Below are 94,443 nucleotides of genomic sequence, written 5' to 3'. Positions count from 1 at the left end.
GCGGATGTATCGGACCGGGGATCTGGCGCGGTGGACGGCCGGTGGGCAATTGGTGTTCGCGGGCCGGGTGGATGAGCAGGTGAAGATCCGCGGGTTCCGCGTCGAGCCCGGCGAGGTCCAGGCCGTAATCGCCGTACATCCGCAGGTGACGCAGGCTGCGGTGGTCGCTCGTGAGGACACTCCCGGCGACAGGCGGCTCGTGGCGTACGTCGTCCCGGCGGACGTCGATGCCGCCGTGATCAGGGAGTTCGCCGCCGGGCGTCTGCCGGAGTACATGGTGCCCTCGGCCGTCGTCGCCCTGGACGCGCTGCCCCTGGCGAGCAACGGCAAGCTCGACCGTAAAGCCCTCCCCGCCCCCGACCACGCCGCCGCGACGGCCGGCGGCCGGGCCCCGGCCACGGTCGAGGAGGAGATCCTCTGCCAGGCCTTCGCCGACGTGCTCGGCCTGGACGCGGTCGGCGTCGAGGACGACTTCTTCGCTCTCGGCGGCCACTCGCTGCTCGCGGTCTCGCTGGTCGAGCGGCTGCGGGCCCGCGGCGTGGCGATCTCCGTACGGGCGCTGTTCCAGACCCCGACCCCCGAGGGCCTGGCCGCGGTGGCCGCCCCCGAGACGGTCGACGTACCGCCGAACCGCATCCCGGCCGGCGCCACCGAGCTCACCCCCGACATGCTCCCCCTGGTCGACCTGACGCCCGAGCAGATCGGCCGGCTCGTCGCGGCCGTCGACGGCGGGGCCGCCAACGTCGCCGACGTCTACCCGCTCGCCCCCCTGCAGGAGGGCATCTACTTCCACCACCTGATGGCCGCGCAGGAGAGCCGCGACGCGTACGTCCTGCCGATCGTGCTCGGGTTCGACACGCGTACGCGGCTGGACGCGTTCGTGGCCGCGCTCCAGCGGGTGGTCGACCGGCACGACATCTACCGCACGCTGATCGTCGCCGAGGGCCTGCCCGAGCCGGTCCAGGTCGTGCTCAGACGCGCCGCGCTGCGGGTCGAGGAGACCGTGGTCGACTCCGCGGCGGACCCGGTCGAGCGACTGGTCGCGGCGGCCGGGTCGCGGATGGACCTGGGCCGCGCCCCGCTCGTCGACGTGCGCGTCGCCGCCGAACCCGGCACCGGCCGATGGCTCGGTCTGCTCCGCATCCACCAGCTCGTCCGGGACCACACGACCCAGGAGGCGCTGCTGCGCGAGCTGGGCGCGATCCTGTCCGGGCGGGAGGCGTCGCTGCCCGCGCCGCTGCCGTTCCGCGACTTCGTCGCCCAGGCGCGCCTCGGCGTCCCGCGCGCGGAACACGAGCGCTACTTCGCCGGCCTGCTCGGCGACGTCCGGGAGACCACCGCGCCGTACGGGCTGCTCGACGTCCACCGCGACGGCAGCGACGTGGTGCGGGCGCGGCTGGCCGTCGGCGAGGACGCCGGCGACCGGGTACGGGCGGTGGCCCGCAGGCTCGGGGTGAGCCCGGCGACCCTCTTCCACCTGGCCTGGGCGCGCGTGCTGGCCACGGTCAGCGGCCGGGACGACGTCGTCTTCGGGACCGTCCTGTTCGGGCGGATGAACGCCGGGGCCGGCGCCGACCGGGTCCAGGGACCGTTCATCAACACCCTGCCGGTACGGGTCGGCGTCGACGGGACGGGCGTCGGCGCGGCCCTGGACGGCCTGCGGGACCAGCTGGCCGAACTCCTCACCCACGAGCACGCGCCGCTGGCCGTGGTCCAGCGCGCCGGCGGCGTGCCGGGCGGCGGCCCGCTGTTCACCTCGCTGTTCAACTACCGGCACAACCTTACGGCCGGTCAGAGCACCGGCACCGGGCTCGACGGCGTCCGCGCCGTGCTCACCCGCGAGCGCACCAACTACCCGCTCGTCGTCGCCGTGGACGACTCCGGGGCCGGCTTCCGCATCGCCGTCGACGCGGTGTCGGCCGTCGACGCCGAAGAGGTCTGCGGCTTCCTCCGCACCTGCCTCGGCGACCTGGTGACCGCGCTGGAGGACGACCCGGACCGCCCGCTGTCGGCCGTCGGCGTCCTCGACGCGACCGTACGGGACCGGCTCGTACGGGAGTGGAACGACACCGCCACCGAACCGCCGCGGGCGTCGGGAGCCGGCCTCTTCGCCGCCCAGGTGGCACGTACGCCCGGCGCGGTCGCACTGGCGTACGGCGGGCTGGAGGTCTCGTACGCCGAACTCGACGCGCGCGCGAACCGGCTCGCCCACCACCTGCGAAGTCAGGGCGTCGGCGCCGAGACCGTGGTGGCGGTCTGCCTGCCGCGAGGGATCGACCTCATCGTGGCCCTCCTCGGCGTGTGGAAGGCGGGCGCGGCGTACCTGCCGCTGGACCCGGAGCACCCGGCGGAACGGACCGCCTTCGTCCTGGAGGACAGCGGCGCGGGGCTGGTCATCGGTCGTGGCGCGGCCGCCGGCGTACGCGTGCTGGACTTGGAGGATCCGCAGGTCACGGCCATGATCGCGGAGCTGCCCGAAGACGCTCCGCAGCTGCCGGCCGCGCCGGACCGGCTCGCGTACGTGATCTACACGTCGGGATCGACCGGCCGTCCCAAGGGCGTCGCGGTCTCACACGCCGGGCTGGCGAGCCTGGTGGCCGCCCAGGCGGAGCGCTTCGCGGTGGATGACACCGCCCGCGTCCTGCAGTTCGCGTCGGTGAGCTTCGACGCGGCGGTGTCGGAGGTGCTGGTCACGCTGGCGCGCGGAGCACGGCTCGTGCTGGCCGACGCCCAGGACCTGCTGCCCGGACCGGGCCTGGCCGGCGTGGTCGCCCGGCACGGGGTGACGCACGTGACGCTGTCGCCGGCCGTGCTGGCGGCGCTGGCGCCGGAGGACCTGGCCTCGGTACGGACGCTCGTCGCGGCCGGCGACGCCCTCGGCGGCGACGTCGTCGCGGGATGGGCGCCCGGCCGGCGGTTCGTCAACGCGTACGGGCCGACCGAGACCACGGTCTGCGCCACGATGTCGCGGCCGCTGACCGCGGCCGACGCCGTGGGCATCGGCGGCCCGATCGCGGGCACGCGTGTGTTCGTCCTGGACGGACGGCTGGAACCGGCGCCGGTCGGCGTCGTGGGCGAGCTGTACGTCGCGGGCGCGGGCCTGGCCCGCGGCTACGCGGGCCGCCCGGGGCTGACCGCCGAACGGTTCGTGGCCTGCCCGTACGGCGGCCGCATGTACCGCACCGGGGACCTGGCGCGGTGGACGGCCGGCGGCGGCCTGGTGTTCGCCGGCCGGGCGGACGAACAGGTCAAGATCCGCGGATTCCGGATCGAGCCGGGCGAAATCCAGGCGGTCCTGACCGCCCACCCGCAGGTCGCCCAGGCCGCCGTGGTCGCCCGCCGCGACGACGACGGCGACCCGCGCCTGACCGCCTACGTCGTCCCGGCCGGCCCGGGCCCGGCGAGCACGCTGCCCGGCGCGCTCCACGACTTCGCCGCCGAGCGGCTGCCGCACTACATGCTGCCCTCCTCCACGGTCGTCCTGGACGCGTTGCCGCTGAACGCCAACGGCAAGCTCGACCACGCCGCCCTTCCCGTCCCGGACGCCGCCGCCCTCGCCGGCCGGGGCCGGACCCCCGGCACCGCGGACGAGAAGGCGCTGTGCGAGGCGTTCGCGCAGGTGCTCGGCCTGCCGTCGGTCAGCCTGGACGATGACTTCTTCGTGCTGGGCGGCCACTCGCTGCTGGCCACCCGGCTGGTCAGCCGCGTACGGACGACGCTCGGCGCCGAACTGCCGATGCGGCGCCTCTTCGCCACCCCGACACCGGCCGCCCTGGCCGCCTGGCTCGCGGATCGGGGCGGGCCCCCGCAGCAGGCCCGGCCCGCGCTGCGCCCGATGCGCCGACAGGAAGAGGTCCGATGACTCCCCTCTCGTTCGCCCAGCGGCGGCTGTGGTTCCTGGCACAGCTCGAGGGCCCCGGCGCCACGTACAACCTCCCGATGGCCGTACGGCTCACCGGCGAGCTGGACCGGCCCGCGCTGGAGGAGGCACTGCGGGACGTGCTGGGCCGCCACGAGGTGCTGCGGACGGTCTTCCCGGCCACCGACGGCGAGCCGTACCAGCGGATCCTCACGGTCGAGGACACCGCCTTCGCGCTGTCACCGGTGGCGGTGAGCGCGGAGGGACTGCCCGCGGCGGTCGCCGAACTCGCCGGCCACACCTTCGACCTGGCCACCGAGATCCCCGTACGGGCCTGGCTGCTCGCCGTCCATGCGCAAGAACACGTGCTGCTCCTCGTCGTGCACCACATCGCGAGCGACGGCTGGTCGAACGGCCCGCTCGCCCGCGACCTGACCACCGCCTACACGGCGCGGCGCGAGGGGCGGGCACCCGCGTGGAAGCCGCTGCCGGTCCAGTACGCGGACTACGCGCTGTGGCAGCGGGAGCTGCTCGGCGAGGGCTCCGACCCGGGCAGCGTGCTGGCGCGGCAGGTCGCGTACTGGCGCAACACCCTCGCGGACGTCCCCGAGGAGCCGGCGCTGCCCTACGACCGGCCGCGCCCGGCGGTCGCCTCACACGAGGGGCACCGCGTCTCGTTCGAACTGCCCGCCGAGGTGCACGCGCGGCTGCGAGAGGTGGCCCGCGCCGAGGGCGTGACCGTCTTCATGGCCCTGCAGGCGGCGCTCCTGGTGACACTGTCGCGCCTCGGCGCCGGCATCGACCTCCCGATCGGCGTGGCGACCGCCGGCCGGCTGGACGAGGCGCTGGACGATCTGGTCGGTTTCTTCGTGAACACGCTGGTCGTCCGTGCCGATGTGTCGGGTGATCCGTCGTTCGCGGAGTTGCTGGGCCGGGTGCGGGAGGCGAGTCTGGGGGCGTACGCGCATCAGGACGTGCCGTTCGAGCGGCTGGTCGAGGAGCTCGCGCCGGTCCGGTCGATGGCGCGGCATCCGCTGTTCCAGGTCATGCTGACCCTGCAGAACACCAGTGCCGCGGAACTCGCCCTGCCGGGTCTCATGATCGAGGCGGTCTCGGCGGCGGCGCTCACGGAGTCGCGGGCGACACGGTTCGACCTCGACGTCTCCATGGAGGAGACGTTCGACGCCCACGGCGCTCCGGCCGGGCTGCGCGGCCGCCTCGTCGTGTCCGCCGACGTGTTCGACGCCGGGACGGCCGGGCGGTTCGCCGGCCGGCTGAGCCGCGTGATCGCGGTCGTGTCGGCGGAGCCGGGCATCCGGGTCGGCGAGGTCGAGGTGATGGATGAGGCCGAGCGGCAACGCGTGCTGGTGGAGTGGCACGGGCCGGCCGTCCCGTCCGCGGATCTGGTGCCGGACCTGTTCGCCGCGCAGGTGGCGCGGACTCCGGACGCGGTGGCGGTGGTCTGCGAGGACGAGCAGGTCTCGTACGCGGAGCTCGATGCGCGGGCGAACCGGCTGGCGCACTGGCTGCGGGGTCAGGGTGTGGGCGCGGAGTCGCTCGTGGGGCTGTGCCTGCCGCGTGGCGTCGAGATGGTGGCGGCGATTCTGGGGGTCTGGAAGGCCGGCGGGGCCTACGTGCCGCTGGACCCGGATCATCCGGCGGAGCGGCTGGAGTTCATGCGCGCCGACAGCGGCGCCCAGGTGGTCCTGGGGCGCTCCGGGCTCGGGCCGGCGGACCTGCCCGAGGACGCCCCCCGCGTACGGATCGCGCCCGGACAGCTCGCGTACGTGATCTACACCTCCGGGTCGACCGGCCGGCCCAAGGGCGTCGCGGTGTCCTACGCCGCCCTGGCGAACCTCGTGGCGGCGCTGGTCCCGGTGATGGGCGCCGGGCCCGGTGTACGGGTGCTGCAGTTCGCCTCGTTCAGCTTCGACGCGTCGGTGCTCGACCTCGCGGTGACGTTGGCGGCGGGCGGGACTCTCGTCGTGGCGTCGTCCGCCGAACGGGCCGACATGGCCGCGCTCACCCGGCTCGTCCGCGAGACCGGCGTCGAGGCCATGAGCGTCGTGCCGTCCCTGCTGGAGGTCCTCGACCCGGCCGAGCTCCCGGGGCCGTCACGGCTGCTGGTGGGGGCCGAGCCGATCAGCCTGGCGCAGGCCCGCGCCTGGTCACGAGGCCGCTGTCTGGTCAACACCTACGGCCCGACCGAGGCCACGGTCATGGTGACGACCGGCCCCGTGGACGGCTCGGGCCCGGTCGTGCCGATGGGGTCGCCGGTCGCCGGCATGAGGGTGTTCGTGCTGGACGCCTTTCTCAAGCCGGCGCCCGTGGGCGTGACCGGTGAGGTGTACATCGCCGGTGCGCAGCTCGCCCGGGGCTACGTGGGTCGCCCAGAGTGGACGGCCGAGCGGTTCGTCGCGTGCCCGTTCGGCGGGCGGATGTACCGGACGGGGGATCTGGCGCGCTGGACTGCCGAGGGCCGGTTGGTGTTCGCGGGCCGGGCCGATGAGCAGGTCAAGATCCGCGGGTTCCGCATCGAACCCGGCGAGGTCCAGTCCGCGCTGGCCGCCCACCCGCAGGTCGCCCAGGCCGCCGTCGTCGTCCGCGAGGACACCCCCGGCGACAGGCGGCTGGTCGGGTACGTCGTGCCGGCCGGTCCCGAGGAGGAGACGCGCGCGCTGACCGCCGGCGTACGCGCGTTCGTCGCCGGGCGGCTGCCCGACTACATGGTGCCCGCGGCGGTCATCGCCCTGGACACGCTGCCGGTCACCGCGAACGGCAAGCTCGACCGCCGCGCCCTGCCCGCGCCCGAGTACGACGAGGGCGCGGGGCGCGAGCCCGTCACGGTGCAAGAGGAGCTCCTGTGTCAGGTGTTCGCGCAGGTTCTCGGGCTGTCCGGCGTGGGGGTGGACGACGATTTCTTCCTGCTGGGCGGGCATTCGCTGCTGGCGACGCGGCTGGTGAGCCGGGTCCGCGCGGTGCTGGGCGTCGAACTGCCGCTGCGGGAGTTCTTCGAGGCACCGACGGTGGCCGGGCTGGCGGCCCGCCTCGGCGACGCGGACCAGGGGCGTACCGCCCTGACGCCGGTCGCGCGTCCGGAGCGGGTGCCGCTGTCGTACGCGCAGCGGCGCCTCTGGTTCATCGACCAGCTGGACGGGCCGAGCCCCACGTACAACGTCTGCATGGGGCTGCGGCTGTCCGGCGCGCTGGACCGGGGCGCGCTGGCCGAGGCGTTCCTCGACGTGCTGGACCGGCACGAGGTGTTGCGAACGGTCTTCCCCAGCGTCGACGGCGAGCCGTACCAGCACGTCGTGGAGCCGGACGGGCTGTCGTGGGAGCCGGAGTTCGTCCAGATCGCCCCGGACGAGCTGGCGGAGACGATGGCCGAGGCCAGCAGGCACGCGTTCGACCTCTCGGCGGAGATACCGATCCGGGTGTGGCTGTTCGGCGTGGGACCGGACGAGCACGCGCTGGTGCTGGTCGTGCACCACATCGCGACCGACGGCTGGTCGGCCGGCCCGTTCGCGCGCGACCTGACCGACGCGTACGCGGCGCGGTGTGCGGGCCGGGCGCCGGAGTGGGAACCGCTGCCGGTGCAGTACGCGGACTACGCGCTGTGGCAGCGGGAGTTGCTGGGCGACGAGTCCGACGCCGGGAGTGTGCTGTCGCGCCAGGTGGCGTACTGGCGTGCCGCCCTGGCCGGTGTTCCGGAGGAGCCTGCGCTGCCGTTCGACCGGCCGCGCCCGGCGGTGGCCTCGCACGAGGGACACCGGGCGCCGCTGGACCTGCCCGCCGGGGTGCACGCCCGGCTGCGGGAGGTGGCGCGCGAGCACGGCGTGACCGTGTTCATGGTGCTGCAGGCGGCGCTGGCGGTGACGCTGTCGCGGCTCGGCGGAGATACGGACGTGCCGATCGGGTCGGTGGTGGCGGGCCGGTTGGACGAGGCGCTGGACGATCTGGTCGGGTTCTTCGTGAACACGCTGGTGATCCGTAGTGACCTGTCGGGTGATCCGTCGTTCGGTGAGTTGCTGGGCCGGGTGCGTGAGGCGAGTCTGGGGGCGTACGCGCATCAGGACGTGCCGTTCGAGCGGCTGGTGGAGGAGCTGGCTCCGGTCCGGTCGATGGCGCGGCATCCGCTGTTCCAGGTGATGCTGACGCTCCAGAACAACGCGCAGGCGGTCCTCGACCTGCCCGGCGTACGGGCCTCCGGGATGACGGGCGGCTCGGCCGGGGCGCTGGCGATGGCGGCCAAGTTCGACCTGGAGATCGCCGCCGCGGAGACCTTCGACGCCGGCGGGGCGCCGGCGGGTGTGCGCGGCGCGGTGACGGTGGCGGCCGACGTGTTCGACGCGGAGTCGGCGGTACGGATCGCGGGCTGGTTCCGGCGCGTGGCCGAGACCGTGGTGGCCGCCCCCACGACCAGGCTGAGCGCGGTGGACGTGCTCGGCGCACCGGAACGGCGACGGGTGCTGCGGGAGTGGAACGACACCGCGGTGGAACTGTCGGGGCGGGGCCTGCCGGAGCTGTTCGAGGCGCAGACGGCCGCCACACCGGACCGCCCGGCGGTGGTGTCCGCGGACGGGACGCTCACGTACGCGGAGCTGAACGCCAGGGCCAACCGGCTCGCGTGGGCGCTGGTGGAACGTGGCGTCGGCCCGGAGAACCTGGTCGGGGTCGTGCTGGAACGCTCGCCGGAGCTGGTGGTCGCGCTGCTGGCGATCCTGAAGGCCGGTGGCGCGTATCTCCCGATCGACCGCGACCATCCGGCGGAACGCGTCGCCTTCATGCTCGCGGACGCCGCTCCGGCCGTCGTGCTGACCGCCGGCGGGCTCGACCTGCCGACGGACGCGCCCCGCATCGACCTCGACGCGATCACGCTCGACGCCTTCTCCAGCGCGGATCTGCCCGCTCGGGCCGGGCCGGCGCATCCGGCGTACGTGAACTACACGTCGGGTTCGACGGGGACGCCGAAGGCGGTCGTGGTGCCGCATCGGGCCGTGGAGCGGCTGGTGCACGGTCCGGATTTCGTTCGGTGGGAGGTCGATGACGTCGTGGCGCAGATGGCGCCGGTCTCCTTCGACGCCGCGACCTTGGAGATCTGGGGGCCGCTCCTCAACGGCGCCGCCGTCGCCATCGTCCCGCCGGGGCGGTTCTCCCCGTCCGACCTGAAGGCGTTCCTGGCCGAGTACCGGGTCACGGTCCTGTGGCTGACGGCCGGGCTGTTCCACGAGGCGGTCGACGCCGACGTGGAGTCCTTCGCCGGGCTGCGGTACCTCCTGGCCGGCGGCGACGTGCTGTCCGTGCCACGCTGCCGCACCGTCCTGGAACGGCTGCCGCAGGTCCGGCTCCTCAACGGGTACGGCCCGACGGAGAACACGACCTTCACGACCGTGGGCCGGGTGACGGTCGAGGATCTGGATCGGGGGACGGGGGTGCCGATCGGCCCGCCGATCGCCAACACGCGTGTCTACGTGCTGGACGAGGCGCTTCGTCCGGTGCCGGTCGGCGTGGCGGGCGAGCTGTACGTGACCGGTGCTGGTCTGGCGCGTGGTTATCTCGGGCGTCCGGGTCTGACGGCGGAGCGGTTCGTCGCGTGTCCGTTCGGCGGTCGTATGTACCGCGTCGGTGATCTGGTGCGCTGGCTTCCGGACGGGCGGTTGGACTTCCTCGGCCGTACCGACGACCAGGTCAAGATCCGCGGGTTCCGCATCGAGCCCGGCGAGGTCGAAGCGGCCTTGCTGGCCCACCCGGGTGTCTCCCAGGTCGCCGTGGTCGTCCGCGAGGACACTCCGGGAGAGAAGCGCCTGGTCGCCTACCTCGTCCCGGCCGCGCCGGCCGAGGCGTCGCCCTCGGAGATGCGGGACTTCGCGGCCGAGCGGCTGCCGGGCTACATGGTCCCCTCCGCCGTCGTCGTGCTGGACGCCCTGCCGCTGAACCCCAACGGCAAGCTCGATCGCAAGGCCCTGCCCGAACCCGAGTTCCACGCCGGTACGGGGCGCGGCCCGGCGACGCTGGAGGAAGAGGTCCTCTGCCAGGCCTTCGCGCAGGTCCTCGGCCTCGACGGCATCGGCGTGGACGACGACTTCTTCAAGCTGGGCGGGCACTCACTGCTGGCGACCCGCCTGGTGAGCCGCGTCCGTACGATCCTCGGCGTCGAGCTGGAGATCCGTACGCTGTTCGAGGCGCCCACGGTCGCCGGCCTGGCCGCACGCCTCACCGCCCCCGGCCGGGCACGTCCCGCGCTGGCGCCGGCGATCCGCCCCGAACTCGTGCCGCTGTCGTACGCGCAGCAACGCCTCTGGTTCATCGACCGGCTGGACGGGCCGAGCGCCACCTACAACGTCTCGACCGCCATCCGGCTGTCCGGCGCGCTGGACCGGGAGGCGCTGACCGAGGCGTTCCTCGACGTCCTTGGCCGGCACGAGGTGCTGCGGACGGTGTTCCCGGCCGTGGACGGCGAGCCGTGCCAGCACGTCGTCGAGCTCGACGACCTGTCATGGGAACCGGCGTTCGCCGACGTCACCGAGGCCGCCCTTCCGGCCGCCGTCGCGGAGGCCGCGGGCCACGTCTTCGACCTGTCGGCCGACCTCCCGATCCGGGCCTGGCTGTTCGGCCCGGGACCGGACGAGCACGTCCTCGTGCTGGTGGTGCATCACATCGCGAGTGACGGCTGGTCGCTGGGTCCGCTGGCGCGTGACCTGACCGACGCGTACGCGGCACGGTGTGAGGGCCGGGCGCCGGAGTGGGTTCCGTTGCCGGTGCAGTACGCGGATTATGCGCTGTGGCAGCGGGGGCTGCTCGATGCCGAGGGTGTGTTGTCGCGTCAGGTGGCGTACTGGCGTGCTGCTTTGGCCGGTGTTCCGGAGGAGCTGTCGTTGCCGTTCGATCGGCCGCGTCCGGCGGTGGCCTCGCATGAGGGATACCGGGTTCCTCTGGAGCTGCCGGCTCAGGTGCATGCGCGGCTGCGTGAGGTGGCGCGTGCTGAGAGTGTGACCGTGTTCATGGTGGTGCAGGCGGCGCTGGCGATGATGCTGTCGCGGCTCGGCGGAGGCACGGACGTGCCGATCGGGTCCGTGGTGGCGGGCCGGTTGGACGAGGCCCTGGACGATCTGGTCGGGTTCTTCGTGAACACGCTGGTGATCCGTAGCGACCTGTCGGGTGACCCGTCGTTCGCCGAGCTGCTGGGCCGGGTGCGGGAGACGAGCCTGGGCGCGTACGCGCATCAGGACGTGCCGTTCGAGCGGCTGGTGGAGGAGCTGGCTCCGGCGCGGTCGATGGCGCGGCACCCGCTGTTCCAGGTCATGCTGACCCTGCAGAACCACGCCCAGGCGACGCTGGACCTGCCCGGTGTCCGGGCCGAAGGGGCGCGCTCGACCGGCCCCGCCGCGTCGGCCGCCAAATTCGACCTGGAGATCGCCCTCAGCGAGGCGTTCGACGCGGGCGGCGCGCCGGCGGGCGTGCGCGGCGCGGTGACCGTGGCGGCCGACGTGTTCGACGCCGGCTCGGCGGTACGGATCGCGGGCTGGTTCGGGCGCGTGGTCGCGACCCTCACGGCGGCACCGGAGACGCGACTCGGCGCGGTGGACCTGATGAGTCCCGCGGAGCGGCGCCAGGTGCTCCAGGACTGGACCGGCACCGAGGTGGAGCCGTCCGGCCGGAGCCTGCCGGAACTGTTCCAGGCACAGGCCGCCGCGACGCCCGGCCACACCGCGGTGACGTCCACGGACGCGACGCTCACGTACGCGGAGCTGAACGCCCGGGCCAACCGGCTGGCGTGGGCGCTGGTGGAGCGTGGGGTCGGCCCGGAGGACCTGGTCGGGGTCGCGCTGGAGCGCTCGCCGGAGCTGGTGGTCGCTCTGCTGGCCGTCCTCAAGGCGGGCGCGGCGTACCTGCCGATCGACGGCGACCACCCGGCCGAACGCGTCGCCTTCATGCTCGAAGACGCCGCCCCGGTCGTCGTCCTCACCGCCGGCCGGACAGAGCTGCCCACCGACGCGCCGCGGGTCGACCTCGACATGATCGAGGGCCTCTCCGGCGAGAACCCGCCCGTACGGGCCCGGCCGGCGCATCCGGCGTACGTGAACTACACGTCGGGTTCGACGGGGACGCCGAAGGCCGTTGTGGTGCCGCATCGGGCCGTGGAGCGGCTGGTGCACGGTCCGGACTTCGTCCGCTGGCGGCCGGACGATGTCGTGGCGCAGATGGCGCCGGTCTCCTTCGACGCCGCGACGCTGGAACTGTGGGGTCCGCTGCTCAACGGCGCGTCGGTGGCGATCGTCCCCCCGGGCCGGTTCTCCCCAGGTGAGCTGAGGGCGTTCCTGACCCGGCAGCGTGTCACGGTCCTGTGGCTGACGGCCGGGCTGTTCCACGAAATGGTCGACGCCGACGTCGAGGCCTTGGGCGGGCTGCGGTACCTCCTGGCCGGCGGCGACGTACTGTCCGTGCCACGCTGCCGGGCGGTCCTGGAACGGTTGCCAGGGGTGCGGCTCCTCAACGGGTACGGCCCGACGGAGAACACCACCTTCACCACCGTCGGGCAGGTCACGGTCCAGGATCTGGACCGGGGGACGGGCGTGCCGATCGGCCCGCCGATCGCCAACACCCGCGCCTACGTGCTGGACGAGGCCCTCCGCCCGATGCCGGTCGGCGTGGCGGGCGAGCTGTACGTGACCGGCGCGGGCCTGGCGCGTGGCTATCTCGGGCGTCCCGGCCTGACGGCCGAGCGGTTCGTCGCCTGCCCGTTCGGCGGCCGGATGTACCGCGTCGGTGACCTGGTGCGCTGGCTTCCGGACGGACGGCTGGACTTCCTGGGCCGTACCGACGACCAGGTCAAGATCCGGGGCTTCCGTATCGAGCCCGGCGAGGTCGAAGCGGTCCTGCTGTCCGACCCGAGCGTCGCCCAGGTCGCGGTCGTGGTCCGCGAGGACGGCCCGGGGGAGAAGCGCCTGGTCGCCTACCTCGTCCCCGCCGAGCCCGGCGAAGACGCCGACGCCCTGTCCGCCTCCGTGCGCAAGCGGGCGGCCGAACGCCTGCCCGACTACATGGTCCCCTCCGCCGTCGTCGCGCTGGACGCCCTGCCGTTGAACCCCAACGGCAAGCTCGACCGCAAGGCGCTGCCCGCACCCGAGTTCCATGCCGGTACGGGCCGTGGCCCGGCGACGCTGGAGGAAGAGGTCCTGTGCCGGGCCTTCGCCGAGGTCCTGGGCCTGGAACGCGTCGGCGTCGAGGACGACTTCTTCAAACTCGGCGGGCACTCACTGCTGGCCGTCCGCCTGGTGGAGCTGCTGCGCGGACGCGGCGTCTCGGTGTCGGTGCGAGCCCTGTTCGACTCGCCGACCCCCGCCGGTCTGGCCGGTGCGTCCGGACCGGACGAGGTGGTCGTCCCGCCGAACCGCATCCCCGCCGACGCGACCGAGATCACCCCGGACATGCTCCCCCTCGTCGACCTGACCCCGGCCGACCTGGAGCGCGTCGTCGCGACCGTGAAAGGCGGCGCCGCGAACGTCGCCGACGTGTACCCGCTCGCGCCGCTCCAGGAGGGCCTGTTCTTCCACCATCTGATGGCACGCGGCGGCACCGACGCGTACGTGCTGCCGAGGGTGCTCCGGTTCGACGCGCGGGAGCGGCTGGACGCCTTCCTGGGCGCGCTGCAACGGGTGATCGACCGGCACGACATCTACCGCACCGCGATCGTCTGGGACGGGCTGCCCGAACCCGTCCAGGTCGTCGCCCGGCACGCGGCGCTCCCGGTGACCCAGGTGACGGTGGCTCCCGGCGGCGCCGACGCGGTGGAACCGCTGCTCGCGGCGATCGCGCCGGGCATGGATCTCACCCACGCGCCGCTGATGGACGTGCACGTCACGGCCGACCCCGGCGACGGCGGCTGGGTCGCCGTCCTGCGCCTGCACCACCTCGTACAGGACCACACGACCCAGGACGTGCTTCTGGGCGAGCTCGGCGCGATCCTGTCCGGCCGGGAGGCGTCACTGCCGGAACCCCTGCCGTTCCGCGACTTCGTCGCCCAGGCGCGGCTCGGCGTCTCCCGCGAGGAGCACGAGGAGTACTTCGCGGACCTGCTCGGCGACATCGAGGAGACCACCGCGCCGTACGGGCTGCTGGACGTGCACGGCGACGGGCGCGACGTCCGGCGGGCGCACCTGCCCGTCGACGGCGACGTCGGACGCCGCGTCCGGGAGGTCGCACGCACGCTCGGCGTGAGCCCGGCGACCCTCTTCCACCTGGCCTGGGCACGGGTCCTCGCGACCGTCAGCGGCCGCGACGACGTCGTCTTCGGGACCGTCCTGTTCGGCCGGATGAACGCGGGCGCCGGCGCCGACCGGGTGCCCGGGCTCTTCATCAACACGCTGCCGGTACGCGTGCCGACCGCCACCTCCACCGTGCGCGAGGCCCTGGACGGCCTGCGCGGGCGGCTCGCCGAACTGCTGATCCACGAACACGCGCCGCTCGCCCTCGCACAGCAGGCCAGCGGGGTTCCCGGCGGCAGCCCGCTGTTCACCTCGATCTTCAACTACCGGCACGGGGGGACCGGCGGCGGGCAGCCGCGCCCCGACCGGGCCTCCATCGCCGGCATCCGCACCCTGTCGATACGCGAGGCCACCAACTATCCGGTCGCGGTGTCGGTCGAGGACCAGAGCACCGAATTCGGCCTGACCATCGACGCGGTGGACGCGGTCGACGGCACGACGCTCTGCCGGCTCCTGCACACCTGCCTCCGCAACGTCGTGACCGCGCTGGAAGAGGACCCCGGGAGGCGGCTGTCCGCGGTCGAGATCCTCCAGAGCACCGACCGGGACCGGCTGCTGGTGGAGTGGAACGACACCGCCACCGGCACGCCCCGGCCGCCGGTGCTCGCCCTCTTCGAGGCCCAGGCGGCACGGACCCCGGACGCCGTCGCGCTCGTGGCGGGCGGTGCTGAGTCGTCGTACGCGGACCTGGACGCGCGGGCGAACCGGCTGGCGCACCGGCTGCGGGACCAGGGCGTGGGCGCGGAGTCGGTCGTGGCCGTCCGCCTGCCGCGCGGCGGAGGGATGATCACGGCGATTCTGGGGATCTGGAAGGCCGGCGCGGCGTACGTGCCGATCGACCCGGACCAGCCGGCCGAGCGGACCGCGTACGTCCTGGCCGACAGCCGCGCCGCGCTGACCCTCACGGCCGACGACCTGACGGCCGACCCCGACGGGCCGGTCGGGCCGCCGCGGGTATCGACCTCGCCGGACCAGGTCGCGTACGTCATCTACACGTCCGGGTCGACGGGCCGTCCCAAGGGCGTGGCGGTCACCCAAGCGAACCTGGCGAACTATGTGGCGACGGTGCCGGGGCGGGTGGGTTTCGAGGGTCCTGGCCGGTATGCGGTGTTGCAGGCGCAGGTGACCGACCTGGGGAACACGGTGGTGTTCGCCGGCCTCACGTCCGGCGGCGAGCTGCACATCCTGGACGAGGACACGGTGACCGATCCCGCCGCCGTACGGGCCTATCTGTCGGAGCAGCGGATCGACTATCTCAAGGCGGTGCCCTCGCATGTGGCGGCGCTGGGCGGTGTGTCACCGCGGCGGTCGCTGGTATTGGGCGGTGAGGCCGCGTCGCCGGAGCTGGTGGCGGAGCTGCTGGCCGGTGAGTGTGCGGTGTTCAACCACTACGGTCCGACCGAGGCGACGATCGGTGTCGCCACCACACGGCTGACCGCCTCCGGCATCGTGCCGATCGGAACGCCGGTCGGCAACACACGGCTCTATGTCCTGGACGCTCGTCTGGAGCCGGTCCCCGTCGGGGTACCGGGGGAGTTGTACATCGCCGGGGCCCAGCTGGCCCGGGGGTACGTCGGGCGGCCGGGTCTGACCGCGGAGCGGTTCGTGGCCTGCCCTTATGGCGGGCGGATGTACCGGACCGGTGACCTGGCGCGCTGGACTCCCGAAGGCGAGCTGGTGTTCGCGGGCCGGGCGGATGAGCAGGTGAAGATCCGCGGGTTCCGCGTCGAACCGGGTGAGGTGCAGGCCGTCCTCGTCGCACACCCGCAGGTCGCGCAGGCCGTAGTGGTCGCTCGCGAGGACACCCCCGGCGACAGGCGCCTCGTCGCGTACGTCACCCCCGCAGATGTCGACGCCGCCGCGATCAGGGAGTTCGCGGCGGAGCGGCTGCCCGGCCACATGGTGCCCTCGGCCGTCGTCACCCTGGACGCGCTGCCGCTGGCCACCAACGGCAAGCTCGACCGCAGGGCCCTCCCCGCACCGGAGTACGCCGCCGGGAGCGGCCGTGGCCCGGTCACCGTGGCCGAGGAGATCCTCTGCCAGGCGTTCGCCGACGTGCTCGGCCTGGACGCGGTCGGCGCCGAGGACGACTTCTTCGCTCTCGGCGGGCACTCGCTGCTGGCCATGCGCCTGGTGAGCCGGATCCGCGCGGTACTGGACATCGAGGTGCCGCTGCCGCTGCTGTTCGAGGCGCCCACCGTTGCCGGGCTGTCCGCCCGGCTCGCCGACACCGGCCGGGCGCGCACCGCACTGGTCCCGGTCGTACGCCCCGAGCGGGTGCCGCTGTCGTACGCGCAGCGGCGGCTCTGGTTCATCGGCCGGCTCGAAGGGCCGAGCGCCACCTACAACAGCCCGGTCGTACTGCGGCTGACCGGCGACCTTGACCGGCCGGCGATGGACGCCGCCCTGCGGGACGTGATCGGCCGCCACGAGGTGCTGCGCACCGTGTTCCCGGTCGCCGACGGCGAGCCGTACCAGCGGATCCTCGGCATCGAGGACACCGGCTTCGCCCTGCCGGTGACCGAGGTCGCCGACGGGGAGCTGCCCGACGCGGTGGCGCGGGCCGGCGGACACGCCTTCGACCTGTCGTCGGAGATACCGATCCGGGCGTGGCTGTACGCCGTGGGACCCGACGAGCACGTATTGGTGCTGGTCGTACACCACATCGCGAGCGACGGCTGGTCCTCCGCGCCCCTCGCCCGCGACCTGACCAGCGCCTACGCCGCGCGCCGCGAAGGCCGGGCGCCGGTGTGGGAGCCGTTGCCGGTGCAGTACGCGGACTACGCGTTGTGGCAGCGGGAGCTGCTGGGCGACGAGGGCGATCCGGAGGGTGTTCTGTCGCGTCAGGTGGCGTACTGGCGTGAGGAGCTGGCGGGTGCGCCGGAGGAGCTGGCGCTGCCGTACGACCGGCCGCGCCCGGCGGTCGCGACACGGCAGGGACACCTGGTCCAGGTGGACGTACCGCCCGAGATCCACGCCAGGCTGCGCGAGGTGGCCCGCGCCGAGGGCGTGACGGTGTTCATGGTCTTGCAGGCCGGGCTCGCCGTGCTCCTGTCGCGACTCGGCGCGGGCACCGACATCCCGATCGGTTCGGGTGTGGCGGGCCGGCTGGACGAGGCCCTCGATGATCTGGTCGGGTGTTTCGTCAACACGCTGGTGATTCGTAGTGATCTGTCGGGTGATCCGTCGTTCGCGGAGTTGCTGGGGCGGGTGCGGGAGAAGGGGTTGCGGGCGTACGCGCATCAGGATGTGCCGTTCGAGCGGCTGGTGGAGGAGCTGGCTCCGGTGCGTTCGCTGGGCCGTCAGCCGTTGTTCCAGGTCATCCTCACCATGCAGGACACGGCCGCGATGGCGGGCGCGGGCGCCCGGGCCGGAGGGCTCGCGGGCCTGCGGGCCAAGGCACTGCCCCTCCGCCGGGTCGGCGCCAAGTTCGACCTGAGCGTGCTGGTGGGCGAGAGGTTCGACGACGACGGCGCGCCGCGCGGCATCAACGGCCTGGTGACCGGCTCGGTGGACCTGTTCGAGGCCGCCACGGTCGAACGGCTCGCCGACGCCCTCGTACGAGTGCTGTCGCTGCTGGTCGAGGACCCGTCCGTACGGCTGAGCGCGGTGGACGTCCTCGACCCGGCCGAACGGCACCGGGTGCTCGTGGAGTGGAACGACACCGCGACGGAGGCCCCGCCGGCGCTGCTGCCGGAGTCGTTCGCCGCCCGGGCGGCTCGTACGCCGGACGCCGTGGCGGCGGTCGCCGGCGACGTGCAGGTCTCCTACGCCGAACTGGACACCCGCGCGAACCGGCTGGCGCACTTCCTGCGGGCCCAAGGCGTCGGTGCGGAGTCGGTGGTGGGTATCTGCCTGCCGCGGGGTCTGGAGATGGTGACGGCGATCGTCGGTGTCTGGAAGGCGGGCGCGGCGTATGTGCCGATCGATCCGGGTCAGCCTGCGGAGCGGGTGGCGTTCGTGCAGTCCGACAGCGGCGCGGTGCTGACGCTGACCTCGGAAGAGGTGATGGAGGACCTGCCGGCGGGCCGTCACCGCCTGGTCACGGTCGAGGACCCGCTCGTGGCCATGCAGCCTGCCGAGGCGCCTGCGGTGTCGATCGCTCCAGGTCAGGTGGCCTATGTGATCTATACGTCGGGGTCGACGGGCCGTCCGAAGGGCGTTGCGGTCACGCACGGCAACCTGGCGAACTATGTGGCGTCGGTGCCGGGGCGGGTGGGTTTCGATGGTCCTGGCCGGTATGCGGTGTTGCAGGCGCAGGTGACGGACCTGGGCAACACGGTGGTGTTCGCCAGCCTGACCTCCGGCGGTGAGCTGCACATCCTGGACGAGGACACCGTCACCGACCCCGCTGCCGTCCGGGACTACTTGGCCGACCGGCGGATCGACTATCTCAAGGCGGTGCCCTCGCACGTGGCCGCGCTGGGCGGTGTGCTGCCGGGGCGTTCGCTGGTTCTGGGTGGTGAAGCGGCTTCGCCGGAGTTGGTGGCGGAGCTGCTGGCCGGTGAGTGTGCGGTCTTCAACCACTACGGCCCCACCGAGGCCACGATCGGCGTCGCCACCGCGCGGCTGACCGCCTCCGGCGTGGTGCCGATCGGAACGCCCGTGGGCAACACCCGCCTGTACGTACTGGACGAACGCCTGCAGCCGGTCCCGATCGGGGTCGCCGGTGAGCTGTACATCGCAGGAGCGCAGTTGGCTCGGGGTTATGTGGGTCGTCCGGGGTTGACCGCGGAGCGGTTCGTGGCCTGCCCGTACGGCGGCGGGCGGATGTATCGGACCGGGGACCTGGCGCGCTGGACGGCCGATGGACAACTGGTATTCGCCGGTCGAGTGGACGAGCAGGTGAAGATCCGCGGCTTCCGGATCGAACCGGGCGAGGTCCGGGCCGTGATCGCCGCACATCCGCAGGTCGCGCAGGCGGCGGTCATCGCCCGCGAGGACACCCCCGGAGACAGGCGGCTCGTCGCCTACGTCACCCCGGCCGATGTCGACGCCGCCGCGATCAAGGAGTTCGCCGGCGGACGCCTGCCCGCCCACATGGTGCCCTCGGCGTTCGTCGCCCTGGACGCGCTGCCGCTGGCGAGCAACGGCAAGCTCGACCGCAAGGCGCTGCCCGCGCCCGACTATGCCGCCGCGATGACGAGCGGGCGGGCCCCGGCGACGATCGAGGAGGAAGTCCTGTGCGAGGTCTTCGCCGAGGTGCTGGGCCTGGACACGGTCGGCGTCGACGACGACTTCTTCGGGCTCGGCGGGCACTCGCTGCTCGCGGTCCGCCTCGTCGAGACGCTGCGGCGCCGAGGGGTGTCGATCGCGGTACGGGCGCTGTTCGCGACGCCGACCCCGGCCGGGCTCGCGGCGGAGGCCGGACCGGCCGAGATCGAGGTACCGCCGAACCGCATCCCCGCCGGCGCGACCGAGCTCACCCCCGACATGCTCCCCCTGGTCGACCTGACACCCGGGCAGATCGAGCGGCTGGTCGCCGCGGTCGACGGCGGGGCCGCCAATATCGCCGACGTCTACCCGCTCGCCCCCCTGCAGGAAGGGATCTTCTTCCACCACCTCCTGCACGCCGGCACCGGAACCGACGTGTACGCCTCGCCGCGGATCGTCGGGTTCGACTCGCGGGAACGGCTGGACGCCTTCCTGGACGCCCTGCGACGCGTGATCGACCGGCACGACATCTACCGCACCGCCATCGTGTGGGAGGGCCTGCCCGAACCCGTCCAGGTGGTCACCCGGAACGCCACGCTGCCCGTCACCGAGATCACTCTCGAAACCGGCGACGCGGTCGAGCAACTCCTCGCCGCCGGACGCAACCGGATGGACCTCGGGCGCGCGCCGCTCATCGACGTCCACACCGCCGCCGAGAAGGAGGACGGCCGGTGGCTGGCCATGATGCGCATCCACCACCTGGCCCAGGACAACACGACCCACGCCGTGCTGCTCGGTGAGCTGGCCGCGATGCTGTCCGGCCGCGAGGCGTCGCTGCCCGCGCCGCTGCCGTTCCGCGACTTCGTCGCCCAGGCCCGCCTCGGCGTCTCCCGCGAGGACCACCACCGCTACTTCACCGACCTGCTCCGCGGCATCGACGAGACCACCGCCCCGTACGGCCTGATGGACGTGCACGGCGACGGCGCGGGCGTGCGACGCGCGCACCTGACCGTCGACGACGAGACCAACGACCGGATACGGGACGTCGCACGCGACCTCGGCGTCAGCCCGGCGACGCTCTTCCACCTGGCCTGGGCGCGCGTGCTGGCCACGGTCAGCGGCCGGGACGACGTCGTCTTCGGGACCGTCCTGTTCGGCCGGATGAACGCCGGCGCCGGCGCCGACCGCGTCCCCGGCCTGTTCATCAACACGCTGCCCGTACGGGTAAGGACCGGCTCGTACGCCGTGGCCGAGGCGCTGGAGGAGATGCGCGGACAGCTCGCCGAACTGCTCGTCCACGAACACGCGCCGCTCTCCCTGGCCCAGCAGGCCGCCGAGATCCCCGGTGGCGGCCCGCTGTTCACCGCACTGTTCAACTACCGGCACCGCCGCCGCGGGAACGCGGCGCCCGAGCAGCCCGGGAGCACGGGGGTGCGGACCGTGTTCACCCCGACCCAGGGCAGCACGAACTATCCCCTGGCCGTCTCGGTGGACGACCGGGGCACCGGGTTCGAGCTGGCCGTGGACGCGGCGACGGTGGAGCCGGAGGAGGTCTGCCGCCTCCTGCGCACCTGCGTCGGCGGACTGGTCACCGCGCTCGCGGACGACCCGGACGCGCGGCTGTCCGCGGTCGAGGTCCTCGACCGGGCCGGGCGGGACCGGATCGTAGGAGACTGGAACGACACCCGCGTCGACCTGCCGCCGATCTCGGTGCTCGAGATGTTCACGGCGCAGGCGGCGCGGACACCGGACGCCGTGGCGCTCGTGGCCGGCGGCACCGAACTCTCCTACGCCGGCCTGGACGCGCGGGCGAACCGCCTGGCGCACCGGCTGCGAGACCAGGGCGTGGGCACGGAGTCGGTCGTCGCGCTCCGCCTGCCCCGCGGCCTGGAGATGATCACGGCCATCATCGGCGTCTGGAAGGCCGGCGCGGCGTACGTGCCGATCGACCCGGACCAGCCGGACGAGCGCACCTCCTACGCACTGGCCGACAGCCGCGCGGCCCTCACCCTGACCCCCGGGCACCTGGAATCGCTTCCGCCCGCCGAAGCCCCTCCGGTGTCGATCGCCGCAGGTCAGGTTGCCTATGTGATCTACACGTCGGGGTCGACGGGCCGTCCGAAGGGAGTCGCGGTCACCCACGGCAACCTGGCGAACTACGTGGCGACGGTGCCGGGGCGGGTCGGTTTCGACGGCCCCGGCCGGTATGCCGTGCTGCAGGCGCAGGTGACGGACCTGGGCAACACGGTCGTGTTCGCCAGCCTGACCTCCGGCGGTGAGCTGCACATCCTGGACGAGGACACCGTCACCGATCCCGAGGCCGTTCGGGCCTATCTCTCGGAGCAGCGGATCGACTATCTCAAGGCCGTTCCCTCGCACGTGGAGGCATTGGGCGGTGTCCTGCCGCGACGGTCGCTGGTCCTGGGCGGTGAGGCCGCCTCAGCAGAGCTGGTGGCGGAGCTGCTGGCCGGTGAGTGTGCGGTGTTCAACCACTACGGCCCGACCGAGACCACCATCGGCGTCGCCACCACACGGCTGACCGCGTCCGGCGTGGTGCCGATCGGCACGCCCGTCGGCAACACCCGCCTCTACGTGCTCGACGCCCACCTACAGCCGGCCCCGATCGGCGTGGCCGGTGAGCTCTACATCGCCGGGGCGCAACTGGCTCGGGGTTATGTGGGTCGTCCGGGTCTGACCGCGGAGCGGTTCGTGGCCTGCCCGTACGGCGGGCGGATGTACCGCACCGGAGACCTGGCGCACTGGACTCCCGAAGGCCGGCTGGTCTTCGAAGGCCGAGCCGACGAGCAGGTCAAGATCCGCGGCTTCCGCGTCGAACCCGGCGAGGTCCGGGCCGTACTCGCCGCACACCCGCAGGTCACCCAGGCAGCGGTCATCGCCCGCGAGGAAACCCCCGGCGACAGGCGCCTCGTCGCCTACGTAACCCCCGCCGACACCGACACCGCCGCGATCAGGGAGTTCGCCGCCGGACGCCTGCCCGCACACATGGTCCCCTCGGCCGTCGTCGCCCTGGACGCACTGCCACTGGCGAGCAACGGCAAGCTCGACCGCAAGGCCCTCCCCGCCCCCGACCACGCGGCCGGCGGCGCGAGCGGCCGGGCACCGGCCACACCGGAGGAGGAGTTCCTCTGCCGGGCCTTCGCCGAGGTGCTCGGCCTGAAGACGGCCGGTGTGGACGACGACTTCTTCGCCCTCGGCGGCCACTCGCTGCTGGCCATGCGGCTGGCCGGCGAGGTGCGTGAGGAACTGGGGGCGGAGCTGCCGGTCCGGGCGGTCTTCGCGGCCCCGACGCCGGCCGGGCTGGCCGCCTGGCTCGCGGAACACGGTGACACACGACAGCAGGCAGCGAGGCCCGTACTGCGGCCGATGCGCAGGCAGCAGGAGGAGACCCGATGATCCCGCTTTCATTCGCCCAGCGCCGGCTCTGGTTCCTCGCCCAGCTCGGCGGGCCGAACCGCGCCTACAACCGCTCCATCATCATGCGCCTGTCCGGCGACCTCGACCGGGCGGCGCTCGCCGCGGCGCTCCGGGACGTGCTCGCCCGGCACGAGGTGCTGCGCACGGTCTTTCCCGAACGCGACGGCGAGCCGTACCAGCAGATCGTGCCGGTGGACGAGACCGGCTTCGACCTGGCCGTCGCCGACGTGCCGGCGGAGGAGATGCCGGCGGCGGTCGCGACCGCCGTACGGCGCACCTTCGACCTCGCCGCCGACATCCCGCTGCGGGCCTGGCTGTTCGCGGAACGCCCGGATGAGCACGTGCTCGTCGTCCAGGTCCATCACATCGCCTGGGACGGCTGGTCGGCGGGGCCGCTGGCAAAGGACCTGTCGAAGGCGTACGCGGCGCGGCGCGAGGGCCGGGCGCCGGTCTGGAAGCCGCTGCCGGTGCAGTACGCCGACTACACCCTGTGGCAGCGCGAGCTGCTCGGCGACGAGGACGACCCGCGGAGCGTCCTGTCCCGGCAGCTCACGTACTGGCGGGAAAGGCTGGCCGGCGCCCCGGAGGAGCTCACACTGCCGGCCGACCGGCCACGTCCCGCGATGCCGTCCTACCGCGGGCACCAGGTCCCCTTCGAGATCCCGGCGGACGTCCACGCGCGGCTGCTCGCCATCGCGCGCGAGCGGCGCATGAGCCTGTTCATGGTGCTGCAGGCCGGCCTCGCCGTGCTCCTGTCGCGCTTCGGAGCCGGCACGGACGTCCCGATCGGCACCGCGATCGCCGGCCGTACCGACCGGGCCCTCCATGACCTGGTCGGCTTCTTCGTCAACACGCTCGTCATGCGCGTCGACCTGTCCGGCGACCCGGCGTACACCGAGGTGCTGGACCGGGTACGCGAGGTGGCGCTGGGCGCGCTCGAACACCAGGACGTGCCGTTCGAGCGGCTGGTGGAGGAGCTGGCCCCGGCCCGCTCGCTGGCCCGCCACCCGCTGTTCCAGGTGATGCTGACGCTGCAGAACACCGGGGCGGCCGAGCTGAGCCTGCCCGGCCTCGCGGTGTCCGGCCTGGCCGGCGGCGAAACCGCCGCCAAGTTCGACCTCGAGGTCACCGCCGGCGAGGTCCACGACGCCACGGGTGCCCCGGCCGGGTTACGCGGCACGGTGACGGTGGCGGCCGACCTGTTCGACGAGCGCACCGCCGACCGGCTCGCCGATGGCTGGGCCCGCGTGCTCGCGGCGGTGGCCGGGGACCCGGCGGTACGCGTGCGCGCGGTCGACGTGCTGGACCCGGCGGAGCGGCGGACGCTCCTCGTCGGCTGGAACGACACCGCGGCGGAGGTCCCGGCCTCGACCGCGCCGGAGCTGTTCGCGGCCCAGGTGGCGCGTACGCCGGAGGCGATCGCGATCGTGGCCGACGGCACCGAGGTGTCGTACGCGGATCTGGACGCGCGGGCGAACCGGCTCGCCGGCCTGCTGGCCCGCCACGGGACCGGGCCGGAGACGGTCGTCGCGGTCGCCATGGAGCGGGGCGCCGACCTGATGGTCGCCCTCCTGGCCGTGCTCAAGGCGGGCGGCGCGTACCTCCTGCTCGACGCCGAGCACCCCGCCGAGCGCGTCGCGTACATGCTGGACGACGCGGGTGTCCGGACCGTGGTGACGACGGAGGCGTGGGACGGGACCCTGCCCTCCGACGTCGCGCGCCTGGTCGTGGACGACCCCGCGACGGCCCGCGCGGAACCGGGCGCCGTCACCCCGCCGGCACCGGCCTCCCCGGCGTACGTGATCTACACCTCCGGGTCGACGGGCCGCCCGAAGGGCGTGCTGGTCTCCCACGCCGGGGTGGCGAGCATGGTGGCGAACCACGTCCGCCACCTGGGAGTCGGCCCCGGCGCCCGAGTCGGGCAGTTCGCCTCGGCGGCGTTCGACACGTTCGGCTGGGAGTGGATGATGACGCTCCTGTCCGGCGGCACGCTCGTCGTCATCCCACGGGACCGGCGCCTCGGCGGCGTCCTGCCGGCGCTGCTGGCGAGCGAACGCGTGTCGCACGTGACCCTGCCCCCGGCCGTCCTGGCGACCCTGCCCGAGACGTCGATCTCCCCGGAGACCGTCCTGGTCGTGGCCGGCGAGGCGACCTCCGCAGAACTCATGAAACGGTGGGCGCCCGGCCGCCGGATGTTCAACTCCTACGGGCCGGCCGAGACGACGGTGGACGCCACGCTGTGGCGGTGCGACCCGGACTCCGGTGACGTGCCGATCGGCCGGCCGGTGCTCAACACGCGCGTGTTCGCCCTGGACGAGAGCCTCCACCCGGTACCGGTGGGCGTGGTCGGCGAGCTGTACGTGGCCGGCGCGGGACTGGCGCGCGGCTACGCCGGACGGTCCGGGCTGACCGCCGAGCGCTTCGTGGCGTGCCCGTTCGGCGAGCCGGGCGAGCGGATGTACCGGACCGGGGACCTGGTCCGGTGGCGGGCCGACGGCCGGCTGGTGTTCGCCGGGCGCGCCGACGAGCAGGTGAAGATCCGTGGCTCGCGGATCGAGCCCGGCGAGGTGGAGGCGGTGCTGGCCGCCCACCCGGAGGTGGCGCAGGTCGCCGTGGTCGCGCGCGAGGACGTTCCGGGCGACAAGCGCCTCGTCGCCTACGTCGTCCCGGCCGGCCGGGACGATCCCGCCCTGGCCGCCGCCCTGCGCGACGCCGCGGCCACCCGGCTGCCCCCGTACATGGTGCCGTCCGCCGTCGTGACCATGGCGGCGCTGCCGATCACCACCAACGGCAAACTCGACCGGCGGGCACTGCCCGCGCCCGGCTACGTGGTGGACACCGGCCGCGCCCCGGTCACCGCGGCCGAGGAGCTGCTCTGCCAGGCCTTCGCCGAGGTGCTCGGCCTCGAACGCGTCGGCGTCGAGGACGACTTCTTCGCCCTCGGCGGGCACTCACTGCTGGCGACGCGGCTGGTGAGCCGGGTCCGCGCCGTCCTTGGCGTGGAGCTGACCGTACGGGCGCTGTTCGAGGCGCCCACGCCCGCGGGCCTCGCCGCGCGGTCGGCCGGCGCGGACGCGGCGCGTGCCGCGCTCGTGCCGATGGCGCGCCCGGAGCGGCTGCCGCTCTCGTACGCGCAGCGGCGGCTGTGGTTCCTGACGCAGTTGGAGGGGCCGAGCGCCACCTACAACGGCTCGATCGCGCTGCGCCTGTCCGGCGAGCTGGACCGCGCGGCGCTGGGCACGGCGCTGCGTGACGTGCTGGGCCGGCACGAGGTGCTGCGAACGGTCTTCGCAGCCACCGGCGGCGAGCCGTACCAGCGCGTCGTCGACCTCGACACGTTCTCCTGGGACCTCACGGTCGCCCAGACGGACGACCCGGACGCCGCCGTCGCGGAGGCGGGCCGGCACCTCTTCGACCTGTCCGCCGAGGTGCCGATCAAGGCGTGGCTGTTCGACGCCGGCTCCGGTGAGCACGTCCTCGTGCTGGTGGTGCACCACATCGCGAGCGACGGCTGGTCGATGCGGCCGCTCGCCCGGGACGTGTCCGTCGCGTACGCGGCGCGGCGCAAGGGGCGGGCACCCGCGTGGGCTCCTCTGCCCGTGCAGTACGCGGACTACGCGCTGTGGCAGCGGGACCTGCTCGGCGCCGAGTCCGACCCCGGCGGCCTGCTGTCGCGCCAGGTGGCGTACTGGCGGGACGCGCTCGCCGGCGCCCCGGCGGAACTGGCGCTCCCGTACGACCGGCCGCGCCCGGCGGTCGCCTCACACCGCGGTCACCGGGTCCCCCTCGAACTGCCCGCCGAGGTGCACGCGCGGCTGCGGGAGCTGGCCCGCGCCGAGGGCGTGACCGTCTTCATGACCCTGCAGGCCGCGCTCGCCCTGACCCTGTCGCGGCTGGGCGCGGGGACGGACCTCCCGATCGGCGTGGCGACCGCCGGCCGGCTGGACGAGGCGCTGGACGATCTGGTCGGTTTCTTCGTGAACACGCTGGTCGTCCGTGCCGATGTGTCGGGTGATCCGTCGTTCGCGGAGTTGCTGGGCCGGGTGCGGGAGGCGAGTCTGGGGGCGTACGCGCATCAGGACGTGCCGTTCGAGCGGCTGGTCGAGGAGCTCGCGCCGGTCCGGTCGATGGCGCGGCATCCGCTGTTCCAGGTGATGCTGACCCTGCAGAACAACGCCCAGGCCGCGCTGGACCTGCCCGGCGTCGAGGCCGGTGGGGTACGGCCGGCCGCGCCGCGGGAGACGGAGTCGGCGGCCAAGTTCGACCTGGAGGTCACCCTCGCCGAGGTCTTCGACGCCGACGGCGCCCCGGCCGGGCTGCGCGGTGTGGTGGTCACCTCCGCCGACGTCTTCGACGCGGACACGGCTCCGCGGTTCGCGGCCTGGCTGAACCGGTCGATCGCGACCGTGTCCGCGGAGCCGGGCATCCGGGCCGGCGGCGTCGAGGTGATGGACGAGGCCGAGCGGAACCGTGTGCTGGTGGAGTGGAACAGACCGGTCGCCGAGCCCGCCGGTGTGGTGCCGGACCTGTTCGCCGCGCAGGTGGCGCGGACTCCGGACGCGGTGGCGGTGATCTGCGAGGACGAGCGGGTCTCGTACGCGGAGCTGGACGCGCGGGCCGAACACGTGGCGCACGGGCTGCGCGGTCAGGGCGTGGGCGCGGAGTCGGTCGTCGGGCTCTGCCTGCCGCGCGGTGTCGAGATGGTGGCGGCGATTCTGGGGGTCTGGAAGGCCGGCGGGGCCTACGTGCCGCTGGACCCCGACTATCCGGCGGAACGCCTGGAGTTCATGCTCGCCGACAGCGGCGCCGAAGTCGTCCTGGGGCGCCCCGGGCCGGCATCGGCGGACCTGCGTCGCGTCCGGGTACGGCCGGAACAACTGGCGTACGTGATCTACACGTCGGGCTCGACCGGGCGGCCCAAGGGCGTGGCCGTCTCGCATGCCGGGTTGGCGAATCTCGTGGCGGCGCTGGTTCCGGTGCTGGGTGCCGGGCCCGGTGTACGGGTGTTGCAGTTCGCCTCGTTCAGTTTCGACGCGTCGGTGCTCGACGTCGCGGTGACGTTGGTGGCGGGCGGGACTCTCGTCGTGGCGTCGTCCGCCGAACGGTCCGACATGGCCGCGCTCACCCGGCTCGTCCGCGAGACCGGTGTCGAGGCCATGAGCGTGGGGCCGTCCCTGCTGGAGGTCCTCGACCCGGCCGCGATGCCGGGACTGTCCCGCGTACTGGTCGGCTCGGAGCCGATCAGCCGGGCGCAGGCCGGTGCGTGGTCGCGGGGCCGCTGTCTGGTCAACACCTACGGGCCGACCGAGGCCACGGTCATGGTGACGACCGGCCCCGTGGACGGCTCGGGCCCGGTCGTGCCGATGGGGTCACCAGTGGCCGGCATGAGCGTGTTCGTGCTGGACGCGTTCCTCAGGCCGGTGCCGGTGGGTGTGGCCGGTGAGGTGTACATCGCCGGTGCGCAGCTGGCTCGCGGCTATGTGGGTCGTCCGGGGTGGACGGCCGAGCGGTTCGTCGCGTGCCCGTTCGGCGGGCGGATGTACCGGACCGGGGATCTGGCCCGCTGGACTGCCGAGGGCCGGTTGGTGTTCGCGGGCCGGGCCGATGAGCAGGTCAAGATCCGCGGGTTCCGCATCGAACCCGGCGAGGTCCAGTCCGCGCTGGCCGCCCACCCGCAGGTCGCCCAGGCCGCCGTCGTCGTCCGTGAGGACACCCCGGGGGAGAAACGCCTGGTCGCCTACCTCGTACCGGCCGGCCCGGGCCGGGACGACGGGGCACTGACCGCCGCCGTACACGACCTGGCGGCCGAGCGGCTGCCCGGCCACATGGTGCCCGCGGCCTTCGTCGTCCTGGACGCGCTGCCGCTCACGATGAGCAAGAAGCTGGACCGCGCCGCGCTGCCCGAACCCGACTACCACGCCGGTACGGGCCGTGGCCCGGCGACGCTGCAGGAGGAAGTGCTCTGCCAGGCCTTCGCCGAGGTGCTGGGCCTGGAACGCGTGGGCGTCGAGGACGACTTCTTCAAGCTGGGCGGGCATTCGCTGCTGGCGGTCCGGCTGGTGGAACTGCTGCGGGGACGCGGCCTGTCGGTGTCGGTACGGGCGCTGTTCCAGACCCCGACGCCGGCGGGTCTCGCGTCGGCGGCGGGCCCGGCCGAGGTGGCCGTCCCGCCGAACCGCATCCCTCCGGACGCCCGTGAGATCACCCCGGACATGCTGCCGCTGGTGGACCTGTCGGCCGTCGGCGTCGCACGCGTCGTCGCGGCGGTGGAGGGCGGCGCGGCGAACGTCGCGGACGTCTACCCGCTGGCGCCGCTGCAGGAGGGGTTGTTCTTCCACCATCTGATGGCGGGCGGTGGCCCGGACGCGTACGTGCTGCCGAGGGTGCTCCGGTTCGAGGCGCGGGAGCGGCTGGACGCCTTCCTGGGCGCGCTGCAACGAGTGATCGACCGGCACGACATCTACCGCACCGCGATCGTCTGGGACGGGCTGCCCGAGCCGGTCCAGGTCGTGCTCCGCCGCGCCGTCCTGCCGGTCGAGGAGGTCGTGCTCGACGCCGGCGACGCCGATCCCGAGGCGCGGTTGCTCGCGGCCGGCGGGCCCGGGATGGACCTCGGCCGCGCACCGCTGATCGACGTACGGGCCGCCGCCGAGCCGGGCACCGGCCGGTGGCTGGCCCTGCTGCGCATGCACCACCTGGTGCAGGACCACATGGCCCAGGACCTGCTCCTCAGCGAGCTCGGCGCGATCCTGTCCGGGAACGAGGGGTCGCTGCCGGAACCACCGCCGTTCCGCGACTTCGTCGCCCAGGCGCGGCTCGGGATCTCCCGCGAGGAGCACGAGGCGTACTTCGCGAGCCTGCTCGGCGACGTCGAGGAGACCACGGCGCCGTACGGGCTGCTGGACGTGCACGGCGACGGCGGTGACGTCGAGCGGGCGAGCCTCGCGGTCGACGAGGAGGTCGGCGCGCGCGTACGGGAGGTGGCGCGGGGGCTGGGAGTGAGCCCCGCGACCGTCTTCCACCTGGCCTGGGCCCGTGTCCTGGCCACGGTCAGCGGCCGTGACGACGTGGTCTTCGGGACCGTCCTGTTCGGCCGGATGAGCGCCGGCGCCGATCGGGTGCAGGGGCCGTTCATCAACACGCTGCCGGTACGGGTCCGCCTCGGGGGGACCCGCGTGGGCGCGGCGCTGGACGGCCTGCGGAGTCAGCTCGCCGAACTCCTGGTCCACGAGCACGCGCCCCTCGCGCTGGCGCAACAGGCGGGCGGCGTTCCGGGCGGCACCCCGCTGTTCACGTCTCTGTTCAACTACCGGCACAGCCCCCAGACCGCGCCGCGAACCCGCGCGCGGGGCGAGGCGGGCATCAGCACGGTCTCGGCGCGTGAGGCGACCAACTACCCGGTGACGATCTCGATCGAGGACCGGGGCACGCGGTTCGGGCTGACCGTCGACGCGGTGAGGCCGGTGGAGGGGGAGGCGGTGTGCCGGTTGCTGCACACCTGTCTCGTGAACCTGGTGACCACGCTGGAGCACGACCCGGACGCCCGCCTGTCGGCCGTCGAGATCCTCGAGGAGGACGCGCGCGACCAGGTCGTACGCGAGTGGAACGACACCGCCGCGGCGATCCCCCCGGTCTCGCTCGCCGGCCTCTTCGAGGCCCAGGCCGGGCGGACCCCCGGCGCGGTGGCGCTGATCGCCGAGGACACCACGGTGTCGTACGCCGACCTGGACGCGCGCGCGAACCGGCTCGCCCACCACCTGGCCGCCCGGGGCGCAGGCGTCGAGTCGGTCGTCGCCGTCTGCCTCGAACGCGGCGTGGAACTCGTCGTGACGCTGCTCGCCGTGCTGAAGGCGGGAGCCGCGTACCTGCCGGTGGACCCGGACCACCCCGCCGGCCGCGTCGCCCTCACCCTGGCGGAGGCCGGAGCCGCGCACGTGGTGACCACGGCCGCGCCGGCGGAACGGCTGCCCGGCGACGCCGTACGGATCGTCCTGGACGACCCGGCGACCGCCGCCGACCTCGCGGCACGACCGGCGAGCCGGCCCGGTGTGCCGGTCACCGCGGCCAACCCCGCGTACATGATCTTCACGTCGGGCTCGACCGGGCGCCCGAAGGGCGTGCTGGTCCCGCACGGCGGCATCGTCAACCGGCTCGCCTGGATGCAGGAGCGGTACGGCCTGACGCCGGAGGACCGGATCCTGCAGAAGACGCCGTTCGGCTTCGACGTCTCGGTGTGGGAGTTCTTCTGGCCGCTCCTGAACGGGGCCGGGTTGGTCCTGGCCCGGCCCGGCGGGCACCGCGACCCCTCCTACCTCGCAGACCTGATCCGGGAGCGGCGGGTGACGACGGTGCATTTCGTGCCGTCGATGCTGGAGGCCTTCCTGGCCGAGCCGGCGGTGGCGGACGGTACGAGCCTGCGGCGCGTGATCTGCTCGGGTGAGGCGCTGTCCCTCGCCGCCGAGCGGGAGTTCTTCGCCCGGTTCGCCGGCGTCGAGCTGCACAACCTGTACGGGCCGACCGAGGCCTCCGTCGACGTGACGGCCTGGCAGTGCCGCCCCGGGCACACCGGGACGTCCGTGCCGATCGGCGCCCCGATCGCCAACACCCGCGTGTACGTCCTGGACGCCGCGCTGGCCCCCGTTCCCGCCGGCGTGGCGGGCGAGCTGTACCTCGCGGGAGCCGGCCTGGCGCGCGGGTACGCGGGCCGCCCGGGGCTTACCGCCGAGCGGTTCGTCGCGTGCCCGTACGGCGGGCGCATGTACCGCACCGGCGACGTGGCGCGGTGGCGCGCCGACGGGGCCCTGGAGTTCCTGGGCCGGGCGGACGAGCAGGTGAAGATCCGCGGATTCCGCGTGGAACCGGGCGAGATCCAGGCCGTACTGGCCGCCCACCCGCAGGTCGCCCAGGCCGCGGTGGTCCTCCGCGAGGACGCCCCCGGCGGCGGACGCCTCGTCGCCTACGTGGTCGCCGCAGGCGCGGCGGACGACCTGCCCGATGCCCTGCGCGCACTCGCGGCCGAACGGCTGCCCGGCCACATGGTCCCGTCCGCGGTGGTCGTGCTGGACGTGCTGCCGCTGACCGCCAACGGCAAGCTGGACCGCGGCTCCCTGCCCGCCCCCGAGTACGAGGGCGGCGCGGGCCGCGGTCCCGCCACGGTGCGCGAGGAGCTCCTGTGTCAGGTGTTCGCGCAGGTCCTCGGGCTGTCCGGCGTGGGGGTCGATGACGACTTCTTCCTGCTGGGCGGGCATTCGCTGCTGGCGACGCGGCTGGTGAGCCGCGTCCGTGCGGTGCTGGGCGTCGAGATGCCGCTGCGCGCCCTGTTCGACGCGCCGACCGTGGCGCGGCTGGCGGTACGGCTGGACGACGCCGGCACGGCGCGCACGGCCCTGACGCTGGTCGCGCGTCCGGAGCGGGTGCCGCTGTCGTACGCGCAGCGGCGCCTGTGGTTCATCGGCCGGCTGGAGGGGCCGAACGCCACGTACAACAGCCCGGTCGTACTGCGGCTGACCGGCGACCTCGACCGGCGCGCGCTCGGTGCGGCGTTCCGCGACGTGATCGGCCGGCACGAGGTGCTGCGGACGGTCTACCCGGCGATCGACGGCGAGCCGTACCAGCACGTCATCGGGCTCGACGACCTGTCGTGGGAGCTGACGGCCGCCGAGCTCGCCGAGGGCGCCGTGGCGGAGGCGAGCGCGCACGTCTTCGACCTGTCGTCCGAGGTGCCGATCCGGGCCTGGCTGTTCGACGCGGGGGCCGAGGGCCACGTGCTGGTGCTGGTGGTGCATCACATCGCGAGTGACGGCTGGTCGCTGGGTCCGCTGGCGCGTGACCTGACCGACGCGTACGCGGCACGGTGTGAGGGCCGGGCGCCGGAGTGGGTTCCGTTGCCGGTGCAGTACGCGGATTATGCGCTGTGGCAGCGGGGGCTGCTCGATGCCGAGGGTGTGTTGTCGCGTCAGGTGGCGTACTGGCGTGCTGCTTTGGCCGGTGTTCCGGAGGAGCTGTCGTTGCCGTTCGATCGGCCGCGTCCGGCGGTGGCCTCGCATGAGGGATACCGGGTTCCGTTGGAGCTGCCGGCTCAGGTGCATGCGCGGCTGCGTGAGGTGGCGCGTGCTGAGGGTGTGACCGTGTTCATGGTGGTGCAGGCGGCGCTGGCGATGATGCTGTCGCGGCTCGGCGCGGGGGTGGACGTGCCGGTCGGTTCGGCGGTGGCGGGCCGGTTGGACGAGGCGCTGGACGATCTGGTCGGGTTCTTCGTGAACACGCTGGTGATCCGTAGTGACCTGTCGGGTGATCCGTCGTTCGGTGAGTTGCTGGGCCGGGTGCGTGAGGCGAGTCTGGGGGCGTACGCGCATCAGGACGTGCCGTTCGAGCGGCTGGTGGAGGAGCTGGCTCCGGCGCGGTCGATGGCGCGGCACCCGCTGTTCCAGGTCATGCTGACGCTCCAGAACAACGACTCCACGGAACTGCGGCTTCCCGGTCTGCGGGTCGGCGGGCTCACGACGGGCACGGCGACCGCCAAGTTCGACCTGGAGATCGCCCTCACCGAGGCGTTCGACGCGGGCGGGGCGCCGGCGGGTGTGCGCGGCGCGGTGACGGTGGCGGCCGACGTGTTCGACGCCGAGTCGGCGGTACGGATCGCGGGCTGGTTCGGGCGTGTGGCCGAGGTCGTCACGGCGGCGCCGGAGACGCGGCTGAGCGGCGTGGACCTGATGGGGCCCGAGGAGCGGCGGCGCGTTCTCCAGGAGTGGCCCGGCACCGCGGTGGAGCTGTCGGGCCGGAGCCTGCCGGAGCTGTTCGAGGCACAGGCCGCCGCGACGCCCGGCCACACCGCGGTGACGTCCACGGACGCGACGCTCACGTACGCGGAGCTGAACGCCCGGGCCAACCGGCTGGCATGGTCGTTGGTGGAGCGTGGGGTCGGCCCGGAGGACCTGGTCGGGGTCGCGCTGGAGCGCTCGCCGGAGCTGGTGGTCGCTCTGCTGGCCGTCCTCAAGGCGGGCGCGGCGTACCTGCCGATCGACGGCGACCACCCGGCCGAACGCGTCGCCTTCATGCTCGAAGACGCCGCTCCGGCCGTGATCCTCACGGAGATGGAGGCGCTCGAAGGTTTCTCCGACGCGAACCCTCCCACGCGGGTCGGGCCGGCGCATCCGGCGTACGTGAACTACACGTCGGGTTCGACGGGGACGCCGAAGGCGGTCGTGGTGCCGCATCGGGCCGTGGAGCGGCTGGTGCACGGTCCGGATTTCGTTCGGTGGGAGGTCGATGACGTCGTGGCGCAGATGGCGCCGGTCTCCTTCGACGCCGCGACCTTGGAGATCTGGGGGCCGCTCCTCAACGGCGCCGCCGTCGCCATCGTCCCGCCGGGGCGGTTCTCCCCGTCCGACCTGAAGGCGTTCCTGGCCGAGTACCGGGTCACGGTCCTGTGGCTGACGGCCGGGCTGTTCCACGAGGCGGTCGACGCCGACGTGGAGTCCTTCGCCGGGCTGCGGTACCTCCTGGCCGGCGGCGACGTGCTGTCCGTGCCACGCTGCCGCACCGTCCTGGAACGGCTGCCGCAGGTCCGGCTCCTCAACGGGTACGGCCCGACCGAGAACACCACCTTCACCACCGTGGGCCGGGTCACGGCCGAGGATCTGGACCGGGGTACGGGCGTGCCGATCGGCCCGCCGATCACCAACACCCACACTTACGTACTGGATGAGGCCCTCCGCCCGGTGCCGGTCGGCGTGGCGGGCGAGCTGTACGTGACCGGCGCGGGCCTGGCGCGTGGCTATCTCGGGCGTCCCGGCCTGACGGCCGAACGTTTTGTCGCGTGTCCGTTCGGTGGCCGGATGTATCGGGTCGGTGATCTGGTGCGCTGGCTTCCGGACGGGCGGCTGGACTTCCTGGGCCGTACCGATGACCAGGTGAAGATCCGGGGCTTCCGCATCGAGCCCGGCGAGGTCGAGGCCGTCCTGCTGGCCCATCCGGGTGTCTCCCAGGTGGCCGTGGTCGTCCGCGAGGACACGCCGGGAAAGAAGCGCCTGGTCGCCTACCTCGTGCCCGCCGAGCCCGGTGACGACCCCGAGGCCCTGTCCGCCTCCGTACGTGAACGGGCGGCCGAGCGGCTACCGGCCTACATGGTCCCCTCCGCCACCGTGACGCTGAAGACCCTGCCGTTGAACCCCAACGGCAAGCTCGACCGCAGGGCGCTGCCCGCACCCGAGTTCCATGCCGGTGCGGGGCGTGGCCCGGCGACGCTGGAGGAAGAGGTCCTGTGCCGGGCCTTCGCCGAGGTCCTGGGCCTGGAGCGCGTGGGCGTCGAGGACGACTTCTTCAAACTCGGCGGGCACTCACTGCTGGCCGTCCGCCTGGTGGAGCTGCTGCGGGGCCGCGGTGTGGGGGTGTCGGTACGGGCCCTGTTCGACTCGCCGACCCCCGCCGGTCTGGCCGGTGCGTCCGGACCGGACGAGGTGGTCGTCCCGCCGAACCGCATCCCCGCCGACGCGACCGAGATCACCCCGGACATGCTCCCCCTCGTCGACCTGACCCCGGCCGACCTGGAGCGCGTCGTCGCGGCCGTCGAGGGCGGCGCGGCCAACGTCGCCGACGTGTACCCGCTCGCGCCGCTCCAGGAAGGGCTGTTCTTCCACCACCTGATGGCCGACGGCGGCACGGACGCCTACGTCGTACGGCGCGTGCTGCGGTTCGACGCGCGAGAGCGGCTGGACGCCTTCCTGGGCGCGCTGCAACGGGTGATCGACCGGCACGACATCTACCGGACCGCGATCGTCTGGGACGGGCTGCCCGAACCCGTCCAGGTCGTCGCCCGGCACGCGGCGCTCCCGGTCACCGAGGCCGCCGTCGACAACGAAGACGCCGCCGAGCGGCTGCGTGCCTCGGCGGGCGCGACGATGGACGTCGGCCGCGCCCCGCTCGTGGACGTGCACACCGCCGCCGAACCGGGCACGGGCCGATGGCTGGCCGTACTCCGCATGCACCACCTCGTCCAGGACCACCTGGCCCAGGACGTCCTCATCGAGGAGCTGGGCGCGATCCTCGCCGGCCACGAAGGACGGCTGCGCGAACCCCTCCCGTTCCGCGACTTCGTCGCCCAGGCGCGGCTCGGGATCTCCCGCGAGGAGCACGAGGCGTACTTCGCCGGCCTGCTCGGCGACGTCGAGGAGACCACGGCGCCGTACGGGCTGCTCGACGTGCACGGCGACGGCAGCGGCGTCACGCGGGCACGTCTCGGAGTCGACGAGCACACCGGTACGCGGGTGCGGGAAGTGGCACGGACCCTCGGGGTGAGCCCGGCGACCATCTTCCACCTGGCGTGGGCACGCGTCCTCGCGACCGTCAGCGGCCGGGACGACGTGGTCTTCGGGACCGTGCTGTTCGGCCGGATGAGCGCGGGCGCCGGCGCGGATCGGGTGCAGGGGCCGTTCATCAACACGCTGCCGGTACGGGTCCGCCTCGGTGAGACGGGCGTGGGCGCGGCGCTGGAGGACCTGCGGGGTCAGCTCGCCGAACTCCTGGTCCACGAGCACGCGTCGCTCGCCCTCGCGCAGCAGGCCGGCGGGGTTCCCGGCGGCACCCCGCTGTTCGCCTCGCTGTTCAACTACCGCCACGGCCAGGCGCCCGGCACCCCGTCGCCCGGCCAGGGCGCGACGGGCATCAGCACGGTCTCGACGCTGGAGGCGACGAACTATCCCGTGACGGTGTCGGTCGAGGACCGGGGCACGCGTTTCGGGCTGACGGTCGACGCGGTGGAGCCGGTGGACGGGGAGGCGGTGTGCCGGCTGCTGGCCACCGGCCTCCGCAACGTCGTGGCCGCGCTGGAGGAGGAGCCGCAGAGGCGGCTGTCGGCCGTCGACATCGTCGACGAAACCGAGCGCGACCAGGTCGTACGCGGATGGAACGACACCGCGGTCGCGATGCCGGGCTGCGGCGTCCACACGCTCGTGAGCGAACGAGCGTGGGTCCACCCGGACGCCGTCGCCGTGGAGTCCGGCGACGTACGCGTGTCGTACGCGGAGCTCGACGCGCGGGCGAACCGGATCGCCCACGCCCTGAGGGCGGCCGGCGTTTGCCGGGGCTCGCTCGTGGGCGTCTGCATGGAGCGCGGAGCCGACGTGGTCGCCGTGCTGCTCGGCGTGTGGAAGGCCGGCGCGGGCTACGTCCCCCTCGACCCCGGATACCCGGCGGAACGGCTCGGCTTCATGATCGCCGACGCCGGCGTACGCGTCGTCGTCACCCAGGAGAACCTCGCCCCTGACCTGCCGGAACTCGACGGCACGGTGCTGCCGGTCGAGGGCATCGACGCGTCACAACCGGACACCGACCCCGGCGTCGAGACCGGCGGCGGCGACGTCGCCTACGTCATGTTCACCTCGGGGTCGACGGGGCGTCCGAAGGGCGTCGTGGTCGAGCACCGGTCGATCGTCCGGCTGGTGTGGGGGCAGCGGTTCGCGGAGTTCACCGCGGACGGCGTGCACCTGCTGCTGGCCCCGCTCGCGTTCGACGCGTCGACGTTCGAACTGTGGGGCGCGCTGGTCCACGGAGGCCGGCTGGTCGTGGCGCCGCCCGGAGTGGTGGACGTCGCCGGGCTGGGGGACCTGGTGGCCGGCGGTGTCCGGAGCCTCTGGCTGACGGCGTCGTTCTTCAACGCCGTCGTGGATGAGAAACCGGACGTCCTGGCCGGCCTGGACCGGCTCCTCGTCGGTGGCGAGGCCCTCTCGGTGCCCCACGTACGGGCCGCGCAGCGGGCGGTGCCGGGGCTGCGGCTCGTGAACGGCTACGGGCCGACCGAGACGACGACGTTCGCGTGCACCCACGCGATCCCCGAACCGCCGGAAGGGGCGCGGTCGGTGCCGATCGGCGGGCCGATCGCGAACACCCAGGTGTACGTGCTGGACGCGGGCCTGGAGCCGGTGCCGGTCGGCGTCGCCGGGGAGCTGTACATCGGCGGAGCCGGTCTCGCCCGCGGCTACCTGGCGCGCCCGGGGCTGACGGCGGAGCGGTTCGTGGCCTGCCCGTACGGCGGGCGCATGTACCGCAGCGGCGACGTGGTCCGCTGGACCAACGAGGGCACCCTGGAGTTCACCGGACGGGCGGACGAGCAGGTCAAGATCCGCGGTTTCCGCATCGAACCCGGCGAGGTCCAGGCCGTCCTCGCCGCCCACCCACGGGTCGCCCAGGCCGCAGTGGTCGTCCGGCAGGAGGGCCCCGGCGAGAAGCGGCTGATCGCCTACGTCGTCCCGGCCGGCCCCGGGGAACCGGCGGACGTGATCCGCGCGTTCGCCGCCGAGCGGCTGCCCGACCACATGGTCCCCTCGGCCGTCGTCGTCCTGGACGCGCTGCCGCTGACCCCCAACGGCAAGCTCGACCGCCGCGCCCTGCCCCTGCCCGACCACGCGACTCCCGGTGACGCCCGCCGGCCGGTCACCGCGGCCGAGGAGATCCTCTGCCAGGCCTTCGCCGACGTGCTCGGCCTGGACGCGGTCGGCGTCGAGGACGACTTCTTCGCTCTCGGCGGCCACTCACTGCTGGCCATGCGGCTGGTCAGCCGCGTGCGCTCGATGCTGGGCACCGAACTGTCCGTCCGCGCGTTCTTCGAGACGCCCACGGTGGCCGGTCTCGCCGCCCGGCTCGCCGACGCCGGCCAGGCCCGCGCCGCACTGGTCCCGGTCGTACGTCCCGAGCGGGTGCCGTTGTCGTACGCGCAGCGGCGGCTGTGGTTCATCGGCCGGTTGGAGGGGCCGAGCGCGACGTACAACATCCCGGTGGCCCTGCGGCTGACCGGCGAGCTGGACCGGCGGGCCCTGGACGAGGCGTTGCGGGACGTGATCGGGCGGCACGAGGTGCTGCGGACGGTGTTCGCGGTCGCCGGCGGCGAGCCGTACCAGAAGGTCCTCGGCGTCGAGGAGACCGGGTCCGTGCTGTCGACGGTCGACGTGGGCGCCGGCGCGCTGGGCGACGAGGTGGCCGAGGCCACCGGCCACGCCTTCGACCTGGCCGCGGAACCGCCGGTCAAGGCGTGGCTGTTCGGCACCGGGCCGGACGAGCACGTACTGGTGCTGGTCGTGCACCACATCGCCGGTGACGGCTGGTCGATGGGACCGCTGTCGCGCGACGTGTCGGTCGCGTACGCGGCGCGGTGTGAGGGCCGGGCGCCGGTGTGGGTTCCGTTGCCGGTGCAGTACGCGGACTACGCGTTGTGGCAGCGGGAGCTGCTGGGCGACGAGCGTGACCCGGGCAGTGTTCTGTCGCGTCAGGTGGCGTACTGGCGTGAGGAGCTGGCGGGTGCGCCGGAGGAGCTGGCGCTGCCCTTCGACCGGCCGCGCCCGGCGGTCGCCTCGCACCGGGGCCACGCCGTACGCGTGGACGTCCCGGCCGGCGTGCACACGCGGCTGCGCGAGGTCGCCCGCGCCGAGGGCGTCACCGTGTTCATGGTGCTGCAGGCGGCCGTGGCGGTGCTGCTCAACCGGTTCGGCGCGGGTACGGACATTCCGATCGGTTCGGGTGTGGCGGGCCGGTTGGACGAGGCCCTCGATGATCTGGTCGGGTGTTTCGTGAACACGCTGGTGATTCGTAGTGATCTGTCGGGTGATCCGTCGTTCGCGGAGTTGCTGGGGCGGGTGCGGGAGAAGGGTTTGCGGGCGTACGCGCATCAGGATGTGCCGTTCGAGCGGCTGGTGGAGGAGCTGGCTCCGGTGCGTTCGCTGGGCCGTCAGCCGCTGTTCCAGGTCATCCTCACCATGCAGGACATCGCGTCGGGCGCCGGCGGACCGGGCTCGGCGGCGTCCGGGCTCCAGGCCAGCTCGCTGCCGACCGGTCAGGTCGGCGCCAAGTTCGACCTGAGCGTGCTGGTGGGGGAGAAGCTCGACGCCCAGGGCGCCGCGGCGGGAATCAGCGGCCTGGTGACCGGCCCGGCCGACCTGTTCGAGGCCGCCACGATCCAGCGCCTGGCCGACGCCCTCGTACGAGTGCTGTCGCTGCTGGTCGAGGACCCGTCCGTACGGCTGAGCGCGGTGGAGGCCCTCGACCCGGCCGAACGGCACCGGGTGCTCGTGGAGTGGAACGACACCGCGACGGAGGCTTCGCCGGCGTTGCTGCCGACGTTGTTGGGTCGTCAGGTGGCGCGTGTGCCGGAGGCGGTGGCGCTGGTCTCCGGTGATGAGGAGCTGTCGTACGCGGAGCTGGACGCCCGCGCCAATCAGTTGGCGCGTTTCCTGCGGGCCCAAGGTGTCGGTGCGGAGTCCGTGGTCGGCGTGTGCCTGCCGCGGGGTCTGGAGATGGTGACGGCGATCGTCGGTGTCTGGAAGGCGGGCGCGGCGTATGTGCCGATCGATCCGGGTCAGCCTGCGGAGCGGGTGGCGTTCGTGCAGTCCGACAGCGGCGCGGTGCTGACGCTGACCTCGGAAGAGGTGATGGAGGACCTGCCGGCCGGCCGTCACCGTCTCGTCGCCGTCGACGACCGGTTGGTCACCGCGATGCCGCCGGAGTCCCCGCAGGTGTCGATCGCTCCAGGTCAGATGGCCTATGTCATCTACACGTCCGGGTCGACGGGCCGCCCGAAGGGCGTGGCGGTCACGCACGCGAACCTGGCGAACTACGTCGCATTCGTGCCGAAGCGGGTCGGCTTCGACGGTCCCGGCCGGTATGCGGTGTTGCAGGCGCAGGTGACGGACCTGGGCAACACGGTGGTGTTCGCCAGCCTGGTCTCGGGCGGTGAGCTGCACATTCTGGACGAGGACACCGTCACCGACCCCGCTGCCGTCCGGGACTACTTGGCCGACCGGCGGATCGACTATCTCAAGGCGGTGCCCTCGCACGTGGCCGCGCTGGGCGGTGTGCTGCCGAGACGGTCGCTGGTCCTGGGCGGTGAAGCGGCTTCGCCGGAGTTGGTGGCGGAGCTGCTGGCCGGTGAGTGTGAGGTGTTCAACCACTACGGCCCGACCGAGGCCACGATCGGTGTCGCCACGGCGCGGTTGACCGGGTCCGGTGTGGTGCCGATCGGCAGGCCGGTGGGGAACACGCGTCTGTACGTGCTGGACGCTCGTTTGCGGCCGGTCCCGGTGGGTGTGGCCGGTGAGCTGTACATCGCGGGCGCTCAGTTGGCTCGGGGTTATGTGGGTCGTCCGGGGTTGACCGCGGAGCGGTTCGTGGCGTGCCCGTACGGCGGCGGGCGGATGTATCGGACCGGGGACCTGGCGCGCTGGACTCCCGAAGGCGAGCTGGTGTTCGCGGGCCGGGTCGATGAGCAGGTGAAGATCCGCGGGTTCCGCGTCGAACCGGGCGAGGTGCAGGCCGTACTCGTCGCACATCCGCAGGTCACGCAGGCGGCCGTGATCGCCGGTGATGACCAGCGGATCGTCGCCTACGTCACCCCGGCCGATGTCGACGCCGCCGCGATCAGGGAGTTCGCCGCCGGGCGTCTGCCGGAGTACATGGTGCCCTCGGCCGTCGTCGCCCTGGACAGGCTGCCGCTGGCGAGCAACGGCAAGCTCGACCGCAAGGCGCTGCCCGCCCCCGACTACGCCGCCGCGATCACGAGCGGGCGGGCCCCGGCGACGGTCGAAGAGGAGGTCCTGTGCGAGGTCTTCGCGGACGTGCTGGGCCTGGACCACGTCGGTGTGGAGGACGACTTCTTCGCACTCGGCGGGCATTCACTGCTCGCCGTCCGCCTCGTGGAACTGCTGCGGGCCCGCGGCGTCGCGATCTCCGTACGGGCGCTGTTCCAGACCCCGACCCCCGAGGGCCTGGCCGCGGTGGCCGCCCCCGAGACGGTCGACGTACCGCCGAACCGCATCCCGGCCGGCGCCACCGAGCTCACCTCCGACATGCTCCCCCTGGTCGACCTGACGCCCGAGCAGATCGGCCGGCTGGTCGCGGCCGTCGACGGCGGGGCCGCCAACGTCGCCGACGTCTACCCGCTCGCGCCGCTACAGGAGGGCATCTTCTTCCACCACCTCCTGCAGGCCGGCACCGGAACCGACCCGTACGCCTCACCCCGTGTCATCAGCTTCGACGCCCCGGAACGCCTCGAAGCGTTCCTCCACGGGCTGCAACGGGTGATCGACCGGCACGACATCTACCGCACCGCCATCGTGTGGGAGGGCCTGCCCGAACCCGTCCAGGTGGTCACCCGGAACGCCACGCTGCCCGTCACCGAGATCACTCTCGAAACCGGCGACGCGGTCGAACAGCTCCTCGCCGCCGGACGCAACCGGATGGACCTCGGGCGCGCGCCGCTCATCGACGTCCACACCGCCGCCGAGAAGGAGGACGGCCGGTGGCTGGCCATGATGCGCATCCACCACCTCGTACAGGACCACACCACCCAGGACGTACTCCTCGAAGAGCTCCGCGCGATCCTGTCCGGCCGCGAGGCGTCGCTGCCCGCGCCGCTGCCGTTCCGCGACTTCGTCGCCCAGGCCCGCCTCGGCGTCTCCCGCGAGGACCACCACCGCTACTTCACCGACCTGCTCCGCGGCATCGACGAGACCACCGCCCCGTACGGGCTGATGGACGTGCACGGCGACGGCAGCGGTGTCGTGCGCGCCGACCTGGGCCTCGACGCGGACGTGAGCCGCCGCGTACGCGAGGCCGCGCGTGACCTCGCGGTGAGCCCGGCGACCATCTTCCACCTGGCCTGGGCGCGGGTGCTCGCCACCGTCAGCGGCCGGGACGACGTCGTCTTCGGGACCGTCCTGTTCGGCCGGATGAACGCCGGCGCCGGCGCCGACCACGTGCCCGGCCTCTTCCTCAACACCCTGCCCGTGCGGGTCCGTGTCGACGCGTCCGGCGTCGGCGAGGCGCTGGACGGCCTCCGCCGCCAGCTCGCCGAACTCCTCGTCCACGAACACGCACCGCTCTCCCTGGCCCAGCAGGCCGCCGAGATCCCCGGTGGCGGCCCGCTGTTCACCTCGATCTTCAACTACCGGCACAGCGGCCGCCGCGACCCGGCACCCCGCCAGGAGGGCCCTGGACCCCGGGGCGCGACCTTCGTGTACGTGCACGAGGCCACCAACTACCCGATCGCCGTGTCCGTGGACGACCTGCCGACCGGGTTCGGGCTGACCGTGGACGCGGTGGCGCCGGTGGATCCCGGCGGGCTCTGCCGGCTGCTGCACACCTGCGTGGACAACCTCGTCGCGGTCCTGGAGGACGGCGCCGGCGGCGCGTACGCGGCGGTCGAGGTGCTGGAGCCCGCCGAGCACGACCGCCTCGCCCGGGGATGGAACGACACCGCCCCGGCCGTACCGGTGGCCGAGATGTTCGCCGAGCAGGCGGCACGCACCCCCGGCGCCCCGGCGCTCGTGGCGGGCGGCGCCGAGCTGTCCTACGCCGACCTGGACGCGCGGGCGGAAAGGCTCGCCCGGCTGCTCGCCGGCCGCGGCGTCGGCCCGGAGACCGTCGTCGCCGTCGTCCTGGAGCGCGGCGTCGACCTGTTGATCGCCCTGCTGGGCGTGCTCAAGGCCGGCGGTGCCTACCTGGCGCTCGATCCCGCGCAGCCGGCCGGACGGCTGGCCTTCGTCCTGGAGGACGCCCGGCCCGCGCTGACCGTCACCGGCGACGCCGGACCCGCGCTCCCCGGCCCCGTCCTGGCTCTCGGGTCGCCCGAATGCCGGGCGGCGTTGGGGACGACGGCCGACGGCCCGGTCGACCGGCCGGCGCCGCGCGGCGAGCACCCGGCGTACGTGGTCTACACGTCGGGATCGACGGGACGCCCGAAGGGCGTCGTCGTCACCCGGTCCGGCTTCGCGAACACCGCACGCGCCGGACGCACGCGCCTCGGCACGGGCCCGGGCGCGCGGGTCGCGCAGTTCGCCTCGGCCGGCTTCGACAACTTCTGCCTGGAGTGGTCGATCGCCCTGTCCGCGGGCGCGACCCTGGTGGTCGTGCCGCCGGGCGACCGGCTGGGCGATGAACTGTCCCGGTTCGTCGCCGAGCACGAGATCACCCACCTGTCGCTCCCGCCGGCCGTACTCGCCGGCCTGTGCGAGGACGCGATCCCCGCGCACGTCGTGCTGGAGGTCGGCGGCGACGCCTGCCCGCCGGAACTCATCACCCGCTGGGCGCCGGGGCGCGTCCTGTTCAACACCTACGGGCCCACCGAGACGACCGTCGACGCCACGGCGTGGCGCTGCCGTGCCGGCAGGGCCGAGGTACCGATCGGCACGCCCATCGGCGGCACCCGCGCGTACGTCCTGGACTCCCGCCTGCGGCCGGTCCCGGCCGGGGTGACCGGAGAGCTGTACGTGGCCGGCGCCGGCGTGGCCCGCGGCTACCTCGGCCGGCCCGCCCTGACCGGCGAGCGGTTCGTCGCCTCCCCGTACGAGGCCGGCGAGCGGATGTACCGGACCGGGGACCTGGCGCGCCGAACCCCCGAGGGCGAACTCGTCTTCGCGGGACGCGCCGACGACCAGGTGAAGATCCGCGGCTTCCGCATCGAGCCCGGCGAGGTCGAGGCCGCGCTCCTCGCCGACCCGCGCGTCGCCCAGGCCGCCGTCGTCGCCCGTACGGACGGCCAGGACGGCCCGCGCCTGGTCGGCTACGTCGTCCCCGCCGTGGCGGCCGACGACCTTGCCGCCTCCGTCCGTAGTGCGGCCGCCGAGCGTCTGCCGCACTACATGGTGCCCGCGGCCGTCGTCGTCCTCGACGCCCTGCCGCTGACCGCCAACGGCAAGCTCGACCGTACGGCACTGCCTGCCCCCGTTCACGCGGCCGACGACGGCCGGTCCCGCGGCGGCTCCGCCGACGCGCTGGAGGAGACGGTGCGCGAGGCGTTCGCGGGCGTCCTCGGCCTGCCCTCGGTCGGCGCCGACGGCGACTTCTTCGCGCTCGGCGGCCACTCCCTGCTCGCGGTCTCGCTCGTCGAGCGGCTGCGGGCCGGCGGGGTCACGGTGGCGCTGCGGGACGTGATCACGAACCCGACGCCGAACCTCCTGATCCGTACGCTCACCCTGTCGTCCGTACGGAACGCGGCCGACGGAGTGTTGCCGATCCGGACCGGCGGCGACGACCCGGCGTTCTTCTTCATCCACCCCGCAGGCGGGTTGAGCTGGTGCTACATGCCGTTCGCCCGGTACGTGCCGGACGGCCATCCGCTGTACGGCCTCCAGGCGCAGGGCCTGGACGGCGTCTCGGAGCCGGCGGGGTCGGTCGCCGAGATGGCCGCCGAGTACGTACGCCGTCTCCGCTCGCTGCAGCCGTCCGGCCCTTATCACCTGGTCGGCTGGTCGTTCGGCGGAACCCCGGCACACGAGATGGCGGTACGGCTGGAGGCCGAGGGCGAGGATGTCGCGTTGATCCTCCTGGACGCCTTCCCGCCGGTCCAGGGCGGGGCGGCCCGGCCCGGAGCCGAGGAGCAGCAGGAGGTCCTCGCGGAGCGCATCCGCGCCGAACTGGGCCACATGCTGGGCGGCTTCTCCGACGAGGAGTTCAAGCTCCTCGCGCGGGTGTTCCACAACAACGCGACGATCCGTACCGAACACGAGTACGGCCGGTTCGGCGGCGACACGCTGATCCTCGTGGCCGACGAGGGCAAGGCGGAGGACTTCTCCCACGACACCCTCTGGCGGCCCCACCTCACGCGGCGCCCCGCCGCCGCCGGCCTGCCGTGCGGGCACTCCGACATGGCCCGCCCAGAGATGATCGCGCTGGCCTGGGAGGCCATCGCCCAGTGGCTGCGGACCCGGAAGGCCTGACCGGCACGGGGGCATGACCGGCCTCGCGCTCGCCCCCCCAACTCGGGGGGGGCGAGAGCGAGGCCGGACCGCGCCCACCTGCGTCGCGGCATGAACGGCACGTTCTCCGGACACGGTCGGCGAGGACGGGCGCGGGGACCGCGAACGGCCGGGTGGCGGTGTGCTGCCGCGGTGTCGGCCCCGCTCGGCGGGCGCCGTAGCGCCGTCGATCCTGTTCCGACCGGCTGATGGCGGCTGCTACGCAGCCGCCATCAACGTCATCTTCGGATCACGGCCTACGTGGGGCTGCCGTCGAGGACCGGGCCGCCGTTGACCTCTATGTCCTCCGCCTGACGGGCGAACTGGCTGTGGTAGAGGTCGGCGTACAGACCGCCCGCGGCCAGCAGCTTCTCGTGGGTGCCGCGTTCGCTGATCCGGCCCGCCTCGATCACCAGGATCTGGTCGGCCTCGCGGATCGTGGACAGGCGGTGCGCGATCACCAGTGACGTGCGGCCGGCCAGGGCCGTCTTCAGCGCCCGCTGGATCGCCGCCTCCGACTCTGAGTCCAGGTGGGCCGTCGCCTCGTCCAGTACGACGATCGGCGGGGCCTTCAGCAGCAGCCGGGCCAGCGTGATGCGCTGCTTCTCCCCGCCGGAGAACCGGTAGCCGCGATCGCCGACGACCGTGTCGAGCCCCTCGGGCAGCGCTTCGATCGTGTCCCAGATCAGCGCCGCGCGGCAGGCCTCGACGAGCTCGTCCTCGTCGGCGTCGGGGCGGCCGTACAGCAGGTTGGCGCGCACCGTCTCGTTGAACAGGTGCGCGTCCTGCGTGACCACGCCGATGTTCTCCCGTACGGACGCGAGGGTCAGGTCGCGAAGGTCGTGACCGTCGATGCGCACGGCGCCCGAGGTCGGGTCGTACAGCCGCGGCACCAGGTGGGTGATCGTGGTCTTGCCGGCGCCGGACGGGCCGACGAGCGCGGTCAGCTTGCCGGCCGGGGCGAGGAAGCTCACCCCGGTGAGGGTCGGCGTGTTGTCGTCCGTACGGGCCGGCTCGGGTTTGGCGGCCGACGACAGCGACGCCAGCGACACCTGGCCGGGGCTCGGATACCGGAAGGAGACGTCCTCGAACTCGATGTCCAGCAGGCCCGCCTCGGACCCGGTCCGGTCCGCCGGGACGGTCAGCGGCCGCGCGCCGGGGCGTTCGGTGATGTGCGGCTTGAGGTCCAGGACCTCGAAGACCCGGTCGAAGCTCACCAGGGCGACCATGGCCGACGACTGCAGGTTCGAGAGCTGGTTGACCGGCCCGTACAGGCGCATCAGCAGCGCCACCATCGCCACCAGGGTGCCGAGCTGCAGCGTGCCGTTGATCGCTAGGCCGCCGCCCAGGCCGTACACCAGGGCCGTCGTGAAGGAGGTGAGGATCGTGACGATGATCGGCAGCAGCCGGCCCCAGACGACTCCCTTGGCGGCGACGTCGCGGACCCGGGCGGCCTTGTTCGCGAACAGGTCCCGCTCCTCCGGCGCGCGGCCGTACAGCTTGGCCAGCATCGCGCCCGAGACGTTGAAGCGCTCGGTCATCATCGAGCTCATCTCGGCGTCCTGCTCCATCATCGCCCGGGTGATCCGCTGGATCCGGCGCCCGATCAGCCGCGCGGGGATCAGGAACAGCGGGATCATCACCAGGGCCGCGACGGTGATCTGCCAGGACAGGTAGAACATCGCCGCGAGCACCAGGACCAGCGTCAGGATCGTGGACACCGCCTGGCTCAGCAGGGAGGTCACGGCCTGCCGGGCGCCGATGACGTCGGCGTTCAGCCGGCTGATCAGCTTGCCGGTCTGCGTACGGGTGAAGAACGCCAGCGGCTGCTCCTGCACGTGCGCGAACACCTCGGTGCGCAGCTCGCAGACGAGCCCCTCGCCGATCCAGCCCGAGGCCCAGCCCTGGACGAAGCCGGAGCCGGCGTCCACCAGGGCCAGCCCGGCCAGGCCGAGGCTGAGCCACACGACGACGCCGAGATGCCGGGGGAGCACCCCGTCATCGATGATCAGTTTGAGGAACAGCGGGCTGGCGGCCGCGATGCAGGCGCTGATGACCGTGGCCACCAGCAGCGTCACGATGTGCCAGCGGTACGGCCGCGCGTACGGCACGATCCGCCGTACGGTCCCGCGTTTGACCCGCTGCCGCGACATCAGATCGTCGACCGGGCCCCGTCTGACCGCACTCATGGACGGCCCGCCTAGCATGGCCACGAAACCGCCTCGCTCTCTCTGGATTCTTCGCGCCGTACGGTGACCGGGACGCTCATCCGCCCCTCGCTCACTGCGCGTCCGCCTTGGTTCGCGCCGGGGGACGCTTCGCCCGTTCGCGGCGCTCGTCGAGGAAACCGATGATGGCCGCGTTGACGGGCTCGGGCCGTTCCAGGTACCCGATGTGGCCGGCGCCGGGGATCTCCACCAGATCGCAGTCCGGGATGGCATCGGCCACCTCGGCGACCAGGTGGGGCGGGCAGACGCGGTCGTCGGCGAACGCGATCGCGCGGCAGGGCACGCCGACCCCGCGCAGCGCCGGCCGCCGGTCGCCCCGGTCCTCCGCCGCGGCGGCCTGACCGGCGGCGGTGCCACCGGAGAGTTCGAAGATCTCCAGCCACATCGCGGCGGCGTCGTCATCATCCAGCGTCGTGGGCGACAGCATCTCGAGCACCGTCTTGGCGGCCTGGTAGCGGCTCGGCAGCCGGATGCCGCTCTCGCGCAGCTCGCGGTCGGCGGCCGACTGCGCCCGCCGGTAGGCGTCCGACCGCGCCCGGGTCGCGAGCAGCACCGCCGACCGCACCAGCCCCGGCGACTCGAGCGCGAGTTGCTGCGCGATCATCGCGCCGAGCGAGGCCCCGACGACGTGACAGGGGCCGATGGCCAGCTCCGCGATCAGCCCCCGGGTGTCGGCCACCATCTCGGCGAGGGAGTAGTCGCCCCCGGGCGAGTCCGACGGCGGGATGCCGCGGTTGTCGAAGGTGATCGTCTCGTAGCCGGCCCGCTCCAGCGCGGGCGTCTGGTGCATGCGCCAGACGTGGCCGGCGGCGGAGGAGCCCATGATGAGGAGAACGGGCTCGCCCCGGCCCGTGCGCTGGTACGACAGCCGGATGCCGTTGGTCTCGACGAAAGGCATTAAAGGCCGATCATTTCTCGATCGGGGCGGGGTTCTTTCCGCCGCGTCTCGGTTTTCGGGCCACGGGTAAGGCACCCTTCTTGTCGCGAAAATATGGGTGGGCGGAGACAGATCCAGGTAACGGGTAAAGCGGCTGGGCGGCTACCATGTCACCATCCGGCCGTAAGGATCAATATCGGCGGATCGGCCGTCTGAGCGGGTGTTCAACTGCCCCCCGGGCACAGTTGAACACCTCGGGCAGGCGCCGCCGTTCACCGGCCATTGTCCGATCGCCCGCTTCCGGGGCATCCTTTTGAACGGCACTCCGCTCGGTGCCGTGAATTCACGCTTTCTTCGCCGGCGTGTTTCCCTCTGAACGAGCCGTTCCCTTCTGTAGTCTTTTCCTGGAGGTCGGGCAGATGGCCGATGAATCGCTGTTCCTCAAGTCAAAGGTCATTGTCGAGCCGCTGGTCGACCGGTTCTTCGCCTGGCCGCACACGCTGGCGCCGATCCAGTCGGCGATGAACCTCGCCTTTCTGCAGGTGCCGCTCCTGGAGTCCTACCTGCAGTCGCCCCAGGTGCACGTCGCGGCCAGTAACAATCCGGACCTGCGGGGCGGCTACTTCATCAACATCGCCGAGGAGCGCGCGGACGAGGTGCGCGACCTGCTCGCCACGATCAAGCGGGACCGCGCGCACATCCTGAGGTTCGCCGAGGCGATCGCGGCCGGCCAGGACCTGCTGCGCGCCAACGCGACCGGCTTCGACCTGACCCCGCTGTACCCGAAGCTGCCCCCCGAGCTCGGCGGCCTGGTCGAGCTGGCCTACGACACCGACAACCAGGCGCAGATGCGCTTCATCGAACCGCTCACCTACATCAGCGACTTCTACCAGGAGTCGCGCCAGTCGGTGCAGCTGTCGTTCGAGACCGGCGTCGAGCGCCCGTTCATCCTGAGCACGCCCCGGCTGACCTCACCGGACGTCCTGGAGCTCGGCATCCCGTTCCGGCACTCCGGCCTGGAAGAGCTGTTCAAGGCACGGGTCCACCCGACCACTCTCGGCCACCTGCGCGAGGCCCTCGAACTCGACGACGCACAGGCGCAGCGGCTGGCGACCATGCTGAGCGACCGGCCCTCGCTCGCCGAGGACCGCCACATCGATGCGGGCGGCCGCATCCGTTACTTCGGGCACGCCTGCCTGGTCCTGCAGACACCGGACGGCGCCGTCGTGGCCGACCCGTTCATCAGCGCCGACAGCACCGCCGGAGACCGCTACACGCTCGACGACCTGCCGGACTTCATCGACCTGGTGATCATCACGCACGGGCACCAGGACCACATCGTGCTGGAGACGCTGCTCCAGCTGCGTGGCCGGGTCGGCAAGGTCGTCCTCCCGCGCTCCTCCCGCGGCAACCTGTCCGACCCGTCCATGGCGCTGATGCTCAGGTACGCGGGCTTCCCCGTCGCCGAGGTCGACGACTTCGACGAGCTGGAGTTCCCCGGCGGCAAGGTCACCGCGACGCCGTTCCTCGGCGAGCACTGCGACCTCGACATCCGCGCCAAGTCGACCTACTGGGTGGAGCTGGCCGGCAAGAAGGTCTTCGTCGGCGCCGACTCCTCCGGAATCGACCCCGCGCTCTACCGCTACGTCCGCCAGCACCTGGGCACCGCCGACCTGGCCTTCCTCGGCATGGAGTGCGACGGCGCGCCGCTGACCTGGCTCTACCAGGCGCTGCTGACGGTCCCGGTCACGAAGAGGATGAGCGACTCGCGCAAGCTGTCCGGTTCCAACGCCGAGCAGGCCGCCGCCATCATGACCGAGTTCGGGGCCCGCGAGGCGTACGTCTACGCCATGGGCGAGGAGCCCTGGCTCGGCCACGTCATGGCCACGACGTACAACGAGGACACCTACCAGATCAAGCAGATCGAGGAGTTCCTGGCCTGGTGCAAGGAGCACGACATCCCGGCCGGCCACCTCTACGGGCAGCAGGAGTGGCGCTGGTAGCCGCCCCCGATCACGTCCTCGCCCGCTCCGAGCGGCCACGGCCGCCGGGGCGGGCGGACCCTTCTCCACGACCCCTGACCCACGGCCCCGGCGCGCCGCGCCCGTCATCGCTCAGGAAGGACGGCGATGTTCACACTGGTTCAGCTGATCCGCAGTAAGCCCCGTATGTGGGGGTGGACGTTCCGGTGACGATCACCGCGCAGGCATCGGAGACCGGCCCCGCCAAGACGACCGGAGGCGCCCGGATCGTGGGCGTCGGCACGGCGACCACGGGGGAGTCCCACTCCCAGGCCGAGCTCCTCGACCTCTTCGCCATCACCGATCCACGTGTCCGTTCGGTGTTCCTCAACAGCGCGATCGAGCGGCGCCACCTCGTGCTCCCGCCGCAGGACTCCGACGGCATTCGCGTCTCCGAGCCCCAGGGCGCGCTGCTCGCCAAGCACAAGCGGCTCACCCTCGGCATGGGCGCGGACGCCGTACGGGCCTGCCTGGACAACGCCGGGCTCACGCTCGCCGACGTGGACCACCTCTGCTGCGTCACCACGACCGGCTTCCTCACCCCGGGCCTGAGCGCTCACCTCATCCGCGAGATGGGCCTCCCCCACACCGCCGGCCGCCTCGACGTGGTCGGCATGGGCTGCAACGCCGGGCTGAACGCCCTGAACGCCACCGCCGGCTGGGCCGCCGCCAACCCCGGCAAGGTCGCGGTCCTGTTGTGCGCGGAAGCCTGCTCGGCCGCGTACGTCATCGACGGCTCCATGCGTACGGCCGTCGTGAACAGCCTGTTCGGCGACGGCGCCGCGGCCGTCGCCGTGATGGCGGACCCGCCCGACGCCGCGTACGCCGCGCTCGAGGTGCCGCCGCGCGCCGGCAACCCGCGCATCCTCGGGTTCGCCAGCCACCTCATCAGCGAGGCGATCGGCGCGATGCGCTACGACTGGGACGACGCGCAGGGCAAGTTCAGCTTCTACCTCGATCCGGACATCCCGTACGTCGTCGGCGCCAACGCGGAGCAGGTCGTCGACCGTCTCCTGTCCGGCGCCGGGCTGCGCCGCAGCGACGTGCGCCACTGGCTGGTGCACTCCGGCGGCAAGAAGGTCATCGACGCGGTACGGGTCAACCTCGGCCTGACCCGCCACGACGTACGGCACACGACCGGCGTCCTGCGCGACTACGGCAACGTGTCGAGCGCCTCCTTCCTGTTCTCCTACGAGCGGCTGTTCGCCGAGGGCGTCACCGGCCCCGGCGACCACGGCGTCCTGATGACCATGGGACCCGGCTCGACCATCGAGACCGCGCTGGTGCAGTGGTGAGGGAGAACCGGATGACCCCGGACGACCTGGTCCTGACGATCGACGGCCGGCGGCCGCTGACCCCGGAGGCGGTGGCCGGCGTCACCGCCGTCTGCGACGCCGCCGAGGATCGCGGCGGGCGGAGCCGGGTCGTCGTCCACCTGTCGGGCGCGCCCGGCGGGGACGTGCCGGAGGAGCTGACGGTGGCGCTGGTCAGCAAGTGGGAACGCGCGCTGCGCCGGCTGGAACGCCTGCCCGCGATCACGATCGGCGTGGCCGGCGGCGACTGCGGCGGCCTCGCCCTGGACGTGCTGCTCGCCACCGACTACCGCGTCGCCACGCGGTCGACGCGCCTGGTCGTGCCCGTACGGGCGGGCGCGACCTGGCCGGGGATGGCGCTCTACCGCCTCGCCCAGTACGGCGCGAACGCCGCCCCGATCCGCCGCGCGGTGTTGTTCGGCACCCCCGTCACGGCCACCGACGCACTGGCGCTCCACCTGCTCGACGAACTGGCGGACGAGCCGGGCACCGTCCTCGGCGAACGGGCCGCGACCGTGTCGGGGAGCGAGCTGGCGATCCGGCGGCAGCTGATGTCGGAGGCGGCCACGGCCACCTTCGAGGAGGCCCTCGGCGCCCACCTGGCGGCCTGCGACCGTACGCTGCGCCGCGGCACCGTGGAGGCCGCGTCGTGACCGCCGCCGACGTCAGGACCTGGTCGCCGGACCTCGACCTGGCCGCCGCGCGCGCCGCGGTCGCCGAGGTCGCCGGGCGTACCGACGAGCGGCTCGCGGGCCTGCCCCTGCCCGGGGAACGCTCACCCGAGCAGCGCGCGGACGCGGAGGCGGCCCTGGACGAGGCCCGTACGCTGCGGGGGTGCTTCATGGACCGGTTCGCCGACGCCGTCCACGACGAGCTCACCGGCGGCGGCACCCGCCACCCGCGCATCGCCGAGCTCGCCCAGCAGGCCGCCGAGGCCTTCCCCGGCCTGGTGCCCGGCGCGGAGCGGCTCGCGGCCGAGCGCGCCCGGCCGCAGGCGGCCAAGGAGGGCCACGAGGTCGACCAGGGCATCTTCTTCCGCGGCCTCCTGCGGTCACCGCTCGCCGGCCCCCACGTGATCGACGCGATGCTGCGGCCGACACCACGCGCCCGTGCCCTGCTGCCCGCCTTCGCCGAGACCGGTGAGGCCGACCTCGGATCGGTACGCCTCGTGCGCGCCGACGGCGTGGCGCGCCTGACCATGTGCCGCGACGACTGCCTCAACGCCGAGGACGACCGGCAGGTCGAGGACATGGAGACCGCCGTCGACCTGGCGCTGCTCGACCCCGCCGTACGGGTCTGCCTGCTGCGCGGCGGCGAGATGACCCATCCCCGCTACCGGGGCAGGCGCGTGTTCAGCGCGGGCATCAACCTCAAGGCCCTGCACGCCGGCGGCATCTCCCTGGTGGACTTCCTGCTGCGACGCGAGCTCGGCTACATCCACAAGATCCTGCGCGGGATCCGCGTCGACGACGGCTGGCGGTCGCCGGCGACGCAGAAACCCTGGGTCGCGGCCGTGGACACCTTCGCCATCGGCGGCGGCGCGCAGCTGCTGCTGGTGTTCGACCACGTTCTCGCCGCGTCCGACGCGTTCGTCAGCCTGCCCGCCGCCAAAGAGGGGATCATCCCGGGTGCCGCGAACCTCCGCCTCGGCCTGGCCGCCGGCGGCCGGTTCGCCCGCGGGATGATCCTCGACGGCCGGCGGATCTGGGCGACCGAACCGGACGCCCGGCTGCTGATCGACGAGACGCACGAGAGCGCCGAGCTCGACGCCGCCGTCGAGCGCGCGGTCGAACGGTTCGCGGCCCCCGCCGTGGTCGCCAACCGGCACATGCTGAACCTCGCGATCGAGCCGGTGGAGGCGTTCCGCGCCTACATGGCCGAGTTCGCGTTCCAGCAGTCGCTGCGGCTCTACGGCACGGACGTGCTGGACAAGGCCGGCCGCTTCGGGCGGCCGTCATGAGCCGCGTCCGGTACGAGAAGAAGGACCACGTCGCCCACGTCACGCTGGACCGGCCCGCCGTGCTCAACGCCATGGACCTGCGCATGCACGAGGAACTGCGGGCAGTGTGGGACGACGTCGAGGCCGACGACGACGTACGGGTCGCGGTGCTGACCGGCGCGGGCGATCGCGCCTTCTCCGTCGGCCAGGACCTGAAGGAACGGGCCCGGCTCCAGGCGGAGGGCGCCGCGCCGACGACGTTCGGCAGCCGCGGGCAGCCGGGCTGGCCACGGCTGACCGAGCGCTTCACGATGTCCACGCCGGTGATCGCGCGGGTCCACGGCTACGCGCTGGGCGGCGGCTTCGAGCTGGCGCTGGCCTGCGACCTGATCGTCGCCTCCGGAGAGGCGGTCTTCGGGCTGCCCGAGGCGCGGCTCGGCCTGGTGCCGGGCGCGGGCGGCGCCTTCCGGCTCGCCCGGCAACTGCCGCTGAAGCTCGCGATGGGCCACCTGCTCACCGGCCGCCGGCTGACCGCCGAGACGGCACTGCGGTACGGCCTCGTCAACGACGTCGTCCCGTACGACCGGCTGGACGCCTGCGTCGCGGAGTGGACCGCCGACCTGGTCCGGAGCGCGCCGCTCTCCGTACGGGCCATCAAGGAGAGCGTCCTCAGGTCGGTCGACATGCCGCTGGAGGAGGCGTTCTCCTGCGACTACACGTGGGAGGAACGGCGCCGGCACAGCGACGACGCGATCGAGGGCGCCCGGGCGTTCGCGGAGAAGCGCGACCCCATTTGGAACGGCCACTAGCGACGGGGTTTCTCAATGGAATGGACACTCAGCGACTTCGCCCGGCTCGCGCACGCCCAGATGAGCTCCGCGACCTGGGAGCTCATGGAGGGCGGCGCCGCCGAGGAACGCGCGCTCGCCGCCAACCTCAAGGCCTTCGAACAGGTGCGGGCGGAGTCCGCGCCCACGCGCACCGCGCTCCGGCCGGACACCGCCACCGAGATCCTCGGCCGTTCATGGGCGGCGCCGGTGGCGGTGGCGCCGCTGGCCTACCAGGCCCTGGCGCATCCGCTGGGAGAGCTCGCCACCGTACGGGGAGCGGCCGCCGCGGGCGGGGTCCCGGTCGTGGTCAGCACCTTCGCGGGCCGGACCCTGGAGGAACTCGCGGCCGAGGGCGGCGTGCCGCTCTGGCTCCAGGTCTACTCTCTGCACGACCGGCCGCTCCTGCGCCGGCTCGTCGAACGCGCGGAGAACGCGGGCTTCGAGGCGCTCGTCCTCACCTTCGGCACCCCGCACGCCGGCGGCGACGCGGCCGGCGACCTGCGCCTGCCATCCGGCCTGACCCCGACCAACCTCGGCGCGAAGGGCTGCGCCGGGCCCGCCCGGATCACGTTCGACCCCGGCCCCGACTGGCCGGTCGTGGAGTGGCTGCGCTCGGTCACGTCGCTGCCCGTCGTGGTGAAGGGCGTGCTGACCGGCGCCGGCGCGCGCCACGCCGCCGACGCGGGCGCGGACGGTGTCGTGGTCTCCAACCACGGCGGGCGCGACGGCGTCCCGGCCACGCTCGACGCCCTGCCCGAGGTCGCCTCGGCGGTGGCCGGACGCCTGCCGGTCCTGCTCGACGGCGGCGTACGCCGCGGCCAGGACGTGCTCGCGGCCCTCGCGCTCGGTGCCGACGCGGTCCTGCTCGGCCGTCCGGTGCTGCACGGCCTGTCGGTCGGCGCGGCCGAGGGCGTGGCACGCGTCCTCACCATCCTGCTGGACGAGCTCCGGACCGCCATGGCCTACGCCGGCCACGGCGCGGTCGCCGACGTCGCCGCGCCGCCGCCGGCCCGGGAACGCGGGCCCGCGCTGCGCCTGGCGGACCTGCACGCGAGCGTCGCCGACCCGGTCATGGACACGCTGAACTTCCTGAACGAGGTGACGCTGCGCTACCCCGAGGCCGTCTCGTTCGCGCCCGGCCGGCCGTACGACGGGTTCTTCGACACCGAGCAGATCTTCACCTACATCCGCCGCTACCTCGACCACCTCGCCGCCACCGGTCGCACGCCGGCCCAGGTGCGCGACACGGTGTTCCAGTACGGGCCGTCCGCCGGCCTGATCCGGGGACTCGTCGCCGATTCGCTCCGTACCGAGGAGGGCATCGACGTCCCGCCGGAGTCGATCGTGGTCACCGTGGGCTGCCAGGAGGCGATGTTCCTGACGCTGCGCGCGCTCCTGGCCGGCCCCGACGACGTGGTGCTGGTCTCCAGCCCGTCCTTCATGGGCATCACCGGCGCGGCCCGGCTGCTGGACGCCGACGTCGTCGCGGTCGAGGAGCGCGAGGACGGCCTGTCATGCGCGGACGTCGAGGCCGCGATCCTCGCCGAACGCGCCCGTGGACGCCGGCCCCGCGCGGTGTACGTGATCCCCGACCACTCCAACCCGTCCGGCCTGACCACGCCGCTGGAGACGAGATACGCGCTGCTCGACCTGGCCGAACGGCAGGACGTGCTCATCCTGGAGGACAGCCCGTACCGGCTGGTCAGTCCCGGTGCCCAGGTCCCGACGCTGAAGTCCCTCGACCGGAACCGCCGGGTGATCCACCTGGGCTCGTACGCGAAGACCGTCTTCCCGGGCGCGCGCGTCGGATACGTGGTCGCCGACCAGCCGGTCCAGCGGCCCGACGGCACCACGGGACTGCTGGCGGCCGAGCTCGCCAAGATCAAGAGCATGGTCACGGTGAACACCTCGGCGCTGAGCCAGGCCGCGGTGGCGGGCGCGCTTCTGCAGTCAGGGGGCCGGGTGGGGGACCTGAACGCGGACACGGCCGCGTACTACGGCGACACCATGCGCTTCACCCTCCAGACGCTGGAGCGGGTGTTCGCGCCCGAACGCCGGGCGCGGCTGGGCGTGAGCTGGAACGCCCCGGCCGGCGGCTTCTTCCTGGCCATGAAGGTGCCGTTCCGCGCCGACAACGCCGCCCTCGCCAGGTCCGCGCAGGACTTCGGCGTCATCTGGACCCCGATGTCGTACTTCCACCCCCACGGCGGCGGCGATCACATGATCAGGCTGTCCACGAGCTACCTGACGCACGCCGACGCGGAGGAGGGCGTCTCCCGGCTGTCCGCCTTCATCGAGTCCGAGGCCGCGACGCGCCGATGAGTCCTCAACCGGTGCAGACGGGCCGCTCGCGCCGGTCGGAGGCGTTCTTGGGCAGGTGCAGGAGCGGCAGGTCCGCGACCTTGCCGCCGCCGTTCATCTGCCCGCAGATCGGCCGGTACGTCGCGGCGCCGTGACCGTCGACGGTGACGCGGACGAGGGTGAGCCCCCGGTTGCCCGGCCCGTACGAGTCGTGGGCGTCCTTGGTGAAGTCGACGGTGCCGGTCGCGGCGCCGGTCCACACGAGGGACGGCAGCTCCAGCAGGACACCGCCCGAGGTGACCGCCCGGCTGCCGGGGCTCACCGAGTCGTCGGGTGAGGTGAGGTCGAGGGTGGTGAACGCCTTCTGCGCCGCCAGGGCGAGCACCGACGTCGCGTCATAGGTCAGCGCCATCTGACCGTCCGCCAGCAGCGTCTGGTCCGTCGAGGCGATGCCGAGGTCGTTCCGGGCGAGCGTGAAGAAGGGGTTGCTGCGGTCCCGGCCGTGGGCGGTGAGGTTCTTCGGATAGGTGGCGCTGGTGAAGTAGACGTTGATCCCCGGCGGTAGCGCGACGTCCTGGCGGCCGCTGCCGAAGTGCGCCCGCGCGATCTCGTCGCCGCCCAGCAGGGTCAGCGGCCGTTTCGCGCACCCGCCGCCGCCCAGATTGTTGATCACGTTGTAGAGGTCCTCGGCGCGGCCGGCGAAGTAGATCAGGTCGTACGGGTCGTCGGCCGCCGCGGTGCACGCCGTCCTGACACGCCCGCCGATGTCGCCCGCGCTGTTGTAGCGGACGGCCGTCGTCTCGTCGGACCCGAGCTGCTGCTGGGCGTCGGCGGCCAGCTCGGCGCTGTAGTTGTCCTTCGCGGGAGTGCTCCGGTCGTCCTTCAACGGAGCGGGCGCGTGCGAGACGATCATCGTGTGGGCGGCGCGGCGCCCGAGCGCCTCACGCGCCGCGTACGCCGCGAGCACCGCCTCGTCGTGGTCGGTGGCCGCGAGCCCGTAGTAGTGCGACAGCATCGGCAACTGGTCGGAGGAGTTGACGGTGTCCACGACCGCCAGCCCGGCGTGGTTCAGCCGGGTGATCGCGTCCTGGGAGGCGTCGGTGTTGCGCTCCATGCCGACGACGCCGACGATCGTCGGGTCCCGTCGTGCGAGGGCGAGGATCTGGTCGGCGACCTCTCGCGAGAAGTACATGTTCTCGCCGACGTTGACCGGCAGCAGGCGGATCTTCGGCGGGTTCCCGGCCGAGCCCGGCCCGCCGGTGTGGTTGTTGCCGAGCTGGGCCAGGTAGGCACCGGCGAGCGATCGGATACCGCTCACCACGCTTCCGTCGTGACCCTCGGCGGCACTCAGGATGCCCGCGTAGAGCACGGTCACGTACGGCTGGCGCAGGCCCGCGATGGCCTTGTTCTCGCGCTCGATGCGGCTCTGCAGGTCGGCGAGGGTGAAGTCGCCGTGGGAGAGAGCGAGATCCGCGGTCTCGTGCGGCCGCGCGCGGTTGCCGTCGATGCCGATGCTGCCGGTTCCGCGGTCGAAGCGGACGCCGTCGGTCGCGACGCCGACGCACTCACGGCTGCCGTCGGCGTCGGTACGCAGCCGGGAGTCGGTGTTGGGGGAGAACGGGAAGCCGACGTGGCAGTACTCCGACGTCAGGCGCATGTGGAGGTAGGACATCCCCACGGCCGTCACGAGCAGCGCGGCCACGAGAGACCGGCGCGACCAGAGCCAGGTCCAGCGCGGGCGCCGTCGTACCGGCAGCGGGTTGGCCGGGTTGCGGCCCGGCCGCCGGGGCGGTATGGGCAGCCGCAGCACCCAGGGCAGCGGCACCTGCTGGCTGGGCGCCTGTGCGATGCCGAGGGACGCCTCCCAGTCGCGGTAGCGGTCCTCGATGGAGACGTCGGTCTCGTGCTGGGGCGCCGCGAGTTCGTCGAGCTCGTGACGGTTTGCGTGGTCGACGGAGGCGATCACCAGCAGCGGATGAAGCTCACTCCGCCGGCTGCGGATGTCGCTCATCGCCGACAGCAGCTCGATGCCGCCGTTCTCCTTCGTGATGCCGGCCAGGAACACCACCGGCGGCACCGGCCGCTTGAACCCGCGAAGGTTCGGCGACAGCCTGCGGTGCGCCGCGCGGAGGTCCTCCAGGAAGGCGAAGGACTTCAGCTGCAGCCGGAACTGGTCCGCGCCACGCTTGGCGGTCATCCGGCCGAGCACCCGTTTGAGCCTGTCCTCGAACCCGGTGCCGCCGAGCACGGAGAAGAACGAGGAGGTGGCGAACCAGCGATAGCGCGTGCCGAACCCCAGCCGCGTCAGGACGGGCAGCCACAGCCGGCGCGTCAGCAGCCCGGCGGCCAGCAACAGCAGGGCCACCAGCACTCCGGCGCCGACGAGCAGGACGGCCATCGTCACCTTGTCGGCCAGGCCCTGCGCGAAGCCGCCCAGCAGGGCGGCGGCGACCACGCCGATCGTGGACCACCAGACCGGCGCCTTGTTCGGACGCCGGGACGAGGAGGACAGCGCGTCCGCGGCGCTCCACTCGTCGGCGGGGCTCGTGTTGTTCTCGCGGGCGCGTTCGATGGCCCGCTCCAGGGACTTGACCAGGTTGGAACGGGGAAACCGCAGCGGTCCGATCTCGGGCCGGGCCGACCGCCAGGCGCTGGACTCGGACATCGTGTCGAGCAGGGTGAGTTCCGCGTCTTCCGCGTCCGTGTCGAGAATGGGGCTCGTGTGCGGGATGCGGGCCTCGACGGCGGCCTGTTCGAGCGCGTCGACGTACGCGCCGACATTCGCCTGAGGCTCGGTGGCATCGAGAACGATCACGGGGAACGGCTGGCCGCTCAGCCGCCAGGACCTGACCGCCATCAGTGAGCCGAAAAGGGCGAGGAGCTGGCGGCCCTCCTCGGTGTTCAGCACGTACCCTTCCGGCGGCTCGATGCCCGGGGCAGTGCCCACTCTCCGGTCCCTCCCGTTGTGATGGCCTGGTCGGAGCGTATGCGTTGACGCTGCTTTGTGTCAGGTCATTGTGTATATATCGTCCTTGAGTGCTAGTCCTATAAGGGGCCTTCTGAGCGTCCATAACCGACGTCGGCAACGCCGTGATTACTTTGAGAGGGTAATTCGCGCCATTGTGTCGCGTGGTGGCGGTTATCCGGCCGAGTGTGGCGGAGTGCAAATGGAGTAGGGGCCGTTCACTGCGAAGCATATGGTTATTTATGCCTTTATTCAGGGATGCTCCGGGCCTGACGCCTTGCGGGGGTCGCGATGACCGGCCACGGCGCCGACGCCTGCACCCAGGACCAGGGCCGTGTACGGAAGGCGATCCGGGACAAGGTCCGAGCGGCCGGGCTACGGCTCGACTTCCGTTTCGTGGGCTACAAGACCCCCGCCGGCCAGCGGATTGCGTGTCCGGGCTTTTTCGTCGCCTACGGTAAACAACCCATGTTCCCGGGAGTCATTCCCCTCAAGCTCGGGCTGCCTCGTGCGTCGCAGTGGCGTGAAGAAGGGGAGGGCACCTCGTGCCCCGGCCACCCGGGCCTCGAACCGGCACAGGAGCCGAGCGAAGGCGTCAGACTCCTCGCGAGTGGCACCAAGCCGATCGGCGGCCTACCGTGAATGGCGCGTGCCCTGTCTCAAGAACGGCTCCCCGGACAGAGGACCGCCCGCCGGCGTCTCCGGTACGGAGCGGATCTGGTACATGGCGCAGGCCAAGATAATGGTCGTCGACGACTTCGGCACCCCTGGCCTCGGCCCATCCTGCAGAAGGCCGACCGGCACTGAGCCCGGCCCGGCCGTGCGAGTCGCCGTGAAATTCGTACCATCCCGGCGTATCCGGCTTTATGATCTTCGTCGCTGAGCCGGGGGAGCGGGAACGATGACGGGGATTTCAACGATGGCATCGCAGGATGAGCGGATCGCGTACCGAAGCCACGCCGTGTGGTTCTGGCCGGTGTTCTGGCCGGTCGCCATCGCGCTCAGGTGGTTTCTCGGCTGGGACGCCGGAGGGCCGATGGTCCTGTGGATCCCCGGCATCGCGCTCCTGGAGACGAACGCGATCCTGACCGCCCTGCGCGCCAGGCGTGGCCTGACCCTCGCCGCGGACGAGATCACCTGGCACAAGTACGAGATGCGCCTCTCGTGGTCCAACGTGACGGCGGTCGAGCAGCGCGGTCGCCGGCTGGTCGTACGCGTCGGCGAACCCGGCCAGGCGCTGGAGGACGTGGCGCTCCCCGCCCGCCCGGAGGTCCACGCGAACCTGCGGCGGTTCGGCGCCCCGATCGCCGTGCGCGCCGGACGCCTCGCGCGCCCGGCGGCGGAGGTCGTCGAGATCGCCGGCCGGCTGCGGGAGGCGTACGAGCCGTCCTCGGGGCTCAAGGGGTTCCTCATCCGTGACACCCCACCGGAGCAGGAGCGGGCCCGGCGGTCCGCGCGCCTGTGGATCACGCTGGCGAGCCTCGGCCTCGGGGTGGTGCTGTTCGGCGCCGTCATCGTCAACATCGTGCCGTCGAGCCCGGACCCGGAGATCGCCTTCGTCTTCAAGCGGACCACCGGCCCGGGCTACATCGACCAGGTCCTCCACATGACCAACTACGGGCTCACCGCCACGGCGCCGACCCTGGGGTTCGTCCCGCTCGACCGCGCCGGGCACGTGCTCCCGGGCGTCACGGTACGGACCGCGTACGGGAGCGACCGCGGGCTGGTGGTCCTGCCGCCCCGCTCGCCGGGGATCGACGTGCTCGCCTTCGACGGGCCCGGCTTCCGCGACGTCGCCGACGTCAGGGTGACCGTACGACACAGGGACCGGTTGAGGCGGCCGGCGAGCGCCGCCGAGGAGCTGCACGCGCGCCGGTTGCTGGGCACCCGGTTCACCGAGGCACCCCAGGACTTCGACACCCTGCTCCTGCACAACACCAATGGCGTCGCGGTCACGGTGCGGATGGTGTGCATCCTCTGGGAGGACCCGCCTCCCGGGGCCGCCCAGCAGATGCTGCGCAGCCTGCCCATCGGCGGGCTGGTCTCGATCGCCGCCTTCGACGAGATCCGGGTGCCGGTGACCGGGCCCGTACGGAGCCTGGCCAGAGGCTGCGGAAGCGTCAAGGTCTACTACTCACGGCCGGCGCCCCCGGTCGGCGCGTAGCGGCTAACGGAACATCCGGAACAGGCGGAGGAGCCCGCCGGCCAGGGCTCGCTGTACGGGCATCGTGTCGGCCATCCGCAGCACCGACCAGGCGGACCACAGGCGGGTCTCGGTCACGTGGTGCGGCGAGCCGTGCACGTCGTCGTGTTCCAGCACGGACAGTCCGGGCACCTTCCGCCGCAGCAGGTCTACGTCCTCGGCGGGGATGATCTCGTCTCGGCGGCTCGCCGCGTAGTGCACCGGGATGTCCAGCGCGGCCAGCTGGTCGTCGGTCAGGGCCCACGCGGCGAGGCGGTCGGGCAGGTCGGCGCGTTTCGTGCCGGTCAGGTGGGCGAGGGTGTCCATCGTGACGTCCGGCACCTGCCGCTGCCACGCGGCGTCGGTGAAGAACGCGCGAACCGGCGCGCCGGTCGTCACGATCCCGCGGATCCGCCGGTCCTCCACGGCGCAGCGCATCGCCATGTGCCCGCCGAAGCTCAGCGCCATCGCGTACGTACGGGAGACGTCCGCCCGCCCCTCGAGGGCGTCCAGGAGACCGGACAGCATCCGCCGGCTCTCGGGCGTGTAGCGGAGGGTGTTCTCCCCGACGCCGGGCATCTCGGTGACGACCGCGGCCATGCCCAGGCCCCGGATGGCGTCGAGCACCGGCGCCCACTGCTCCTTGACGCTGACGATTCCGCCCATGATGAGGACGAGGGGCCGGGGTTCGGGCGACGACAGGCCGGTGGCCCAGGCGCCGACCCGTCCCCCCTCCAGGTCCAGATCGAGTCGCGTAACGTCCTTCTGGCCCTGCCGCCACTCGTCGAAGGACTCCACGCACCGCCGCAGCGCCTGGAGCCGCGCGGGGCCGTCCACGTACGGGAACCGGGCCATGTTGTAGCGCCGGCACGCCTCCAGGGGGCGTGCCGCGAACTCCTCCGCCGCCCGGCTCCACTCACCGGCCCACGAGCCCGGACCGCCGTCCTCGTCGCTGTCGATGCGGTCGAGAACGTCCCGGTAGCGGCGGATGTTCTGCGCCCGCGCGTGCACGGTCGCGAACTCCTTCAGCTCACCGACGTCATTCATTGAAAGCCTCCAGGCCGTCCTTGATGTCCGCGAGCAGGTCGGCGGCCTCCGCGCCGTCGATCACCCGGTGGTCGAACGCCAGGCTGAGCCGCATCGCCGGGACGATCACCACCTCGCCGTCCCGCGCGACGGGCCGGTCGGCGATCCGCCCGACCCCGAGCGTGATCGTGGTCCCGCCCACCGAGTGGAAGCCGTCGACCGGGCGGTGCCCGAGGGAGGTGACCGCGAAGGTCCCCAGCATCTCCGGCCGCCGCGCGAGCGGGCGGGCGGCGAGCCGGAACACCGTGGACCCGAACGGCCAGGGCATCCGGTGCAGGGCGCGGACCCCGGCGAAGTCCGGCATCGTGGCCGGGTCGCCGTCGCGGTAGCGGTCCACCTCGGCCTGCACCTCGTCCAGACCTGCCCGGTCCAGGTCGGGGAGTACCGCCGACAGCACGATCCGGTGGCCGTTGAGCGTCCGGTCCAGGGTGAGCTTCCCGGAGACCGTGTCGAACCGTGCGATCTTCGGCCGGCGCCGCCCGCGGATGGCCGCGTTCGCCTCCGGATGCTTGCTGAGAGCGCGCGCCGCCGCGAGCAGCACGTACGTGACGACCGAGTACTTCCGGCCGGCCGCGGCCCGGTGCCCGGTCACCGCGGTCATGTCGATCTCGGTGTCCAGGAACACCGGCGCGAAAGAGCGGACCTCCTCCAGGAAGTGGAGGGTGTGCCGCCGCTCGCGCGCGACCGGTTCGCGTCTCATGAGACCGCCTTCGCGTAGATCTGTTCGAGGCTCGCGGCGTCCAGCAGGTCCGGAAGCGACAGCGGACGGCCGGTGCTGCGCTCCAGCGCGGTCAGCAGGCTCAGCAGGTGCACCGAGTCCCATCCGGGCAGCTCGTCGAAGCTCTTGCCGACGTCCGCGGGTGTCACGTCCAGGCCGATCTCGTCGCGTACGAACACGGCGAAGTCGTCGATGGTCATGGGGTCCTCCCGTTCAGGTTCTCGGTCAGGTCGATGTGCCCGGGGGCGGGCACGATGTCGGCCAGGTCGTGCCGGTACGTCACCGCCGTGCCGTCTTCCGCGACCGGCCGGAAGCCGTAGCGCGGATAGAAGTCGCGGACCACGCCGTTCCTGGCGGTCGGCCGGTAGACGCCGTACACGGCGGTGGCCCCCGATTCGCGGGCGGTGCGCAGCACTGCGGACAGGCCCGCCTGCTCGATGCCGCGCGAGAACACCCGGCAGCTCAGCAGGAAGTTGTCGATCGTCACGGCGTCGCCGTCCCGCGAGGCGAAGACCGCCCCGACCAGCCCGCTGTCCCCGAACCGGTCGGCGGCGCGGATGGCGATCGCGTACGCCGACGGGTCCTCGACCAGCGCCCGGACCTCGGCCGGCTGAAGCCGCCGGGTGGTCAGGTTGAACTGGTTCGTACGGAGGGTGAGCTGTGAGACGCGCGGCACGTCGGGCTCCTCCGCCGCCGAGACGCGTACCGTGATCCGCAGCTCGCGAAGGTAGTCCTCGATCGAGTCGAAGCCGTCGAGGAAGTCCTTGCGGGTCAGCTCGTCGCGGTACCGCGCCACGCGCGCGCGGTCGTCCGCGGTCACCGTACGGACGTCGAACCAGCCGTCGGCGAGGAGCCGCTCGACGTGCCGGGCGGGCTCGTCGTCCACCCGCACCACCGCGACGCCGGGCAGCTCACGCCGCACCAGCCCGCACTCGTACGCGCTGTCGTCGACGAACACGAAGGCGTCCACGCCCAGGTTGAGCGCCTCGGCCAGCTCGCGGAGGTTCTCGTGCTTGGGCCGCCAGTTCGCGACGACCCGGACGAAGTCCTCCTCGCGCAGCGTCATCCCGGGATGGTCGCGGAGCACCGCGCGTACCGGCTCGGGGTCGTTCTTGCTGACCGCGGCGAGCAGCACGCCCTGCGACGCGATCTGCTTGGCCACCCGCTGGAAGGACCGGAACGCCTCGCCGCGGTGCCCGTCGGCGACCTCGATGCCGTCGGCGCCGTCCTCGCCGAGCACCCCGCCCCACACCGTTTCGTCCAGGTCCAGCACCAGGCACTTCTTGGTCCGGCCCGCGACCTCACGGGCGAGGTGGCCTACCTCGCGGGCGTACCGGGCGAGCAGGTCCGGGGACAGGTGCGCCTTGGCGTAGGCGTCCAGCCGCGGGTCGTGCGCCGCGACGCCCTCGGCCAGCAGCGGGTCCAGGTCCAGCACGACCAGTTCCGTACGGGTCTCGGCGAGGCGGAGCAGGCGCGCGTTGGCCTCCCGCCACACGGCGCCGAGGAGGGCGCGGGAACGGTGGTCGGTGAGCTGGGCGGCCAGGTGGCGGGGGAGCGGCAGGGTGTTGAGCACGAGGGTGCCGCGCCCGGCCTCGGCGAAGCGCCCGGCCAGCCGGGTGAGCAGGCCGAGCTTCTCCGCGGCCACCCGTTCGACGTCGGCGGGCCGCCACGGCACCGGCACCTCGTCGAACACGACCGCCGGGTCGAGGACGCAGAGCGTCAGGTCGGCTCCCGCCGCGTACAGGTCGCTGCCCGGGTCCGACAGGTCGAAGACGTAGCCGTCGAAGCCGGAGACGCAGGACCGCAGGACGACGCCGTGCCGGGCCAGCTCGGCGGTCAGGGCGGGAACCAGCGGCGCCAGCGTCCCGTGGCCGGTGATCGCGACGGTGACGACCGGCACGCCGGGATGCTCACGGAGTACCTCGTCCGGGTCGAGTCGCGCGAGCAGGTGGCCCGCGCGCAGGAGGTCGGGCCCGGACAGGTCCGCCAGCACCCCGGAGACCTGCGGATACTCAGCGGCGAGGCGCCCGGCCCGGTGCAGCTCGCCAAGTCGGCCCGCGCTCATGGTCACCCGGCCTCGAACGCCAGACCGGCCTTGATCCACTTGCTCGACTCCACGGCGACCAGGACGGACCGGTCGCCGGGCGACATGAGGGGCAGGGCCTGTTCGAGCTGGAGGAAGGGCAGCGCGTTGCCGTTGTTCCCGGTGTCGGCGACGCAGCTCACCTCCCGCGCGTCCGGCACGGCCATCCGCTCGCTGATCCGCTGCGTCATCCGCCCGGAGAGCTGCGGCGGCAGCAGGTACGCCAGCTCGCTCCGCTTCCAGTCCAGGTCGGCGAGCATCTCCTCCAGGATCTCCACCGCCATGTCCGGCACCGACTCCTCGATGGCCTTGTAGTCCTCGAGGACGCCGGGCCGCTCGTCGCCGCGGTCGGCCATCCCGAACCAGTCGACGACCTGCCCGGGCGGCCGGTTCATGCCGGTGAGCCGCAGTAGCACGTGTTCGATACGGAGCGGGAGCCCGGCGCCGGGATCGACGCTCATCACGGCCGCGCCCGCGCCGTCGCCGAACAGCACGCCGTTGACCTGTTCGGCCGGCGGCCGCCCGGCGAGGTCGAGGTTCACGTCGAAGTGCTTGGCGCAGACGTCGCCGCCGAGGACCAGCGCGGTCCGGTGCCGTCCGGTCAGCAGCATCTGCCGCGCCACGTCGAGCGCCTGGACCGCGCCCGTGCATCCCGACTGCAGCTGGTACGCGGGCACCTCGTTGATGCCGAGCCGGTCGGCGATCAGGTTGACGGTCGCGGGCATGAGCGCGTCCGGGGTGGCGGTGCCCATGACGACGAGGTCGACCGACGCGGCGTCGACGCCCGCGCCGGACAGCGCGCGCCGTGCCGCGGCCTCGCCCAGATCGGCGAGAGAGCTGCGCTGCTCGCCGGTCTCCAGGTCCAGCGCGAGGTGGCGGACGCGGGTGCCGACGAAGGACTCGACCCACTGCTGCCAGACGGCGCCCTGGTTGAAGCGCCGGGCGAGCGCGGCGTTGTCGATCGGCGGGCCTGGCAGGGCGGTCCCGACCGAACGGATGTACGTGTCAGGCATCGCTCCAGGTCCTTCCGTACGTGCTCTTCATCGTCGGTGGCATGGCTAAAGCGCCTCTTGCTCGTCGGCGGGCGCCCCGAACCAGGTGGTCAGCGCGGTACGCAGGCCCTCGTCGTCGGTACCGTCCGCGTCCACCCAGGCGACGTGCCCGTCGGGGCGGACGAGCAGGCGCGCTGCGTCGAGGCCGGCGACCGGCGTGGCCGCGACGAGGTCGACCCGGTCCTCCCACCTGGAGATCCCCCCGGAGCCGTCGCGGAGGTCGAGCACGACGCCGCGCCCGTTACGGAGCGTGGCCGCGAGGGTCGTCTCACCGTCCGCGGTCTTCAGCGGCGCGTCGGGCACCGGGGCTCCGAGCAGCGGATGCGCCGTCGCCCCGGTGTGCTCGAACGGGTAGCGGACGTCGGTGATGACGCCGACGAGGTGCCGGTTCACGTCCGGGAACCGGACCAGCTCCTCGAACAGCTCCCGCAGGGGAGCGACCCGCTCCGGCGGGTGCAGCAGCGCGAGCTGCGCCTCCGCGCTCACGCACGCGCGGCGGCCGACCGCGTGGCGTTCGGTCTGGTAGGTGTCCAGCAGACCGGCCGGGGCCTGCCCGCGTACCTCGGCCGCCAGCTTCCAGCCGAGGTTCACGGCGTCGTGCAGGCCGGTGCTGACGCCGTGGCCGGCGGCGAAGTAGTGGACGTGCGCGGCGTCGCCGGCCAGGAACACCCGGCCGTCCCGGTAGCGCGCGGCGAGCCGGGTGCGGTTCGTGTATCGGTACGCCCAGGTGGGCGGGCCGAGCTCCTGCTTCTCGCCGGTGATCCGCTCCGCGGCCGTGCGCAGCTCCTCGACCGTGACCGGCACCTCCGGGCCCGGCGCGTCGACGCCCAGCTCCATCGTCATCGTGCGCACCCAGCCCTGCTTGTACGGGTGGGGCGTCCTGGCGAACAGGCCGCCCGGGTAGGTGGGAGAGGCGGGCTCGGCCGAGGCGTTCTCGTAGTCGGCGAGGACGCCGTACCAGGTGATGCCGCTCTGCGGCGCCTCGAACCCGGCGAGACGCCGGACGGCGCTGTCCTCGCCGTCGCAGCCGACGAGGTAGCGCGCGTCGATCCGGTACTCCTCGCCGCCGGACCGTACGTGGACGGTGACGCCGTCCTCGTCCTGCGTCACGCCGGTCAGCTCGTGCCCGCGGCGGATGTCGGCGCCGACCTCGCGCGCGCGTTCCTCCAGCACCGAGACCGTGTGCGTCTGCGGGACGATGAGGGAGTACTCGTGTTCGAGCAGCGGCTGCAGGTCGAGCCAGAAGTTGGCGAAGTGGATGAGCGGCCACTTGACGAACGCGTCCCTGCCGATGCGCTCCATCAGCCCGCGCCGCTCCAGCAGGTCGACCGCCCGCGCGTGCAGCATGGTGGAGCGCAGGTTCGAGCCGGTCTCCCGGTCGTGCTCCTTCTCGAGTACGACCGTGTCCACGCCGGCCATGCCGAGCTCGCTCGCGAGCATGAGTCCGGCGGGACCGCCGCCGGAGATGACGACCGTGCAGTTCATGAGGTGCTCCTTTCGTGCGCCAGCTCGGCGCGCAGGTATGAGACGAGGGCGGCCGGCGTCGGCGTGTCGAAGATCGCCGCGGCGGGGATCTCCCGGCCGACGACCGCCGCCAGCCGCCGGCTGAGTTCCAGCGAGGTGAAGGAGGAGAAGCCGAGTTCGAGGAACCGCTGGTCGGGCGCGATCGTGTCCGGCGCGTCGTGGCCGAGGACCGCCGCCGCGTGCGCGCGCACCAGGTCCAGGACGAGCGCCTCCTGCCCGGCCTCCGGCGCGGCGGCGAACCTGGCCCGCCACGCCTCCGCCTCGCGCGCCAGGCCGGCCGTGTCCGCGGAGGCCGCCTCGGCGGTCCGGCGCACCTCGGGAAGGTCACGCAGCAGGGCGGCAGGCGGGCGACCCGCCTGGGCCGCCCAGTCGACGTCCGTGACCAGGGCCGTGGGCCCGTTCCGCGCCGCCGCCGGCGCGAGCGCCCCGATCACCTGCTCCGCGGACGGGCCGTCCCCGGGCGCCGGCAGGCCCCAGGCGACGACGGTCGCGGGCCGTCCGGCCTCGCGGCGCCGCCGGGCCAGCGCGTCCAGGAACGCGTGCTCCGGCGCGTGCCGCACGGCGTCCGGCGCGCCGACCAGGCCGACGATCGAGGGGAGGATCAGGAACGCCGCCAGGTCGTGGTCCCGGGTCAGCTCGTCCAGGTTCACCGCGGCTCGTACGGTGCGGTCCGGCGGGTCGTCGGCCTCCGGTGCGCCGAACGGGTCCCGCAGGCCCTCGGGCACGAAGACGACGCCGGTGAGCGGACGCCCGGCCGGGATCGCGTCGAGCAGGGCGGCCAGGGCGTCCCGGTCCGCGGGGTCACAGGCGGCGAGCGTGGCGGGTGAGCCGTCCAGCGCGTCCCGCACCCGGTCCAGGCCGGAACCGCCCGCCGAGTCCGCCACGAGCAGATGCCCGGCGCCGTTTCCGGCCAGCCACCGCGCGACGGGCGCACCGAGCGCCGCGACGTCCCCGGCGAGCAGCACGGTGCCGTGCGGTTCCCACTCCTGCCCGGCCGGGCAGCCGGGCGGTTCGGCGTGCGTCAGCCGCCGGACGAAGACGCCGGGCCCGCGTAGCGCGACCTGGTCCTCGCCGCCGGTCAGCACGGCCGCCAGCCGTACGGCGGCGGGTCCGTCGAGGTCGTCCGGGAGGTCGATCAGCCCGCCCCACCGCCCGGGTTCGCGCCGGCCGAGGCACAGCCCGAGCCCCCAGACCCGCGCGTGGTCCGGGTTCGCGGCGGGATCGGCCTGGCCGGCCGCCACCGCGCCGCGGGTCGCGAGCCACAGGGGCGCCGTGACCCCGGCGTCGCCGAGGGCCTGCCAGAGGGCCGGCGTCGCGGCCGCCCCGCCGGTCTCGTCGAACGCCAGCAGCGACAGCACCCCGTCCGGGAGCTCCGTCCCGATCCGGCGTGCGAGCGACGCGGCGTCCGGCTCGCCGGGGGGCACCTCGAGCCGGACGACGCGGACGCCGCCATCCGCCAGCGCCTTGTCCAGGACGGTCCCCGGGCTCCCCTGCGGGGCGACGACGACCCAGGTGCCGCCCGGCGGCGCGGCCGGCGCGGCGGCGGCCGGGCGCCAGTCGATCCGGTACCACCACCGGCGCTGCCTGCGCCAGCCCGAGAGCGCCGGCAGCAGGTCACCGAGGGCGCGCCGGCGGTCCGCCGGCAGCCGGAGCGCCGTGGCGGCCTCGGCGAGGTCCTCGCGTTCGACCGCGTCCCAGAAGCGGGCGTCGGCCGGGTCCGCGCCGTCGCGGGCCGGCGGCGCGTCCAGCCAGTAGTGCCGCCGCTGGAACGCGTACGTGGGCAGCGGGACCGGCCGGGCGCCGCGCCCCTCGAAACCGGCGCGCCAGTCGACCGGAACGCCGCGGACGTAGGCCTCGGCCAGCGCCGCGACCATCGCGGCGGGCTCCGGCCGGTCCGCGCGGAGCACTGGCACCAGGACGCGGTCCCGGCCCGGGGAGGCGCCGCTCAGGCAGTCGCGTCCCATGGCGGACAGGACTCCGTCCGGGCCGAGTTCGACGTAGGTCGTGACGCCCTGGTCGTCCAGGCAGCGCATGCCGTCCATGAACCGCACGGTCCGGCGCACGTGCTCGGCCCAGTAGCCCGGCGAGCCGAGATCCTCGGCCGTGGCGAGGCGCCCGGTCACGTTCGAGACGACCGGGATCGCGGGCGGCGCGTACGACAGCCCCTCGGCGACCGTGCGGAAGTCCTCCAGCATTGCGTCCATGCGCGGGGAGTGGAAGGCGTGGCTGACGTTCAGCCGCCGAGTCCGGCGCCCCTGGCCCTTCCAGCGCGTCTCCAGCTCCAGCACGGCGTCCCGGTCGCCGGAGACCACCAGGGAGTCCGGCCCGTTGACGGCGGCGAGGGCGACCTCGTGCTCGCGGCCCTCCAGCGCCGGCAGGATGCTCTCCAGCGGCGCCCGTACCGAGACCATGGCGCCGTCGGCGGGGAGGGCCTGCATGAGGCGCCCGCGGGCCCCGACGAGCGTCGCGGCGTCGGCGAGCGACAGCACGCCCGCGACGTGCGCGGCGGTCAGCTCGCCGATCGAGTGGCCGAGCAGGACGTCCGGCCGCAGGCCCCAGTGCTCCACGAGGCGGTACAGCGCCACTTCGAGCGCGAAGAGGGCGGCCTGGGTGTAGGCCGTCCGGTCGAGCAGCGCGGCCTTCTCCGACCCCTTCTCGGCGAACAGCACGTCGCGGACCGGCACGTCGAGGTGCTCGCCCGACCGCTCACAGGCCGCGTCCAGGGCCTCGGCGAAGACCGGGTACGCGGCGGCCAGCTCGCGGCCCATGCCCGGCCGCTGGCTGCCCTGCCCGGTGAACAGGAAGGCCACCCGGCCGTCACGGGCCGCGACGCCCTCGACCAGGCTCGCGTGGGGTTCGCCGTGCTCCAGGGCGCGCAGGGCGGCGTCCCCGGCGTCGACCAGCACGGCCCGGTGGTCGTGCGCCGTACGGGTCGTGACCAGCGACAGGCCGACGTCGGCCGGGCCGGTGCCGGGGTGTTCGGCGAGGAACGCGCCGAGCCGGCTCGCCTGCGCCCGCAGCGCCCCGTCCGTGCGCGCCGACAGCACCCACGGCAGCGGGCCCGCAGTGTGCGTGGCCGCCGGGCGTTCCCCGGCCGCCGCACCGGGCTCTTCGAGGATGACGTGGGCGTTGGTGCCGCTGATGCCGAAGGAGGAGACGCCCGCGCGGCGCGGGCGGCCGTTGCGCGGCCAGGGGATCGGCTCGGTCAGCAGGGCCACCGAGCCCGCGGACCAGTCCACCTCGGGCGAAGGCGCGTCCACGTGCAGCGTCGCGGGCAGCGTCTCGTGCCGCATCGCCAGGACCATCTTCATCACGCCCGCCGCGCCGGCCGCCGCCTGGGTGTGCCCGATGTTGGACTTGATCGAGCCGAGCCGCAGCGGCTGGTCCGCGGGCCGTCCCTGCCCGTACGCGGCGATCAGGGCCTGCGCCTCGATCGGGTCGCCGAGCGTGGTGCCGGTTCCGTGCGCCTCGACGGCGTCCACGTCCGTCGCGGTCAGGCCGGCGTCGGCGAGCGCCTGGCGGATGACCCGCTGCTGGGAGGGGCCGTTGGGCACGGTCAGGCCGGCGCTCGCGCCGTCCTGGTTGACCGCGCTGCCGCGGATGACGGCGAGAACCGGGTGCCCGTTCCGCTCGGCGTCGGACAGGCGCTCGACCAGGAGCAGGCCGACGCCTTCGCCCCAGCCGGTCCCGTCGGCGGCCGAGGCGAACGACTTGCAGCGCCCGTCCGGGGCCAGCCCGCGCTGCCGGCTGAACTCGATGAAGATGCCGGGCGTGGCCAGCACCGTCGCCCCGCCGGCGAGGGCCAGGGAGCACTCGCCCTGGCGGAGGGCCTGGCACGCCTGGTGCAGCGTGACCAGAGAGGAGGAGCACGCCGTGTCCACGGTGACGGCGGGCCCCTCCAGCCCGAAGGTGTAGGCCAGCCGCCCCGACGCGACGCTGCCCGCGCTGCCGTTCCCCACCAGCCCCTCGAACCCGTCCGGGACCCCGTTCATCAGGCGGCCGCTGTAGTCGGAGTACATGATCCCGACGAACACGCCGGTACGGCTGCCGCGCAGCGAGGCCGGGTCGACGCCGGCCCGCTCGAACGTCTCCCACGCGGTCTCCAGCAGCAGCCGCTGCTGGGGGTCGGTGGCGAGCGCCTCACGCGGGCTCATGCCGAAGAACCCGGCGTCGAAGTGGTTCGCGTGGTGCAGGAACCCGCCTTCGCGCGCGTACGTGGTGCCGAGCCGGTCGGGGTCCGGGTCGTACAGCCCGTCGAGGTCCCAGCCGCGGTCGGACGGGAAGCCGGAGATCGCGTCCGTCTCGGAGGACACCAGCCGCCACAGGTCGTCCGGGCCGTACACGTCGCCGGGGTAGCGGCAGGCCATCCCGACGATCGCGATCGGTTCGGGCGTCCCGGACTCCAGCTCGGCGATGCGCCGCCGCGCCTTGTGCAGGTCCGCGGTGACCCACTTGAGGTAGTCGGTCAGCTTCTCTTCGTTGGTCATGAGTCGCCTTTCACCGTCCCGCCGTCCGGCCGAACTCCCGGTCGATGAAGTCGAAGACCTCATCGGTCGAGGCGGATCGGATCCGCTGTTCCACTTCCTCGTCCTCCGGAGCCGTCCGGCGGTCGTTCCACCGCGCGAGGACGGTCCGCAGCCGCCGGGCGACCTCGCCGTCGTCGTCGACGGAGAGCGCCGAGAGGGCGGCGGCCAGCCGGTCGAGGTCGTCCAGCACGCCGTGGAGCGCGTCCGGGGCGGCGGGGACCACCTCCGCGCGGACGTACGCGGCGAGCGCGGCCGGGTCCGGATGGTCGAACATCGCCGTGGCCGGCAGCCGCAGCCCGGTGACCGCCGACAGCCGGTCCCGGAGCTCCACGGCGGCCAGGGAGTCCATGCCGAGCTCGGTGAACGGCCGTACGGGGTCGACCGCGCCGGCGTCGGCGTGCCCGAGCACGGTGGCGACGTGGGTACGGACGACGTCCAGCACCAGGCGGTCGCGGTCGGCCTCCGGCAGGCCGGCCAGCCGCTCGGCGAGCGACGGGCCGCCGGACGGGGCGGCCCCCCGGGAGGGAGTGCGCAGCAGGCCGCGCAGCACCTCGGACGGCATCGCCTCCCCGGCACGGCCGCGCAGCGCCGCGAGGTCCAGGCGAGCCGGGATCAGAGTCGGCCGCCCGGCGGCCAGCGCGGCGTCGAACAGGCCGAGTCCCTCCTCGACGGTCAGCGGGGTGATGCCCGCCCGCCCGAGCCGGTCCCGCTGCGCGTCCTCCAGCCGGTCGGCCATGCCCTCGCCCGCCGCCCACGCGCCCCAGGCCAGGGACACGGCGGGTAGGCCGGCGGCGCGCCGGTGCTCGGCGAGGGCGTCCAGGTACGCGTTGGCCGCGGCGTAGTTCGCCTGGCCGGGCGCTCCGACGCTTCCCGCGAGCGAGGAGAACAGCACGAACGCAGAGAGCTCCCGATGGCGCGTGAGCTCGTGCAGGTTCCAGGCGGCGTCGGCCTTCGGCCGCAGCACGCGGTCCAGCCGGTCCGGGGTGAGCCCGGCGAGCGTGGCGTCGTCCGTTACGCCGGCGGCGTGCACCACGGCGGTCAGCGGCCGGTCCGCGGGGATCGCCTCCAGCAGGGCGGCGAGGGCGTCGCGGTCGGCCGCGTCGCACCGGACGGCCTCGGCGTGCGCGCCCAGGCCGGTCAGCTCGGCGATGAGTTTCTCCGCACCCGGCGCCCCGGCTCCACGCCGGCCCGCGAGCAGCAGGTGCCGTACGCCGTGTTCGGTCACGAGGTGGCGGGCGACCCGCCGGCCCAGCGCTCCCGTGCCGCCGACGACCAGCACGGTGCCGGACAGGTCCGGCGGGGCGGCCGCCGGCGGTGCAGCACGGCGCAGCCGCGGGGCGTGGATCCGGCCGCCGCGCAGGGCAACCTGCGGCTCGTCGTCGGCGAGCGCGGCGGGGAGGGAGGACAGGTCGTCGTCGGCGTCCACGAGGACGAACCGCCCGGCCGCCTCCGACTGCGCGGACCTCACCAGGCCCCACACCGCGGCGTGCGCCAGGTCCCCGGCGCCGGCGTCCTCCGGTACGGCCACCGCGCCGCGCGTCAGCACGGCGAGGCGGGATCCGGCGAACCGGCCGTCGGCGAGCCACGCGCGGGCCAGCTCCAGCACCTGCCCCGTCACGGCGCGGACCGCGGCGGGATCGTCGCCGCCCGGGGGACAGGCGGCGACGACCACGTCCGGCGCGGCCGTCCCGGCGTCGACCGCGGCGGCCAGGGCGGCGAGGTCGGGGTAGGTCCCGGCCGGGTGGAGCGCGGCCGGCGCGTCGGCGCCGAGCACCGCCCAGCGCGACACGGCGCCGGCGGAACCGGCGGGTCGTACGGGCCAGTCCACCTGGTACAGCGAGTCCCGTACGGCGAGCCGGCCGGCGGTGACCGGCTGGAACGCCAGGCCGCCGACGACGGCCACCGTCGCCCCGATGGTGTCGGAGAGCGTCACCGTGACCCCGCCTTGCGGCGTGGGCGACAGCGCGACGCGTACGACGGGCGGCACGGCGGCGTGCAGGGCGACGTCGCTCCAGGCGAACGGCAGCAGCACCGTCCCCTCGTCCATCTCACCGGCCAGCGCGAGCGGGTGCAGCGCGGCGTCGAGCAGCGCCGGGTGAACCGCGAACCCGTCGCCCTGCCCCGCACCGTCCGGCAGGCGCACCTCCGCGAAGAGGTCCTCCCCGCGCCGCCAGGCGGCCTGGACGCCACGGAACGCCGGGCCGTAGGCGAACCCGGAGGCGCCGAGGTGGTCGTACAGCTCTTCCGCCGGGACCGGCTCCGCGTCCGCGGGCGGCCAGGCCGTCGCCCCGGCCGGGGCGTCCGGCGACACGGAGCCGGTGAGCAGGCCGGTGGCGTGACGGGTCCACTCCCCGGGCTCCTCGTCGTCGTGCCGCGAGTGGACGCGCAGGCGGCGCGCACCGGTCTCGTCCGGCTCCTCGACGACGACCTGCAGCCGTACGCCCCCGTTCTCCGGGACGACGAGCGGCGCCTCCAGCGTCAGTTCCCGTACGCCGCCGGCGCCCAGCTCGCGCGCGGCGGTCAGCGCCAGCTCCAGGTACGCCGTGCCGGGCAGCAGGACCGTGCCCGCGACGGCGTGGTCGGCCAGCCACGGGTCGTCCCGCAGCGACAGCCGGCCGGCGAACAGGAGCCCGCCGCCGTCCGCGAGCTCGACCCCGGCGCCGACCCAGGGGTGACCGCCGGTGCCGCCCGCGCGTTCCGTCGCGGCCAGCCAGTACCGCTGGTGCTGGAAGGCGTACGTCGGGAGCGGCACGCGCCGGCCGCCCGCCTCCGCCGTGACGGCGGACCAGTCCGGCGCGTGGCCGCGTACGTGCGCCACGGCCAGCGCCGACAGGAGCGTACGGACCTCCGGCCGTCCCCGGCGCAGCGTCGGGGTGAACCCGGCGTCCCGGCCGGCGAGGCATTCGCGGGCCTGCGCGGTGAGGGTGGTGTCGGGGCCGAGTTCGAGGTAGGTGGTGGTGCCGGCGGTGTGGAGGGCTTGGATGCCGTCGGCGTAGCGGACGGTGTCGCGGAGGTGCCGTGTCCAGTAGTCGGGGTTGAAGTCGGTGTGGGGTGTGCCGGTGAGGTTGGAGATGAGGGGGATGGTCGGTTGGTGGTGGGTGATGTCTTCGATGGCCTGTCTGAGTCGGTCGAGGAGGGGTTCGGTGTGGGGGGAGTGGAAGGCGCCGGAGACGTTGAGTCGTTTGGTGTTGCGGCCTTTGGCCGTGAAGTGGTCGGCGATGTTGTGGATGGTGTTTCGGTCGCCGGAGATGACGGTGGAGGTGGGGCTGTTGAGCGCTGCGATGGAGACGTCGTCGGTGAGGTGGGGGGTGATTTCGTCTTCGGTGGCCTGGATGGCGGTCATGCCGCCGGTGGCGGGGAGGTTCTGCATGAGCGTGCCGCGGGTGGTGATGAGTTTCGCGGCGTCGGGGAGGGTGAGGACGCCTGCTGCGTGGGCGGCGGAGATCTCGCCGATGGAGTGGCCGATGAGGAGGTCGGGGGTGACGCCGAGGCTTTGGAGGAGGCGGAACAGGGCGGTGTGGACGGCGAAGAGCGTGGCCTGGGCGTAGAGGGTCTGGTCCAGCAGCTCCGGATCGGCGAGGGCCTCCTTCAACGGCGTGCCCAGGTGGGGATCCAGGTGGGCGCACGCCTCGTCGAAGGTCTCGGCGTAGGCGGGGAAGGCCTCATACAGCTCGAGCCCCATGCCGGGGCGCTGGCCGCCCTGACCGCTGAACAGGAACGCCGCCTTCCCCGGCGCCTTCGCGACCGCGTGGGCGGCGTGCGGTGACGGCCGTCCCCGCACGATGGCGTCCAGGGCGTCGAGGAACTCCCGGCGTTCCTCGGCGACGACCACGGCGCGGTGCTCGAAGAAGGCCCGCCCGGTCAGCAGTGAGTGCGCCATGTCCGCGGAGGCGATGTCGTGGGAGGCGAGGTGCCGGTGCAGCCGTCCGGCCTGCGCGCGCAGGGCCGCGTCGCTCTTGGCGGAGATCACCCAGGGCAGCGGCCGGTCCGGCCGCGCCGCCGGGGCGTGGGCGTCCGTGGCCGGCACCGCCTCGATGATCGTGTGGACGTTCGTGCCGGAGATGCCGAAGGAGGAGACGGCCGCGCGGCGGGGACGGCCGTCGTCGGGCCACGGGGCCGGCTCGGCCAGCAGGGAGATCGCGCCGGTCGTCCAGTCGACGTGCGGCGACGGCTCGTCGGCGTGCAGGGTGCGCGGCAGTGTCTCGTGCCGCATGGCCTGGACCATCTTGATGATCCCGGCGACGCCGGCGGCGGCCTGGGTGTGGCCGATGTTGGATTTGATCGACCCCAGCCGCAGTGGCCGGTCGGCGGGCCGGTTCCGCCCGTACGTGGCGAGGAGGGCGTCGGCCTCGATGGGGTCGCCGAGGGTGGTTCCGGTGCCGTGGGCCTCGACCACGTCGACGTCGGCGGGGTCGAGGCCGGCGTTGGCGAGGGCCTGGCGGATGACGCGTTGCTGGGAGGGCCCGTTCGGCGCGGTCAGGCCGTTCGAGGCACCGTCCTGGTTGACCGCCGACCCGCGCACCCGCGCGAGCACGGGGTGCCCGTTGCGCTCGGCGTCGGACAGCCGCTCGACCAGGATGAGGCCGGCACCCTCGGCGAAACCGGTGCCGTCGGCCGCGGCGGCGAACGGCTTACAACGCCCGTCGGGTGCGAGCCCCCGCTGCCGGCTGAACTCCCGGAAGATGCTCGGCGTGGCCATGACCGTGACGCCGCCGGCGAGCGCGAGGTCGCACTCGCCGCTCCGCAGGGCCTGGCAGGCCTGGTGAAGCGCCACGAGGGAGGAGGAGCAGGCGGTGTCGACGGTGACCGCCGGGCCCTCCAGACCGAGGACGTACGCGACCCGGCCCGACGCGACGCTGGAGGTGTTCCCGGTCATGAGGTAGCCCTCGAGGTCCTCGGGGATCCCCGAGGACCGTGACGCGTACTCCTGCGAGACCAGTCCCGCGAACACGCCCGTACGGCTGCCGCGCAGGCCGGTCGGGTCGAGGCCGGCGCGTTCGAGGGTCTCCCAGGCGACCTCCAGCAGCAGGCGCTGCTGCGGGTCGGTGGCGAGCGCCTCACGCGGGCTCATCCCGAAGAACTCCGGGTCGAAGTCGGCCGCGTCGTGCAGGAACCCGCCGTGCCGCGTGTACGACGTGCCGGCCGCGCTCGGGTCGGGGTCGTACAGGCGCCCCAGGTCCCAGCCGCGGTCGGCGGGGAACTCCGAGATCGCGTCGGTGCCGCCCGCGAGCAGCTCCCACAGGTCTTCGGGGGAACGCACGCCGCCGGGGAAGCGGCAGCCCATCGCCACGATCGCGATCGGCTCCTCCGTCGCGGTGCCCGCCGTCACCGGGGCGGCGGGCGCGTCCCGGCCCAGCAGTTCGGCGCGCAGGTGCCGGGCGAGCGCCTCCGGCGTGGGGTGGTCGAAGATCAGCGCGGGGGACAGCCGCAGCCCGACGGCCGGCCCGAGGCGGTTGCGCAGCTCGACGGCCGTGAGGGAGTCGAAGCCGAGCTCCTTGAAGGGCCGGTCGGTCTCGATGGCCTCCGGCGTCGTGTGTCCCAGGACGGCGGCGGCGCCGGCGCGGATCAGGTCGAGGAGCGTCTGGTGCTGGTCGGCCTCGGACCGTCCGGCCAGGCGGTGGGCGAGCGACGCCGTGCCCGCCACGGCGCGCCGCGCCGGGGCACGGACCAGCTCGCGCAGCAGCGCGGGAAGGTCGCCGCCGGCGGCCTGGGCGCGCAACGCGGACAGGTCCATCGGCGCCGGTACTACGACGGCGCGCGGGCCGGCGAAGGCGGCGTCGAACAGCTCCAGGCCCTCCTCCGGTGCCATCGGGATGAGGCCGCCGCGCCCGATGCGGGCGACGTCGCCCTCGTCCAGGTGGCCGGTCAGCCCGGTGGCCTGCGCCCAGTACCCCCAGGCCAGGGAGGTGGCGGGCAGCCCGCCGACGCGACGGCGCTGCGCGAGGGCGTCGAGGAAGGCGTTGGCGGCGGCGTAGTTCGCCTGGCCCGGGGCGCCGGTCGTCGCGGCGAAGGAGGAGAACAGGCAGAAGGACGCCAGGTCGGCGTCCGCGGTCAGCTCGTGCAGGTTCCAGGCCGCGTCGACCTTCGGGCGCAGCACCCGTTCCAGGCGCTCGGGGGTGAGCGCCTCGACCAGGCCGTCGTCGAGGACGCCCGCGCTGTGCACGACGGCGGTCAGCGGGTGAACGGCCGGGATCGCGTCGATCAGCCGGGCCAGGGCGGCACGGTCGGCGGCGTCGCAGGCGGCGACCGTGACCGTGGCGCCGAGCCCGGTCAGCTCGTCGCGCAGGTCCGCGGCGCCGGGCGCGTCCGGCCCCTGGCGGCCGGTCAGCAGCAGATGCCGGATCCCGTACCGGGTGACGAGGTGGCGCGCGACGTGGCCGCCGATCACGCCGGTGCCGCCGGTGATGAGGACGGTGCCCTCGGGGTCCGGCGGCCGGGGGATGGTCAGCACCAGCTTCCCCGCGTGCCGGGCCTGGCCGAAAAAGCGGAGCGCCTCCGGTGCCTCCCGCACGTCCCAGGCCCGTACGGGCAGCGGCGTGAGCGCCCCGCTCTCGAACAGCGGGAGCAGCTCCCCGAACATCCGCGCGATGGCGTCCGGCTCGACCGCGGTCAGCTCGAAGGCGTGGTAGGCGACCCCGGGGTGGTCCTCGGCGACCTGGCCGGCCTCGCGAAGCTCGGCGACGCCGAGCTCGACGAAGCGCCCGCCCTCCGGCAGCAGCCGCAGCGAGGCGTCGATGAGGTCGCCGGTCAGGGAGTTCAGGACGACGTCGACCGGGCCGAACCGCTGCTCGAAGCCGGTCGTACGGGACGAGGCGAGGTGCGCGTCGTCCAGCCCGAGCGAGCGCAGGGCGTCCCACTTTCCGGGGCTGGCGGTCCCGTACACGGTGGCGCCCCAGTGCCGGGCGAGCTGTACGGCGGCCATGCCGACGCCGCCCGCCGCCGAGTGCACGAGCACCGACTCCCCCCGCCGGAGCCCGGCGACGCCCGCGAGCCCGTACAGCGCGGTGAGGAACGCGACCGGTGTGCCGGCGGCCTGCGCGAAGGACCAGCCGGCCGGTACGGAGACGAGGAGCCGCTCGTCGGTGTCGGCGGACGGCCCGATCCCGCCGGAGAACAGGCCCATGACCCGGTCGCCCGGCGCGAACCGGGTCACGCCCGGCCCGACCTCGGCGACCACACCGGCGCCCTCGTAGCCCAGGCGCTCCCCGGCGGGGAGCACGCCCAGGGTGATGAGCACGTCACGGAAGTTGAGCCCGTTCGCGCGCATCGCGACGCGCACGTGCCCGGCGGGGAGCGGGCCGTCCGGCTCCGCCGTTGCCACGCAGTGGACGCCGTCCAGCGTGCCGCTTCCCGTGGACGCCAGCCGCCAGGCCGTTCCCTCCGGCGGGCGCAGTGACGCGCGGTCGCCCGCCCGCGCCAGCCGCGGTACGTGGAGCGCGCCGGCCCGTACCGCGAGCTGCGGTTCGTCCAGAGCCAGGGCCGCGGCGACCGTGCCCGGCGACGTGTCTCCCTCGTCCACGTCGAGCAGCACGAACCGGCCGGGATGCTCCGCCTGGGCGGCCCGGACCAGGCCCCAGACGGCGGATGCGGCGAGGTCGGTCACGGGTTCGCCGGAGTGGGTAGCCACCGCGCCGCGGGTGACGACGACGAGCCGGGAACCCGCGCAGCGCTCGTCGGCCAGCCAGTCCCGCACCACGCCCAGCACCGCGCGTACGGCCTCGTGGGTCTCCGCCGCGCCGGCGCCGGGCCGTCCCGCGCTCGGCAGGAGTACGACGCCGGGCACCGCGTCCAGCGCGGCCGGGCCGCCGTGCGCGGTCGCCGGGAGGGGACCGGCCGGACCGAGGCCGGCCACGCCGAGGACCGCCCAGTCCTCGCCCGCCGCCGCGTCCGGCGCGGGCACCGTGGTCCAGTCGACGGCGAACATCGCGTCCCGCCGCCCGGGGCTCGTCAGCCGGTCCGCGGAGACCGGCCGGAAGGTCAGCGCGCCGACCTGGGCCACCGGCGCTCCCGAGGCGTCGGCGACGCTCAGCGCGACGGCGTCGGGGCCGGCCGGGGACAGGCGTACCCGCAGCCGCGTCGCGCCGGACGCCCGCAGCGACACCCCGGACCAGGAGAACGGCAGCCGTACCCGGCCGTCGTCGCCGGTCCGTTCGAGCGCCGCCGCCGCGTGCAGCGCCGCGTCCAGCAGCGCCGGGTGCATGCCGTACCCGGTGACGTCGGTCTCCTCCGGCAGCGCGACCTCGGCGTAGACGTCCTCGCCGGACCGCCACGCGGAGCGCAGCCCCTGGAAGGCCGGGCCGTAGTCGTAACCGCGCTCGGTGAGCCGCGCGTACAGGTCCTTCACGTCGACCGGTTCGGCGTTCGGTGGAGGCCAGGCGGTCAGGGCCTCCACCGGCTCCGCCGTGCCGCCCAGGGACCCGGTGGCGTGTGCCTCCCACGACCGGCCGTCCTCGCCGGCGGAGTAGATGCCGAAGCCGCCCTCCTGGTCGACCACGACCTGGACCCGTACGGCGTCGTCGCCGGGCAGGACGAGCGGGCTCCGCAGGGTCAGCTCCTCCACCCGGTCGTGGCCGAGGCGGCCGGCGACCGCCAGCGCCATCTCGACGAAGGCCGTGCCCGGCAGCAGGACCGTGCCCATGACGGCGTGGTCGGCCGGCCAGCGGTGGGTTCCGGTGGACAGCAGGCCGGTGAACACCGTCGTTCCGCCGTCCGCGACCGGCACCGCCGTGCGCAGCAGCGGATGGCCGGTGCCCTCCAGCCCCAGGCCCGCGGCGTCGGCGGTCGCCTCACTGGCCAGCCAGTAGCTCTGGCGCTGGAACGGATAAGTGGGCAGTGCGGTGTGCGCGCCACGGGCGCGAGGGAGGTACGGCGTCCAGTCGACCGGGACGCCGTGGACGTGCAGGTGGGCCAGGGCGGTCACCAGCTGCGGCCGGGCGGGCTTGTCGCGTCGGAGCGTGCCCAGCGTGAGAACGGAGACGCCGGCGTCGGCGGCGGTCTGCTCGATGCCGTGCGTCGTGACCGGGTGCGGGCTGATTTCGTGGAAGATCCGGTGGCCGGTGGTGAGGAGGTGTTCGGTGGTTTTTTGGAATTGGACGGTGTTGCGGAGGTTGTCGTACCAGTAGGTGGGGGTGAGTTGGGTGGTGTCGAGTTGTTCGCCGGTGACGGTGGAGTGGAAGGGGATTTTGGCGGGTTGTGGGGTGATGTTGTTGAGGGTGGTGAGGAGTTGGTGGTGGAGGGGTTCGATGTGGGGGGAGTGTGAGGCGTAGTCGACGGGGATGCGGCGGGCGTTGATGTCGTGGTTTTTGTAGTGGTGGAGGAGGTGTTCGAGGGGTTGGGTGTCGCCGGAGATGACGGTGGTGTGGGGTCCGTTGATGGCGGCGATGGTGAGGTCGGGGTAGTCGGTGAGGTGTTCGGTGACCTCGGCCGCCGAGAGCGGTATGGAGGCCATTCCGCCGTGGCCGGTGATGTGGGTGAGTGCTTGGCTGCGGAGGGCGATGATGCGTGCGGCGTCGTCGAGGGTGAGGGCGCCGGCGATGTGGGCGGCGGCTATTTCTCCTTGGGAGTGGCCGATGACGGCGTCGGGGTGGTGTCCCTGGGAGCGCCAGAGTTCGGCGAGGGAGACCATCAGGGCGAACAGCGTCGGCTGGATGATGTCGACGCGTTGGGGTGTGTCGCCGTGGAGGACGTCGATGAGGGACCAGTCGGTGTACGGGGCGAGGGCGTCGGCGCAGGCGGTGAGGGTGGTGGTGAAGGCGGGGGAGTCTTTCAGCAGGTCCAGGCCCATGCCCCGCCACTGCGAGCCTTGACCGGGGAACACCCACACCGTCCCGCCCGGCTCGGCGGACGCCCGGCCCTGGACGAGTTCCGGGTGCGGGTCGCCCTGGCTCAGCGCGGTGAGGGCCTCGGCGAAGGCCCCGCGGCCGGAGGCGGTGACGACGGCGCGGTGCTCGAAGGTCGTACGGGCGGTCAGCGCGCGCGCGACGTCGGCGACGTCCGGCTCGGGGTGAGCGTCGACGTGCGCGCGCAGGCGTCGTGCCTGGTCCCGCAGTGCGGCTTCGGTCTTGGCCGAGATCAGCGAGGGCACGGGATCCGGTGTGCCGGGCTCCGGTGTGCCGGGCTCCGGCTCGGCGGGCTCGGGGGCGGGCGGCTGTTCGAGGATCAGGTGCCCGTTCGTCCCGCTGATGCCGAACGCCGACACGGCCGCGCGCCGCGGGTGGCCGTTCTCGGCCCAGGACGTCGCCTCGGTGAGCAGCGCGACCGCGCCCGTGGACCAGTCGACGTGCGGGGAGGGGGCGTCGACGTGCAGCGACGGCGGCAGCGTCCCGTGCCGCATCGCCAGGACCATCTTGATGATCCCGGCGACGCCGGCGGCGGCCTGGGTGTGGCCGATGTTGGATTTGATCGAGCCGAGCCGCAGTGGCCGGTCGGACGGCCGGTCCTTCCCGTACGTGGCGAGTAGTGCCTGGGCCTCGATGGGGTCGCCGAGGGTGGTTCCGGTGCCGTGGGCCTCGACGGCGTCGACGTCGATGGGGTCGAGGTCGGCGTTGGCGAGGGCCTGGCGGATGACGCGCTGCTGGGAGGGTCCGTTGGGCGCGGTCAGGCCGTTCGAGGCGCCGTCCTGGTTGATCGCGGATCCGCGGATCAGCGCCAGGACCGGGTGCCCGTTGCGCCGGGCGTCTGAGAGCCGCTCGACCAGCAGCAGCCCGGCGCCCTCGCCCCAGCCGGTGCCGTCGGCCGCCGCGGCGAACGGCTTGCACCGCCCGTCCGGCGCCAGCCCGCGCTGGCGGCTGAACTCGACGAACGCGAGAGGCGTGGCCATCACCGAGACGCCGCCGGCCAGCGCCAGGTCGCACTCGCCGTTCCGCAGCGACTGGCAGGCCTGGTGCACCGCCACCAGCGACGACGAACACGCCGTGTCGACCGTGACCGCCGGACCCTCCAGGCCCATGACGTACGCGACCCGTCCCGACGCGACGGCGGTCAGCGTCCCCGTCATGATGTAGCCCTCGAAGCCCTCCGCGCTCTGGGCGTAGTTCTGGTTGATCACCCCGGCGTAGACGCCCGTACGCGTGCCCCGCAGCGCGGCGGGGTCGATGCCGGCGCGTTCGACGGTCTCCCAGGCGACCTCCAGCAGCAGCCGCTGCTGGGGGTCGGTGGCGAGCGCCTCGCGCGGGCTCATCTCGAAGAAGGCGGGGTCGAACCGGTCGGCCCCGTCGAGGAAACCGCCCTCCGGTGTGAAGGGCGTCCCGGACCGGTCCGGATCGGCGTCGTACAGGTCGCCGGTCCGCCAGCCCCGGTCCGTGGGGAACGGGCCGATCGCGTCCGTGCCGGAGGCCAGCAGCTCCCACAGCTCTTCCGGGGACGTCACGGCGCCGGGGTAGCGGCAGCCCATCGCGACGATGGCGATCGGCTCGCGGGCCTTGTCCTCCGCCTCCCTCAGCCGCCGGCGTACGGTCCGCAGGTCGGCCGTCGCCCGCTTGAGGTAGTCGCGCAGCCGGTCCTCAGTCTCCATCACACGCCTCCGAGTTCGTCGTCGAGGGCGGCGAACAGTTCGTCGTCGGTCGCCGATCGCAGGTCGTCGGTGTCCTCTCCGGCGTCGGCTCGCTGCCACTGCCGGATGATCCGTTCCAGCCGCGCGGTGACCTCGGACCGCAGCTCCTCATCGGGCGGCGTACCGGCGAGAGACGCCGCGAGCCGGTCGAGGTCGGCGAGCACCGGATGCGTGTCCCCGGCGGACCGCAGCTCCTCGTCGAGGTACCGGATCACGGCCGCGGGTTTCGGGTGGTCGAAGACCAGCGTGGTCGGCAGGCTCAGCCCGGTCGCGGAGCCGAGCCGGTTGCGCAGTTCCACCGCGGTGAGCGAGTCGAAGCCGAGCTCCTTGAAGGCGCGCTCGACGTCGACCTCCTCGGGTGCGGCGTAGTCGAGCACGGCGGCGACGTGGCCGCGGACCAGGCGCAGCAGCCGCGCTGCGCGTTCGTCGTCGGGCAGCGTGGCCAGCTCGTGCGCGAGCGACTCCGCCGGTACCACCGCCGACGCCGTTGACCTGACCGGCGGGCGGATCAGGCTCCGGAGCAGCGGTGGCACCATGGCCGCCGCGTCGACGCCGGCGCGCATCCGGCGCAGGTCCAGGCGTACCGGGACGAGCACCGGCTGGTCCGCGTCGTGAGCCGCGTCGAACAGGGTTAGGCCCTCGTCGGACCGGATCGGCGCGATGCCGCCGCGCGTCATCCGCGCGAGGTCGGACTCGGTCAGGTGCCCGGTGATGCCGGTCACCTGTTCCCAGTAGCCCCACGCCAGCGACATCGCCGGCAGCCCCTGGGCCCGCCGGTGCCAGGCCAGCGCGTCGAGGAAGGCGTTGGCCGCGGCGTAGTTGCCCTGCCCAGGCGACCCGAGCGCGGCGGAGGCGGAGGAGAAGAGCACGAACGAGCCGATGTCGAGCTCACGGGTGAGTTCGTGCAGGTGCCACGCGGCGTCCGCCTTCGGGCGCAGTACGGAGTCCAGGTGCTCGCTCGTCAGCGAGTCGACGGTGCCGTCCCCGATGACGCCGGCGGCGTGGATCACGGTGGTCAGCGGGCGGTCGGACGGGATCGAGGCGAGCAGGCCGGAGAGGGCCTCGCGGTCCGCCGTGTCGCACGACGCGATGGCGACCTCCGCGCCGAGCGCCGTGAGGTCGCGCTCCAACTCCGCGGCGCCCTCGGCGGAGGGCCCGCGCCGGCTCGTCAGCAGGAGGCGGCGGGCGCCGCCGGCGGCGAGGTGGCGGGCGAGCATCCCGCCGAGCACGCCCGTACCGCCGGTGATCAGCACGGTCCCCTCCGGGTCCGGGCCGGATGGGAAGGTCAGCACGATCTTGCCGACGTGGCGGGCCTGGAGCAGGTACCGGACCGCCTCGGGCGTGCGCCGCACGTCCCAGGCGGTGACCGGCAACGGGTCGAGGGCGCCCTTCTCGAACAGCGCCGCCAGCTCGCGGAAGATCTCCTGGGTCCGTCCGGGCCCCGCGTCGGCGAGGTCGTACGCCCGGTAGTCCACGCCCGCGTGGCCGGCCGCGACCGCCTCGGGGTCCCTGATGTCCGTCTTGCCCATCTCCACGAACCGGCCGCCGGTCGGCAGCAGCCGCAGGGAGGCGTCGACGAACTCTCCGGCGAGGGAGTTCAGCACCACGTCCACCGACGGGAAGCGGCTCGCGAACTCCAGGTCGCGGGAGGAGGCGATGCGGGAGTCGCCGAACCCCTGCCCGCGCAGGACCTCCCACTTGCCCGGCGAGGCGGTGCCGTACACGTCCGCGCCCCAGTGCCGGGCCAGCCGGGTGGCGGCCATGCCGACGCCGCCCGCGGCGGCGTGCACCAGCACGGACTCGCCGGCGCGGAGGCCGGCGAGGTCGCGCAGGCCGTAGTAGGCGGTGAGGTAGACGATCGGGGTGGCCGCGGCCTGGGCGAACGTCCACCCGGCCGGGATCGGCACCAGCCCGCGGACGTCGGCCACCGCGACCGGCCCCACGCCGTCGGGGATCAGGCCCATGACCCGGTCCCCGACGGCGTACTCGCCGGCTTCGGGACCGACCTCAAGGACCACGCCCGCGCCCTCGCCGCACAGCTCCCGTGTGTCCTGGACCAGCCCCAGGACGATCATCACGTCGCGGAAGTTCAGCCCGGCCGCGCGCATGCCGATCCGGACCTCGCCGGGCCGCAGCGGGCGCAGCCCCTCGGGGTGGGGGAGCAGGGTGAGGTTGTCCACGGTGCCCGGACCGGTCATGCCGAGCCGCCACACGCCGGAGTCCGGCGGCGTCAGCGTACGGTCGCCGTCCGCGCGGGCCAGCCGCAGCGCGTACACGGAGCCGTCGCGGACCGCGAGCTGCGGCTCGTCCACGGCCAGGGCCGCCACGACATCGTCGGTACGGTCCACGTCCACCAGGACGAACCGGTGCGGGTTCTCCACCTGGGCGGAGCGCATCAGGCCCCACACCGCGGCGTGCGCGAGGTCCGTGACGCCCTCCCCGTGCCGGGTGGCGACCGCGCCCCGCGTGACGAGGACGAGCCGCACCCCGGCGAGCCGATCGTCGGCGAGCCACTCCTGGACCAGCCGCAGCACGCGGCCGGTCGCCGTACGCGCCGCCTCCGGCGGGTCGTCCGCGTCCGGGGGAGCGCACGGCACGATCACTGCGGCGGGCGGCCGTTCGCCCGCGTCGAGGGCCTCCCGCAGTGCGGCCAGGCCGGCGTACGCGCGCGGCCCGTCCGCGCCGGAGAACGGGGTGCCGAGGACCGCCAGGTCGGGCGGCGGCGTCGTGCCGGTGACGGGCACCCAGTCGAGCCGGAACAGGGAGTCGCCGCTCTGGGCGGTGGCGAGCTGCTCGGCGGAGACCGGCCGTACGGCGAGCGTGCCGGACAGGACCGGACTCCCGTCCGCGTCGACCGCGTTCAGGGCCAGCCGGCCGTCGCCCGGAGTGAGCCGCACTCGCAGGGCCGCCGACCCGGTGGCGTACACCCGCAGGTCCGACCAGGCGAACGGCAGCGCGGTCTCGTCCGCCTCCAGCACCAGCGCGTGCAGCGCGGCGTCGAGCAGTGCGGGGTGCACGCTGTAGCCCGCGGCCTCCGCCACCCGCTCGTCGGGCAGCCGGACCTCGGCGAAGACCTCGTCGCCCGCCCGCCACGCGGCGCGCAGCCCGCGGAAGGCCGGGCCGTAGTCGTATCCGCGCGCCGCCATCCGCTCGTACGCTCCGGTGAGGTCGACCGGGGCCGCCTCCTTCGGTGGCCAGGCGCCGACCTCGCCGACCTCGCCGGGCCGCCCGTCGTCGGCGCCGGACAGGACGCCGGAGGCGTGCCGCGTCCACGCTCTCTGCGGGTCGCCGTCCGGCCGGGCGGAGATCACGATGGACCGCCGTCCGTCATCGTCCGTGCCGTCCACCGCCGCCTGGAGTTGCACCCCGCCCTCGTCCGGGAGCACCAGCGGAGCCTCGATCAGGAGTTCGTCGACTCGCGGGCAGCCGGCCTCCGCGCCCGCGCGCAGAGCCAGTTCGGCGAAGGCCGTGCCCGGCAGCAGGACCGCGTTCATCACCGCGTGGTCCGGCAGCCAGGTCTGCACACCGGGGGACAGCCGCCCGGTGAGCACGTGTCCGCCGCCGTCCGCGACCGCCACGGCCGCGCCGACCAGCGGGTGACCGGTGCTCGCCTGGCCGAGATCGGCGGGGTCGAGTGCGGCCGGCGGCGGGTCGAGCCAGAAGGGCCGGTCCTGGAACGGGTACGTGGGGAGGCCGACACCGGCGCGAGGGCGGCCGGGCACCTGCGGGCCCCAGTCCACCGAGTTGCCGTGGACGTGCAGCCGGGCGAGGCCCGAGAGCAGCTCCTTGCGCGCGGGCCGGTCCCGTTTGAGGGTGTGGACGGTGACGGCCCGGCCTCCGGCGGCCTCCTCGATCGCGACGGTGAGGACCGGGTGCAGGCTGATCTCGTGGAAGACGCCGTGGCCGGCGTCGAGGAGGCCCGCGACCGTCTCGTGGAACCGGACGGTCTCGCGCAGGTTGTCGTACCAGTAGTCGGGGGTCAGCTCCGTGGTGTCGAGCCGCGCGGCGGTGACGGTGGAGTGGAAGGGGACGCGCGCCGCGCGGGGAGTGATGCCGGACAGGGCCGCGACGACCTCGTCGTGGACGGCCTCGACGTGCGGCGAGTGCGAGGCGTAGTCGACCGGGATCCGGCGGGCCCGCACGTCGTCGGCCTCGTAGCGCTGGAGGAGCCGGTCGAGGGCCTGGGCGTCGCCGGAGACGACGGTGCTGCCGGGGCCGTTCACGGCGGCGACGGTCAGCCCGGGATGGTCCGCCAGGTCCCCTTCGACGAGGGCGAGGGGGAGCGGGACGGAGACCATGCCGCCCCGGCCGGCGAGGGCGGTGAGCACCCGGCTGCGGAGGGCCACGACGCGCGCGGCGTCGTCGAGGGACAGCGCCCCGGCGACATGGGCGGCGGCGATCTCGCCCTGGGAGTGGCCGACCACGGCGTCGGGCCGCAGGCCGTAGGACCGCCAGAGCTCGGCGAGGGAGACCATGAGCGCGAACAGCGCGGGCTGGACGACGTCGGCGCCCTCCAGAGGCGGTGCGCCCGGCCGGCCGTGCAGCAGGTCCAGGAGGGACCAGTCGAGGTGGGGGGCCAGCGCGTCGGCGCAGTCGCCCAGCGCGCGGGTGAAGACGGAGGGGGTCTCCAGCAGGTCGAGGGCCATGCCCTGCCACTGGGAGCCCTGGCCGGGGAAGACCCACACCGTACGGCCGGGCTCGCCGGCCGCCCGTGCCTGGACGAGGTCCGGATGAGTCTCGCCCCGGCCCAGGGCGGCCAGAGCCGTGGTGAAGGTGTCCCGGTCCCCGGCGGTCACGACGGCGCGGTGCTCGAAGGTGGTTCGGGCGGTCAGCGCGTGGGCGACGTCGGCGACCTCCAGGCCCGGATCGTCCCGCAGCCGGTCGTGGAGCCGCCGCGCCTGCTCCCGCAGGGCGGGCTCGGTCTTCGCCGACAGCGGCCACGGCACGACCACCGGTCCCGCGCCGGCCGTCGGCCGCTCGCCGGTCGCGTCGTCGGCCGGGCTTGCGCCGGACGCGGGTTCCGGCGGCTCGGGCGCGGGCGGCTGCTCCAGGATCAGATGGCCGTTCGTCCCGCTGACGCCGAAGCCCGAGACGCCCGCCCGGCGCGGGTGGCCGTTCTCCGGCCAGGGCACCGGCTCGGTCAGCAGCGACACCGCGCCCTCGCCCCAGTCGACCTTCGGCGAGGGCTCGTCCACGTGCAGCGTCCTGGGCAGCGTCTCGTGCCGCATCGCGAAGATCATCTTGATGATCCCGGCGACACCGGCCGCGGCCTGCGCGTGCCCGATGTTGGACTTGACCGACCCCAGGTACAGCGGCCGGCCGTCGGGCCGGTCCTGCCCGTACGTGGCGAGCAGCGCCTGCGCCTCGATCGGGTCGCCCAGCGCCGTACCCGTCCCGTGGCCCTCCACCACGTCGACCTGGTCGGCTTGCAACTGCGCGTTGGCGAGGGCCTGGCGGATGACGCGCTGCTGGGCCGGGCCGTTCGGCGCGGTGATGCCGTTGCTCGCGCCGTCCTGGTTGACGGCCGAGCCCCGGATCAGCGCCAGGATCGGATGCCCGTTGCGCCGCGCGTCCGAGAGCCGCTCGACCAGCAGCAGCCCGGCGCCCTCACCCCACCCGACGCCGTCGGCCGCGGCGGCGAACGCCTTGCAGCGGCCGTCCGGCGCCAGGCCACGCTGCCGGCTGAACTCCAGGAACGCGATCGGCGTGGACATGACGGCGACGCCGCCGGCCAGCGCCAGATCGCAGTCCCGCTGCCGTAAGGCCTGGCACGCCTGGTGGAGCGCGACGAGCGAGGACGAGCAGGCCGTGTCGATGGTGACCGCGGGCCCCTCCAGCCCGTAGGTGTACGCGAGTCGCCCGGAGGCGATGCTCCCGGCGCTGCCGTCGAACGCGGCGAGCCCCGCCGCCCCCCGGTACATCAGCCGTGCGCCGTAGTCGTTGTACATCACTCCGACGAACACGCCGGTCAGGCTGCCGCGCAGCGACTCCGGGTCGATGCCCGCGCGTTCGAAGGCCTCCCACGAGGTCTTCAGCAGCAGCCGCTGCTGCGGGTCGGTGGACAGGGCCTCACGGGGGCTGATGCCGAAGAACTCCGGGTCGAAGTGGTCCGCGTCCCGCAGGAAGCCGCCCTCTCGGGTGTAGAACCTGCCGACCACGCCGGGCTCGGGGTCGTACAGCTCCTCGACGTTCCAGCCGCGCCCGTCCGGGATGGGGCCGACGGCGTCGGCGCCGCCGGCCACGACGTCCCACAGGTCCTCCGGCGACTGGACCCCGCCCGGATAGCGGCAGCCGATGCCGACGATGGCGATCGGCTCCCGCGCGACCTCGGCGAGCTGCCGGTTCTGCTGCCGCAGGCGTTCGTTCTCCTTCAAGGAAGCGCGGAGCGCTTCGACGACCTGTTCGGCGGATGCGGTCATATCGGGCTCCACACTTCAGACCTGGTTGTTTTCGAGGGCCAGTTTGATCAGGCTGTCCGTGTCCATCGCGTCGATCGACGCCGTCTCGGCCACCGGCGCCTCGGCGTGGCCCGCGAGCCGTAGGAGCGCGTCCATCAGCCCCGAGTCCCTGAGACGGCCCAGCGGAATCGAGGACAGGACCTCGCGGATCCGGCCCTCACCGGAGTCGTCCGGCGCGACCTTGCCGGTTACGTACGCGGCGAGGGCCGCCGGGCTGGGGTGGTCGAAGATGAGGGTGGCGGGCAGCCGTAGCCCGGTGGCCGCCGTCAGCCGGTTCCGCAGCTCCACGGCCGTGAGCGAGTCGAACCCGAGCTCCTTGAACGGGCGTTTCGCGTCGACGGCCGCGGTGCCGTCGACGCCCAGCACCGCGGCGACCGTCGTACGGACCAGGTCGAGGACGTACGCGTCCCGCTCCTCCTCGCTGAACCCGGACACCCGGTCGGCCAGCGGCACCGAGGCGGACGCGGCCCGGCGGACCGGTACGGCGACGAGGTCGCGCAGTACGTGCGGCAGCGCCTCACCCTGGCCGTGGAGCGCCGCCATGTTCAGGTGGGCCGGTACGAGCAGCGCGCGGTCGCGAGCCAGCGCGGCGTCGAACAGCGCCAGTCCGTCCTCGGCGGAGAGCGCGGTGACGCCGCTGCGGCTCATGCGCGCCAGCGCGGCGCCGTCGAGGCCGCCGGCCATCCCGCCGGCCTGCTCCCACAACCCCCACGCCAGGGATGTGGCGGGCAGGTCACGGGCGCGGCGGTGGTGCGCCAGCGCGTCCAGGAAGGCGTTGGCCGCGGCGTAGTTCGCCTGCCCCGGACTGCCGAACGTGCCCGCGGTCGAGGAGAACAGCACGAACTCCGACCGCGGCGTCAGCTCGTGCAGCAGCCACGCCGCGTCCGCCTTGGCCCGCAGCACGGCGTCGAGCCGCTCCGGCGTGAGCGCGGTGATGATGCCGTCGTCGAGCGTCCCGGCCGCGTGGACGACGGTCCCGACCGGCCCGTACACCGCGAGCAGCCTCTCCACGGCGGCCCGGTCGGCCATGTCGCAGGCGGCGACGGTGACCTCGGCGCCGAGCGCGGTGAGCTCGTCCCGCAGGTCCCGCGCGCCCTCGGCCGCGTCGCCGCGGCGGCTCGTGAGCACGAGGCGGTGCGCACCGTGCTCCCGTACGAGATGCCGGGCGACCGCCCCGCCGAGCACGCCCGTGCCGCCGGTGATCAGGATCGTGCCGGCGGGGTGCCGCGCCGGCTCCTCCGCGGGTTCGGCGCGGACCAGCCGCGGCACGAGCGGCGTTCCGTCGCGCAGTGCGAGCTGTGGTTCGCCGGAGGCCAGCGCCGCGGCCAGCCCGGCGATCGAGGACGCCTCGTCGTCCAGGTCGGCCAGCACGAAGCGGCCCGGCTCCTCGGCCTGGGCCGACCGCACCAGCCCCCACACCGGCGCGGCGGTCAGGTCCCGTACGTCCTCTCCGGCCCGCGCGGCGACGGCACCGCGCGTGACGACCACGAGCGGCACCGGGAGCGGATCGGCGAGCCAGCCCCGCACCAGGCCGAGGACGTCGCGCGCGGGCTCGTGCGCGCAACCGGCCCGGCGTTCGCCCGCGCCGGTGAGCACCAGGTCCGGGGCCAGCCCGGCGCCGATGGCCGCGTGGAGCGCCGCGAGGTCGGCGTAGGAGGAGACGGGCGTACCGGCGCGCCCGAGCGCCTCGGCCGGCCATGGGTCGCCCAGCACGGCCCACGTGCCGGCGGCCGGCGCGGCGGGCGTGGTCACGGGGCGCCAGGTGACGGCGAACAGCGACCGGTGCGCCGGGCCTTGGGGGTGGAGCTGGTCCGGGGTGATGGGCCGGGTGGCGAGGGCGCCGACGACGGCCACCGGCGCGCCGGTGGAGTCGGCCAGGCGCAGCGCGATGGCGCCGTCCTCACCGGCGGTGAGCCGTACGCGGAGCGCGGTGGCGCCGGTCGCGTGCAGCTCGACGCCGGTCCAGGAGAACGGCACCTGGGCCGGGCCGTCGCCGCCGTCCAGCGCGATCCCGTGCAGCGCGGCGTCGAAGAGCGCGGGGTGCAGGCCGAAACCGGCGACGTCGGCGTCCTCGGGCAGGCTCACCTCGGCGTACAGGTCCGTGCCACGCCGCCAGGCCGCCCGCAGCCCCTGGAACATCGGCCCGTACAGGTAGCCGAGACCGGCGAGCCGCTCGTACAGGTCCCCGGCCGCGACCGGCTCGGCGCCCTCCGGAGGCCAGGCGGTGAGGTCGCCGGGCGGGGCGGGCCGCGCCTCGGTGAGAGTGCCGGTCGCGTGCCGGGTCCACGGACGCGGCCCGCCGTCGTCCGCCGCCGGGCGCGACGAGACGGTGACCTCACGGCACCCGGACTCGTCCGGCGCCCCGGCCCGGACCTGCAACTGCGTGGCGGAGGACGGCGGCAGCACCAGTGGAGCCCGCAGTGTCAGCTCCTCCACACGGGGGCAGCCGGTCCGCGCGCCGGCGTGCAGTGCGAGGTCGACCAGCGCGGTGCCGGGCACGACCGGAGCGTCGAGGAGGGTGTGCTCGGCGATCCAGGGCTGGTCGTCCAGCGACAGCCGGCCGGCGAACAGCACCCCGTCGCCGTCGGACGGCACCGCGGCGGCGAGCAGCGGATGCCCGCCGGGGTCCAGCCCGAGATCGGTCGCGTCTCCCGCCGCCCGGGTGGCCTGGAGCCAGTACGGCCGGGTGTCGAAGGCGTAGGTGGGCAGGTCGGCGCGGTTCCCGTCCGGAACGAGCGCCGCCCAGTCGACGGGCGTGCCGTGGACGTACGCCTCGGCGAGGCCGCGCAGGAAGGAGAGCGCCTCGGGCCGGTCGGGGTGGAGCAGCGCCGCCAGGGCGGAGGTGTGTTCGCCGAGGCAGGTGTCGGTGAGGTTGGTGAGGGTGGTGTCGGGGCCGAGTTCGAGGTAGGTGGTGGCGCCGGCGGTGTGGAGGGCTTGGATGCCGTCGGCGTAGCGGACGGTCCCACGGAGGTGCCGCGCCCAGTAGCCGGGCCCGAAGTCGGTGTGAGGGTCTCCCGTGATGTTGGAGACGACGGGGATGGCCGGTTCGTGGTGGGCGATGTCCTCGATGGCCTGTCTGAGTCGGTCGAGGAGGGGTTCGGTGTGGGGGGAGTGGAAGGCGCCGGAGACGTTGAGTCGTTTGGTGTTGCGGCCTTTGGCCGTGAAGTGGTCGGCGATGTTGTGGATGGTGTTTCGGTCGCCGGAGATGACGGTGGAGGTGGGGCTGTTGAGCGCTGCGATGGAGACGTCGTCGGTGAGGTGGGGGGTGATTTCGTCTTCGGTGGCCTGGATGGCGGTCATGCCGCCGGTGGCGGGGAGGTTCTGCATGAGCGTGCCGCGGGTGGCGATGAGTTTCGCG

The 94,443-nt window shown here is 73.7% G+C and carries 24 protein-coding genes; 11 read left to right on the top strand and 13 right to left on the bottom strand.

The features are described from left to right. The 3 genes from QWU11_RS41005 to QWU11_RS40995 form a co-directional block, all read left to right on the top strand. On the top strand, positions 1–3,862 hold a 3,862-nt coding region (locus tag QWU11_RS41005), incomplete at its 5' end, for an amino acid adenylation domain-containing protein (protein WP_290119974.1). Beyond that, complete coding sequence (locus tag QWU11_RS41000; protein ID WP_290119973.1) at positions 3,859–22,692, top strand: non-ribosomal peptide synthase/polyketide synthase; 18,834 nt, start codon at positions 3,859–3,861, stop codon at positions 22,690–22,692. The genes QWU11_RS41005 and QWU11_RS41000, both read left to right, overlap by 4 nt. After that, positions 22,689–45,413, top strand: coding sequence for a non-ribosomal peptide synthase/polyketide synthase (locus tag QWU11_RS40995; RefSeq protein ID WP_290119972.1), 22,725 nt, complete (start codon positions 22,689–22,691; stop codon positions 45,411–45,413). Before QWU11_RS41000 ends, QWU11_RS40995 begins: the two co-directional genes overlap by 4 nt. 275 nt (positions 45,414–45,688) lie before the next feature. Here the strand turns inward: QWU11_RS40995 and QWU11_RS40990 are convergent, their stop codons facing one another. After that, positions 45,689–47,620 carry an ABC transporter ATP-binding protein gene (locus QWU11_RS40990; RefSeq protein ID WP_290119971.1) on the bottom strand — a complete coding sequence of 644 codons (1,932 nt, stop codon included), beginning with the start codon at positions 47,618–47,620 and terminating at the stop codon, positions 45,689–45,691. A gap of 91 nt (positions 47,621–47,711) precedes the next feature. Next, positions 47,712–48,557 carry an alpha/beta hydrolase gene (locus QWU11_RS40985; RefSeq protein WP_290119970.1) on the bottom strand — a complete coding sequence of 282 codons (846 nt, stop codon included), beginning with the start codon at positions 48,555–48,557 and terminating at the stop codon, positions 47,712–47,714. Positions 48,558–48,955: 398 nt separating this feature from the next. On the opposite strand from QWU11_RS40985, the gene QWU11_RS40980 reads away from it, so the two are divergent. From QWU11_RS40980 to QWU11_RS40955, 6 genes are all read left to right on the top strand, one after another. After that, positions 48,956–50,539 carry an MBL fold metallo-hydrolase gene (locus tag QWU11_RS40980; RefSeq protein ID WP_290119969.1) on the top strand — a complete coding sequence of 528 codons (1,584 nt, stop codon included), beginning with the start codon at positions 48,956–48,958 and terminating at the stop codon, positions 50,537–50,539. Between the two features lie 185 nt (positions 50,540–50,724). Continuing rightward, positions 50,725–51,852 carry a 3,5-dihydroxyphenylacetyl-CoA synthase DpgA gene (dpgA, locus tag QWU11_RS40975; RefSeq protein ID WP_290119968.1) on the top strand — a complete coding sequence of 376 codons (1,128 nt, stop codon included), beginning with the start codon at positions 50,725–50,727 and terminating at the stop codon, positions 51,850–51,852. An 11-nt stretch (positions 51,853–51,863) separates the two neighbouring features. Beyond that, on the top strand, positions 51,864–52,523 hold the full coding sequence (gene dpgB / locus QWU11_RS40970; protein WP_290119967.1) for an enoyl-CoA-hydratase DpgB: 660 nt from the start codon (positions 51,864–51,866) through the stop codon (positions 52,521–52,523). Beyond that, positions 52,520–53,830 (top strand): (3,5-dihydroxyphenyl)acetyl-CoA 1,2-dioxygenase DpgC, encoded by a 1,311-nt coding sequence (gene dpgC, locus QWU11_RS40965; RefSeq protein ID WP_290119966.1) that lies wholly within the window; start codon positions 52,520–52,522, stop codon positions 53,828–53,830. Before dpgB ends, dpgC begins: the two co-directional genes overlap by 4 nt. Further along, positions 53,827–54,618 carry an enoyl-CoA-hydratase DpgD gene (dpgD, locus tag QWU11_RS40960; RefSeq protein ID WP_290119965.1) on the top strand — a complete coding sequence of 264 codons (792 nt, stop codon included), beginning with the start codon at positions 53,827–53,829 and terminating at the stop codon, positions 54,616–54,618. Before dpgC ends, dpgD begins: the two co-directional genes overlap by 4 nt. A gap of 15 nt (positions 54,619–54,633) precedes the next feature. Then, entirely contained in the window at positions 54,634–56,961 is a 2,328-nt protein-coding gene (locus QWU11_RS40955) for an aminotransferase class I/II-fold pyridoxal phosphate-dependent enzyme (protein WP_290119964.1), read from the top strand. A 4-nt stretch (positions 56,962–56,965) separates the two neighbouring features. Here the strand turns inward: QWU11_RS40955 and QWU11_RS40950 are convergent, their stop codons facing one another. Beyond that, positions 56,966–59,887 (bottom strand): hypothetical protein, encoded by a 2,922-nt coding sequence (locus QWU11_RS40950; RefSeq protein ID WP_290119963.1) that lies wholly within the window; start codon positions 59,885–59,887, stop codon positions 56,966–56,968. A 309-nt stretch (positions 59,888–60,196) separates the two neighbouring features. On the opposite strand from QWU11_RS40950, the gene QWU11_RS40945 reads away from it, so the two are divergent. Both QWU11_RS40945 and QWU11_RS40940 read left to right on the top strand, forming a co-directional pair. Further along, on the top strand, positions 60,197–60,547 hold the full coding sequence (locus QWU11_RS40945) for a hypothetical protein (protein WP_290119962.1): 351 nt from the start codon (positions 60,197–60,199) through the stop codon (positions 60,545–60,547). 277 nt (positions 60,548–60,824) lie between these two features. Next, the gene (locus tag QWU11_RS40940; protein WP_290119961.1) at positions 60,825–62,069 is read left to right on the top strand and encodes a hypothetical protein; all 1,245 of its coding nucleotides are present in this window, start codon (positions 60,825–60,827) and stop codon (positions 62,067–62,069) included. A 3-nt stretch (positions 62,070–62,072) separates the two neighbouring features. Here QWU11_RS40940 and QWU11_RS40935 read toward each other — a convergent pair whose 3' ends face one another. From QWU11_RS40935 to QWU11_RS40890, 10 genes are all read right to left on the bottom strand, one after another. Continuing rightward, complete coding sequence (locus QWU11_RS40935; RefSeq protein ID WP_290119960.1) at positions 62,073–63,134, bottom strand: alpha/beta hydrolase; 1,062 nt, start codon at positions 63,132–63,134, stop codon at positions 62,073–62,075. Continuing rightward, entirely contained in the window at positions 63,127–63,873 is a 747-nt protein-coding gene (locus tag QWU11_RS40930; RefSeq protein ID WP_290119959.1) for a 2-oxo acid dehydrogenase subunit E2, read from the bottom strand. Before QWU11_RS40930 ends, QWU11_RS40935 begins: the two co-directional genes overlap by 8 nt. Continuing rightward, positions 63,870–64,091: a phosphopantetheine-binding protein gene (locus QWU11_RS40925; RefSeq protein WP_290119958.1), complete on the bottom strand. Its 222-nt coding sequence runs from the start codon at positions 64,089–64,091 to the stop codon at positions 63,870–63,872. The genes QWU11_RS40930 and QWU11_RS40925 overlap by 4 nt, the downstream gene beginning before the upstream one ends. Then, positions 64,088–65,956 carry an HAD-IIIC family phosphatase gene (locus QWU11_RS40920; protein ID WP_290119957.1) on the bottom strand — a complete coding sequence of 623 codons (1,869 nt, stop codon included), beginning with the start codon at positions 65,954–65,956 and terminating at the stop codon, positions 64,088–64,090. Before QWU11_RS40920 ends, QWU11_RS40925 begins: the two co-directional genes overlap by 4 nt. Before the next feature lie 2 nt (positions 65,957–65,958). Continuing rightward, positions 65,959–66,987 carry a 3-oxoacyl-ACP synthase III family protein gene (locus tag QWU11_RS40915; protein WP_290119956.1) on the bottom strand — a complete coding sequence of 343 codons (1,029 nt, stop codon included), beginning with the start codon at positions 66,985–66,987 and terminating at the stop codon, positions 65,959–65,961. A gap of 45 nt (positions 66,988–67,032) precedes the next feature. Then, on the bottom strand, positions 67,033–68,511 hold the full coding sequence (locus tag QWU11_RS40910; protein WP_290119955.1) for an FAD-dependent monooxygenase: 1,479 nt from the start codon (positions 68,509–68,511) through the stop codon (positions 67,033–67,035). Continuing rightward, positions 68,508–73,037 carry a type I polyketide synthase gene (locus QWU11_RS40905; protein WP_290119954.1) on the bottom strand — a complete coding sequence of 1,510 codons (4,530 nt, stop codon included), beginning with the start codon at positions 73,035–73,037 and terminating at the stop codon, positions 68,508–68,510. The genes QWU11_RS40910 and QWU11_RS40905 overlap by 4 nt, the downstream gene beginning before the upstream one ends. 10 nt (positions 73,038–73,047) lie before the next feature. Beyond that, positions 73,048–84,588, bottom strand: a complete 11,541-nt coding sequence (locus QWU11_RS40900) for a type I polyketide synthase (protein ID WP_290119953.1) — start codon at positions 84,586–84,588, stop codon at positions 73,048–73,050. Beyond that, positions 84,588–91,046, bottom strand: coding sequence for a type I polyketide synthase (locus QWU11_RS40895; protein WP_290119952.1), 6,459 nt, complete (start codon positions 91,044–91,046; stop codon positions 84,588–84,590). Before QWU11_RS40895 ends, QWU11_RS40900 begins: the two co-directional genes overlap by 1 nt. A gap of 15 nt (positions 91,047–91,061) precedes the next feature. After that, on the bottom strand, positions 91,062–94,443 hold a 3,382-nt coding region (locus QWU11_RS40890; RefSeq protein ID WP_290119951.1), incomplete at its 5' end, for an SDR family NAD(P)-dependent oxidoreductase.

The sequence above is a fragment of the Actinomadura sp. DC4 genome (genome assembly GCF_030406325.1).
In the GTDB taxonomy this organism is placed as follows: Bacteria; Actinomycetota; Actinomycetes; order Streptosporangiales; family Streptosporangiaceae; genus Actinoallomurus.
Note: the sequence above shows the minus strand (reverse complement) of the source record. Positions and strands in the feature narration are given on the sequence as shown.

Excerpts from the sequence above, each read along its gene's own strand:
- QWU11_RS41000 (WP_290119973.1), top strand. The coding sequence starts at position 3,859 with ATGACTCCCCTCTCGTTCGCCCAGCGGCGGCTGTGGTTCCTGGCACAG.
- QWU11_RS40995 (WP_290119972.1), top strand. The coding sequence starts at position 22,689 with ATGATCCCGCTTTCATTCGCCCAGCGCCGGCTCTGGTTCCTCGCCCAG.
- QWU11_RS40990 (WP_290119971.1), bottom strand. The coding sequence starts at position 47,620 with ATGAGTGCGGTCAGACGGGGCCCGGTCGACGATCTGATGTCGCGGCAG.
- QWU11_RS40985 (WP_290119970.1), bottom strand. The coding sequence starts at position 48,557 with ATGCCTTTCGTCGAGACCAACGGCATCCGGCTGTCGTACCAGCGCACG.
- QWU11_RS40980 (WP_290119969.1), top strand. The coding sequence starts at position 48,956 with ATGGCCGATGAATCGCTGTTCCTCAAGTCAAAGGTCATTGTCGAGCCG.
- dpgB (WP_290119967.1), top strand. The coding sequence starts at position 51,864 with ATGACCCCGGACGACCTGGTCCTGACGATCGACGGCCGGCGGCCGCTG.
- dpgD (WP_290119965.1), top strand. The coding sequence starts at position 53,827 with ATGAGCCGCGTCCGGTACGAGAAGAAGGACCACGTCGCCCACGTCACG.
- QWU11_RS40955 (WP_290119964.1), top strand. The coding sequence starts at position 54,634 with ATGGAATGGACACTCAGCGACTTCGCCCGGCTCGCGCACGCCCAGATG.
- QWU11_RS40945 (WP_290119962.1), top strand. The coding sequence starts at position 60,197 with ATGACCGGCCACGGCGCCGACGCCTGCACCCAGGACCAGGGCCGTGTA.
- QWU11_RS40940 (WP_290119961.1), top strand. The coding sequence starts at position 60,825 with ATGGCATCGCAGGATGAGCGGATCGCGTACCGAAGCCACGCCGTGTGG.
- QWU11_RS40935 (WP_290119960.1), bottom strand. The coding sequence starts at position 63,134 with ATGAATGACGTCGGTGAGCTGAAGGAGTTCGCGACCGTGCACGCGCGG.
- QWU11_RS40930 (WP_290119959.1), bottom strand. The coding sequence starts at position 63,873 with ATGAGACGCGAACCGGTCGCGCGCGAGCGGCGGCACACCCTCCACTTC.
- QWU11_RS40925 (WP_290119958.1), bottom strand. The coding sequence starts at position 64,091 with ATGACCATCGACGACTTCGCCGTGTTCGTACGCGACGAGATCGGCCTG.
- QWU11_RS40920 (WP_290119957.1), bottom strand. The coding sequence starts at position 65,956 with ATGAGCGCGGGCCGACTTGGCGAGCTGCACCGGGCCGGGCGCCTCGCC.
- QWU11_RS40915 (WP_290119956.1), bottom strand. The coding sequence starts at position 66,987 with ATGCCTGACACGTACATCCGTTCGGTCGGGACCGCCCTGCCAGGCCCG.
- QWU11_RS40910 (WP_290119955.1), bottom strand. The coding sequence starts at position 68,511 with ATGAACTGCACGGTCGTCATCTCCGGCGGCGGTCCCGCCGGACTCATG.
- QWU11_RS40905 (WP_290119954.1), bottom strand. The coding sequence starts at position 73,037 with ATGACCAACGAAGAGAAGCTGACCGACTACCTCAAGTGGGTCACCGCG.
- QWU11_RS40900 (WP_290119953.1), bottom strand. The coding sequence starts at position 84,588 with ATGGAGACTGAGGACCGGCTGCGCGACTACCTCAAGCGGGCGACGGCC.
- QWU11_RS40895 (WP_290119952.1), bottom strand. The coding sequence starts at position 91,046 with ATGACCGCATCCGCCGAACAGGTCGTCGAAGCGCTCCGCGCTTCCTTG.